General features: G+C 57.3%; 91 protein-coding genes and 2 tRNA genes (2 of these 93 running past the window's edge). 54 read left to right on the top strand and 39 right to left on the bottom strand.

Translation table 11 applies throughout. The features are described 5' to 3' along the window. The 4 genes from IEX74_RS04325 to IEX74_RS04310 all read left to right on the top strand — a co-directional run. Positions 1-403, top strand: partial view of an iron chelate uptake ABC transporter family permease subunit gene (locus IEX74_RS04325; protein ID WP_188811268.1) — the 3' portion only. The gene continues 686 nt to the left of window position 1, outside the view; the window shows 403 of its 1,089 coding nt (coding positions 687-1,089); the start codon falls outside the window, past its left edge; its stop codon occupies positions 401-403. Continuing rightward, positions 400-1,440 (top strand): ABC transporter ATP-binding protein, encoded by a 1,041-nt coding sequence (locus IEX74_RS04320; protein ID WP_229755109.1) that lies wholly within the window; start codon positions 400-402, stop codon positions 1,438-1,440. The genes IEX74_RS04325 and IEX74_RS04320 overlap by 4 nt, the downstream gene beginning before the upstream one ends. 38 nt (positions 1,441-1,478) lie before the next feature. After that, positions 1,479-3,689: a TonB-dependent receptor plug domain-containing protein gene (locus IEX74_RS04315; RefSeq protein ID WP_188811266.1), complete on the top strand. Its 2,211-nt coding sequence runs from the start codon at positions 1,479-1,481 to the stop codon at positions 3,687-3,689. 220 nt (positions 3,690-3,909) lie between these two features. Next, the gene (locus tag IEX74_RS04310) at positions 3,910-5,436 is read left to right on the top strand and encodes a pectate lyase family protein (protein ID WP_188811264.1); all 1,527 of its coding nucleotides are present in this window, start codon (positions 3,910-3,912) and stop codon (positions 5,434-5,436) included. Between the two features lie 84 nt (positions 5,437-5,520). Here the strand turns inward: IEX74_RS04310 and yiaA are convergent, their stop codons facing one another. Further along, positions 5,521-5,928, bottom strand: a complete 408-nt coding sequence (yiaA, locus tag IEX74_RS04305; protein WP_188811262.1) for an inner membrane protein YiaA — start codon at positions 5,926-5,928, stop codon at positions 5,521-5,523. A 216-nt stretch (positions 5,929-6,144) separates the two neighbouring features. Between yiaA and IEX74_RS04300 the strand changes: the two genes are divergently transcribed. Next, entirely contained in the window at positions 6,145-6,795 is a 651-nt protein-coding gene (locus tag IEX74_RS04300; protein ID WP_188811260.1) for a hypothetical protein, read from the top strand. A gap of 147 nt (positions 6,796-6,942) precedes the next feature. On the opposite strand, the gene IEX74_RS04295 is transcribed toward IEX74_RS04300, so the two are convergent. Together IEX74_RS04295 and IEX74_RS04290 are read right to left on the bottom strand one after the other, a co-directional pair. Then, the gene (locus IEX74_RS04295) at positions 6,943-8,268 is read right to left on the bottom strand and encodes a polysaccharide deacetylase family protein (RefSeq protein WP_188811258.1); all 1,326 of its coding nucleotides are present in this window, start codon (positions 8,266-8,268) and stop codon (positions 6,943-6,945) included. 226 nt (positions 8,269-8,494) lie between these two features. Then, positions 8,495-9,652 carry an MFS transporter gene (locus tag IEX74_RS04290; RefSeq protein ID WP_188811248.1) on the bottom strand — a complete coding sequence of 386 codons (1,158 nt, stop codon included), beginning with the start codon at positions 9,650-9,652 and terminating at the stop codon, positions 8,495-8,497. A 286-nt stretch (positions 9,653-9,938) separates the two neighbouring features. Here IEX74_RS04290 and IEX74_RS04285 point away from each other — a divergent pair, with 286 nt between their 5' ends. The 11 genes from IEX74_RS04285 to IEX74_RS04235 all read left to right on the top strand — a co-directional run bounded on the left by IEX74_RS04285 (position 9,939) and on the right by IEX74_RS04235 (position 22,281). Beyond that, positions 9,939-11,714, top strand: a complete 1,776-nt coding sequence (locus IEX74_RS04285; RefSeq protein WP_188811246.1) for a T9SS type A sorting domain-containing protein — start codon at positions 9,939-9,941, stop codon at positions 11,712-11,714. Between the two features lie 309 nt (positions 11,715-12,023). Further along, on the top strand, positions 12,024-14,231 hold the full coding sequence (locus IEX74_RS04280; RefSeq protein WP_188811244.1) for a rhamnogalacturonan lyase family protein: 2,208 nt from the start codon (positions 12,024-12,026) through the stop codon (positions 14,229-14,231). Positions 14,232-14,431: 200 nt separating this feature from the next. Continuing rightward, on the top strand, positions 14,432-15,295 hold the full coding sequence (locus IEX74_RS04275) for an SDR family oxidoreductase (protein ID WP_188811242.1): 864 nt from the start codon (positions 14,432-14,434) through the stop codon (positions 15,293-15,295). Between the two features lie 148 nt (positions 15,296-15,443). After that, positions 15,444-15,872 carry a hypothetical protein gene (locus IEX74_RS04270; RefSeq protein ID WP_188811240.1) on the top strand — a complete coding sequence of 143 codons (429 nt, stop codon included), beginning with the start codon at positions 15,444-15,446 and terminating at the stop codon, positions 15,870-15,872. 188 nt (positions 15,873-16,060) lie between these two features. After that, a complete protein-coding gene (locus IEX74_RS04265) occupies positions 16,061-16,729 on the top strand; it encodes an ABC transporter ATP-binding protein (protein ID WP_188811238.1) in 669 nt (222 codons plus the stop codon). An 81-nt stretch (positions 16,730-16,810) separates the two neighbouring features. Then, complete coding sequence (locus tag IEX74_RS04260; protein WP_188811236.1) at positions 16,811-18,049, top strand: ABC transporter permease; 1,239 nt, start codon at positions 16,811-16,813, stop codon at positions 18,047-18,049. A gap of 46 nt (positions 18,050-18,095) precedes the next feature. Then, positions 18,096-18,473, top strand: coding sequence for a four helix bundle protein (locus tag IEX74_RS04255; RefSeq protein ID WP_188811234.1), 378 nt, complete (start codon positions 18,096-18,098; stop codon positions 18,471-18,473). 35 nt (positions 18,474-18,508) lie between these two features. Further along, the gene (locus IEX74_RS04250) at positions 18,509-19,750 is read left to right on the top strand and encodes an ABC transporter permease (protein ID WP_188811232.1); all 1,242 of its coding nucleotides are present in this window, start codon (positions 18,509-18,511) and stop codon (positions 19,748-19,750) included. Between the two features lie 126 nt (positions 19,751-19,876). Beyond that, positions 19,877-20,989: an efflux RND transporter periplasmic adaptor subunit gene (locus IEX74_RS04245; RefSeq protein ID WP_188811230.1), complete on the top strand. Its 1,113-nt coding sequence runs from the start codon at positions 19,877-19,879 to the stop codon at positions 20,987-20,989. 80 nt (positions 20,990-21,069) lie between these two features. After that, positions 21,070-21,579 carry an acyl-CoA thioesterase gene (locus IEX74_RS04240; protein ID WP_188811228.1) on the top strand — a complete coding sequence of 170 codons (510 nt, stop codon included), beginning with the start codon at positions 21,070-21,072 and terminating at the stop codon, positions 21,577-21,579. Positions 21,580-21,708: 129 nt separating this feature from the next. Further along, a complete protein-coding gene (locus tag IEX74_RS04235; RefSeq protein ID WP_188811226.1) occupies positions 21,709-22,281 on the top strand; it encodes a type 1 glutamine amidotransferase domain-containing protein in 573 nt (190 codons plus the stop codon). A 186-nt stretch (positions 22,282-22,467) separates the two neighbouring features. Here the strand turns inward: IEX74_RS04235 and IEX74_RS04230 are convergent, their stop codons facing one another. Further along, the gene (locus IEX74_RS04230) at positions 22,468-23,001 is read right to left on the bottom strand and encodes a DUF6992 family protein (RefSeq protein ID WP_188811224.1); all 534 of its coding nucleotides are present in this window, start codon (positions 22,999-23,001) and stop codon (positions 22,468-22,470) included. A 92-nt stretch (positions 23,002-23,093) separates the two neighbouring features. Then, positions 23,094-23,741 (bottom strand): porin family protein, encoded by a 648-nt coding sequence (locus IEX74_RS04225; RefSeq protein WP_188811222.1) that lies wholly within the window; start codon positions 23,739-23,741, stop codon positions 23,094-23,096. A gap of 189 nt (positions 23,742-23,930) precedes the next feature. On the opposite strand from IEX74_RS04225, the gene IEX74_RS04220 reads away from it, so the two are divergent. Continuing rightward, positions 23,931-24,005: transfer RNA gene (locus IEX74_RS04220), tRNA-Val, on the top strand. A gap of 128 nt (positions 24,006-24,133) precedes the next feature. Next, complete coding sequence (locus IEX74_RS04215; RefSeq protein WP_188811220.1) at positions 24,134-25,036, top strand: histone deacetylase family protein; 903 nt, start codon at positions 24,134-24,136, stop codon at positions 25,034-25,036. 203 nt (positions 25,037-25,239) lie between these two features. On the opposite strand, the gene IEX74_RS04210 is transcribed toward IEX74_RS04215, so the two are convergent. The 3 genes from IEX74_RS04210 to IEX74_RS04200 all read right to left on the bottom strand — a co-directional run bounded on the left by IEX74_RS04210 (position 25,240) and on the right by IEX74_RS04200 (position 28,374). After that, positions 25,240-25,995 (bottom strand): methyltransferase domain-containing protein, encoded by a 756-nt coding sequence (locus tag IEX74_RS04210; RefSeq protein WP_229755108.1) that lies wholly within the window; start codon positions 25,993-25,995, stop codon positions 25,240-25,242. Positions 25,996-26,067: 72 nt separating this feature from the next. Continuing rightward, a complete protein-coding gene (locus IEX74_RS04205; protein WP_188811218.1) occupies positions 26,068-27,195 on the bottom strand; it encodes a type III polyketide synthase in 1,128 nt (375 codons plus the stop codon). 63 nt (positions 27,196-27,258) lie between these two features. Further along, positions 27,259-28,374 (bottom strand): NAD(P)/FAD-dependent oxidoreductase, encoded by a 1,116-nt coding sequence (locus IEX74_RS04200; protein ID WP_188811216.1) that lies wholly within the window; start codon positions 28,372-28,374, stop codon positions 27,259-27,261. A 228-nt stretch (positions 28,375-28,602) separates the two neighbouring features. Between IEX74_RS04200 and IEX74_RS04195 the strand changes: the two genes are divergently transcribed. After that, positions 28,603-28,935, top strand: a complete 333-nt coding sequence (locus IEX74_RS04195) for a T9SS type A sorting domain-containing protein (protein WP_229755107.1) — start codon at positions 28,603-28,605, stop codon at positions 28,933-28,935. 419 nt (positions 28,936-29,354) lie between these two features. Here the strand turns inward: IEX74_RS04195 and IEX74_RS04190 are convergent, their stop codons facing one another. Next, complete coding sequence (locus IEX74_RS04190) at positions 29,355-32,930, bottom strand: PAS domain S-box protein (protein ID WP_188811213.1); 3,576 nt, start codon at positions 32,928-32,930, stop codon at positions 29,355-29,357. 24 nt (positions 32,931-32,954) lie between these two features. Further along, a complete protein-coding gene (locus IEX74_RS04185) occupies positions 32,955-34,331 on the bottom strand; it encodes a sigma-54-dependent transcriptional regulator (RefSeq protein ID WP_188811211.1) in 1,377 nt (458 codons plus the stop codon). A 347-nt stretch (positions 34,332-34,678) separates the two neighbouring features. Here IEX74_RS04185 and IEX74_RS04180 point away from each other — a divergent pair, with 347 nt between their 5' ends. Then, positions 34,679-35,065, top strand: a complete 387-nt coding sequence (locus IEX74_RS04180; RefSeq protein ID WP_188811209.1) for a hypothetical protein — start codon at positions 34,679-34,681, stop codon at positions 35,063-35,065. Positions 35,066-35,193: 128 nt separating this feature from the next. On the opposite strand, the gene IEX74_RS04175 is transcribed toward IEX74_RS04180, so the two are convergent. Beyond that, entirely contained in the window at positions 35,194-35,760 is a 567-nt protein-coding gene (locus IEX74_RS04175; RefSeq protein ID WP_188811207.1) for a DUF4468 domain-containing protein, read from the bottom strand. 12 nt (positions 35,761-35,772) lie between these two features. Here IEX74_RS04175 and IEX74_RS04170 point away from each other — a divergent pair, with 12 nt between their 5' ends. From IEX74_RS04170 to IEX74_RS04105, 14 genes are all read left to right on the top strand, one after another. Continuing rightward, positions 35,773-35,970, top strand: a complete 198-nt coding sequence (locus IEX74_RS04170) for a hypothetical protein (protein WP_188811205.1) — start codon at positions 35,773-35,775, stop codon at positions 35,968-35,970. Between the two features lie 395 nt (positions 35,971-36,365). Then, positions 36,366-36,728: a hypothetical protein gene (locus IEX74_RS04165; RefSeq protein ID WP_188811204.1), complete on the top strand. Its 363-nt coding sequence runs from the start codon at positions 36,366-36,368 to the stop codon at positions 36,726-36,728. A gap of 134 nt (positions 36,729-36,862) precedes the next feature. Continuing rightward, positions 36,863-37,714, top strand: coding sequence for a dihydroorotate dehydrogenase (locus IEX74_RS04160; protein ID WP_188811202.1), 852 nt, complete (start codon positions 36,863-36,865; stop codon positions 37,712-37,714). Between the two features lie 94 nt (positions 37,715-37,808). Continuing rightward, positions 37,809-38,576 (top strand): orotidine-5'-phosphate decarboxylase, encoded by a 768-nt coding sequence (gene pyrF, locus IEX74_RS04155; RefSeq protein WP_188811200.1) that lies wholly within the window; start codon positions 37,809-37,811, stop codon positions 38,574-38,576. Next, positions 38,569-39,177: an orotate phosphoribosyltransferase gene (gene pyrE, locus IEX74_RS04150; protein WP_086592094.1), complete on the top strand. Its 609-nt coding sequence runs from the start codon at positions 38,569-38,571 to the stop codon at positions 39,175-39,177. The genes pyrF and pyrE overlap by 8 nt, the downstream gene beginning before the upstream one ends. A gap of 109 nt (positions 39,178-39,286) precedes the next feature. Continuing rightward, positions 39,287-42,349, top strand: a complete 3,063-nt coding sequence (locus IEX74_RS04145; protein ID WP_188811199.1) for a phosphoribosylformylglycinamidine synthase subunit PurL — start codon at positions 39,287-39,289, stop codon at positions 42,347-42,349. Positions 42,350-42,393: 44 nt separating this feature from the next. Next, positions 42,394-43,251 (top strand): phosphoribosylformylglycinamidine synthase subunit PurQ, encoded by an 858-nt coding sequence (locus IEX74_RS04140; RefSeq protein WP_188811197.1) that lies wholly within the window; start codon positions 42,394-42,396, stop codon positions 43,249-43,251. Positions 43,252-43,296: 45 nt separating this feature from the next. Beyond that, the gene (gene purC / locus IEX74_RS04135) at positions 43,297-44,229 is read left to right on the top strand and encodes a phosphoribosylaminoimidazolesuccinocarboxamide synthase (protein WP_188811195.1); all 933 of its coding nucleotides are present in this window, start codon (positions 43,297-43,299) and stop codon (positions 44,227-44,229) included. A 2-nt stretch (positions 44,230-44,231) separates the two neighbouring features. Then, positions 44,232-44,420 carry a hypothetical protein gene (locus IEX74_RS04130; protein WP_188811193.1) on the top strand — a complete coding sequence of 63 codons (189 nt, stop codon included), beginning with the start codon at positions 44,232-44,234 and terminating at the stop codon, positions 44,418-44,420. A 17-nt stretch (positions 44,421-44,437) separates the two neighbouring features. Further along, on the top strand, positions 44,438-44,821 hold the full coding sequence (locus IEX74_RS04125) for a nuclear transport factor 2 family protein (RefSeq protein WP_188811191.1): 384 nt from the start codon (positions 44,438-44,440) through the stop codon (positions 44,819-44,821). Positions 44,822-44,893: 72 nt separating this feature from the next. Beyond that, positions 44,894-46,174 carry a phosphoribosylamine--glycine ligase gene (gene purD, locus IEX74_RS04120; RefSeq protein ID WP_229755106.1) on the top strand — a complete coding sequence of 427 codons (1,281 nt, stop codon included), beginning with the start codon at positions 44,894-44,896 and terminating at the stop codon, positions 46,172-46,174. After that, positions 46,164-46,778, top strand: a complete 615-nt coding sequence (gene purN / locus IEX74_RS04115) for a phosphoribosylglycinamide formyltransferase (protein ID WP_188811189.1) — start codon at positions 46,164-46,166, stop codon at positions 46,776-46,778. Before purD ends, purN begins: the two co-directional genes overlap by 11 nt. Before the next feature lie 87 nt (positions 46,779-46,865). Further along, the gene (gene purF / locus IEX74_RS04110) at positions 46,866-48,371 is read left to right on the top strand and encodes an amidophosphoribosyltransferase (RefSeq protein ID WP_188811187.1); all 1,506 of its coding nucleotides are present in this window, start codon (positions 46,866-46,868) and stop codon (positions 48,369-48,371) included. 118 nt (positions 48,372-48,489) lie between these two features. Beyond that, a complete protein-coding gene (locus tag IEX74_RS04105; RefSeq protein ID WP_188811185.1) occupies positions 48,490-49,584 on the top strand; it encodes an AIR synthase-related protein in 1,095 nt (364 codons plus the stop codon). A 69-nt stretch (positions 49,585-49,653) separates the two neighbouring features. Here IEX74_RS04105 and IEX74_RS04100 read toward each other — a convergent pair whose 3' ends face one another. Beyond that, the gene (locus IEX74_RS04100; protein WP_188811183.1) at positions 49,654-49,869 is read right to left on the bottom strand and encodes a heavy-metal-associated domain-containing protein; all 216 of its coding nucleotides are present in this window, start codon (positions 49,867-49,869) and stop codon (positions 49,654-49,656) included. Positions 49,870-50,461: 592 nt separating this feature from the next. Here IEX74_RS04100 and IEX74_RS04095 point away from each other — a divergent pair. Further along, positions 50,462-51,217, top strand: a complete 756-nt coding sequence (locus tag IEX74_RS04095) for a DUF4262 domain-containing protein (protein ID WP_188811181.1) — start codon at positions 50,462-50,464, stop codon at positions 51,215-51,217. A gap of 3 nt (positions 51,218-51,220) precedes the next feature. Here the strand turns inward: IEX74_RS04095 and IEX74_RS04090 are convergent, their stop codons facing one another. Next, a complete protein-coding gene (locus IEX74_RS04090; RefSeq protein WP_188811179.1) occupies positions 51,221-52,705 on the bottom strand; it encodes a nicotinate phosphoribosyltransferase in 1,485 nt (494 codons plus the stop codon). Between the two features lie 112 nt (positions 52,706-52,817). Between IEX74_RS04090 and IEX74_RS04085 the strand changes: the two genes are divergently transcribed. Continuing rightward, positions 52,818-53,501, top strand: coding sequence for a DUF1345 domain-containing protein (locus IEX74_RS04085; RefSeq protein WP_188811177.1), 684 nt, complete (start codon positions 52,818-52,820; stop codon positions 53,499-53,501). Positions 53,502-53,513: 12 nt separating this feature from the next. Here IEX74_RS04085 and IEX74_RS04080 read toward each other — a convergent pair whose 3' ends face one another. The 4 genes from IEX74_RS04080 to IEX74_RS04065 form a co-directional block, all read right to left on the bottom strand. Beyond that, the gene (locus tag IEX74_RS04080; RefSeq protein WP_188811175.1) at positions 53,514-53,945 is read right to left on the bottom strand and encodes an STAS domain-containing protein; all 432 of its coding nucleotides are present in this window, start codon (positions 53,943-53,945) and stop codon (positions 53,514-53,516) included. 48 nt (positions 53,946-53,993) lie between these two features. Next, on the bottom strand, positions 53,994-54,338 hold the full coding sequence (locus IEX74_RS04075) for an STAS domain-containing protein (protein ID WP_188811173.1): 345 nt from the start codon (positions 54,336-54,338) through the stop codon (positions 53,994-53,996). A 394-nt stretch (positions 54,339-54,732) separates the two neighbouring features. Next, entirely contained in the window at positions 54,733-56,277 is a 1,545-nt protein-coding gene (locus tag IEX74_RS04070; RefSeq protein WP_188811171.1) for an FAD-dependent oxidoreductase, read from the bottom strand. A gap of 116 nt (positions 56,278-56,393) precedes the next feature. Then, on the bottom strand, positions 56,394-57,287 hold the full coding sequence (locus tag IEX74_RS04065; RefSeq protein WP_188811169.1) for a cyanophycinase: 894 nt from the start codon (positions 57,285-57,287) through the stop codon (positions 56,394-56,396). A 555-nt stretch (positions 57,288-57,842) separates the two neighbouring features. Between IEX74_RS04065 and IEX74_RS04060 the strand changes: the two genes are divergently transcribed. Next, complete coding sequence (locus IEX74_RS04060; protein ID WP_188811167.1) at positions 57,843-58,304, top strand: hypothetical protein; 462 nt, start codon at positions 57,843-57,845, stop codon at positions 58,302-58,304. Here IEX74_RS04060 and IEX74_RS04055 read toward each other — a convergent pair whose 3' ends face one another. Next, positions 58,305-58,955 (bottom strand): response regulator transcription factor, encoded by a 651-nt coding sequence (locus tag IEX74_RS04055; protein ID WP_188811165.1) that lies wholly within the window; start codon positions 58,953-58,955, stop codon positions 58,305-58,307. A 268-nt stretch (positions 58,956-59,223) separates the two neighbouring features. Between IEX74_RS04055 and IEX74_RS04050 the strand changes: the two genes are divergently transcribed. Both IEX74_RS04050 and IEX74_RS04045 read left to right on the top strand, forming a co-directional pair. Continuing rightward, positions 59,224-59,394, top strand: coding sequence for a hypothetical protein (locus tag IEX74_RS04050; protein WP_188811163.1), 171 nt, complete (start codon positions 59,224-59,226; stop codon positions 59,392-59,394). A gap of 512 nt (positions 59,395-59,906) precedes the next feature. After that, positions 59,907-60,557, top strand: a complete 651-nt coding sequence (locus IEX74_RS04045) for a response regulator (RefSeq protein ID WP_188811161.1) — start codon at positions 59,907-59,909, stop codon at positions 60,555-60,557. A gap of 74 nt (positions 60,558-60,631) precedes the next feature. On the opposite strand, the gene IEX74_RS04040 is transcribed toward IEX74_RS04045, so the two are convergent. From IEX74_RS04040 to rhaT, 3 genes are all read right to left on the bottom strand, one after another. After that, positions 60,632-62,719, bottom strand: coding sequence for a rhamnogalacturonan lyase (locus IEX74_RS04040; RefSeq protein WP_188811159.1), 2,088 nt, complete (start codon positions 62,717-62,719; stop codon positions 60,632-60,634). Between the two features lie 92 nt (positions 62,720-62,811). Further along, complete coding sequence (locus IEX74_RS04035) at positions 62,812-65,076, bottom strand: rhamnogalacturonan lyase family protein (protein WP_188811150.1); 2,265 nt, start codon at positions 65,074-65,076, stop codon at positions 62,812-62,814. Positions 65,077-65,454: 378 nt separating this feature from the next. Beyond that, positions 65,455-66,492 (bottom strand): L-rhamnose/proton symporter RhaT, encoded by a 1,038-nt coding sequence (rhaT, locus tag IEX74_RS04030; RefSeq protein WP_188811148.1) that lies wholly within the window; start codon positions 66,490-66,492, stop codon positions 65,455-65,457. Positions 66,493-66,737: 245 nt separating this feature from the next. Between rhaT and IEX74_RS04025 the strand changes: the two genes are divergently transcribed. The 7 genes from IEX74_RS04025 to IEX74_RS03995 all read left to right on the top strand — a co-directional run bounded on the left by IEX74_RS04025 (position 66,738) and on the right by IEX74_RS03995 (position 76,456). Beyond that, a complete protein-coding gene (locus tag IEX74_RS04025; protein ID WP_188811147.1) occupies positions 66,738-68,846 on the top strand; it encodes a bifunctional aldolase/short-chain dehydrogenase in 2,109 nt (702 codons plus the stop codon). Between the two features lie 415 nt (positions 68,847-69,261). Further along, positions 69,262-70,272, top strand: coding sequence for a GntR family transcriptional regulator (locus IEX74_RS04020; RefSeq protein ID WP_188811145.1), 1,011 nt, complete (start codon positions 69,262-69,264; stop codon positions 70,270-70,272). A 525-nt stretch (positions 70,273-70,797) separates the two neighbouring features. Continuing rightward, positions 70,798-72,078 (top strand): sugar isomerase, encoded by a 1,281-nt coding sequence (locus IEX74_RS04015; RefSeq protein ID WP_188811143.1) that lies wholly within the window; start codon positions 70,798-70,800, stop codon positions 72,076-72,078. Next, positions 72,078-73,409, top strand: coding sequence for an FGGY-family carbohydrate kinase (locus tag IEX74_RS04010; RefSeq protein ID WP_188811142.1), 1,332 nt, complete (start codon positions 72,078-72,080; stop codon positions 73,407-73,409). The genes IEX74_RS04015 and IEX74_RS04010 overlap by 1 nt, the downstream gene beginning before the upstream one ends. A 144-nt stretch (positions 73,410-73,553) precedes the next feature. Continuing rightward, the gene (locus tag IEX74_RS04005; RefSeq protein ID WP_188811393.1) at positions 73,554-74,294 is read left to right on the top strand and encodes a (Fe-S)-binding protein; all 741 of its coding nucleotides are present in this window, start codon (positions 73,554-73,556) and stop codon (positions 74,292-74,294) included. A 132-nt stretch (positions 74,295-74,426) separates the two neighbouring features. Then, positions 74,427-75,797 (top strand): lactate utilization protein B, encoded by a 1,371-nt coding sequence (locus IEX74_RS04000; protein WP_188811140.1) that lies wholly within the window; start codon positions 74,427-74,429, stop codon positions 75,795-75,797. Between the two features lie 92 nt (positions 75,798-75,889). Then, positions 75,890-76,456, top strand: a complete 567-nt coding sequence (locus tag IEX74_RS03995) for a LutC/YkgG family protein (protein ID WP_188811138.1) — start codon at positions 75,890-75,892, stop codon at positions 76,454-76,456. 265 nt (positions 76,457-76,721) lie between these two features. Here the strand turns inward: IEX74_RS03995 and IEX74_RS03990 are convergent, their stop codons facing one another. Beyond that, complete coding sequence (locus IEX74_RS03990; protein ID WP_188811136.1) at positions 76,722-77,339, bottom strand: TetR/AcrR family transcriptional regulator; 618 nt, start codon at positions 77,337-77,339, stop codon at positions 76,722-76,724. Positions 77,340-77,541: 202 nt separating this feature from the next. On the opposite strand from IEX74_RS03990, the gene IEX74_RS03985 reads away from it, so the two are divergent. After that, positions 77,542-78,420: an NmrA family NAD(P)-binding protein gene (locus tag IEX74_RS03985; RefSeq protein WP_188811134.1), complete on the top strand. Its 879-nt coding sequence runs from the start codon at positions 77,542-77,544 to the stop codon at positions 78,418-78,420. A 128-nt stretch (positions 78,421-78,548) separates the two neighbouring features. On the opposite strand, the gene IEX74_RS03980 is transcribed toward IEX74_RS03985, so the two are convergent. From IEX74_RS03980 to IEX74_RS03925, 12 genes are all read right to left on the bottom strand, one after another. Further along, complete coding sequence (locus IEX74_RS03980; RefSeq protein ID WP_188811132.1) at positions 78,549-79,958, bottom strand: glycoside hydrolase family 28 protein; 1,410 nt, start codon at positions 79,956-79,958, stop codon at positions 78,549-78,551. Positions 79,959-80,070: 112 nt separating this feature from the next. Next, positions 80,071-81,585, bottom strand: coding sequence for a RagB/SusD family nutrient uptake outer membrane protein (locus IEX74_RS03975; protein ID WP_188811130.1), 1,515 nt, complete (start codon positions 81,583-81,585; stop codon positions 80,071-80,073). 36 nt (positions 81,586-81,621) lie between these two features. Further along, positions 81,622-84,747 carry a SusC/RagA family TonB-linked outer membrane protein gene (locus IEX74_RS03970; protein ID WP_188811128.1) on the bottom strand — a complete coding sequence of 1,042 codons (3,126 nt, stop codon included), beginning with the start codon at positions 84,745-84,747 and terminating at the stop codon, positions 81,622-81,624. A gap of 372 nt (positions 84,748-85,119) precedes the next feature. Then, a complete protein-coding gene (locus IEX74_RS03965) occupies positions 85,120-87,036 on the bottom strand; it encodes a RagB/SusD family nutrient uptake outer membrane protein (protein WP_188811126.1) in 1,917 nt (638 codons plus the stop codon). A 24-nt stretch (positions 87,037-87,060) separates the two neighbouring features. Then, on the bottom strand, positions 87,061-90,231 hold the full coding sequence (locus tag IEX74_RS03960) for a SusC/RagA family TonB-linked outer membrane protein (RefSeq protein ID WP_229755105.1): 3,171 nt from the start codon (positions 90,229-90,231) through the stop codon (positions 87,061-87,063). A 311-nt stretch (positions 90,232-90,542) separates the two neighbouring features. Next, positions 90,543-90,857 (bottom strand): L-rhamnose mutarotase, encoded by a 315-nt coding sequence (gene rhaM / locus IEX74_RS03955; RefSeq protein ID WP_188811122.1) that lies wholly within the window; start codon positions 90,855-90,857, stop codon positions 90,543-90,545. Between the two features lie 184 nt (positions 90,858-91,041). Continuing rightward, complete coding sequence (locus tag IEX74_RS03950) at positions 91,042-91,536, bottom strand: hypothetical protein (RefSeq protein WP_188811120.1); 495 nt, start codon at positions 91,534-91,536, stop codon at positions 91,042-91,044. Between the two features lie 168 nt (positions 91,537-91,704). Further along, on the bottom strand, positions 91,705-94,554 hold the full coding sequence (locus tag IEX74_RS03945) for a glycosyl hydrolase (RefSeq protein WP_188811119.1): 2,850 nt from the start codon (positions 94,552-94,554) through the stop codon (positions 91,705-91,707). A gap of 114 nt (positions 94,555-94,668) precedes the next feature. Further along, the gene (locus IEX74_RS03940) at positions 94,669-95,823 is read right to left on the bottom strand and encodes a glycoside hydrolase family 88/105 protein (protein ID WP_188811117.1); all 1,155 of its coding nucleotides are present in this window, start codon (positions 95,821-95,823) and stop codon (positions 94,669-94,671) included. 36 nt (positions 95,824-95,859) lie between these two features. Continuing rightward, positions 95,860-98,883, bottom strand: coding sequence for a DUF4982 domain-containing protein (locus IEX74_RS03935; protein ID WP_229755104.1), 3,024 nt, complete (start codon positions 98,881-98,883; stop codon positions 95,860-95,862). Positions 98,884-98,918: 35 nt separating this feature from the next. Continuing rightward, the gene (locus IEX74_RS03930; RefSeq protein ID WP_188811115.1) at positions 98,919-100,166 is read right to left on the bottom strand and encodes an oligogalacturonate lyase family protein; all 1,248 of its coding nucleotides are present in this window, start codon (positions 100,164-100,166) and stop codon (positions 98,919-98,921) included. Positions 100,167-100,198: 32 nt separating this feature from the next. Further along, entirely contained in the window at positions 100,199-100,969 is a 771-nt protein-coding gene (locus IEX74_RS03925; RefSeq protein ID WP_188811113.1) for a polysaccharide deacetylase family protein, read from the bottom strand. A 277-nt stretch (positions 100,970-101,246) separates the two neighbouring features. Here IEX74_RS03925 and IEX74_RS03920 point away from each other — a divergent pair, with 277 nt between their 5' ends. Further along, the gene (locus IEX74_RS03920) at positions 101,247-102,179 is read left to right on the top strand and encodes a D-2-hydroxyacid dehydrogenase (protein ID WP_188811111.1); all 933 of its coding nucleotides are present in this window, start codon (positions 101,247-101,249) and stop codon (positions 102,177-102,179) included. 100 nt (positions 102,180-102,279) lie between these two features. On the opposite strand, the gene IEX74_RS03915 is transcribed toward IEX74_RS03920, so the two are convergent. Beyond that, positions 102,280-102,843, bottom strand: a complete 564-nt coding sequence (locus tag IEX74_RS03915) for a GNAT family N-acetyltransferase (protein ID WP_188811110.1) — start codon at positions 102,841-102,843, stop codon at positions 102,280-102,282. A 166-nt stretch (positions 102,844-103,009) separates the two neighbouring features. Here IEX74_RS03915 and IEX74_RS03910 point away from each other — a divergent pair, with 166 nt between their 5' ends. The 3 genes from IEX74_RS03910 (at position 103,010) to IEX74_RS03900 (ending at position 105,259) form a co-directional block, all read left to right on the top strand. After that, the gene (locus IEX74_RS03910; RefSeq protein WP_188811108.1) at positions 103,010-103,996 is read left to right on the top strand and encodes an aldo/keto reductase; all 987 of its coding nucleotides are present in this window, start codon (positions 103,010-103,012) and stop codon (positions 103,994-103,996) included. Positions 103,997-104,095: 99 nt separating this feature from the next. Then, positions 104,096-104,512, top strand: coding sequence for a hypothetical protein (locus tag IEX74_RS03905; protein ID WP_188811106.1), 417 nt, complete (start codon positions 104,096-104,098; stop codon positions 104,510-104,512). A 453-nt stretch (positions 104,513-104,965) separates the two neighbouring features. Then, a complete protein-coding gene (locus IEX74_RS03900; RefSeq protein WP_188811103.1) occupies positions 104,966-105,259 on the top strand; it encodes a hypothetical protein in 294 nt (97 codons plus the stop codon). Between the two features lie 114 nt (positions 105,260-105,373). Here the strand turns inward: IEX74_RS03900 and IEX74_RS03895 are convergent, their stop codons facing one another. Together IEX74_RS03895 and IEX74_RS03890 are read right to left on the bottom strand one after the other, a co-directional pair. Beyond that, positions 105,374-106,372, bottom strand: a complete 999-nt coding sequence (locus IEX74_RS03895; RefSeq protein ID WP_188811101.1) for an MBL fold metallo-hydrolase — start codon at positions 106,370-106,372, stop codon at positions 105,374-105,376. 280 nt (positions 106,373-106,652) lie between these two features. Next, positions 106,653-106,727, bottom strand: a tRNA-Arg gene (locus IEX74_RS03890). A gap of 131 nt (positions 106,728-106,858) precedes the next feature. Between IEX74_RS03890 and IEX74_RS03885 the strand changes: the two genes are divergently transcribed. Beyond that, on the top strand, positions 106,859-108,010 hold the full coding sequence (locus tag IEX74_RS03885) for a DUF2652 domain-containing protein (protein WP_188811099.1): 1,152 nt from the start codon (positions 106,859-106,861) through the stop codon (positions 108,008-108,010). A 92-nt stretch (positions 108,011-108,102) separates the two neighbouring features. On the opposite strand, the gene IEX74_RS03880 is transcribed toward IEX74_RS03885, so the two are convergent. Further along, the gene (locus IEX74_RS03880; protein WP_188811097.1) at positions 108,103-109,341 is read right to left on the bottom strand and encodes a Pycsar system effector family protein; all 1,239 of its coding nucleotides are present in this window, start codon (positions 109,339-109,341) and stop codon (positions 108,103-108,105) included. A 251-nt stretch (positions 109,342-109,592) separates the two neighbouring features. Between IEX74_RS03880 and IEX74_RS03875 the strand changes: the two genes are divergently transcribed. Together IEX74_RS03875 and IEX74_RS03870 are read left to right on the top strand one after the other, a co-directional pair. After that, on the top strand, positions 109,593-113,498 hold the full coding sequence (locus IEX74_RS03875; RefSeq protein WP_188811095.1) for a metallophosphoesterase: 3,906 nt from the start codon (positions 109,593-109,595) through the stop codon (positions 113,496-113,498). Between the two features lie 308 nt (positions 113,499-113,806). Beyond that, positions 113,807-114,946: a DUF6268 family outer membrane beta-barrel protein gene (locus tag IEX74_RS03870; protein WP_188811093.1), complete on the top strand. Its 1,140-nt coding sequence runs from the start codon at positions 113,807-113,809 to the stop codon at positions 114,944-114,946. Between the two features lie 47 nt (positions 114,947-114,993). Here the strand turns inward: IEX74_RS03870 and ppk1 are convergent, their stop codons facing one another. Next, a protein-coding gene (gene ppk1, locus IEX74_RS03865) for a polyphosphate kinase 1 (protein ID WP_188811091.1) crosses the window boundary here: on the bottom strand, positions 114,994-115,343 show its 3' end. It continues 1,747 nt past the right edge of the window; the window shows 350 of its 2,097 coding nt (coding positions 1,748-2,097); its start codon lies beyond the right edge, outside the window — the gene reads right to left on this strand; it ends in the stop codon at positions 114,994-114,996.

Genomic DNA, 115,343 nt, shown 5'->3' with positions numbered 1-115,343 from the left:
GCTAGGGCTAGCTTTTGCGTCTTCTAAGCCATTGAATGCCCTACTTCTAGGCGAGAACTACGCGCGCAGCATGGGCCTGACAGTCGGGCGCGCACGGCTTATCATCATTGCCAGCACCAGCCTGCTGGCGGGGAGCATTACGGCTTTTTGCGGACCGATTGGCTTCATCGGTATTGCCGTGCCGCACCTTACCCGCGCCCTGCTCAACACCGCCGACCACCGCCTGCTCATTCCGGGCGCGTGCCTGGTGGGCGCGGCTTTAACGCTGCTCTGCGACTGCCTGGCCCAACTGCCGGGCAGCTCTACGGCTTTGCCCATCAACATTATAACGGCCTTGGTGGGGGCGCCGGTGGTAATCTGGGTTACGCTGCGCCGAACCTTTGTTCGCTCCTCCTTTTCATGATGACGGCTCCGACTCCTTTGCTGGAAATGCAGGCGCTGGTCATCGGCTACAAGCTAGGTCGGGCGGAGCGGAAGCGCGTAGCGGGGCCGCTGAACCTAGCTTTGCAGGCGGGCGAGCTAGTATGTCTGCTCGGGCCGAATGGGGCCGGCAAATCGACGCTGATGCGCACGTTGGCGGGTTTGCAACCGCCGCTAAGTGGGCAGGTGCAAATAGAGCAAATTGATACGCAGCACATTAGCGCGGCCGAGCTGGCCCGCAAGCTCAGCATCGTGCTGACGGACCGCGTAGAAGCCGGCAACCTCACGGTGCAGGAGTTGGTGACCCTAGGTCGCTACCCGCACACGGGCTGGCTCGGCAACCTCACGGCCCACGACCAAGCCATTGTGCGTGAGGCCCTGGCTGCTACCAACACGGCGCAGTTTGCCACGCGCCGCGTAGCAACGCTCAGCGACGGCGAGCGGCAAAAGGTAATGCTCGCCCGCGCCTTGGCCCAGGATACGCCCGTCGTTCTGCTCGACGAGCCCACGGCCCACCTCGACTTGCCCAACCGCGTGCAGCTCATGCGCTTGCTGCACCAGCTCGCCCGCCAAACCCAGAAAGCCATTCTGCTCTCGACTCACGAGCTGGACTTAGCCTTGCAAGCCGCCGACCGCGTGTGGCTTCTGCACGACGAAGGCCAACTGCACGCCGGTGTGCCGGAAGACCTTGTACTGAGCGGCACCTTCGAGGTTGCTTTTGCCCGCGAAGGCCTTGTCTTCGACCAGGCCACCGGCACCTTCACCATTCACAAGCCCGGCACGCGCCTGGTGCGGCTGGACGGCAGCGGCCCGCTGGCTTTCTGGACGCGCCGCGCGCTTCAGCGCGAAGGCTTTATGCTGACGGACGATGAAGCACCGTTGCGCGTGGAATTGCGCGAGCAAAACAGCGCTAGCCAGTGGGTTAGCCATGTGGCCGGACAAATACAGTCACACCATTCCATTGCCGATTTGCTGACTTATCTGCGCACTGTTCCAGACCTAGGTCAAGCCCAACTCTGATTAATCTTCTTTCCTCTTTTTGCTCTTACAATTTGTAGATGAAGCGTTTACCTAAATCTCAAAAACAAGCGGCTGCTTTGGCTACGGTGCTTTCTGTAGTCGGTAGTGCCGCTCACGCGCAGCAGGCCGCCGACACGCTCAACGCGCGGCAGCTGCACGAAGTAGTCGTGACGGCGACGCGCTCGGAGACGGAGCGCAGTAAGGTGCCGCAGCAGCTGGAGGTCATTACGAGCAAGGAGATTCGGCAGACGCAGGCGCTGGAATTCACCGATATTCTGAAGAAAAACGCTTCCGTGGATGTGGTGCAATATCCTGGCTTGCTGTCGGGCGTGGGCATCCGGGGTTTTCGGCCGCAGAACGGCACGCTGAACCCGCGCACGTTGCTGTTGGTAGATGGCCGCCCGGCCGGCACCACCAACCTCGCCACCCTCGACCCAAGCAGCATCGAGCGGGTAGAGGTGCTGAAGGGGCCTGCCTCGGCGCTCTATGGCTCGCAGGCAATGGGCGGGGTGGTAAACGTGATTACGCGCCAGTCGCGCGGGCCGGTGCGCACATCGCTGTTTGCGGAGTATGCTAGTTTTCAGACGTTTAAAGCGGGTGGATCGACAGGCGGCAACATCACCGATAAACTCGACTTCGACCTGGGTTTTTCCTTTTTCGACCGCGCCGAAGATTATAAGCTGGGCAAAAAAGGCGTGTTCCGGGGCTGGCTCGACGGCGACAAGGCTACCCGCATCTACCCGGATAGCACTGCCCAAATCAACGACAGATACGGCGACGGTATCCGCCGGCAGCATACCAAACTTAACTACTACTCCAGCGCGTTGCGCCTGGGCTATCAGGTGTCGGAGCACTGGCACGTGGATGTGCGTGGGGAGCGGTTTGTGGCCCGCCGGGCAGAGTCGCCCAACGACTACATTTCCTACGGCGACTCCAGCCCCTCCGACGCCGACATTACGCGGCAAAACCTCGACCTGAGCACCACCGGCAACTACGAGCATCATCAGCTGTTCGTGCGCGGCTATAGCTCGGGCGAGTTCAACGCCTACATCGAACTGCCCAGCACGGGGCGGGCGTACCGCTCGTCGCAGACCAACAACTACTGGAAGGGGTTGCAGGTGAAAGACGTTATAAAGCTAGGTAGTCAGCAAATTACGGTTGGCATCGACCACAACAAAGCCAGCAGCCGCCCGAGTCGATACGCGCCGACCGGCACCAAGCTAGCGGCCTACTCGCCTAGCTACAGCCTGACCACGACCGGTATTTACGCTCAAGGTCAACTGAGCTTGCTCAACGAAAAGCTGATCCTGACGCCCGGCGTGCGCTACGACTTTATTACGTATAACGGCACTCAGGCCGACTCGCTGTATGCCTACGAAGCGGGAACCAGCATCGACTTTGAGGCGGGAAAGCAAACCAATCCGTTCTTCACTCCTAGCTTGGGGGGCCAATATAAAGTGCTGGAATCGTTGCGCGTACATGGTACCCTCGGGCGGGCCTATGTGATGCCGGATGCCTACAACGTAGCCGGCTATTCGCGAACGGTAAATTACGCTAAAAGGGAGGCGAGTATCGTACAAGGTAATCCCGATCTGAAGAATGAAAACAGTGTGACCTGGGACGCCGGCGTTGGTTTCGACAAACCTGAAACTGGCATCACAGCCGACGTAACCTACTTCGCCACGCGGGTGAAAGACCGCATTGTGCTACGCCCAACTATCGTTGCTGGTGTTATTACGCCGGAAGGCTACACTGTCCTCACAAGCAGCACCTACGCGAATGCTAATAACAGTCAAATTCGCGGCCTAGAAGCGGGGCTAGGCTACGATTTTGGGGCGCTGAACTCCTACCGGCACTCGCTGCGGGTGTTTGCCAATGGCACGCGCATCTTCAAAGCTCAGGATATCGTGAACAACACCGACGGCTCTGAAACGCGTACACCCATCTATAATGTGGCGCGTTTCAACGCCAACTTTGGCGTATCGTATGACAACTTCAAGTGGCTGAGGGCCCAGCTGAGCAGCCGCTACGTTGGCCACCGCAAAGACCTGGACTTTACCACTTATCCTTCCCCGCTGATCGAATATCCCGAGTACATGACGCTAGATTTCTCTGTTACGGGTACCTATGCGCGGCGTCATTCTTTTACGTTATATGTGAACAACTTGACTAACGAAAACTACTACGAAAAGCGCGGCTATAACCTGCCGGGCCGGAACGTGGCAGTGCGCTATACAGTGAGCTTTTAAAGGACAAGATTATTCTTGAAGCAGAAGCTAGCTTTCTTCTTGGCTTATAAGGAGGAAAGCTAGCTTCTTGCTATCAGCTGTAGCTAGATTCCGGCAACGTTTGCGTAGATAAATAGCCTAGGTAGGTGGACATATAGTTGAGTTTTTCGGTAGTATCAGGCTGCAATTGGAGGAGCTTCCTTTTGTTCCGGTTACTTCTCCCTCAATAACTACCCGCTTTATGCATGCATTTCCTGTTTCAAGTGCGCTTACCAGCTTCGGCCAACGGCGGCACCTGGCTATTTGGTTGACGACGGCACTCATTACTTTAGGCCAGCCGGTAGTGGCGCAACAGCTAGCTTTTCCGGGAGCGGAAGGCGCGGGCCGCTTCACCACGGGCGGGCGCGGCACCAGCGCCACGCCTACTACAGTGTTTGAAGTCACGAATCTGAACGACGATACCAATCCGGGAAGCTTCCGCTACGCGGTTTCTCAAAAATCGGATGCTGCGCACCGCACGGTGGTCTTTCGTGTGTCGGGCACGATTCATTTGAACTCGCCGCTGACAATTTCCAAATCGAACACCACTATTGCTGGCCAAACGGCGCCCGGCGACGGAATTTGTCTGGCCGATTATCCGGTGAGCGTGCACGCTAACAACGTGGTAGTGCGCTTTATCCGCTTCCGAATGGGCGACAAAAACCAGAACAAAGGCATGATAGATGGCGCGGGTGGCGATGATGCGTTCGGCGGCACGCGCAACAACCGCCTGATCATCGACCATTGTACGATGAGCTGGAGCACCGACGAGACGTTCTCGGTGTATGAAGGTGACAGCACCACCTTGCAATGGAACCTGATGAGTGAGCCGCTAAACTACTCCTATCACTTCGAGGAAGGGGATAAAGATTTTGAGCATCACGGCTTTGGCGGTATCTGGGGTGGGCAACACTCCTCGATGCACCACAACCTATTTGCGCACTGCAACAACCGCACGCCGCGCTGGAACGGCAGCCGCTACACGCACCCGGCTGGCTTTGAGAACTGTGATTTCCGCAACAACGTCATTTACGACTGGGGTCAGAATAACGTGTATGCAGGGGAAGGCGGCAACTACAACATGGTCAACAACTACTACAAATACGGCCCTTCGACCAACGAGAAAGTAAAGGCGCAGATTCTCAACCCATATAAGCTCACAACAGGCAAGAATCCGCTGCCCTATGGTAAGTTTTACCTCACCGGCAACTACGTGGATGGCAGCCCCGCCGTGAGTCGCCGCAACTGGTCGGGGGTGGTGATGAACGCCGGCACTCCAGCCGACACGGCGCTGTCGAAGGTAGACAAGCCCTTTGACCTAGGTCCAGTGACGACGCAGAGTGCACCTGAAGCCTACGAAGCTGTGCTGCAAAGTGTGGGAGCTAGCCTGCCGAAGCGCGACGCGGTAGATCAGCGCATCATCAGTGACGTGCGCAACCGCACTGGCGGCCTCATCGATGTGCAGGGTGGCTTCCCGCACGGCACACCCTACAGCGAGTCGCAGAAAGCGTGGCCCGTGTTGAGCTCTAAGCCCGCACCCACCGACACCGACCACGACGGCATGCCCGATGCTTGGGAAACCGCTCATAAGCTGAACCCCAAAGATGCTGCCGACCGCAGCAAGCTAGGTTCCGATGGCTACACGATGCTGGAAGCTTACCTGAATAGCCTGGCCACGCCGAGCGGCGTAGCGACGAAGTCGCAGCCCGCTACCAAGCGGCGAGGCTAGGGTGGCAGTTGTCAGTTACCAGTTACCAATGCACCACTAACCTAGGTATTGAGCAACCAAGTACTGATAACTGATAACTGAAAATCAGCTTTCTGGGGTTCGGCTGGTGGAGCTTTGCGCGTCGCGGGTGTTCTTCTGCACGGCAATGGCGGCGAATAGGCTGAGCAGGAAGGACATACCATAAAAGCCTTTCTCGCTGAGCGTGAGCGTCGCATTCCAGAGGCCGACTACCAGCAGCAGCACGGCGAGCAGCGTAGAAACCCAGCTGATACCGTAGTAGAGGTTCGTGACTGGAATGCCTTCCATCCGGTCGCGCACACTTTTCTGCACCGAAACGGCCGAGAACAAGCCGTACATCAGCACGGTGAAGTAGTAGCCTTTTTCGTTCAGCGGCATCTGAGCGTTCCACAGGCCGACGTTGTAGCTGACGGCGCCCGCAAGCAAAGCGACCCAGGAAGCGGCAATGAAGGCGCCGGACGGTTGCTGATTCATAAGGATTTAGGCTGATAAACGGCTTTGTATTAGTTCGTGGTAATATTAATGAATCAGCAGAACTCAAGCGGCTTTTTCTTTCAGCGCGTTGAGGCTGACGTTCGGTAAAACCTAGGTCTGGCAAGTCGCCGGCACAAAAACCATCCGCCAGGCTCGTCCGTAGAGCGGCCATCGGCAACCCATAGTCGTGCTGCTTTATAGCTGACCTGATTCAAGATGAGAAAGACCTTGTTGCTCTCCTGCGCGGCTGGCTTGCTACTGGCGGCCTGCTCCCAGGACAAGCCCGCTGCCGTCGTGACCGACGCGCAGCCCACCACGGCCACGGCCACCACCGACTCGACGGCGACGGAAGTGAAAGACGTGATGGATTCTACGTACCGCGTTGAGGCCGACCGCATTGCCCAGCAAATTGCCACCGACGCCAACCTGACCGACACGGCCACAGTAGCCCGCGTGCGACAAGCGCACTACGAGCGCGCCAGCCAGATGGCCACCGCCCGCAAGCAGTACGCCACCGATACGACGGGCCAATATGCCGCCTTACGCGCCATCAACGACAACACGGCCGCGCAGGTGAAAACGGCGTTGGGCAACTCGACCCAGTACAGCACCTACGAATCGAACCTAGGTACGTACTACGATGGGCCGTACACCGCTACCCACCGCGCATTGCCCACGCACCGCGTGCGGCGCGGCCCTGCTATCGACAAGGTTTCGGATGATGGCCGCAAGGTGAAGTTTGTGAATGGAGCGAAGATAAAGCGCGACGAAGATCACCCGAACGAGGTGAAGATCAAACGCGCCAACGGCACCAAAATCAAGATTGATGAAGACGGCAACCGCAAGGTGAAAAAGCCGCTTTTCTAGCACCAGCATTGTTTGCTAGCCGCATCACGTAGAAACAACAAGACCTAGGTTCTGACCGATGCTAACATCGGCCAGAACCTAGGTCTTGTTACTTGAAAAAGCCAGCGAGAGCTGACAATCAGCCTCTTGAGTTGAGTAGCGTCGGCTTTACTTCTTGATGACCTTGGAGCTGACCACTTTGCCGTTCTGGCTGATCTTGACCACGTAGGTGCCGGAAGCCAGGTTGTTGCCGAACTTTACAGAGTTGGTGCCCTGGCCGGTTTCTACCAGTTTGCCTTCGAGCGAGTACACCGAGTAACTGAAGTTGCCTTTGGCTTCTACCGTCGTTCTGTCGGTGAAGGGGTTCGGCCAGGTTTCCGTGGCAATTGCCTGGCTGGCACCTAGGTTGCTGGTGACAGTGGCTTTCGCCAGCCGGATTTCGCCCTGATCGGGTACTACATCGAACACGATGTACTTCACTCCGTTCACGGTAGAAATGGTAGAAGGAACCGTCACGCCGGCGCGCGCTACGGCGGCATTTGCCCATGTGGCGGGCAGCAACCTTCTGACCGTCACCGGCACGTCATAAACGTTGTTGGCCAGGTTGTCGGTAGCCGTCAGGCTGAGCAGGTCGGCCGAAATGGTGGTTTCCGTCAGCGAAAGCGCGTTGCGCTCCTTGATGTATTTTGCAACATCCGAAAACGTGCCCACCCAATAATCGGCGATGTTGGTGTTCATGTACGCCAGGTGCGCGCTTAGCTCCGTCGATTGGGTCGGGGAGTAGCCGCCATCGTCGTCGATGCCATGGGTGAGGAACACGCACCAGCCCCTGGATGCCTTGGCGGATTCTACCCGTGCATTGAACGTGGCGGCCGTCTGTACCGTGCCCGTGGTGCCGGTGATGATGGAGCTGAGATTGTAGAAATCAGGCGGCGTGCTGGTCATTATCTGGCCACTGCACGTGCGGCCTGCTATGTAGTACGACTGGATGCTGGGAATGTCGCCGATGTTGCAGTTTGGGTACGCAATGGTTTCGCACCTGGCCGTCGGAACGTTGGTCTTGATAATTGCCTGCGACTGTTGCAGCTCCGTAACTTGCTGAGCTACTGTGAGCGTAGGTAAGCTCGGGTGGCTGAGCGTGTGGCTGGTTACCTCGTGTCCGTTGGTGGAAGCAGTGCGCAAACCAGCCCAGTTCGGATTCCAGTTGGTGACGGTAAATAGAGTGATTTTAAAGTTATACCGGTCGAATAGTGGCAAGGCTACCGGCAGCTGCTTAGCAGTATTATCGTCGAAGGTGTAGGTAATAGCTGCCGTCTTGAACTTCGACCAGGTTGCTACCTCGTACGCCGGGTTTACCTGCGCATTGGCCGTGGTGCTGAAGCCAAGAGCCAGCGCGCAAAGACCCAGGCGCGGCAGCAACGTTCTGCCGGCGAAATAAGCCTTCCTGATGCTGGGTGAGCCGATCTTTTTTTGTTGCGGGTAAGTGTTGATCATACTGTTTGACAATAAATTATGGTGGGAACAATGGTAGAAATACCGGGAAGTCGGCATCCCGTAGTATAAATGTATTCACTTCTGCGGGAGGCAGCATGCGCCAAGCATACCTAGGTAACAGATAAACTACACAAACGATTTCGGTAGCGTGCCGGTATCGTTTGCGGTAGGTAGTTTAGCAGAATAGAGCCAAATTATGTTCCTAGGGTGCAATTGGCAGATGCGGTTAGCTAGGTTCTTTCAAGTTCCAGACTAAGCCAATCATCACCGCGCCTAACACTGACATTAGGGCCAGCGACCAGCGCAGATTAGCGGCTTCCGCCACGAAACCCACCACCGGCGGCACAATCAGAAACCCGAAATAGCCAACTGTGGACACGGCCGCAATAGCCGAGCCGCTTCCTAGGTTCGACGACTTGCCGGCCATGCCAAACACCAGCGGGATAACGCAGGAAACGCCAAGCCCCACCATCACAAAACCTAGCCCGGCCGTAATGGGCGTTGGGAACAGCGCCGCCAGCAGCAGACCTAGGCTCATGAGAAACCCACTGTAGCGCAGCATCATACTAATACCCAGACGGCTCACCAGCCAGTCGCCGGAGAAGCGCCCAACCGTCATGGCGACCATGTAGGCCGTGAAGCCCGCCGTGACGATGGCTTTGGGAGCGTGCACAGCCTTTTCGAAATAGATGCTGCTCCAGTCGTACATCGTGCCTTCGCAAGCCATCGAGGTGAAGGCGATAAGGCCAAAGCCGAGCAGCGAGCGGTCGGGGAGGGAAAAACCGGTTTTCTGCGCTTGTTTTGTTGGTTTGAGAACCAAGCTGTTAGGGAAGAAGCTTAGCGCCACGCCCGTCAGCAGCACGCTGACTACCACCATGTGGTAGGGAAGCGAAACGTTGGCAGGAATAAGCAAGGCGCTGAGGCCAGCTGCGGCAAAACCCGCCACGCTCCATACGCCATGAAACGTAGCCAGAATGGGCCGGTCGTATAGCCCCTGCACCCCCACCGATTGCGCATTGACAGAGATATTCAGCAGGTTACGCGAGCAGCCGAAGCAAAATAGCACCAGCACGAGCTGCCAGGTATGCGTCACAAAACCTAGCAGGGCCAGCATCAGATTGTACAGCACGGCGCCAATAAGCATAATCCGGCGGCTGCTGTGGCGCTGAAGCAAGGCGCCCGTTACGGGCAGCGTTAGCATGAGGCCGGCCGGTAGCGCCAGCAGCACGCCCCCGAGCTGGGCCTCGTTGAGACCTAGGTGCTGCTGAATGGTGGGAATACGCGACGCCCAGGTAGAAAACCCAAAGCCGGATACAAAGAAGAAAACTGCGGTAGCAAGGCGCGCCCGCGCAGGTGAAAGAGAGCGTACGGAAGTTGCTGGCATGGAAGCGTTCAAACCTGAAATCGGGAGCAAGATGCACTGCTCCAATAGCAAAGGAAAAGCCGCTATACGCTTCCTGCCTTTAAAAGGGCTTGCATAACATGCCCTCCAGTACTCCGAGGAGCCTATGCTTCGTCAACTTTCTGGTTCTGGTAACGTTCCCGATAACGATTGCAGTAATAAACCTAGCTTTGTTGTACAGCACTTCCCTAAGATTTTGCTAGGATTATAAGGCAATACTCCAAGATTCCGCCCATTCCATCCATCCGCTCACCCAACGCTATTCTTTATGCTAATAAACTCTACGCTTCATCGGCAGCACACCGGTGCAGGGCTTAAGTGGCTGACACTTGGTTGCTTTGCAGCCATAGTAGGCCTGAGCGCACCTGCGCACGCGCAACGCACGCCGGCTTTTCCGGGCGCAGAAGGCGCTGGTAAGTACACTTCCGGCGGCCGCGGCACTGCGACGGTACCAACGACGGTGTATGAAGTGACCAACCTCAACGACGACAACAACCCCGGCAGTCTGCGCTACGCCGTGACGCAAAACTCGTCGGCGACTTACCGCACAGTGGTGTTTCGCGTGTCGGGCACCATTCACTTGTTGTCGCCGCTGCGCATCTCGCGGGCCAACACCACCATTGCCGGCCAAACCGCACCCGGCGACGGCATTTGCCTGGCCGATCATCCGGTCAGCATCACGGCCAGCAACGTGATTGTGCGCTTTATCCGGTTTCGCATGGGCGACAAAAACCAGAACAAAGGCATGGTGAATGGCAGCGGCAGCGATGATACGTTCGGCGCGCTGAGTCAGAGCAAGTTGATGGTAGACCATTGCACCATGAGCTGGTCGAGCGACGAAGCCTGCACTGTATACCGCGGCGACAGCACCACCCTGCAATGGAACATCATCAGCGAGCCGCTGAACTACTCCTACCACTTCGAAACGGGCGACACCGACTTTGAGCGGCACGGCTACGGCGGCATCTGGGGCGGCCGGCACGCTTCGTTTCACCACAACCTGCTGGCGCACTGCCTGGGTCGGATGCCACGCTTCGATGGCAGCCGCAACCTGGCTCCCAACACGGCCGGACAGGAAAATGCAGACTTCCGCAACAACGTGCTTTATAACTGGGGCTCCTACAACACCAACGGCGGCGAGGGTGGTAACTACAACATCGTCAACAACTACTACAAATACGGACCCTCTACCGCCACCGGTAGCTCGGGCGGCGTGAGCATCCGCACCGAAATCCTGAACCCCTACAAACAGACGTCGTCGCCGGTGCTGCCCTACGGCAAGTATTACCTGACCGGCAACTACGTGGAGAGCTCGGAGGCCGTGACAAAGCGGAACTGGCTGGGCGTGGTAATGAATGGCGGCACGCGCAACGACACCACCTTAGCTAAAGTCACGACGCCGTTCGATATTCTGGCCATGCCCACGCAGAGCGCCACCGACGCCTACGAAGCTGTGCTGCGCAACGCCGGAGCTAGCCTGCCGAAGCGCGACGCGCTGGATCAGCGCATTGTGAACGACGTGCGCAACCGCACCGGCGCCATCATCGACGTGCAGGGCGGCTTCCCACACGGCACGCCTTACGAGCAGACCGTAGGTGCTTGGCCCGTGCTGAACTCGCTGCCTGCGCCCACGGATACCGACCACGACGGCATGCCCGATTCTTGGGAAATAAACCAGGGCCTCAACCCCAACGACCCCAACGACCGCAACGTGCGCGATGCGAGTGGCTACACTGCGCTGGAGAATTACCTCAACGGCATTGCGTCGGTCGTGACCGGCGTGAAGGCCGGCACGACCCGAATCGGCGCTTTGGTGGCGTACCCGAACCCGGCCAGCGAGCAGCTCACGGTGGCGCATCCAACCGCCGTGCGCGGCGCCAGGGTAGTCGTGTATAGCTTCGAGGGCAAGAAGGTGGCGGAGTTTGCCAGCGAGCCAGGCAGCCAACAGACGTTTGTTTCATTACAGAGTCTGACGCGCGGAAACTACTTGCTGGTGTACACCGGCGGCACGGAGCGCCTCACTACCAAAATAATAAAGCACTAAGCAGGCATCAGGAGCACGGTCTACGCCGTGCGTCACGCAGCACCCGAAGGCCTACCTGCACAAGCGGGTAGGCCTTTTTGCTGGCATAGAAGCAGCAGGGTAGTGGTGATGGGGTGAGTAGGCGTAGGAAAGCTGTAGGCAAAAGCTAGGTTTAGCTAACGCATTGCACCCCAGCTTGATGATGATGGCGCCGGGCCGGGGTGAACAAGATTTTAGTAAAAGCAACAAAGCCAGCACAGTACAGTACAGCCGCCGCGGTTTCATTTGCTTGTTTGGGTACGAATTCTACACTCCAATTCCTACCCAAAGATGACCGAAACCTTACACCCATTCCCGAATCTGCGACGACAGAAACCCACTGCGGCCAGGCAGACCATTTTTCCGCGTACTACTGCCAGCTGGTGGGCAGGGCTAGCCCTAGGAGCTAGCCTGCTGGCGGCACCCGCGGCGCAGGCTCAGAAGTACATGGAGCGGCTGAACCGTGGGGTGGTGGCCGTGCGCACCAGCGCGAGTCAGGTGTACGTGGGCTGGCGCTTGTCCGGCACCGATCCGGCGGGCATCGCCTTCAACGTATACCGAGGCACGACCAAGCTGAACGCCACGCCCATTACCGGCTCCACCAACTACCTCGATGATGCCGGCACCGATGCTACGTACAGCGTGCGGGCCGTCGTCAACGGTGCCGAGCAACCTAGCTCTGAGACGGCCAGCGTGTGGGGCAAACAGTACCTGAGCATCCCGATTCAGGCGCCCGCTGGCGGTACCACGCCCGACAACGTAGCCTACACCTACAGCGCCAACGACGCCAGCGTAGGCGACCTGGACGGCGACGGAACCTACGAAATCATCCTGAAGTGGGACCCCAGCAACGCGAAAGACAACTCGCAGAGCGGCTACACCGGCAACGTGTATCTGGATGCCTATAAGCTGGACGGCACGCGGTTGTGGCGCATCGACCTAGGTAAGAATATCCGGGCCGGGGCGCACTACACGCAGTTTATGGTGTATGACCTAGATAGTGACGGCAAAGCGGAAGTAGCCTGCCGCACCGCCGACGGCACCGTCGACGGCAAAGGTACCCTCATTGGCAGCGCCACTGCCGACTACCGCAATACCTCCGGTTACATCCTGACCGGACCGGAGTTTCTGACCATCTTCAACGGGCAGACCGGCGCGGCCATGGCCACTACCGATTTTGTGCCGGAGCGTGGCGCCGTGACCAGCTGGGGCGACAATTACGGCAACCGCGTCGACCGTTTCGTGTCGACCGTGGCGTATCTGGATGGCCGCCGACCTAGCCTTATTATGGGCCGCGGCTACTACACGCGCATGGTGCGCGTGGCTTGGGACTGGCGCAATGGCCAACTCACTCGTCGCTGGGTTTTCGACAGCAATAACCCCAATTACAGCGCCTACGCCGGGCAAGGCAACCACCAGCTGACGGTGGGCGACGTGGATGGCGACGGCAGGGATGAAGTGATAAACGGCCCCAGCGCTATCAAATCTGACGGTACAGGGTTGTATGTGAATGGCCTGGGCCACGGCGACGCGCTGCACATGAGCGACATGGATCCCGACACGCCCGAGCAGGAAGTGTGGCAGCCCCACGAAACACCTTCGCAGTATGGCAGCTACGGCCTGGAGTTCCGCAATGCCAAAACCGGCCAACCCATTTGGGGCGTCCCAGGTACTGGTGATATTGGCCGCGGCCTAGCTGCGGACATCGACCCGCGCTACAAAGGTTACGAGTGCTGGGGGTCTACGGGTGGGCTTTACACCTGTAAAGGCGTGCAGATCGGCACGGCCAAGCCCACCATCAACTTCGCCGTGTGGTGGGATGGTGACTTGTCGCGCGAGTTGCTCGACGCGGGCTACAACTCGACCACTAACGTCGCAACCGTGCGCCTGGAGAAGTGGAACCACCTCACCAACTCGCTGACGCGCCTGCTAACTCCTAGCTTGCCCGAAAACGGTGATGCGCAAACTAATAACACCACGAAAGCGAATCCGTGCGTGACAGCCGACATCCTAGGTGACTGGCGCGAGGAGATTCTGCTGCGCAGCCGCGACAATACGCAACTGCTGCTGTACACAACCACCAACCTGACGGACAAGCGCCTTTATACGCTGATGCACGATGCACAGTACCGCGTGGCCGTGGCGCACGAAAACTCGGCTTACAACCAGCCGCCGCATCCTAGCTTCTACCTTGGTACCGACATGGCTCCCGCGCCCACGCCCAACATCGTGTTGGCCGGCGACGTGGTAACAGGCACGCGCTCCGCCACGAAAGCCGAATCGGCTATCAGCGTGTACCCGAACCCCACCTCGGGCACCATGCGCATCAAAACGCCGGGCGCATTCACGTACCACATCTACGACCAGGTAGGTAAGGAAGTGGAACAAGGCAGCGGCCAGGATGAGTACGCTGCCGGCAGCAAGCTCAAAGCCGGTATGTACTTGGTAAAAGTGCAGGCTGCCGGTACTACCCAAACCATCAAAGTGATGAAGCACTAACCTAAAACCTAGGTTTTCTAACCCAAAAGCCTGCTTGAGCGCAATGCTCGGGCAGGCTTTTGCTATGCTGGACAGTAGAAGCCAGAAATATAAAATGGAAGTCAGAATTCCGCAAGCTGGCTCTGAATTGTGGGCGGCTGAACAATAACCCTAGGCTAGGTAGCGCGTTTTAAACGGGCAACCCAACTAACCTACCTACTATGGAAAACAAACCAACCTCCTTGCCCCCGCAGGCCCAGGATCAGCAGCCTGGCCTGGAGCAGGAGATGACCCCGCAGCCGGAGTACATCCGCGCCAACTACAAAGGCAGCGACAAGCTAAAAGAGAAAGTGGCGCTCATCACCGGCGGCGACTCCGGCATTGGCCGCGCCGTGGCTGTGCACTTTGCCCGCGAAGGCGCCGATGTGGCCATCACCTACAAGCCCGAAGAGGAGCAGGATGCCTACGATACGCGCCAGCTAGTGGAAGCCGAAGGCCGTCGTTGCCTGACGTTGTCGGGCGACCTGCGCGATAAAGCTTTCTGCGAGAATATCGTGCAACGCACAATAGATGAGCTAGGTAAGCTGAACATCGTGGTGAGCAACGCGGCCGAGCAGTTCGTAAGCACCGATGTGTCGGAGCTGCCCGATGAGCAGTTTGAGGATACGTTCAAGGTGAATTTCTTCCCGATGGTGTACGTGGTAAAAGCGGCCCTCAAGCATATGAGCGAGGGCGACTCAATCATTGCCACTTCCTCCGTAAACGCCTATAAAGGCAACGAGCAGCTCGTCGACTACACCGCCACAAAAGGCGCTATCACGGCCTACATCCGCTCTATTTCGCAGCAGCTGGCCGAGAAGAAAATCCGGGCTAACTCCGTAGCGCCCGGCCCCATCTGGACGCCGCTTATTCCGGCCAGCTTCCCACCCGATAAAGTTGCCAAGTTCGGTCAGGATACCACCATGAAGCGCCCCGGCCAGCCGTCGGAAGTAGCGCCGGCTTATGTGTTTCTGGCCTCGGAAGATGCCTCCTACATCACGGGCCAGGCCATTCACCCCAACGGCGGCTCGGTGCTGAATACCTAGGTTTGCAGCGCAAACCGCAAGCTTGGCTAAGGCCTTCCGAGGGTTCACGCTGCATCCAAGCAAAAGGTGCTCAGGGCAAGCAACTGCCAGACATAGCCACGCACGAATTTTTCGCGTATGCAGGCATACACTCACCTTTTGCTCATCTATGTCCTGTAGCCGCTCTCTCCTGACCCTTGTTCTGCTCTGTTCGCTCGCCTTTGGCTGCGCCCGTCGGCGCCGCGCCGACATTCCGGAGGCTCGAACGTCTGTGCCGGTCGCGCCCGCGCCGGCTCCTGCTGTAGCGCCCACCGCCGCCCGCGACCTGACCGATGTGATGACCGACGAGCTGCATCTGACGGCGCTTCAGCAAACCAAAGTGCGTGGCATTCTGACTGGTACCGTGCAGCAGGTAAATGCGGCCCAGCAGCAGTACGGCAGCAACAAAACCGCCCTGATGACAGAACTCCGCCGCATCAATGCCTCCTCCGAGTCGCAACTCAAAGCGGCCCTTACGCCCACGCAGTACAAGCAGTATCAGACCAAGAAGCGGCAGATGCAAGCCCAGATGCAAGCCCGCAAATCGGGCGGGCAGTAACCTAGCCTCAGCCAAACAGGAGGGCCCGGCCGTGTTAGCACAGCCGGGCCTTTGTGTTTGGGTAAACAGGCCAGAATCAATTGCCGATAAATTGCTGTTTGGTTTGCATTGTTGAGAAAAATTATCGTCTAGTTTTGAAGAATCAATAGAATTGATAAAAGCTAGCTCCTTGATTTTTCTCGTCTTTTATGATTAAGCTGGAAGGTATTCGCAAAAGCTATGCGGTAGGGGCCAACCAGTTACCCGTGCTGAAAGGCATTGATATGCACGTGCGCGAAGGCGAGCTAGTAAGCATCATGGGCTCCTCGGGCTCGGGAAAGAGCACGCTGCTCAACATCCTAGGTATTCTGGACGATTTCGACGCCGGCAACTACTACCTGGGCGGCACTCGCATCGATCGTAATCTGTCGCAGAGCAAGGCTGCGCACTATCGCAATCAGTTCCTGGGCTTTGTCTTTCAGTCGTTTAACCTACTGAGTTTCAAGAATGCGATGGAAAACGTGGCTTTGCCGCTTTACTACCAAAAGGTAAGCCGCCGCGAGCGAAACCGCCTCGCTCTGGAATATCTCGACCGGGTGGGCCTGCGGGAGCGCGCCGACCACCTGCCCAGCGAGCTGTCGGGCGGGCAGAAGCAGCGCGTGGCCATTGCTCGCGCCCTCATCAGCCAGCCCAAGCTCATCCTCGCCGACGAGCCCACCGGTGCCCTCGATACTCAAACCACGCAGGAGGTGATGGACATCTTCAAGCAGGTGAACCGTGAGGGTATGACGGTCGTCATCGTGACCCATGAAACCGACATCGCCGACCAAACCCAGCGCCTCATCCGCATGCGCGACGGGATTATTGTTAATGAGTAGTGAGCTGGTGAAATGGTGAGTTGTTATCGTTTTGACTCATTGCTACTTTGCTAACTCACCAGCTCACCAGCTCACCGAAGTATGTTCGACCTCGATAAATGGCAGGAGATCCTAGGTACGATGGAGCGCAACAAGCTGCGCACCTTCCTGACCGCGTTCGGGGTATTCTGGGGGATTTTTATGCTGGTGCTGCTGCTTGGGGCAGGAAAAGGGCTGGAAAATGGCGTCTTGAAGAACTTCGGCAGCGCACCCAATAGCTTATTTGTGAGCGGCGGCAAAGTGTCTTTGCCGTGGCAAGGTCTGCAACCCGGCCGCGAAATCAAGCTCACGAATGAGGATGTAAAAGCCATCCGCCAGCAGATCAAGGATGTGGAGCTGATTGCGTCGCGCAACCGCTTGTCGGGCGAGTACACCATCGTGCGCGGGGACAAGAACGGCTCGTATCAGGTGTTTGGCGCCGACCCGGATTTCTTCTTTCTCAACGGGGAAAAGCTAGCTTCCGGCCGCATGCTTAGTCCGTTGGATGTGCTGGAGCGGCGCAAAGTAATTATTCTGGGCGAGCGGGTGCGCAAGGTGCTGTTTGGCGACGAAGATGCCCTAGGTCAGTACGTGAAGGTGCGCAACGTGTCCTTCCGGGTGGTGGGCATCTACACCACCACCCAGAACAATGGCCGCAACGAGGAGCGCGCCTACACGCCGTTCAGTACGTTTCAAACAACCTTCAACCAGTACAACCAGGTGCAGCTGCTGGTGCTCAGTACCCGCGATGGCGTGCCGGTGAAGGAGTTATCCGATAAAGTCCGGCTGCTGCTGGCCCACCAGCACCACTTCGACCCCGACGACGCGCAGGCTTTGCAGCTCGACAACACCGAGGAGAACCGGAAACGCTTCACTGGGCTGTTCAACGGTATCCGGCTGTTCGTCTCCGTTATCGGCGTGCTGACGCTGGTGGCAGGCGTAGTAGGCGTCAGCAACATCATGCTCATTATCGTGCAGGAGCGGACCCGCGAAATCGGGGTGCGCAAGGCTCTGGGTGCCACGCCCTGGAGCATTGTGAGCTTGATTTTGCAGGAAGCCATTGTCATCACCGGCTTCTCCGGAGGGCTAGGTCTGCTGGCCAGCGTGGCCCTGATTGCCGCCGCCCGCTACGGTATCGAGAAAACCGGCGCCGAGCTTCCCTACTTCGATCGGCCGGAAGTAAACCCCAGCGTAGCCGTCACGGCGGTAGTGCTGCTCGTAATAGCTGGCGCCGTAGCCGGCCTGGTGCCCGCCATGAAAGCAGCGAATATCAAACCTATAGAAGCCTTACGCGCCGATTAGTCATTTAACAATTAACATTTACCATTTAACAGTTTGTGTTAGCGTTATGATAGGAGGGAAGGAGAATGTGTTATATGAGAAGGCATATGCGTTTGCGTTGCGCATTATCAAGGCATATCAGTTCTTAACTTCGGAGAAGAAGGAATTTGTGCTTGCAAAACAGCTGCTACGATGCGGCACGAGCATCGGCGCTAATGTAGCTGAAGCAAACGGGGCGATTTCCGACGCAGATTTTTCGTCAAAGATTTCCATTGCCTACAAAGAGTGCCTCGAAACCAAGTACTGGCTAAGCTTAATAATGGACTCCGGCTTTATCGGGCAAAAGACCTACACCAGCATCTTCGCCGACGCTGATGAGCTAGCTAAGATGCTCTTTACCACCCTACGCTCTACCCGCCAGTTAAAGAACCAGCCAGTCAACTAGATAGTAGCTGGTAGATGTTAAATGTTAAATGTTAAATGGTCGATGTAGATAAGTGGCGGGAAATCTGGGGGACGGTGCGGCGGCACAAGCTGCGCACGGGTCTGACGGCTTTCGGCGTCTTCTGGGGTATTTTTATGCTGGTGGTGCTCTTGGGCGCGGGCAAGGGCCTGCGCAACGGGGTCGAGCGGCAGTTTGACGTGGCGAAGAATGCCGTGTTTGTCTGGTCGCAGCGCACGAGCGTACCGTATGCGGGGCTGAAAGTAGGGCGCTTTATCAAGTTCACGAACGACGACGTGACAGCATTGCAGCGCAGTGTACCGGAGGCAGCCCTGGTGCTGCCGCGCAATTCCCTGGATGGCACCTTCTCAGTACAATACGGCACCAAAAGCTCGACTTTCTCCGTCAATGGCGAGTACCCGGCTTTCCCGGCCGTGCGGCCGGTAGCCCTCACGCAAGGCCGCTTCATCAACGAGCCCGACATACGGGAGCGGCGCAAAATTGCGGTTGTCGGCGAGCGGGTAGTGGAAGTGTTGTTTGGCTCCGAAAACCCAATCGGTCAGGACATTCGCATCAAAGGCATCTACTTCCGGGTGGTGGGCGTGTTCAAGGGCAGCGGTGAGGCCGAAGAAGCCCAGCAGGACGCCCAGACCATCTATATCCCGCTCACGGCGCTTCAGAATACCTTCAACAAACCCAACGAAGTAGGTTATTTTGCTTTCATTCCCAAACCCGGTATTCCTGCCAAAGAGGTGGAAGTGAAGGTGAAGCAGGTTCTGGCCCAGCAGCACAAAGTCGCCCCGACGGATGAGCGGGCGTTCGGCTCAGCCAACGTGGAAGAAGAATACGCACGCGTACAAGGCTTATTCCTAGGTATTTCCAGTTTTAGCTGGCTGGTGAGTATTGGTACTATCCTGGCCGGCATCATTGGCGTGAGCAACATCATGCTTATCGTGGTGAAGGAGCGGACCAAGGAAATAGGGATTCGCAAAGCCCTGGGTGCTACGCCGTGGAGCATCGTGAGCCTGATCGTGCAGGAAAGCATTGTGATTACGGCCGCGGCCGGCATGTTCGGGCTGCTGCTCGGCACTGCCCTCATGGCCGGCATCAATTCGATGATTGCCGGGCAGGAAATCGGTTTCTTCGCCAATCCGCAGGTCGATGTCAGCGTGGCTCTCACGGCGGTGGGGCTGCTGGTGGTGGCCGGCGCTATTGCCGGCCTGATTCCGGCGGCTAAAGCGGCGCAGGTGCAACCCGTTGTAGCCTTGAAAGATGAATAAACTCGGTTTTCGCAGTAAGTTGCTGATCTGTAAGCAAAAAATCTTAAGCTGATTTCAGGCTTTTCGGAAGGGGAATCGGGCAAAAGAGCTGCCCATTATTCCTGGCCAAAACACTATATTACGTCAATGAAACGAGTCTTTTTGGGGATATTGCTCCTTCTGGTGCTGGCGGGTTTCGGGTGGTTGGGTTATTACTTTTATCGACAGGCGCACACCGATCCGGTGACCTATGAAACGGAGACGCCATTCGTGACGGATATCGTGAAGAAAACCGTGGCAACCGGCAGCATCGTGCCGCGCCGCGAGGTCGAGATTAAGCCACAGGTTTCGGGTATCGTGGAAGAGCTGTACGTGGAAGCCGGGCAGCCGGTGAAGCAGGGGCAGCTCATTGCGCGCATTCGGACTGTGGCCAGCGCTGCCAACGTAAATACAGCCCAAACCGGCATTCAGGCGGCGCGTATCGCGCTTGAAACCAGTAAAATGGAGCTAGACCGCCAGCAGGCGCTTTTCGACCAGAAGGTAATTGCGCAGCAGGAATACAACCGCTACGTAGCCGACTATAAAGCCAAAAAGCAACAGCTCGAAGCCGCCGAAAGCAACCTTCAGATTGCCCAGCGCGGCGCCTCGCGCAACACCGGCGGCTCGCTAAATCTGGTGCGCTCCACCATCACGGGGCTGCTGCTGGATGTGCCCGTGAAAGTGGGTTCATCGGTCATTGAGCGCAACAACTTCAACGAAGGCACTACCATCGCCTCGGTGGCCGACATGCAGAGCCTGATTTTTGAAGGCAAAATTGACGAAAGTGAAGTGGGGAAAGTGCGTGAAGGTATGGATATCGCGCTGAGCGTGGGGGCTTTGGAAAACCAGACGTTTCCCGCCACGCTCGAATACATCGCGCCCAAAGGTGTGCTGGAAGACGGCGCCATCAAGTTCTTGGTGCGGGCCAAGGTGAGGCTGAAGCCAGGCGAGTTTCTGCGCGCCAACTACTCGGCCAATGGCGACATTGTGCTAGGTCGGCGCACGCAGGTGCTGGCGGTGCGCGAAAGCCTGCTGCAATTTGGTAAGCTGCACAAAGACAGCGTGTTCGTGGAAGTAGAAACCGGGCCGCAGCAGTTTCAGAAGCGCCTGGTAAAAACTGGTCTCTCCGACGGTATCAACGTGGAAGTGGTGTCGGGCGTCGGTAAAGGAGACAAACTCAAGGTGCTGGGGCCGCCGGCTGGCGGGGAGAAGAAAAGCTAGGTAGCGCACAATTCTGTTCGGACACCCGGATATACTTTCGCGTATCTTTTCCTAGCTTCTCACCCTCAGCTTCTGCCCTCATGCCTGCTTTGCCTCAAACGCCGGAAACCATGCACCGCATTCACTTTCAGGATTGCGACCCATTCGGCCATCTTAACAACGCTCGCTACCTCGACTATTTTCTCAACGCGCGGGAAGATCATGTGCTGGAGCACTACGCGCTCAACATGACTGAGCTCGCTACTAAGTCGGGGGCTGGCTGGGTGGTTGCCAAGCACCATCTGGCGTACCTGCGGCCCGCCAACCACGGCGAGAACGTGCTGATTCGCAGCCAGATTATTCACTTCGATAACTCGAACTTGGTAGTAGAAATGCAGATGCGAGATGAAACGGGCAGCCGTCTGAAGGCGCTGCTCTGGGCCGAAATGGCGTTCGTGAAAATTGCCAGCGCCACCCGCACCGACCACTCCGACAAGCTGATGGAACTGCTGGACGAGCTCGACGTGGAAGAAATCGACTATGACCCCGATGGCTTCGATGAGCGGGTGCGCCGCCTGCGCAAAGAGCTGAAGCGGGAGCGGGCCGAATGAGGCCCGGAAGATGTACTAACCACTGTAGCGCTACCGCGTTAAAGAAAAGCCGAAGCACCTAGGTGCTTCGGCTTTTTTCGGCTTCAAACGGCCGTTCGCACCTACTAAACACCTACTAGACCTAAGATTATGAGTCTTTTTGGAAGTGATAAACTGAAAGGTAAAAGGATTGCCATCGTCGCTACAGATGGCTTTGAGCAAGTAGAGCTTACCAAACCCAAGAAATTCCTCGAAGATGAGGGCGCCGACGTCGACGTGATTTCGCTGAAAAGCGGCTCTATCAAAGGCTGGGACCAGACCGACTGGGGCGACAAAGTGGACGTCGATAAAACGATTGACGAAGTAAGCGTGGCCGACTACGACGCGCTAGTGCTGCCCGGCGGCCAGATTAACCCTGATAAGCTGCGCATCGAACCCGCGGTGGTCAGCTTCGCCAGCGAGTTTATGCGCTCCGGCAAAGTGGTGGCCGCCATCTGCCACGGCCCCTGGACGTTGATCGAAACCGGCTTGGTGCACGGCAAAACCATGACCAGCTGGCCTAGCCTCAAAACCGACCTCAAGAACGCCGGCGCGCACTGGGTCGACGAGGAAGTGGTAGTAGATAAAGGTCTCATCACCAGCCGCAAACCTGATGACATTCCGGCCTTCAACAAGAAGATTGTGGAAGAAATGCTGGAAGGCCAACACGCGCCACGCTCGTAAGAACGGATGCCGTAGGAACGCGCCACGGCGCGTTCGTCGTTGAACGATGCCGCTTCATACCTACTTGCGGGCACGTCGCCCAGACCAGAACGCGCCGTGGCGCGTTCCTACGGTACCCACACAAAACAGGAAAAACCCCGCCGGTGCCACCAGCGGGGTTTTCTGTTTTATGCGAAAAACTGAAAGCTAGCTTTTTACGGCGGCCAGCAGGTTCAGCAGCTCCGCGGCAAAAGAATGATAGCGCAGGTAAAAACCTAGGTCGAAGAGGAACAGAAAGCCGCCTTGCAGCCACAACGACCGGCCAAAGCCCAACAGGCGCTCTGGCAACTGCTGAGATGACGCGGCGCGGGCGCGCAGCCAGCTTCCGCAAGCTAGGTACGCTACATCGAGGCCCGCATTGAACAGCAGAATTTTCTCGGTCGTGAACTGATCGGTGAGGCTGGTGGCGAGGTCCATTCCTTCCACATGATTAGGGTGGGCGCGCAAAACGCCCGCCACCGCCAGTAGCGCATTCACGAAATTCCAGCCGACGTTCATCTGGTGGAAGTAGTGCAGCTCGGTGCGCTTATCGGTGTGGGCCACGAAGTAGCCACTCACCAGCAGGTTGAGCAGCGCCCACGCTCCCAGCGCACCCATGCCATGCTCCAGCAGCAGCTCCCGGCTCTGGTTGATGGCGGCTAACAGGTGCTGGTTGAAGGCAACGGCTTGGTAGTCAGGCATACGGAAGGGAAGCTAGCTTTGCCAGTAAAGTGAAGAACAAAAAAAGGAAGCCCAAACAGGCTTCCTTGTAAAAGAGAATAGCACTCAATAAGTTACTGCGAGAAGCCAAGACCTAGGTACACCTGCAAGGTCTGGTTGTAGACTTTGTTGCCCGCGGGCAAAATAGAGGTCTTGTAAATCTTCGCTAAACCTAGATCATAGCGCGCACCTAAGCGAGCCGGACCAATGCGGGCTTCCAAGCCGCCAACGACACCATAATCTAAGCTATGTAATCCCGCAGCACTGATGCTCAGGTCTCTGTTGATGTTGGCAAGCAATGATACTTGAGGACCAACGTGCACACTTACGTTGTCTAAGAAGTTGTAAACCAGCAGAACAGGTATTTGCAGGTAGTCAAGGCGAACCGTGGAGTCAGCAGAAAGTGTCGCTTTGTTAAGGCGATATCCTTTGCGCGAGTACAAAAACTCCGGCTGGACGGAAAACTTGTTATTCAGGGCAAACTGCGCGTAAATGCCTGCCATGAAGTTGTTCAGGTTGTCGCGGTTAGAAAGGGTATTTTTGTTGTCGCCGTGCACGTTAGAGATGTTCCAGCCGCCTTTCACGCCAAAGCCGTTGTTGCGCGATTCGGTGGTGCCGGGGGCGTAATCGGTGGAGGAACGAACGCCGGGAGGTCCTTCCTGGGCCCGCACCGAAGCAAGCGTGAGCAGAACAAACGTGAGGGAGAGAAGAAGCTTTTTCATAGAGGGAAAGAGGCTAAAGAGCGGGATTTGGAAAAGCGCACTAAATGTTTGTATAATGCTATACTTGCACCTAATGAGAAGGTTGCAACGGCTTACGTGCGCACTTTGAAAATAATTTTCAGGTCGGCTATTCCAAATGCCGGCACAAAGTGTATATTTACTTCCTTCCGGCCGCCGCCAGATGGCTTTGGGGTGTTAGCTCAGCTGGTTCAGAGCGCTACCTTGACAGGGTAGAGGTCACTGGTTCGAGCCCAGTACGCCTCACTAGAAAGCCAGGAGTCCGAAAGTAACCGCCCCTGCCTGGCGGTTATTTTTGTTTTTAGACCTTGGAAGATGATGTGCTGATGAGTTGGTGTCACATCAGCATATTACTTCATCAACACATCAAAAGCATGTTTTCTATTGCCTGGGCGCCTTGCTACGCGCATCCGCTGCCGGCCGGGCACCGTTTTCCCATGCTCAAATACGAGCTGTTGCCTGAGCAATTACTGCGGGAAGGCACCGTAACGGAAGCTAGCTTCTTCACGTCCGTGCCACCGCCGGCAGCCGAAATTTTGCGCACGCACACGGCTGATTACTATTATCGTCTGCAACATGGGCAGCTGACCAGGCAGGAAGAGCGCGTAACCGGGTTTCCGTGGTCGGAGGCGCTGTTTATCAGAGAGATAACTATTCTGGGCGGCACTATCGAATGCGCGCGTCGGGCTTTGCAGCAGGGCATTGCCTTCAACGTAGCCGGGGGCACGCACCACGCCTTCGCCGACCACGGCGAAGGGTTTTGTCTGCTCAACGATCAGGCCGCGGCTGCCAACTACCTGCTGACGCATGAGCCTAGCATTCAGAAGGTTCTGATAATAGATCTGGATGTGCACCAGGGCAATGGCACGGCGGCCATCTTTCAGCACGAACCTAGGGTGTTCACCTTTTCCGTGCACGGCACCCGCAACTACCCGCACCGCAAAGAGCACTCCGACCTGGACTTGGCTTTGCCCGACGGCACGGGCGACGACGCGTACCTGGCATTGCTGGGCGCCACGCTGCCCCGCCTGCTCGACGAAGTAGCCCCCGACTTCATTTTCTACCTGGCCGGCGTCGATGTGCTGGCGACCGACAAGCTAGGCTACCTGGCGCTCAGCCGCGACGGCTGCCGCCAGCGCGACCAATTTGTGCTGGAACTATGTCAGCGCCAGCAAGTTCCGGTAGTCGTGTGCATGGGCGGCGGCTACTCCGAGCGCTTGGTCGACATCATCGAAGCGCACGCGAATACCTTCCGCGTCGCCGCGCACCTCTGGTGAGTGGGTGACTGAGTAAATCATCTGTCATCCTGACGAAGATTCCGCGCATCAAGCGGCGTGACCTTCCTCTTTTTAGCGACAAGCTTTCTTCTCAACGAGAAGCTTCTAATTAACCCCAGAGCTAACTTGGGGCTTTTCGCGTTTAGCTAGGTTTGTCGAAAAGGAGAGGAAGGTCCTTCGCAAGCTCAGGATGACAACGATTTTTACTCAGTCGCTCCGCCGAAGTCATTCTCAATAACAACCTGCCAGCGGAAGGCCCAGCGCCAGCGCAGCTGGTATTTGGTAATGCCGGCACGCTGGAGAAGCTGCTGCCAATCCTGGCGGGTGAAGGCGCGGGCGACGGAAAGCGGCGCGTCGTTTTGCACCAGATAAGAGCCCCGAAACAGCCGCGTAAGCCACTTGATGCTGTAATAAGCCAGCCAATGCCGGTGCAAATCGTTGATAATAACGCAGACACGAGCCTGCCGCTGCCACTGCCGCAGAAGGGTTACGAGCTGCTCGTCGGGGAAGTGGTGGCAAAAGAGACTAGCCGTGATAATATCATATTGCTGCGCCTGAAATGCCGGCGCAAATACATCCGCCTGCTGATACTCAATCTCCGGGTATTGCTGACTGCGCGCCGCGGCGTAGTTCAGCATAAAGGTGTTAGCGTCAATGCCGATGAAAGCTAGCTGCTCTCCGCGCTTTCGCGCCCAGGCAGCCATGCGGCGAAGCGTGTCGCCGCCGCCACAACCTAGGTCTGCCACCTGTAAGCAGGTTTCTTGCCGCGGAAAACGGCGGCGCAACGCGTCCAGCGCCTGCAAAACCGGCGCATAGCCGCCCAGCCAGGTGTTCACGGTTTCCAGCTCGTCCAGATTCCGGCGTAGGTCGTCGGAAGCTAAGGTGAGATTATCCATCAACTCTTCTTCCGTAGCGCGGCGGCTGAAATCCATTGGGAGGCTAGGTTCTGTAAGGCGCATACAGCATAAATGCCCGTAAGGCATCAGTTAAGCCTAGGTTTTATGCTGCGTAGAGATCAGAAAAAGATTAGCTTACAAAGCGGCGCACTCGCAATACGCTACAGTCAGCAGCATCGCTTCCAGGGTCAGACCGGGGCCAAAGGCGAAACTCAGCACCGGCTCTTGGTTGTTGGCGGGCGTTAGGCTTTGCAGCAGCTCGCGCAGCACAAACAGCACCGTCGCCGACGACATGTTGCCGTAGTCGCGCAGCACGCTGTAGGCAAAGCGGTTGTCGTTGGTCGTAAGACCTAGCTCTTTTTCGATAGTCTCCAGAATCTTGCGCCCACCGGGGTGAATAGCAAACGCCTGAATGTCAGCTAGCTCGACGGGTAAGTTACGCAGCAAGCCATCGGTCAGCTGCCGGATGCCCCGCTGAATCATGCGCGGCACGTAAGAAGAAAGCGTCATTTCAAAGCCGAAGTCGTTGATGTGCCACGCCATATCGGCGTGGCCATCCGGCTCTATCTCGCAGTGAAAAGCCGTAAGCGCCAGGCTAGGTCCGTGCTTAGCCGGGCGGCTCCGCACCAGCGCCGCCGCCGAACCATCCCCAAACAAAGCATTTGACACCAGATGATCTTCCTCGTGATTCTTCTGGAAGTGAATGGTACACAGCTCCGTACACACAACCAGAACGCATGCGTCGGCATCGGCCTGGCAAAAAGCTTCGGCCAGCTTCAGGGCGTTGAATGCTGCGTAGCAGCCCATAAAATTGACGCACGTACGCCGAACGGCCGTCGACAAACCTAGGTTCGCGACCAGCTCAATATCCAGCCCCGGCGCATACATGCCCGTGCAACTCACCGTGATAAGGTGCGTAATGGCGCTGGGAGCCACATCCGGCACCTGCCGCAAACAGTCGTGCACGGCGGCCACCGACAGCGGCAAGGCGTGCTCCCGATACACGCCCATGCGCTGGCCGACCGTCGGAAAAGGCTCTAAATCAGGGCTATTAGGGAAGAAGGTAAACTCGCCATTCACCCGCCCGTAGTCTGGCAGCACCGAGTAGCGCTGACCAATACCCGATACCCGGTACAAGGCCTGAAGCTTGCGCGTATCAGGCGCATCAAGTTGCAGCGCCGACGCCATAAAGTCGGCAATCTGAGGCTGAGGAATAAGGTGCGGAGGGGTGGCCGTGCCGATGGCACACAGGTACGTGGTCATTGAGTGCAGTATACGCAATTTACCTGGGCAGTGGTCGGTAAGCCGAACAGGTAAAATTTGGTGCTAAAACGGTTGCCCGTGCGTGCGTTGCATAATGGCGCGCACGGCAGCCGGCCAGTGGCGCAGGCCGCCCACGGCCGCCTCGCTCAGAATCGGGTGCCCAAATAGCCGCTGTACCAGCCGCCCCACGCGCAGGCGTGCCCCAAAATGCACCTGCCAGTCGTGGCGGTAATTGGCTTCCAGCGCCGCCCGATCTAGCTTTCCGGCCAGAAATTTATCGACACCCGCCGCCGCGAGCTGAGCGCCGTGAATGGCCATGGCCATGCCGTTGCCGCAGAGCGGTGTAATGAGCCCCGCCGCATCGCCGCACAGCAGAATATGGTTTTCCACGCAGCTTTTTGGCGCAAATGATATTTCGTTGATCACCTCCGGCTGCGGGTACAGAAACTCCGCTTCCTTGAAAATGCGACTTAGCAGTGGGTTGCGGGCCAGCACCTCCCGTTCCATTTCCGGAATAGTGCCGTGTGCTTTTAAATTCTGCCGCGTGGTGAGGTAGCAAAAGCAGAGCTTATCATCTTCAATGGACGAAATGCCCGCGTAGCCATCGGCAAAGTTGTGCAGCGCAATCACATCACGCGGGTGGTCCAGGCGCAGGTGGTACTTCACCCCTAGGTAAGGCGAGCGTTGCTGAAAGAAGGCTCGCTGAAGTTGCCGGTCCAGGTTGGCGCGCTTGCCGTAGGCACCCAGCACCACGCGCGCCGTTAGCTGCCGGCCATCCGCGAGCTGCACCTGGTGCTGATCGGCGGCAGAGTCGAAAGTAACATCCGTCACCGTGCCGGCCTGGTAAAAAGCCACGCCGCGTGCCGTTGCCAGCTGGTAGAGATAGTGGTCGAGGGTGTAGCGGCTCACGCCAAAGCCACCTAGGTCGAGCGGTGTGGTAAGGGTTCGACCAGCGGGCGAGCTAAGCAAAAAACGGGTAAGCTTGGCCGGCTGTAAAGCGGCCGGCTCCGCACCTAGCCGCCGCAAATAAGGCAGCACTTCGTTCGATACATACTCCCCGCATACTTTGTGGAAAGGGTAAGTTTTGCGCTCAACGACGGCCACCTGGTAGCCACGACCTGCTAAATCCAAGGCTGCCGTCAGGCCGCCCAGGCCACCACCAATAATGAGAACATCCAACTTGCTCAGGAGATAGAAGTAGCTAAAGAGATGATTACAAGGAAAAAAGTAAAATTTGCCGCAAAGTAGAGTTATATTCAAGTCGTTTAATGAATCATTCTCTCTACCTTTGTCAACTTAATTAAGTGGAAGCCGTTAATTACGGTATTCTGCGAGCACTATTCACGCTGGCGTGTTTTTATGATGAAACGGTTACACTTTCTTTGTCTGTTCACCGTGCTGACTCTCGTGGCAACACGTAGCAGCCTTTCCGCTGTGATGGCGCAGCCGGCAACCGAGCGGGTTGCCCCGGCTCCGCGCGGCAGCGACGATAAATCGATGCTTGTTTATCCTAATCCGAGCACCGGCATTGTTCACGTTGCCATCAACGGCTTCGAAGGTCGCCGCTTGGAGCTTCAGATTCTGAACGTTATCGGCTCCGTTATTTACCGCGAAAACCTGAGCGAACTGAATGACCGCTACACCAAAACGCTGGACCTGACCAAGTTCGCCGGCGGTTTGTATTACATCAAAATAGCCTCCGACAATAGCAGCGAAATGCGTAAGCTGGTTATCCGCTAGCTGTTTTCGCCCTATGTTTTCTTGAAAAGCAGCCTAACGGCTGCTTTTTTTATGCGCTACCTAGGTTTCCTTCCGCTCGAAAGCGCCTATAAAAGAACAGCGCCTTCCAACCGAAAGGCGCTGTTTATCAAAAGGCGAATGGCCGTAGGTTAGCGGTTGTTGGCGCGAACTGGCTCGGGCTTCAGCATGGCTTTGATGTTGTCAACCGTATTGAGGGCGAGAATGGCGGTGGCGATAATCAGCCCAAAGAAAATCAGAAGGGACATTGCGGTAGAGATTAAGTAAGAAAAAGCCAGCTTGGTAAGAAACCGTGGAAGCGATTACAAGATACTGACTACTTTATTACTTAACTCCGTAATCAGTAAATGAGTTTAGGTATAATTATGTTCTTTTCGGAGAGAGGAAGCTAGGTGGCAATACTAAGCGGGAAACTCCACCTGTAGCTGCGCAATTACCTGCTCCGTTACGCGTCGAATATTACTTACCCGCTTTTCCAGTTCTTCCCGCTTCATAGGAGTTGACGCGCAAGCCTCAACTTCCCGAATAGTACTGTGCAATGGGCGAACATTCAGGCCGTCGAGTGAGCTTTTGAGATGGTGAGCGGCGGCGCTCAAGGCTTCCCAGCGGCTGTGCTCCAGGTGGTCTTCCAAGTCCCGCACACAAGGCGGCGTCGTCTGGATAAAGAGATGCACCAGACGGCGGACGAAGGCCTCATTGTCGTGGGCTAGGCGGCGGATGCTGCTCAGATCATATAATGGCCCATCATCGGGCTTCGGCGCAGGTGCTTCCTGTACAGGCGCTGCTACAGGTTCTGGCGCTTGCGGCCGCTCGTGTAGCGCAGCCGAAATAACACGGAATAGCTCATCTTCGCGGAAGGGCTTGGACAAATAACCGTCAAGTCCGGCCGCACGATACCGGTCGTTCTCGCCGCTCATGGCGTGGGCCGTCAGGGCAATGACGGGGGTTGCCGCACGTTCGGCGTTGGGGTGCTGGCGCAGCAGCTGCGTAGTGGCAACGCCATCTAAGCCAGGCATTTGGATGTCCATCAGTACCACATCGTAGCGGTGCTGCTGAAACAAGGTAACGGCCTCAGCGCCGGTGCCAGCCGTATCGACGTGCAGGCCCCAGTTGCGCAGTATCGTTTCAACCAGCACCTGGTTGATGCGGTTGTCTTCCGCAAGGAGCACTCGGCGGGCACCTAGGCTATTATAGGAAGGAGCAGGGGTTTCGGCCAACGTAGGAGCTTCCGCTGCATCAGCAAGCGCAAAGGGCAGGCTGAACCGGAACGTGCTTCCTTCGTGGAGCACACTTTCCACTGAGATTTCGCCGCCTAGCAGCTCTACCAGTCCGCGCGAAATACTCAGACCTAGCCCCGAGCCTCCGTATTCGCGGGCCGTGCTATCGGAAGCCTGGGTGAAGGCCTCAAACACGTTTTGAAGCTGATGCGGGGGAATTCCGATGCCCGTATCACGCACTGCGAATTCAAAGCGCAGCGCCTCTTCCGACGTATGCAGCAGCTGGCAGGAAAGCCACACCGAGCCCTGATGGGTGAACTTGATGGCATTGCTGAGCAAGTTGAGCAGCACCTGTCGGAGCCGGTAGGGGTCCCCGATTACATTGGTAGGCACCTCCACTGGTGGCAGCGCCAGTTGGAGCTTAATGCCTTTTTCGGAAGCGCGGGGCAGTAGTGAATGAAGGCTGGACTGTAGCACTTCGCGCAAATCGAATGGCGTGGCTTCGGGTTGTATTTTGCCCGCGCCAATCTGCGCCATAGCTAGGATATCATTGATGACAACCAGCAGGTTTTCCGCCGAGTGACGGATATGGTCGAGGTACTGCCGTTGCTGCTCATCGAGCGGCGTTTTGGCCAGGAGCGAAGCTAGGCCTAGCACGCCATTCATCGGCGTGCGGATCTCATGGCTCATGTTGGCCAGGAAGGCCTGCTTAGCATTAGCGTTTTCCTCGGCGGCCTCCTTCGCGGCGCGCAGCTCGGTCTGGGTTTGCTTAAGCTCAGTGATGTTGCTGGAGACACCTAGCACCTGCACGGTTCCATCCGCTAGCTCAAACGGGCGGCGAATGCTGTAAAACCACATGACCTCCCCATCGGGCCGCGTGAAGGTATCTTCCCCCACAATCTCGCGCCCGGTCGTAATTACCTGCCGGTCATATTGTAGGTGCAGGGCCGCTTCTTCGGGGGCGATAGGCAGCTGATCAGGGTTGGTGCGAATAATCTCCGCCGTGCTCAGACCATACAAATCTGCCGTAGCCCGATTAGCCAGCAGGTAGTTGCCCTGCTCATCCTTCAGATAAACCAAGTGCGGAGTCGTGTCAATTACTTGCCTGAACAAGTGGTTCTGCTCCGCTAGGCGTCTGTTGGCTGCCCGCCGCTGCTCATCCGCCGTTTTCCACTTGGTAATATCTTCCGCAATGCCAACGATCTGTTGCACAACACCATTCTCATCGCGCTCGAAGGGCGAATGGCTCAGGCGTAGCCATCGTACGAAGCCGTTGCGGTGAATCATATACACTTCCAGATTCAGAATCTGTCCATCGTCTAGCTTTTGCGACTCGCGCATGTGCCGTTCGATGCGGCGCACTTCGGAAGCTGGGAACAAGTTCGGCAACACGCTCGCGCCCATTTGCAGAAGCTCCTCACTGGTATACCCGAGTAAGCTGCTCGCTTGGCGGTTGGTGTAAGCGTTGCTCTGCGTCTTCAGATCGAAGATGTAGATCAGGTTAGGAGCCGTATTGGCAACCCGCTCGACAAACAGCTGACTCTGCCGCAAGGCTAGCTCAGTGGTGCGCTTCTTGGTAATATCCTGAGCACTAATTACTACTTGCAGCGCCTGACCGTCAGAATCCTGGGTGAATACGGTACTCACGAAGCGAAACCATCTAGGGGTGCCGTCGCGGCGCAGCAGCCGGTATTCAGTCGTAACTGTCTGCCCATCAGTTAGGCGTTGATGAGCGGTTAATTGCTGTTTCAGTAAGTGTCGGTCTTCCGGCACTACGAGCTGAATCAAGCCAGTGCTATCTAGGGCCAGCAGCTCCGCCTCTGAGTAACCTAGTAAATGATAGCACTGCCGGTTAGAATAAGTAACCCGTTGTGCTTCTATATCATACAGTAAGACAAGGATTGGTACCGTATCGTTGATACGCGCCACAAACAGCTGACTACGCAGCAGGTCGGCTTCGGCACTACGCCGGGCAGTGATGTCCGTCAGATAAACGTTGGTACTTTCTTCCTGGGGCAGTGGCACTACCGTCCAGAGATAAAAGCGGTCGGCAAGCTGCCGCTCTGATGTGCGGGGCTGCCCCTCTGCCAGCGCATCAGCTATTTCCCGCAGCAAATGCGCCTGGCAGGCTTGTTCGGTAGGAGCAGCGAGGGCCGTCAGCACGCTTTCGGCGGCCGAGTTGGCGTACAGCGCCTGACCAGCCCGGTTGAAGTGAATGATCGGGTAGGGGCTTTGCTCCGCCAACCGGGAAAGCTCCTGCACGCGCTGCTGAATCTGCTGCTGCTGGGTTACGTTCTCGAAGCTCCACAAGTGAAGCATAGTTTGTCCGTTCTGCACAACGGGCAAGTAGTCGCACTGCAGGATCTTGCCATCCGTCAGCGTGGTGAGCATGCCCGTGACCCTTTCCTGGCCGGCTACAACTGCTCGCAGTTGGATCCGTACCGCTTCGAAATCCTGGAACCCAATGGTGATCTTACTGAAAAGATCATCATAATGCTGACCAGCGTACAGTTCAGGCGGATCAGGTAGCCCAAACAAGTTGCACAGACGTTCATTAACTAACGCCACGACCCAGTTCTGAGTAAGCACCATCACGGCCGTGCTCATCGTTTGGAACAACGCCGAGGCTTGGCGGGCAGCCGCTATATCCTGTTGCTGAATTCGCTCGCGTAAGGTGCGGAGCTCGTCGGTAGTAGTTGCTTGCGTCCGGCGTGCCCATTGCAGCTGCCGATGCAGATGTCGTAATCCAATTGAGCTCATTTTATAGTACAGAAAGATGGCTGGTCAGCGGATACGGACCTCATTATTTTGTACCATGCGATAAATGGTAGACTTGCCGATTTGCAGTTTGGCCGCTACCTGCAAAATGTTGCCTTTGTACGCATCGAGGTAGCGCTGCACGATGTTGGCAGTTTGCGCCCGCAGCGACTCGTCTTGTGGCGCTTCGTCTGTTTCGCTAACGGTCATACCCGCTGATTGCCGGCGTAAGGACAACGCTTGGGCCTGAATAATCTCTCCATCTGTTAGAACAGCAGCTAGCTCTATCACCGCTTTCAGCTCACGGATGTTGCCGGGGAAGGGATACTGAAGTAGCAGTTGCTGAGCGTCAGGAGAGAGCCTGCTGTTAGGCAGATTGTTCTGGGTACAGAATTCCTGTAAGAAAGCCTCTGCCAGCAACAACACATCCTGCCCACGCTCGCGCAGCGGCGGCAGCACGATGGGTAAACCTAGCAACCGATAGTATAAGTCCTCACGGAAGCGGCCCTGCTGCACTTCCTGGGCTAGGTCGCGGTGCGTGGCCACCATCAGACGCGCATCAAACGGAATCGTGGAAGTGCCACCCAGCCGATTCACTTCGCGCTCCTGTAGCACGCGCAGTAGCTTGGCTTGCAGGCTTAAGTCAAGCTCCGCAATTTCATCCAGGAAGAGCGTGCCCTTGTGTGCTTCCTCAAAACGACCAATTCGCCGATTCACGGCACCTGTGAAAGCGCCTTTCTCATGGCCAAACAGCTCGCTTTCCAACAACTCGCGCGGAATAGCCGCGACGTTGATGGCCACAAATGCATGATTGCTCCGCTCCGACTGGAAGTGGATGGCTTTGGCTACCAGCTCCTTGCCTGTTCCGGTTTCGCCGCTTATCGAAACCGTGATGTTCGTGCGAGCAGCTTTTTCAATTAACGAAAAGACGTGGCGCATCTGTTGGCTGCTGCCTAAAATCGCACGTTTAGGATCGTACTTACGGCCAATCTGCTCGCGCAGGCGGGCGTTTTCTTGGCGCAAAGCTAGCTGCTTACCTACGTTCCCGACGGCGTTCCAAAGGCGGTCGGCCGTTTCCTCATCTTTTACCAGATAGTCGTAGGCGCCTTGCCGCAGCAGACCAATGGCCGTGCGAATATCTTCCTGCCCTGAAATAATAATAACGGCTACATCCGGCAGGCGCTCTTTGATCTGGCGGAACACCTGGTCGCCCTTGCCATCCGGCAAAGAATAATCCAGCGTAATCAGGTCCGGCTGCTCACCTAGGTTTGCCAAGCAATCCTTGGCTGTGGTGAAGCGGCGCACTGTATAATCCGGATTCTGGGCGAGTTTATACTCCAGTAGTTCACCATACCAGAGATTATCCTCTACGATGAAAATTGTAATAGGTAAAGAACTAGTCATGCGATAATAATCATCCAGCGGAAAGGCAGGCTACTCATTGTCTTGTTCCGGATTATACCGGGGCAAGCCAAGCGTTGCACCCTTAGGTGCTGCCTTCCAACGGGCGTATGCAATAAAGTGTGAGTGAAAGTAGGAAGAGCGTTTTTATGCGAGTATAAGCCCCAGAACCTGGCTTGCCAAACTTTCCCAAAATAGCACGCGCAATCTAATAATGGGAGCTTATTAAGGTTTCATTATATGTATACCATGTTGATTATCAGATATATAGCATAGTTGTAGTAAGGTGGAAGCATAATTGCATTTATTAAGGAAATACGTTTGAATATGTAAAACTCAGCTCTACCCTTATGGCCTACCCTATTTGCTTGTACCCGGCGACGTTACGTCACCTTGTCTGCCTGTTGGTTCTGGTCTTCTATACGTATAAAGCTTCTGCACAAAACCCGGACGTTATCTACTCCGCAAAGATAGTAAGTGCGGATGAAAGAAAATGTTTAGCTTTTGTATGTAGCTCTGGTTGCGAAAACGCTGCTGCCCTGACCACAGAGAATGAAACAGACTACATGGTTCTGGATCCGGCGTTGCTAGGTGCTTCGAGCAAGGTGCGGGTGCAACTGGCCCGCAGTGTGCCTGCTGACTCTCGGGCCGGTTCTATCTTCGGCATCCTGGCGGGCGTGGCCTGTTCAGCCACGCTGAATACGCGGCTCGCCAGCTCGGTCGGCGCCAACTACTAGGCGGGTTTTGTGGTGTGCAACCCTATTCTATCGAATATCCTACGTTTTTATCCTTCGTGAAAGTAAAAGCCCCGCTGTGCAGGTCAGTGGGGCTTTTCGCATTTAAGGCAGTTCTGATAAGCTTCTTCCTAGTGTTCGGCAGCGGGTAAGCCAACGGTTCCTTCTTCCGTGATGGGGGCGTTGTTCATGTACGACCGGAAGCTGAGCGCCACTTCGCTGGAGATAGAGCTAGCCTGCGCCGTGACGCGGCGGCTGTTGTGCGTTTTAGCATCGCTACGATCTGCGGCGAACTCCGCAATGAATTCGTCCAGTGGCTTGGTGCCGACCACTTTACCTGTGGTCGTAACGACCCGGAAGTTGTTGACGAAGTAAGTGTAGCCTTGGCTGGTAGTACGGAACACAAAGTCAAAATAAAGCACGGTCGGTAGATCCTTGCCGGCGCTGTTCACCGGCGAAACTTTGCTCGTGCCGGTCACGCGCACCTCGTGGGCACTCGCGTTGGCTTTAAAGTCGGTGGTGGGCTGCTTGGGGAAATGATTCTGTACCCAATCCGTAGCGCGCAAATACAGCTCCGCGGTGGTGTTGTCGCTACTTACCTGTTCCGTCGATTCGATAGGGGCGGTGCTTTGGGCGTGAGCCGTGGAGGCCACCGTTAGCAAGCCGCCAAACAACAATCCTAGTACTACTTTTTTCATATTCATGCCAGTATGCAGCTCAAGCCAGAGCCAATGAGACAAAGCCACGTGTCGGTTAGAGGGTTGAACATTATTGATGCCATTGTCGGAGGAAATGAGCAAATGAATGCTGCTGGCAACAATGGTTCAGGAGAAAAAGGAGGTGGTTTGCCTCGATTTGACGGTGCAATAGTTAAGATTTATAAATTGTACTTTATTAATAAAAGCTAATTTGCTGAAGCTTAGTGTAGACCTAGGTAAAGCCATGAGCTAATCAAGAATACCTAGGTTGTTCTACCGAAGTAGTGAGTTTATTTCTTGTAAACTAAGCTGATATTCAACGAGATGCAACGGATAGATATAGTGGATGTAGCTTTGCTATTACAAATAGGCTGCCAAGGCGACTTAGTGATTTCTTAATATTAATTTAATGACCCATGTTATCAAATTGTAAATTAGTTAGTACCTTTGTTACGTGCTTCAGCTAAACACCAACCATGTGATGAAGCGCGGGACGCTGCAAGACGCCGTCCTGCGAGAAGACCAGAAGGTCTTTTCCTCCGTTGGCTCTTCTGTTTTTCGGCTTTTATTCCGTTCACCGCTCCGGTTTCCGTAGCGGTTTTTTTATGTCCGACCGAATTGGTCGGGGCGAGTTTCTAGTGCTTTCAAGCTTCATTCAGAACCAGTTTAGCCCAACCGGTATCATGCAAGACACCACCACCCTCGCCCAACAAATCTCGGCTGCGGCCTCCGTTGCTACTTGCAGCATAAACTTGAGCACGGACCCCAAACGAATAGCCATCATCAAAGTGTGGAATGCTATGCTCCGCGGTGCTCGCAAGTATGTTGAGTCCGAAGGCTTTGTTTGTAACGTGAAGCTGCACTCGGGTGCTGGCGTTAGCATGGCGCGCGTGGCGCAGTTCATCCTCAGCCAAACAGACACCCACGACTGTGTACCGTTCCTGATCAACCGCGAGAACGTTATCTAAGCTGCTGACTACTAAGGCGCCCGGTGAAAGCCGGGCGCTTTTGCTTTTTAGGAGAGTGTCATTTCACCCCTGCTTACCTAGCCTTTATAAGAGAGAGGATAAAGGCTAGAATCATAACTCAAAACATTCATGCTATGCAACTGGGAACACATATTTTAAAGAACCCCATCTGCCTAGCCGCCGCGCCGTGGCAGCTTAATGGAACGGGATATGAGCAACTTGGCGCTATTTTCACGCGCACCGTCACGATGGAGCCCAAGCCGGGGCTCTACGAAGAAGGAATTTGGCAGGTAGCCGACCAAACGCTGCTGAACGCCACCAACATGCGCACCGAAAGCGCAGAAATATTAGTGAATGAGCACTTGCCGAACCTGTGCCGCTATGGTGTGCCGGTGTTGGTGAGTATCACGGCGCCTGGTATTCCAGGGTTTCGCAAAATCGCGCGCTTCCTAAAGCGCGAAGCCGGCGACCAAATTGCGGGCGTGGAAGTCTACATCACCACTCATGACACAAGCAAAGGCTACGAATTGAACGCCAAGTTCGTGCGGGAAGCGACGCAGGCTGTGCGCAACGAGCTAGGTCGCGATGCCGCGGTAGTCGTGAAGCTGCCCCCGTGGCCGGAGCATATCCGCAGCCTAGCTATCGGCGCCCAAGAAGGAGGTGCTTCGGCGCTGGCTGCCACCAACACGCTGAAAGCCTTACACCTACCTGACGATGCTACGGGCGATGTACTAGCAGGGGGGTTGTCGGGGGAGGCACTACGTCCCGTGGCGCTGCGCTGCGTGTACGAGCTAGCCCACGATGAACGGGTGACGTTGCCTATTTTTGGGACGGGCGGTATCTTCACGGCGGGTCATGTTACCGATTACCTGCGGGTAGGTGCCAGCGCGGTGCAGATTGCCAGCGGCGAATGGCTGGAGCCCGGCTTGTCGGCTCGCCTCGCCTCGGAGTGCGCCCACTTGAAGCCCAACGCAGTAAAGTTGTAAGTCAAGAAGTACGGCCTCCGCGCCGCTTGAGTAACTCTGTTAACTGTCGCCCAGCGACATGCAAAACCTAGGTTTTGCTTACCACCCAAGTTCTATGGAAAAACTCATTCAACGTGTTCAGCAAGCCGACTCCCTGGTATGTGTGGGCTTGGACCCCATCGGAGCGGACGACCAAGTGCTAGCGCGCCTGCACGAAGTAATCGACCAAACGGCCCCGTACGTAGCGGCTTTCAAGCCCAACCTAGCTTTTTTTCTGTCGCGGCCCGATGGCGTGAACTTGCTGCGCATTGTGATTGATCGGGTGCCGAAGGATATACCCGTGATTCTGGATGGTAAGTTCGGCGACATCGCCAATACGGCCGAGCACTACGCCCGCTTCGCCTACGAAGTGGTGGGAGCGGATGCCGTAACGGTGAACCCGTACATGGGCGACGATGCCATCGTGCCGTTTGCTCAGCCGGGCAAGATGGTGTTCGTTTTGGCGAAGACCTCCAACAAACCAACCCATTCCTTGCAAGACGTGGCCCTGACCCGCGGCGGCTACCTCAGCGACCTAGCCGCCGGTGTGGCCAAGGAGCTAGACAATCAGCATCACAACATTGGGCTGGTAGTAGGCGCTACGAACCCCGAGGCCCTTGCCCGCGTGCGCCAAGCCTGCCCCGACCAGTGGTTCCTGATACCCGGCATTGGGGCCCAAGGCGGTGACCTAGCTTCTACGCTCCAAGCAGGGCTGCGGCCCGATGGGCAAGGGGTTCTCATTAACTCTTCGCGGGCTATTTGGCAGGCGGCTGATGCCGGTGCTGCTGCCCGCGAACTACAGCAACAAATCAATTCGTATCGTCCTGCCGTCATCAATGCCTAACTCTCAAGTCGAAGCAAATTCTTTGGAAAGCCAACTGGTGCAGGAAGACGCCCTGCTACGCGGGCATTTCCGCCTTTCTTCCGGTCTGCACTCCGATACTTACGTGCAGTGTGCCCGCTTCCTGCGTCGCCCCGACCTAGCTGCTCCGGCAGCCGCTACGCTGGCCGCGCAGATCCGCGAAGCTGGCTTGCAGCCCGATACGGTGGTGGGCCCAGCCATGGGTGGCGTCGTGATTGGGTATGAGCTAGCCCGGCAGCTCGGCGTGCCCGGCATCTTCACCGAACGCGACGATACGGGGCAGATGACCCTGCGCCGTGGCTTCACGGTGCAGCCCGGCGAGCGAATTATTATTGCCGAAGACGTGGTAACTACGGGCAAGAGTACCAACGAAGTAGCTCGGCTGCTGACGAGCCTTGGAGCGGAAATTTTGGCCGTTGCAAGTTTAATTGACCGCACGGGTGGGAAAGCTGAGCTAAGTTTTCCGAACTTTGCACTGCTGCCGGTCACGGCGGCCACCTACGCACCCGATGATTGCCCGCTGTGTCGGGCAGGTATTCCGGTGGTGAAACCCGGCAGTCGGCCGGAGAAAGCGTTTTCTTAAACCTACCTAGCTTGTCGGTTAGGCAAGGCATTCCTGGTCCTGTTCCCGCACCATATATATAATGAGTGGGAAACGAGCTGGGAAATAGCAAACCTTACATCTTTTCCTTTTGGAAAACATACTTCGTTCTATTCAGCTACTGCTCAAACCCGGCGTTCACGACGGGGAAGGCCAACGAGTAGCTGAGGCGGCTCGCCGCCATTTGGGTCTGCGCACCGGCCGGGTGCAAAGCACGGCCGTGTACTCAGTGCGCTACCCCGTCACGGACCAACAGCTGCATGATTTTGCCACGCGCTGCCTCCAAGACCCTGTGCTACACGACGTAGCCTTGGATGAGCTACGACACGAACCCGCGTTCAAGAGTTACATTCTGGTGGCTAAGCTGCCCGGCGTAACCGACGACGAGGGCATATCGGCGCAGAACGCCCTCGGCGACTTCCTCAACCAGCCGCTCGACACGCACACCCAGCATATCTTTAGTAAGCGCCTGTACTTTCTGGAGCAAGAACTGCCGGAAAGTAGTCTGCGCCGCCTCGCCGAGGAGCTGCTAGGCAACAAGCTGATCAACCGATTCGAAGTCGGCCCCATTTCCCAGATCCGCGACTACACGCCGCGCCCGGGTGGTGGGGCCGAGTCTATTACGAATCTGGTGTCGCTGACGGGCCTTTCCGACGAGGCGCTGGTGCAATTGTCGAAAGACAACCTGTACGCGCTGAACCTAGAGGAAATGCAGGCAGTGCGCGCCTATTATGCTAGCCCCGAAACGCAGCAAGAGCGCCAAGCCGCTGGCCTGCCCACTGACCCTACCGATTGCGAGTTGGAGATTGTGGCGCAGACGTGGTCGGAGCACTGCAAGCACAAGGAGTTCAGCGCCGTTATCAAGTACAAGGACCTAGGTACGGGCGAGGAGAAGGAAATTGACTCCTTGTTTAAGACCTACATCAAGAACGCCACCGCCGAAGTTGACCGCCAACTGCGCGCCAATGGCAACGATTGGCTGATCAAGGTGTTCAGCGACAACGCAGGCGCCGTGCGCATCAACCCGGAGTCGTTGTTTGTGTGGAAGGTCGAAACGCACAATTCACCTTCCGCTATCGACCCATACGGCGGGGCCATTACCGGTATCCTAGGAAACAACCGCGACCCGCTGGCTACCGGCATTGGCGGCGCGCAACTCCTGTTTAATACGAACGTGCTGTGCTTCGGCAATCCGGAATTCAACGGCACGCTGCTGACGAACCAGCTGCACCCGCGCCGCATCTTTGAAGGGGTGCGCAAGGGCATTGAGGACGGCGGTAACAAGTCGGGTATCCCGACGGTAAACGGCGCCATCGTTTTTGACGACCGCTACGCCGGCAAGCCGCTGGTATACTGCGGTACCGGCGCCGTGATGCCGATGCAATTGGCCGGACTAGATTCTTGGGAAAAGAAGATTGACGCTGAGGACCGCATCATCATGGCTGGTGGCCGAGTGGGTAAAGACGGCATCCACGGCGCCACTTTCTCTTCCATTGAGCTAGACGAAACCTCACCGGCTACGGCTGTGCAAATCGGTTCGCCGATTACGCAGAAGCTAGCCATGGACTTCTTGATGATTGCTACGCGGCGCGGCCTCATCAAGTGTAGCACCGACAATGGCGCGGGCGGCCTGTCGTCTTCTATTGGCGAGCTAGCTACCATCAGCAGTGGCGCCGTGGTGGAACTGGAGAAAGTACCGCTCAAGTATCCAGGGTTGCGGCCGTGGGAGATCTTCGTTTCCGAATCACAAGAGCGTTTTTCGCTAGCCGTAGAGCCGAGCAAGCTGGAGGAGCTGCTAGCCTTAGGTCGCGAGATGGAAGTGGAGCTGACCGACATCGGTTACTTCACCGCCGATGGCTTCCTCGATGTACGCTTCGACGGCGCGCCGGTGGCTCACCTGAATATGGAGTTCCTCCACGACGGCGTGCCGCGCAAAACGCTCGAAGCCGAGTGGCAAGCGCCACAAGCGCAAGAGCCGCAACTGGCTACTGACCTAGATTATACCGACGTGCTAACGCGCCTGCTCGGCAGCCTGAATATCTGCTCTCGCGAGTCGGTTATTCGCCAGTACGACCACGAGGTGAAAGGCCGCACGATCATCAAGCCGCTGATGGGCGCGACCGGCCAGGCGCCACAAGATGCCGCCGTCGTGCGCTTCAACTTCGAGAGCTGGGAAGGCGTGGCCGTGAGCAACGGCATTTTGCCCCGCTTCGGCGACCTAGATGCCTACCACATGTCAGCCGGCGCTTTCGATGAGGCGGTGCGGCAGATCATTTCGGTGGGAGGGAAGCTGCCGAACCTAGCTCCTGGCGACAACATCTTCTGGTCGGTGAACGACAATTTCTGCGTTCCTGATTCGGTGTATGACCCCACCGGCAACCCCGATGGCAAGCAGAAGCTAGCCAAACTAGTGCGCATGTGCGAAGCCCTGCGCGACGCTACAGCTGCCTACTGCATCCCGCTAACCAGCGGCAAGGACAGCATGAAGAACGACTTTAAGGCCGACGGCGTGAAAATATCGGTGCCCCCCACGGTGCTGTACTCCATGACCGCCAAGATTGAGGACGTGCGCCACACCATCACCTCCGACTTCAAGCAAGCCGACGATGTGGTGTATCTGCTGGGCGAAACCTACGACGAGCTAGGTGGCTCGGAGTTCTACCAGCTATTCGGCGAGCTAGGTGCCAACGTACCGCAAGTTCGTTTCGAGCAAGCCAAAGAACTCTACACCCTCATCGGGCAAGCCAACGACCAAGCCCTCATTCAATCGTGTCACGACCTGAGCGACGGCGGCCTAGCCGTGGCGCTGGCGGAGGCTACGTTTGGCTACGGTTTCGGGGCTGAGGTAGAGTTGAAAGGCGAATTGAGCCTAGCGGCGCAACTGTTCTCGGAGTCGCATTCGCGCTTCGTAGTGACGGTGGCACCGGAAGATGTAGTGGCCTTCGAACAGCACTTCGGCACTCGCGCTACTCGCCTCGGTGTGGTAACGACTGATGGTCAGCTAACGGTGAAGCACGCCGGGCAGACGGTTATTTCGGCTGCCACTGCTGATCTGCGGTACACGTGGAGCAATGGTCCAGTGAACCAAGTGATTGGCTTAGGGCATGATGCTTTGCGCAACACGAACGAAAGCTCAACGGGAGGCCTAGGCTAAAACTTACAAACAGCGCACAAGCCTAGCTTGGCGCTTCGGAAACTATGGTTCAAGCACTCATTCTAACAGGTTTCGGCATCAACTGCGAAGAGGAATTCGCGGCGGCCTACCGCTTGGCGGGCGCTGAGGCGACGATCGTGCACCTGAACCAGGTACTGCTCGGTCACGTCAGCATCCACGATTACGATATTCTAAACTTCCCCGGCGGCTTCAGCTTCGGCGACGACCTAGGTTCGGGCGTGGTGCTGGCCAATAAGCTGCGCTACCGCCAAACGCCCAGCGGCCGCACGCTCCTCGACGACATCAAGGAGTTTATCGCCAACGGCAAGTTCGTCATGGGCATTTGCAACGGCTTTCAAGTCCTTGTGAAGCTAGGTTTGCTGCCGAACCTGAGCGGCAACGTGACGCCCGAAGTGACGCTGACGCACAACGCCTCGGGCCGTTACGAAGACCGTTGGGTGCGCCTGAAGGTGAACCCGAACGCACACACCCCCTTCCTAAAAGGCATCGACACGATGGAAGTGCCGGTGCGGCATGGTGAAGGCCGATTGGTTATCTCGGGCGCCGACACCCTAGCCCATATTCAGGACAAAGCCCTGAACTGCCTCACTTACATCGGCTACGACGATTCGCCCACCGACGTGTACCCGCACAACCCCAACGGCGCCGACCTGAACTGCGCCGGCCTGACCGACCCAACCGGCCAGGTATTCGGGCTGATGCCGCACCCGGAGGCGTTCCTCTCCTTATACAATCACCCCGATTGGGCTCGGCGCAAGCGCCTAAACCGTGGCATCAGCGAGGAAGGCGACGGCCTAAAGCTGTTCCGCAACATCGTGGAACACGTGCAAGGTCAGCGCGCCGAAGCTGTACCCCAAGAAGCAAGTCAGTTTTCATCGTAACACCCCTGTAACCCGCCGGCACAACCCCGACTGATTACCGCCCCTATGAATACCCTCAACCAGTTCGACACCCCTCAGCTCCAGCTTCTGCACCGCGGCAAAGTGCGCGATTCGCTTCGCGCCCCTAACGGCGAGCGTCTCATCGTCGTGACCGACCGTCTGTCGGCTTTCGACTCGGTGCTGGAAACGCCGATAGCTTACAAAGGTGCCGTGCTCAATGGCTTAGCTAATTTCTGGTTTGAGAAAACCAAGCACATTATTCCCAACCACGTAATTGAGTTGGTAGATGCCAACGCCATGCTGGTGAAAGAAGCCGAGCCGATTCGAGTGGAAATGGTGGTGCGGGCTTACCTCACCGGCTCGATGTGGCGCGGCTACCAAGCCGGTCAGCGCACCTTCTCCGGCGTGACGGTGCCCGATGGTATGACCAAGCACCAGCCCTTCCCTGAGTTCATCCTAACGCCTACCACCAAAGAGGAATCGGACCGCGAAATCACGCCCGAAAACCTGGTGAGCGAAGGTTGGGTAAGCCAAGAGCTGTACGATCAAATGGCTGAGAAAGCCCTAGCCCTCTTCAAAGTAGGTTCAGACCTGCTGAAGGAGAAAGGCATCATCCTGGTAGACACCAAGTACGAGTTTGGGTTGCTGAACGGCGAGTTGATTCTGATCGACGAGATTCACACGCCGGATTCGTCGCGCTTTTGGTCGGCCGAAGACTATGCCAAGAACCCCGAAACGGCCGAGCAGATGGACAAGGAGTACGTGCGGCAGTGGCTGATTGCTAACAAGCAAGACGGCAAATACCCCCGCGCCCTCACGCCGGAAGTTTCGGCCGAAGCCAGCCGCCGCTACCTCGACATCTACGAGCGCATCGTGGGCAGCCCGCTCCCGACCAGTTCTGAGCTGACGACTGACGGTGACGTAACCACTCGCCTCGTGGGCAATCTGGTGCGTGCTGGCTTGATGACGCCGAGCTAGCTATGAACCTGAACTCGTCGGTAATTATGCTGAGCGGCAAGCTCAACCTGACCATCGTTCGTCACGATAGCGCTACTCTAGCCGCTGTACGGGCCCTGAACTTGCCTCGTTTGCGTGAGCAGCTGTCGAAGGCAATTGCTGGCATCAAAGCGAAGCTGAAAGCTGCCGACGCGGAGTTCAAGACGCTGTAAACAACCTAGGTATTCTAATGAAAACGTCTAGTTCACCACAAATCGTTGAAGCCTATATTGAAGCGTACAACCGCTTTGATATTGACGGGATGGTGCGCCATCTGCACGACGATGTGGTGTTCAAGAACATTTCCAATGGAGAAGTGAATTTGACCACAACCGGCAAAGATGATTTCCGACAGCAGGCTGAACAGGCGAAGCAGTACTTCTCGCAACGAGCGCAACGCGTTACCAACTGGCAAACGACTGACGACCGAATAGAGGTACTGATTGACTACTCGGCTGTGGCTGCTATTGAATTCCCCAATGGTTTGAAGCCAGGTGACACGTTGCACTTGCAGGGCAAGTCCGTTTTCCAGTTTGCCGACGGCAAAATCATTTCCATCGAAGACATTAGTTAGAACAACTCTGCGAACCTCTGCGAAGAACTCTGCGCCCTCTGCGGGAACCAACGATAGAACAATTTGAGACCCTTGACCACAACTAAAAATATTGTCCTCCTCGGCTCCGGTGCCCGCGAACACGCCCTAGCTTGCAAGCTGACGCGCGACGGCGGTACTGTGCACGTGCTACCCGGCAACGCGGGCATTCCAGGCAGCAATCCTAGCATCAGCGCCACCGACTTCCCGGCCATTCAGCAGTTCTGCGAAGCCAACGACGTGAAGCTGATTGTGGTAGGGCCAGAAGCGCCATTGGCAGCTGGCGTCGTGGATTTCTTCGCCGAAACCGACATCAAAGTGTTCGGGCCCGATAAGCGCGGTGCGGTGCTAGAAAGCTCCAAAATCTGGTCGAAGGACTTTATGCGGCGGCACGGCGTAGCGACAGCGCAAGCCTGGCAGTACCGCAGTGACAAGATGGAGGAAGCACGCGCCAAAGCCAAGGAGCTAGGCGGGCATGTGGTAGTGAAATACGATGGCCTAGCGGCTGGTAAAGGCGTGTACGTGTGCTCGTCGGTGGAGGAAGCGGAAGAGGCACTGCGCGACTTGCAGGCCCAGCACACCGGCTGGTTTTCGTTTCTGCTCGAAGAGAAGCTTACTGGTCCAGAAATTAGCATTATCGGTATTACCGATAGTGTGGCGATTCGTTTGCTGGCAACTTCGCAGGATCATAAGCAACTGTTGGCCGGCGACCTAGGTCCGAACACGGGCGGTATGGGCGCTTATTGTCCCGTCCCTTTCGCCGACGATAACGCGCTGGCTGCCATCCGCACCAACATTGTAGATCCTACGCTGCGTGGCCTTCAGAATGAGCCTTTTGACTTTAAAGGGTTTATTTACTTCGGTATTATGCTCACGCCCAACGGCCCGAAGCTGCTGGAATACAACGTGCGCCTCGGCGACCCCGAAGCGGAAGTGCTATTGCCAGCCATGGCCAGCAGCATGTTGGAGTTGATTGAGGCGGCCCTGAACGGGACCCTGAACCAGACTGTAGTGCGGCAGAAGCCCGGCTACTTCGTGGGCGTGGTATTAGCGTCCGGCGGTTATCCGGCGGCTGGTTTCCCAACGGGTTTCCCTATCAAAGGGCTCAACGAGCTGCACCCTAATACGCTAGCTTACCACGGCGCCACGCGGCAGCAGGACGGGCAACTGGTGACCAATGGTGGTCGGGTGTTGGTGCTGGTAGCGCACGGCAATGACCTGGAGGCAGCCATCCAGCGGGTATATGATGAGTGTGCCTTGGTATCCTTCCAAGATATGTACTACCGAACCGATATCGGCCGCCGGCCCGCACCTAGCCTTGCCAATGCCTACTAGCACCGCCTCAAATCGCAAGCAGCGCCTAGCTATTTTGCTCTCAGGCCGGGGCTCCAATATGGTAGCTTTGGTAAATGCTGTGCAAAATGGTGTGCTGCGCGAACTTGCGGAGGTGGCTGTGGTGTTCAGCAACCATCCGGAGGCGCCGGGCCTGGCTACGGCCGCCAACCTAGGTTGTCCGACGGCTAGCTTATCGTCGCAGGGTAGAAAGCGGGCGGAGTTTGACGCGGAAGTGGTCGAATTGTTGCGAGGCTATCAACCTGATTATCTGGTACTAGCGGGTTATATGCGTATCTTGTCACCCGTATTCATTCGCGCGTTTGCCGGGCGTATCCTCAATATCCACCCGGCCGATACGCATCAGCACCAAGGTCTGCACGCCTACGAATGGGCTTTTGAAAATCAACTGCCTGAAACCAAAATAACCGTTCATCTCGTGGACGAAGGCCTCGACACCGGTCCGGTGCTGGCCCAGCGGCCCGTCGATTTGCGCGGCGCGAATACCTTGGCGGAAGTCGAGCAGCGCGGCCTGGCCGTGGAGCACGAACTATACGCCGAAACCTTGGTCCAACTACTGGTTGGGCAATTGAAAATTGAGAATTAAAAATTGAAAGGCCGCTTTAACCTAGGTGAGGCGCTTTTCCTATTTCTCAGTTTTTGATTCTTCTTCTCAATTTTTAATTCTCTTCCCATGTGCGGAATTGTTGGTTTTTACGGTCCTGATGATGTCGTCCACGATATCGTGTTCGGCCTCACTGCCTTGCAGCACCGCGGGCAGGATGCCGCCGGCATTGCCACCTTCAACGGAAATTTTCACTTGCACAAAGGCAACGGGCTCATCAACGATGTGTTCAAGCCGAAGCATGTAAAAAAGTTGAAAGGAAACATCGGAATTGGCCACGCGCGCTACACCACGCAGGGCTCCAACGACGCCGACTTAGCCCAGCCGTTCACCACCAGTTACCCGTTCGGGCTGGCCATGGTGCACAACGGCAACGTTATCAACTTCCGGGATGCCGCCAAGCGCCTGCATGAGAAGTACCACGTGCTGCCCAAAACCAGCAACGACCTGGAACTCATCATGTACACCTTCGCCTCGGAGCTGCGCATCAAAGATCTCGACCACCTTTCGGTAGTCGATATTTTTGATGCCGTTGAGACGACGCAGGAGCTGGTGAAAGGCGCCTACGCCACCATCACCATGATTGCCGGCCACGGCTTGCTGGCTTTCAACGATCCGCTGGGAATTCGTCCGCTGGTGCTGGGTCGCCGCGACACGCCCGCCGGACCGGTCTACGCGTTTGCTTCCGAGTCCACTTGCTTCGACTACCTAGGTTTTGAGTTCATCAAGAACGTAGGGCCGGGGCAGGCGGTGTTCATCGACAAGAACTTCCAGGTTCACTACAAGAACCCCTACAATCTGCCGAAGGCGTTCTGCGTGTTCGAACACATTTACTTTGCCCGCGAAGACTCAACCATTCACGGTCGTTTGGTGGCGCGTGAGCGGGTGCGACTGGGTAAGATGCTAGGTCGTAAGGTGTTGGAAGCGGGTCTGGAGCCGGATATGGTCATCGACGTACCTTCTTCGGGCTACTTCGCCGCCTCTGGGCTGGCCGAAGCTATTGGCGTTCCGTACCGCCGCGCGATGGTGAAGAACAACCATATGGGCCGCTCGTTCATTGTGAGCAGCCAGGCCGGGCGCGAGGACATCGTGAAGAAAAAGCTCAACCCTATCCGGGCGTTTGTGGAAGGCAAAAAGATTGCCGTAGTCGACGACAGCATTGTGCGCGGCACCACTTCGCGGCGCATCGTGCGGATTCTGCGCGAGGCTGGCGCCAAGGAAGTGTACTTCATTTCCTCGGCCCCGCCCATCGTGAGCCCCTGCATCTACGGCATCGATATGGCGATGAGCACGGATCTGATTGCCGCCAACCACACGGATGAGGAAATCTGCCAGTTCATTGGTGCTGATCGAGTTATATACCAGACCTTGGAAGATTTGCAGGAGCTGTTCAGCGAGGAGCGCGGCCACGGCGGCAGCTGCTTCGCTTGCTTCTCTGGTAAGTACCCGACCGGTGATGTGAGCCGTTACTTGCGCCATATTCAGGAGGAGCGCGAAAGCCACCGCAGCAAGAAAGACCGCGAAGAGGCGAAGACTTCCGTCAGTGCCAAAGCTCCGGCTGCGACGGAACATTAAGGGTGTAGCGCGAAGCTCCAGCTTCGCGCATCGTTGAACGACTTAGGTTTAGGGCGCTCAACGAGTTTCGTTCAACGATGCGCGAAGCTGGAGCTTCGCGCTACATAGAAAGTAGATTGTGTCTTCTGAAAAACCCGCCGGCTACGACATCGACCTCGGCAACGAATGCTCCCGCAACGCTTATGCTTGGTCGAAGAAAACCTTCGCCAATCGTGCCGGCAAACCCGGTGAGCCTGCTCAGGACCTTGACGGCGGCTTCTCGAATGAAATCCGCTTCGGCAACGCCCGCCTAGGCATCAGCTCCGACGGCATCGGCACCAAGATCGAAGTAGCCGAGCGTGTGGGCAAGTACGACACCCTAGGGTACGACCTGGTAGCCATGACCGCTGACGACCTCATCGTAGGTGGCTTTGTGCCCACCAACCTCTCGAACATCATCGACGTGAACACGCTCGATTACAGCGTGATTGATGAGTTGATGCACGGCCTGCACGACGCCTGTAACTTCTCCGGTATTGCCATCACGGGCGGCGAAATTGCGGAGCTAGGCAACCGCATTGGCGGCTGGGCTGGTGCGCGCATGAACTTTAACTGGTGCTCGACGGCTATTGGCAGCCTGCACCCTAGCTTGGAAAAGCCGCTTAGCGGCGCGGCCGTTCAAGCGGGCCAAGCAGTAGTAGCACTTCGTTCGCCGTCGTTCCGTTCCAATGGCTTCTCGCTAGCGCGCCGGACCTTGCAAAATCTATTCGGCGATGCCTGGCATCAAGCTAGCTACGACGGCTCCGACGCCGCCGAAATGGGCCACACCTGGGGCGAAGCGCTGCTGGCGCCGTCGCTCATTTACTCGCCCGGCGTGGCGAGCGTGCTTGATGCGGGCTTGCCGCTGCACGCAGCCGCGCACATTACCGGCGGCGGCATTGCCGATAACTTCAAGCGCGTGCTGAAAAATGGCGTGGGGGCCGAACTGGATAATCTTTTTGAGCCACTGCCGGCCATGCAGCGCCTCACGGAGCTAGCTGGCATTGAGCCCGCTGATGCGTATCTCTACTGGAACATGGGCAATGGCATGCTGCTCGTGACTGACGAAGCCGCTGCTAATGCCGTTGTGGCTAAGCTGCAAGAAGGTGGCTATCAGGCGCAGGTGGCGGGTCGTATTACAGCTGAGCCCGGCATTCGCCTGAAGGTGGGAGCAGGAGAGTTGAGCTACAAATAGCCCCGAAACCGTTGAAAGAAAGGGCCTGTTCTTCTAGAGAAGAACAGGCCCTTTCTTTATAAACCTAGGTTAAGCCTGTACCGGCTCGATATCAAAGCCAGCCTGCGACACGGCTTTCATCACTAGCTCGGGAATGGGGTTTTCGCCTTCCACCGTCAGGATTTTGCTGGGGTTGTTGGTGTCGACGCTCCACTTTTCGACGCTGGCTTCGGCGTCGAGGAAAGGTGTTACGGCGCGCAGGCAGTTAGCGCAGTTGATGCTGGTTTTGAACTTTAGGGTAGACATGAGGAGTAAGTAGTTAAGGTGCTCCTATAACAATGAACAGGTATCAAAAGTAGTAATCAGGGTTTGGTGCAGTGGTATAGACTTTAGCTAATAGAGTACAACTTTTACGCTAGATTTATCTGTCTTTTCGTTGCTGAATGATGAGGAAGTATTATTGTAACGACAACTTTGAGGAATATCCGCCAAGTAAACCAATGAAGTCGCTTTGCCAAAGGATATCCAGCGTGTATACGCCGCTACCAATCGCTTTCGACTAACACCAGAGGTGATTGACTTCGTGAAAAGCAAAGCCTACCCAGAATGGCTAAACTATGGAAAATCCAGCGTTCTTTCGAGAGGATAGCTTACTTCTAGGCACTATAAGTCATGAAGACTATGTAGTAATGCTGTTAGATGAAACAGAGAGGCAGCAGCTAAATGCACAAGGGTTTGACTTTTGGTGTAAATGGAATCTTCTAGACTGAAATAAAGCATTGTCGCTATAACAATTGCTGCCTTACAAGAGTAGCGGCCGCACCTAGAAGATGCTGTACAGGCTTTGGCTGACGGAGTGCAGAGTTTTGGGTTACTTCGTGCAGAACTCATAAAAGCTATGGCACACGAGGAACATAACCTAAGCCCAGAAGACCAAATCAGGTATAATATAGATACGTTTGGCTGGCACATCGCGCTGTTTGAAGCCGACAGCGCCACGCCCGCTTTCGCCTATACCATTGGTTTGTGGAAGAACTTTCAGCAGCCGGAAATAATCACGTTTGGGCTGCCGCTGCCGGCGATGCACGCGCTGCTGCACGGGGCAGCCGAGGCGGTGAAGGTCAATCAGCCGCTCGCCCTGGCTACCGATAACTTCGATTTTCTGGAGGATTCGCCGGTGCAGTTCCGGCGAGTGGAAGAGGAGAATATTGCCGACTATTTCGGGTATGCGCGCTGGTACTACAACTTCGAGCCGTTCCCCGCGATTCAGCTGCTGTGGCCCGACGACCAGAACCACTATCCCTGGTCCGAGCAGTACGATAAGCGCTACAGATTCTTGCAGCCGCAGCTAGACCATAAGCTTGACTTCAAGTTCTTCGAGGAGCGCAATACGCCCGTCTTTGTGGCGCAGCAGGTTTTCAAGGAGAACAAACCTATTCTCCGGGTGCGCCATGATGAGGAAGACGGCGCTTGGCAGTTCTTAACCGACGCGCCGGCTACCACCGATACCGTGATGCTGGTAGCCCTGGAGCAAGTCGTGAAGCACGACCTGACCATCAATGCCCTGTTCGATTTGCCCGCGGGTCAGGTGGCCTTCCGCGAGGCTATCGGCGACGACTGGACAAGGGTAGAGGTTACGAAGAGAGGAGAATAGCCGCTACGCCGGGCGCTGCGGCCGTTTCTCCAGAATCAGGTTTGTGCGGAATGTGTTCAGGCTTTCCTCCAGGCCCACCGGATACACGTGCGGGTTCAGGAAGCGGCGGATGCTGGGGTCAAGCGAATTTACCTCGCGCTGCACCCGCTCGCGGCTTTCCTGCAAGCTAGGTAGCGTCATGATGAGTTTGCCTTCGCGGAACACCGGCTCCAGCAGCTCCCGGAATGTGGTGGAGCGCACGGGGCGCCGCCGCGTCGGGTCGAGTGGGTCGATGATAGTAAGTTCGGTGGGCAGCGGCTCGGCGATGTTGTAGAGCATGTCGGCGCGGGCCTGACCTTTCTCGGTTTCGAAGCGGCGCACTTGCAGGATGCCGGGGATGCTGGTTTTGGCGAGCTGCTCCGAGATTTTGACCGTGAAATCCCAGCCACTGTCGTCGGCGTGGCGCAGGGCAGCTAGCTTGTACACACCGCCAAGCGCCGGCTGGTCGTAGGCCGTTACGAGTTTGGTGCCCACGCCCCACGTATCGATGCGGGCGCCCTGGAGCTTGAGGCTGGTGATGAGGTTTTCATCTAAATCGTTGCTGGCGACGATGCGGGTGTTGGGGAAGCCGGCTTCATCCAGCAGAGCGCGGGCTTCGCGGCTGAGGTAGGCTAGGTCGCCCGAATCGAGGCGAATACCGGCCAGCTCGTGGCCTTGCTCGCGCATCTGGCGCGCCACGGCAATGGCGTGCCGCACGCCTTCCAGCGTGTCGTAGGTGTCAACCAGGAAAACCGAATCGTCTGGAAAAGCCTCAGCATATGCCGCAAAAGCAGCTTCCTCATCTTCAAACGACATCACCCAGCTGTGGGCGTGCGTGCCGCGCACCGGAATGCCGAAGCGCTGGCCGGCCAGCACATTGGAGGTAGCATCAGCGCCACCCAGGTAGGCGGCGCGGCTGGCCGAGAGGCCACCATCGAAGCCCTGGGCGCGGCGCAGGCCAAACTCCAGCACGAGGTCGGAGCCGGCGGCTTCGCGGATGCGGGCGGTTTTGGTGGCAATCAGCGTCTGGAAGTTGATGAGCGTGAGCAGGGCGGTTTCCAGCAGTTGGGCTTGCAACAAAGGGCCTTTCACGCGCACCAGCGGCTCGTTGGCAAAAACGACCGTGCCTTCTGCAATGGCGTCTACATCGCAGGTGAACTTTAGCTCGCGCAAATAGTCGAGGAAGCCTTGCTCAAACAGTGGCGTGCCTTTCGAGCCTTGCAGGCTAGCTAGATAGGCCAAGTCGTCTTCCGAAAAACCTAGGTTTTCAAGCCAATCGACGGCGTAGGCGAGGCCGGCGCACACGGCGTAGCCACCCGAAAAGGGCGGCTTGCGGAAGTAGAGGTGAAAAACGGCTTCCCGATCCTGAAGGCCTTTCTTCCAGTAGCCATAGGCCATGGTGAGCTGGTACAGATCGGTAACGAGGCTGAGCGAGGGCGCGTACAGGCCAGAGAGCGGAGCTGGATTCATGCGAAAACGAATGGGGCAGATTGGCAACATACGCAATTAGCCGCGCTTGGGTGCCGTGCCACAAAAGTCCTCGTTTATTCCTCAACTTGAATACTTGCTCACCGCTTATTTTATGCCGGCCTCCCGCGTTCCGTTTCGCCTGCTGCACCACCTGGGTTCCGTATCCACGCGGTTTCGGCTGGCGGTGGGGCTCGGTCTGGGCTTGCTTGCTTACTTCTTGGCGCCAAGAGACTTGCACCCAATCACGCGGTTCGTAGCGGGGTGGGATGGATTTGCGTGCGCCAACCTAGGTCTGTTCTGGAGCAGCATTATCGTCAGCGATGTGCACCGGATTCGGGGCGTGGCCACGGCCGAAGACCCCGGCCGGATTCTCTCCTTTGTGCTGGTACTGATCGGCGCTATCGCCAGCGTGCTGGCTGTGGCTGTGCTGCTCAGCATTATGCACGCCTCGCCGGGGCATGTGGTGCGGGCGCAGGTGGTGCTGTCGGTGGGGGCGGTGGCTAGCTCCTGGCTGCTGCTGCACACTCTTTTTACGCTGCGCTACGCCCACCTCTACTACGACCCGGAAGTGGACGGCCGCGAAGGCGGACTGGAGTTTCCCGGCTCCGAGAAAGAGCCTGACTACCTGGATTTTGCCTATTTCGCCTTCGTCATTGGCATGACGGCCCAGACCGCCGACATCAGCATCAGCGGCCGAACGCTGCGGCGCCTGGCACTGCTGCACGGCATTCTGGCCTACGGCTTCAATACGGCCGTTATTGCCTTGAGCATCAGTAGTCTGGCTAGCTTGCTGTAGCTGACCTAGGTGCTAGTCGAGCACGGCCTCAGTCCAATTTATCACGTGGGTCTGGAGGCTAGATTTTGGTGAAATTCGGGCCGCGGATAGCTTCTGCATCTGCTGATCGTGGCAGTACTGATCGGCATCCAGCAAGGTCGGCACGATGGGCGGCGGCCCTGTGGGGCACGCTTGCACCAGCGCTTGCTCTACCTCCGGCTCTAAATGGCAAAGCACCAGATTAATACCCCGCTGCCTGTACTGCTGATAGTAGTGCAGCAGCACCTGACAGGTTCGGGAGCTGAGCTGCTGAAGGTTGCTGCAATCAACCCAGACGCTGGGCTTGCCGCTGTGAGCGGCCCCGTATAAGGCTTGCGCCAAAGGTACGCTGCCGAGCGTGTGGTGCTCGGGGGCTAGGATGAGCAGGTAGCTCTCGGGGAGGATTTCGCGGTACACTTCCCTCATGGTCGAAAAGAGAATAAGGGGTGAAGGATGAATTATAATGATTGGCTACTAAAACCCTTGCTGATCAGGTCCGTTGTAGGCTTCGGCCGGCAGCAGCGTGAGCAGGGAAGCCAGCCCCGACGAATCGAGGCGTTCCTGTACGGCGGGTTGCAGGCCGCAGAGCAAGAGCGTGGTGCCCATCGCCTCAAACTGCGGCAAAAGCTGGAGCAGTACGCGCAGGCCCCGGTAGTCCATTTGCGTCAGGTAGCGGCAGTCGAGCCACACGCGCCGGGCACCGCATTGCGCCGCTTCCAGCAGCAGGTTTGTTAACTGCCTTACGTTTTCATCGCCTAAGCAAGCCCCGCGCAGGCGGAGCAGGAACTGATCGGACTTCACTACTTTGTCGAAATCCATAGCGCTACGTTTTGACAGTCTAACCCTGTTTTTGAGCAGAGAGATTTCTCGGACCCTACTCTACAAAGATAGAAAGCCAATGTAGGCTACGACAAGCGTAAAGTACTGGTTTTAAATGGTATTTGCGTGAAAGAGATACGTATAAGTTACCATCTCCCAGGTTTTCGTCCAGTAGCAGGATGCAAAAAAGAGTGGCGACCTGGTCGCGCCTGCCCGGCGAAACGGCCACCACTCTCCTCTGCTTGCGGCTTATTACCTGGGCGGGCTAAGTTGAATCCTAAATGAGCCCAGCCCCGGCCAGGCGCCATAATGGTAGAAGACGACGGCGTAGCAAAACCTAGGTTTGGGGCGCCCCGCTGGCTAGGCGCGGCTACTTCGCAGCTTCTTGTTTAGGTTATTCTGCCGAGGCCAGATCCTCGTTGCTGGGGCCCGCAAGCAAATGCCCGTAGGCATCGAAGCGGGAGCCGTGGCAGGGGCAGTCCCAGCTGCTTTCCAGGCCGTTCCAGTGTACCACGCAACCTAGGTGCGGGCAGATGGCCGAACACGTATGCGTCTGGCCCTGCGGGTCGCGGTACACGGCTACTTTCGTGAGGCCGCGGCGCAGCACCGCGCCGGCACCCGGCTTTATTTCCTCTTCCGTCGACACGTCGCCGCCGGTGAGCAGGTCGGTGTACTCGGCCGCGACGTTCGCATTTTCGACCGCAAACTCCTTGATGGACGTTGGACGCAGGGTCACGCGGCCGGGGTCGTAGAGCTTTTCCCAGGGCGTTTTCCGTCCCTGAATAAGATCGGCGACGATCATGGCGCCGAGCGTGCCGTGGGTCATGCCGTGGCCCGAGTCGCCGGTGATGATGTACACATTATCCTTGTCGAGCGGATTGCGGCCGGCGTAACCTAGGCTGTCACTCGGCTCCAGCACCTGCCCCGACCAGCGGTATTCGATGCTTTCAATCATCGGGAAATGCTCCCGCGTCCATTCTTCCAGGCAGCGCAGACTTTCCTCGGGCACACCTTGTCCCGTTTTATGGTCTTCGCCGCCTACAATGAGCAGGTCGTAATTAATGCCGTCGGGCTCGCCGGGCACTTCCTCCAGGCGAATGTAGTGGTAGGGGTCGGGCGTATCCCAGTACAGCGCCCGCGTCACGGAGCCGTGCGGAATGCGGGCCGCTATGGCGTAGGTACGGTAGGGGTGCTGCTTGGTGTGCATCACTACCCGGTCGTTCACGGGCGTGTTGGTGGCCATCAGCACGGCTTTGGCCGTTACGGTAAAGCCATCAGCAGTCGTCACCTGGGCTTTTTTGCCACCCTGCACCTCCGATACGTGCGTATGGGTGAAGATACGGCCCCCACGCCGCGTAATGGCCTCAATCAGCCCACGCAGGTACTTGATAATGTGAAACTGGCCCTGGTTCGGGAACTCCAGACATTCGCCCGTCTGGAAGCCTTTGGTGGGCGAATCGGCGAGGCGGCGCACGCCCGTGAGGCCGACGCGGTGGGCAGCGGCCAGCTCGTCGGCCAGCTCCTTGGGGTTGCCATCTTTGGGCAAAAACAGGTACCCGTTTACGCGGGCAAAATCGCAGGCAATGTGCTCGGCCCGCACAATGTCGTTGATCAGATCAATGGCGCCGCCGTGACTTTGGGCCGCAATTCGGGCGCCTTCTTCGCCAAACAGCTCCTCCAAGGTGGTGTAGCGGTCGTCGAGGGCGTTGGAAAGGTGGGCGGTGGTGCGGCCGGTTTCGCCGCTACCTAGCTTGCCGCTTTCCAGCACCACCACGTCGCGGCCCTCGCGGGTGAGCAGGTAGGCCGTGGTGAGGCCGGCAATGCCACCCCCGACCACGACCACATCGGCCTTGCTGTTCTGGGTGAGTTTCGGGAAATCAGGGAGCGGCGGGGCCGTGCCAAACCACGAGGGCTGCGTAGAGGCGGAAGTTTCTTTCATAGCAACGAGTAGTGAACAATGAGCAGTGAGCAATGAATAATGAGCAATTATCAGTAAACGAGACTTCTGCTAAGTCGTTCTAAGTTGCTCAGGCTTCATTGCTCACCGATAATTGCTCACAAGTGCAGTTCGGGGGTGGTGGGCAGCATGTACCGCTCGCCGGCGGAAAGGAAATGCACGCGCAGGTCCCGGATAAAGAATGGCGTTTGGGGCGCGATGTCGTAGATATTGGTGCAAGTGTCCTCCTGGGTTTCCAGAATGGTAACCAGCCCACTGCCAATCACTTCCAGCTCGCGGCCATCGTGCACGACCACGGCCGTGTCTTCCTCCAAACCTAGGCCAACGCAGGAAAGATTAGTTGCCAGAATCTGGGCCATGCGCACGATGCGGCCCCGCGCAATGAAGTGCGTATCAATGGCGACGTCGCGCAGAAACTGCAAGCCCGTAGTAATGGCAATTTCGCCTTTGCGGAAGCCGGCGTTGTTGGTGCCCTCATAAATCATGGGCGTCGACATGGCCGTGGCGCCCGCGCTGGTGCCGCCCACGATAATGCGCTCATAGGCATAGCGTTCCTTTAGGCGGTGCAGAATGTGGGAGCCGCCCAGAATGCCCGTGAGCCGCAGCTGGTCGCCGCCCGTGAACCAGAAGCCGGCCGCCCGCTCCACCAGCTCCAGGTATTCGGGGCGCAGCGTGTCGGCGCGGTTGCGGATGTCCATCGTTTCCACCCGGCCCTGGCACAGTCGACCGAACGCCTCGTGGTAGTCGGCTGCCGATTCATCGGGCACGCCCGACGCGGTAGGAATTACCACAATCAGCGGCTGCTCACCCACCAGCTCATCGCAGAAGCGGCGTAGAATGCTTTCCGGCGCAAAGCTGTTGTTCTTGTCCTGGTTGGAGCCGCGCTCCGGGGTCTCGCCTTTGTTTTCGTGGCCGCCCACGGCGATAAGTAATCCTTTTGGTGGCGGACAGGCAGATTCGGAAGCGGAAGGTTTTTGTTTGCGGGTAGACATAGAGCAGCGTAAAAGAAAGGTATACGCCTTAAACGGGGGAAGGCGGAATCGTAACCTAGCTTTTGGCCGCTGGCCTCAGTATCTATTACCAACTGGCTTTGCTGGTTGGTCGGGAGCTAGTATATTGTGGAGTAATTAGTTAAAGCCTAAGCTGCGCTATCGTAAGCAGCTAGTAAACTCAACCGTATCCGCATTTACATCAAGTAAAAATACGTACTGTACCCGGCCTAAATAAGTATCTATCCCTAGGTCCCCTGGCGGGATTAGTTAGTAAAATTGAATCTTGTAATACAGCTCTTACCCGCCTGGGTAGGACGGTTATTCTACTCTCTATCCTGTGCCTTTTCAGGCTATGAAAACGACCTGAACCTCGCGTACCGGGCTCCTCGTAGCACCAATGAGCCCGCAACTACCTCTCGGGTCTTTTACCTCAGCAGCCTTTCCGTTACTGTTTTCCGAAGTACCTCCAAGGTAATGACTACCCCGTAGCCAGCGGCCTGCACTACTGGTTTACTATCCGCTCTGCCTGCTCTTCCTCCGTCAACCAAATGTACCATGCGGACTGTTTCCCCTCGCAACCATTATCTTGGCTGTGCAGCCAAGGTAACTACCCCCGACCACCACGTGGCCACGCCCACGTGCAGCTTTGTACTGAGTCGTTGTCTGGGCTCTTCTTCTTATTATAGCCTGTGGCTGCTAGAAGGCACCAACCTACTGGAGCACTGGATTGTGTTGGCCGATGGCTCCCAAGGGTTGCGCCAGCCCACGATCTTTCTATTGCAGTCGGTGGGGGGCATAATGCCGGCAGCGCACCACGATGAAGGCCCGTGCCGGTTGGTGGTGCCGCATGTGAACGGGCTGCCAGAAACAACAAACCACACAGTGCGCCAGGCCCTGACAAAAGGCTGCCTGACACTGCAACTAGAGGGTAAGTACCTGCAAGGCAGCTACCTGTTGCAGCGAGTCGGGGCCGGGCGGGGCCACACCTGGCAGCTGATGCTACTCAGTAAGGAGTAGCTAAACTTCAAGGCTAGCCCGACCATCGGCATGCGGCACGCTAATGCTGCTTGCCTGCGTTTTCTGGATAATATTCTGGCGGTGAACCTCGATGGTGTGCTTGCTAGTGAAGAGCTGATCGGCAATTTCGGCATTGGTCAGCCCTGCGGCGAGCAGCGGGAGCACCTGCTGCTCGCGTGCGGAAAGCCCACCTGCTACCTGAGCCACCGATTTGTCGGCCGTAGTGGCTTCCGGGGGCGTGAGCTTTTGCAGCAGGCTCAGTCCAACATCCGTACAGAGGTAAGGTCGGTTGCGAGCTACGGTCCGGATGGCGTAGGTAATTTCTTGTATATCAGATGACTTAAGTAAATAACCCAGCGCGCCCGCCTTCAGCATCCGTTGGATATACTGCTCGTGGTCGAGCATGGAGAGTACCAGCACCCGTACCGTTGGGAACCGCTCGCGGATGGCTTTTGTGGTAGCCAAGCCATCCATAACTGGCATATTCACGTCCAGCACTACCACATCCACGGCTGTTTGGGCCAGTAGTTCGAGCAGAACCAGGCCATTGCTGGCTTGCTCCACTACTTCCAGATCGGGTTCCTGCGCGAGCAGCACCCGTAACTCATCGCGCAGAATGATGTGATCATCAGCTAAAATCAACCGAATCATAGGTGTGTAGTGAAGAGTGGCAGTTAGTAAGATAACAAGCAACGAATAATCAAAAAGTTTATTCAATAACGGCGCCAATGTTCTACTGTTCAGCTAGTTGTGTCTTTCTTCATGATGCTGATTTTCAGCGGTAACTACGTAGCCCGGCAGAGAGTACGGAGCTTCGAAAATCAGTGTTTAATCGGTAGTCGAGGCAAGTCAGGAAAGCTAGCTTTGTCGATGCTTTCGAACCGGCCGGCAGGCTCTGTCACTTTCAATGCTCCGCTGTATGTCGTATGCAACCACCATCCTAGGTCAGCCGCTGGCGAGCCTCATCTTAGAAATAGACTTTAACGGCGCCGACCCACTGGAAACAGCCCGTTCGTTGAGCCAGATCACGGGTGTGCCAACTGAGTGTCTGCTAATCAACTGTGATAACCTTGCTTGCCTGCGCCGCTAGGGGGTGTTTCTTTGTTTCGCAGCTATTGCTCATGCGAGCCTAATGACATCACGGTTGTGCTGCGGCGCATCTGGCTCGAGCTAGGTCGTGCCTTGCGTATCCTGCATCTTGCTACTGTTTTCAAAATGCTGACCGGATAAAACAGACGAGTAAACAGAAGCTGCATACGCCTAGAGCCTCAGAAAGCGACATCCTAGGTTTCGGGCAAAAATAACGACCGAAGGCGCAACCTAGACCGTGGGGCAACAAGCTGCGATTTAACCTCGATTGAAAAATGACGTTCATCAATTTATTGCCCTTTGCCAGAATAATTCAGGTCACAAAATGCTGTTTGCTCCGTATAAATACTAGGTTTGCACCAGCTTCATCTATTGGAGCCATGGTGGTTATTTATCTGGAAAGCGTAGCAAAAAATACGGCTACGCAATGGGTTGCCCGAGTGATACCTCCCGCACCTAATGGATTCGGCTTGCCGGGTGCTACTTATTTCATTGTTCCTCTTTCTACTTCCTATGATTCGTGTAGTTCTGACCGATGATCATGCTATCATCCGCGACGGCATTAGCTCCTTGCTGCGCGACGAGTCGGGCCTGGAGGTGGTCGGCGAAGCTGCCAACGGGCAGCAGTTGCTGGAGTTTCTGGAAACTGCTTCCGCCGACGTGGTTTTGCTCGACCTGAACATGCCCATTATGGATGGCTTTACGACCATCGGCCATCTGCGCCGCCTGCACCCGGAGGTGAAAGTGCTGGTGCTCTCCATGCTCGACCACGAGCGGTATGTGGCGCAGGCGTTGGAGGCGGGCGCCCTTGGCTACGCCCTCAAAAACACGGGCCGCTCGGAGCTGATTTATGCTATTTCGTCGGTGGCAAACGGGCATCAGTTTCTGTGCACGGCCATCGGGATGGCACTGCTGCGCCGCTTACAGACCTCGGAGCCAGTAACAAATAATGAAGCGCCCAAAGCCGGCATTCTTTCCAAGCGGGAGCTGGAGGTACTGCGCCTCATAGCCGAAGGCATGACCAACGCCGAAATTGCTGACAAGCTTTTCACCAGCAAGCGCACCATCGAAACGCACCGCCAGAATATCATCGAGAAAACCCAGGCCAAGAACACGGCCGCGCTCATCAAATACGCCGTCAGCAACGGGATGCTCAACGAGTAGCAACCTAGGTTGACACGCAAAGAAGCCGCGCGACATTGTGTCGCGCGGCTTTTTTGCGTTTGAAGAATGCCGGTCTATTTACGAGCCGGAGCGGCTTGCACGGTAGTAGGGGAGGTTGCTCCGGAAGCCGGCTGCACGCGGCCGGTCGGGGCCGCCGTCGGCTTGCCCTCGCCCAAATAAAAGCTAGGGTGCGGCGGCTGGTTGTAGCCCACGTTTTCGCGCGCCACGCCGAGGCGGTAGGCGGGGTCCTGCATCAGGGTCACGAAACGGTGCTCGGTGGGGATGGTGGTGGTGAAGATGAGCAGCTCCTGGTTGTTGGCGTTGCGCCAGATAACTTCCTCGCGCCAGTCGCCCAGCAGGTCGGCGCTGAGGCAGGGGTTGGCTTTGGTGCCGTTGTTGGAAGTCGCGCCCAGCGGGCCGCCATCCAGCAGCCGATCCAGCTTGCCGTTCTGGTAGTTCCACTTATCGATGTAGGTGCGGTCGAGCAGCTCGCGCAACAGGTCGCCATCCCACCAGATGCCGAAGTTGACGGAGCGCGGCGCCTCCCCGATGCGCTGGCCCTGGATGGTGCGCAAGCCGGTTTCGGGCGAGTTGGCCCACACTTCGGCACCTAGGTAGCGCGGGTCGATATCGGCGGCCATGCCGCGCCCGGCGTCCTGGCCTTTGTCGGCCGACCACAGAATCTTGCCGTTCGTAGCATCGTAGAGCGCGGCGCCCGGACCTAGCTCGTGGCCCGGAATCGGCTCTTCATTCTCGTGCACGCCCCAGGCTTCCAGGTCAGGCGTGGTGGGGTCGAAGTTGCTGACGTGCAGCGCATCACCGTGGCGCAAGCCGGTCGAAAACAAGCCTTTGCCGTTGTCGTCAACCACCATCGATCCGTACACGATTTCATCTTTACCGTCGAAGTCCACATCGTTCACGCTCAGGCCGTGGTTACCCATACCGGAGAATGGATTCTCGGCATTCTGCGAATCGAACACCCAGCGCGAAGTGAGCTTACCCTGACGCCAGTCCCAGGCGGCCAGCACCGTGCGACCGTAGTAGCCGCGGCACATCACTACGCTCGGGTGCACGCCATCGAGGTAGGCCACGCAGGCGAGCATTCGGTCGCTGCGGTTGCCGGTGTTGTCGTTGCCACCATTGCCCCCGATGCCACCCCAACCGTTGAGCGGGTCGCGGCCGGGCAGGTACGGCGTGGTAGCTAGCTCAGCGCCCGTCAGGCCGTTGAAGACGGTGAAGTACTCCGGCCCGGCCATGATCTTGCCATAGCGCCCGTCGCGCGGACCCGGTACCTGCACGCCATCGGTGGGCACCGTGAGCGAGCGATAATCTTTTTTAGCGTCGCCAATGACTTTGCCCCTGCCATCGAGGCTGCCATCGGCGGTTTTGCAGGCCACTTCCGCCTTGCCGTCGCCATCAAGGTCGTACACCATAAACTGCGTGTAGTGCGCCCCCGAGCGGATGTTCTTACCTAGGTTGATGCGCCACAGAAAGGTGCCGTCCAGCTTGTACGCATCCAGCAGCACCGGCCCGCTGAGGCCCGGCGAGCCGTTGTCTTTGGAGTTGGTGGGGTCCCATTTGAGGATGATTTCGTAGGTGCCGTCGCCGTCGAGGTCGGCTACGCTGGCGTCGTTGGCGTTGTACGTGTAGGTACTCACGTCGGGGCCGCTGCTCACAGTGCCGCCTTCGGGTTGGCGTAGCGGCACGCGCAAGAAGTTTTGATCCCATACAGGCGCTGCTTCGGGCTTGGCATCTTGTCCAGCCTTGGCCCCAACTAGCTGTACGGAATAGGAAACTGGTTCCGCGGCACTTGTTATCTTATCAAAACCATCAAGCCAGTTGGTAGAGGTGGTAATTGGTTGATTATTAACCTTAATGGTTTCACCGCCAGCCGTTTTGCGAAAGACGTTGAAGCTAGCTCCAGCCGGGTCCGAAGCCAGCAGCCGCCAGCTGACGAACACGCCAGCGCCCGGCCGTGCTACGGCCACCACGCCCCGACCTAGCTTTTCCATTTGCCGCGCGTTCGGTGCTTTGCTATTGCCAGGGCGGGCGTTCTGGCCGTGCGCGCTAAGTCCGGCAAATAAGCTGCTGATTACCAGGCTCGCACTCACGAGCTGACCAGATGACCGAAGCCGGCCAAAGAAGGAGAGGGGAAAATTCATGCGGTACTACGTCGTACTTAGTTTTAAAAACGAGCTAGACCTAGGTACGCCAGCCGGCTACCTAGGTCTGCTGCAATCGGCGTTGAGGAAGACTACTGTTTCACTACTTTTTGAACGTGGCTGCCCTCGCTGGTGCGGATGCTGATCAGGTACAAGCCGGGCCGCAGGGTTTCGCCCAGCACGGCTTCATCCTGCCCTTTGCCGCTGGCTAGCTTGCGGCCCAGCTGGTCGTGAATCTCGTAGGTAAAAGTGCCCTTTGCCTGCACCCGGAACGAGCCGGCCGAGGGGTTGGGGAAGATGGCAATACTGTTTGCCGCTTTCTGCTGCGCCGAGCCGGTAACCACGGGCATTCCTTCACCTAAGTAAAAGCTAGGATGCGGCGGCTGGTTGTAGCCCACGTTCTGCCAGGCAATGCTCAGGCGGTACTCGGGGTCCTGCATCAGGCTGGTAATGCGGTAGTTGGTGGGAGCAGTGGTGGTGAAGATGAGCAGCTCCTGGTTGTTGGTGTTGCGCCAGATAACTTCCTCGCGCCAGTCGCCCAGCAGGTCGCCGCTGAGGCTAGGTGTAGCTTTGGTGCCGTTGTTGGAAGCTCCTCCTAAAGAGGCCGAATTCAGCAGGGTGCCGAGGGTGCTGGTCTGGTAGTTCCACTTGCTGATGGTGGTGCCGTCCAGCAATTCCCGCTGCAAGTCGCCGTCCCACCACAGGCCGAAGTTGGCCGAGGAAGGCGCATTGCCGATCCGCACGCCCTTGGCCGAGCGCAGGCCGATGGTGCTGGAGCCGCCCCACACCTCGGCGCCCCAATAGCGCGGGTCGATGTCGGCGGCCATGCCGCGGCCTACGTCCTGCCCTGGGTCGCCCGACCACAGCACGGCGCCCGTGCGGGCGTTGTACATGGCCACGCCAGGGCTGTTTTCGTAGCCCGGCAGCGACACTTCGTTTTCGTGAATACCCCACACTTCCAGGTCGGGCGTGCTAGGGTCTAGGTCGCTGACGTGCAGCGCGTCGCCGTGGCGCAGGCCCGTGGTGAACAAGCCCTGGCCGTTGTCGTCGACCACCATCGAGCCGTACACGATTTCATCTTTGCCGTCAAAATCTACGTCGGCCACGCTCAGGTTGTGGTTGCCCATACCGGAAAACGGGTTCGTCCGGTTCTGCGAATCGAACACCCAACGCGAGGTGAGCTGCCCGTTGCGCCAATCCCAGGCGGCCAGCACCGAGCGGCCGTAGTAGCCGCGGCACATCACTACGCTAGGGCGTACGCCGTCGAGGTAGGCTACGCAGGCCAGCATCCGGTCGCTGCGGTTGCCGGTGTTGTCGCTATTACCGTTGCCACCTACGCCGCCCCAGCCATCCACCGGGTCGCGGCCGGGGATGTAGGTGGTGGTAGCTAGCTCGGCGCCGGTCAGGCCGTTGAAGACGGTGAAGTACTCGGGCCCGGCCATGATTTTGCCGTAGCGGGCATCGCTGGTGGTGGGCACCAACACGCCATCGGTGGGCACCGTGAGCGAGCGCCAGTCTTTGGTGCCATCCCCGATTATTTTGCCGGTGCCATCCCGGCTGCCGTCGGCGGTCTTGCAGGCTACTTCGGCCTTGCCGTCGCCATCGAGGTCGTACACCATAAACTGCGTGTAGTGCGCCCCCGAGCGGATGTTGTTACCTAGGTCGATGCGCCACAGCCGCGTGCCATCCAGCTTGTAAGCGTCCAGGATCGTTGGGCCGGAAAGGCCCGCCGAGGCGTTGTCGCGGGAGTTGCTGGGGTCCCACTTCAGCACGATTTCATAGGTGCCGTCGCCGTCGAGGTCGGCTACAGAGGCATCATTCGGGCTGTAGGTGTAGGCGCTGGTGTTGGTGCCGCTGCTCACGGTACCGCCGGCGGGGCGTTGCAGGGGTACGCGCAGGAAGCCTTCGTTCCACACCGCAACCGGCGCCGAAGCGGCCTGGCTGCCGCCGCCATTTTGCAGCGGACGCACAAAGTACTTGGGCGCCTGCGTCAGGTCGGCCGCTTCATCGACCCAGTTGGTGGCGGCGGTAAGGGGGGCGCTGTTCAGCTTCACGGGTGCGCTGGTACCTACCTGCCGAAACACATCGAAGCTCACCCACTGCGCATCGTTCTTTAGGAGGCGCCAGCTGATAAACACTTTGTTATCAGCTTGCTTAACGGCTACTACACCGCGGTCCAAAGCTTCCATCTGCCGGTTAGTTGTAGCAGCGGCGTTAGGCTTGGTTTGGGCAAAGGTCACGCCCGAGCCGCCGAGCAAGCTGGCCGTCAGTAGCGCATAGCTTATGGCACGGCGGTAGCAGCGCCGCCGCTCTAGTGCCGATAGTGGGTTGGTTGGGAAAAGAAAAGCTGTTTTCATAAGGATGGGTTTGGAGGTGGAGGAAAAGGGAAGGCAGCGTGGAAAGCGTATCCGACAGCGGAAGCTAGGTTGCGCGTAAGCTAGCTGGCAGCTACTGCCTGATATTCAATTCAATGTATCCTCCTTCTCTCCGCCTACCCTCCTGTAGACTGCCGCTCTGCTAGGCAAATCGTCATCTTGGTATAGAGCAACTACCTCGCTAAGGCTAGGTCGTTTTGTGCCAGCTAGGCTCTACCGATGTGCCGCCCCGGTAGGGCTGAGTTGTCTATTCTGCAACATTGAGTTGAAAGCCTGAAAAACACAGCTGCGGCATCGTTGGCGTATGGTGCCAACGATGCCGCAGCTCTAATAGAAATCTAGGTTCTAGCTAAACCTAGGTCAGGAAGCCAGGTAGTTGCCGTAGCCTACAATCATCGTGGATAGCACCACCGTCAGAATGCCGAGCGATACGGTGCGCATGGTAGCACGGTTGGCGCCCCGCCACTCGTGCAGGTAGATGCCCCACATCGAGCTGAACGCAATAATGAAGGCCATGTGCAGCGTCCAGCCCGAGAAGCGGTAAACGCCCAGCTTGGTGTCGCCCATGCCGTAGAAGAAGAATTGGAAGTACCACAGGGTGCCTGCCATGGCGCAAAACAGGATGTTGCGCAGGGCCGGATACGACGGATTGAGATAGTCGCTGTAGGTGCGGTTTTTCAGGTTCAGGTAGAGGCACCACACGGCGTTGGTCGTAAGGCCGCCAAGTAGAATCACCACCAGAATAGCGTTGTTTTTATAGAGTGGGTCGGCGCCCTGCTGCACGGCCAGGTCGGCAATCTTTTGCCCGGCCTCTAGCCCGAAGGCGAAGCAGGCGCTCATGATGCCCGAAAACACCGCCACCATCAAGCCTTTCCGCAGGTCGTATTCAGCAATCGACTCGCTTTTCTGTTCGGCCGACATTGATTTCTCCTTCATGATACCGGCCCGGCTGCAAATCAGAATGCCAACCAGACACACGAGCAGCCCCAGCAGCGTCACTTGCCCGGAGGTGGTACTCAAGAGTTGAACGATCGTGCCGCCCCAGATGGGTGGTACCAGCGTACCGACCAACGCGCACAGCCCCATGATGACGGCCATCCCCAACGACAAACCTAGGTAGCGCATACCGAGCCCGAACGTCAGCCCACCAAAGCCCCAGAGCACGCCCCAGAAATACACCCAGAACAGCGTTGTGCTGTCCGTCTGGTGCAGCACCTCCGTCAGGTTAGGAATGGTCAGGAAGCCCAGGAGCCACGGAACTATCAGCCACGATACAATGCCGCCCACCAGCCAGTAGCTTTCCCACGACCAGCCCTTCACCTTCTTATAAGGTAGGTAGAAACTGCCGGAGGCAAAGCCGCCCAAAGCGTGAAAAAGAACTCCCAGAAATACAGCCATAGTGGTAAGGATTTTAGACAAACTTGCTTTACTCGTTGCGTTGCACTGTCCTGTTCTCTCCTGACTTCGAAAAGTGCCGTAAATAAGCCCGCTCCTGCTGGCCGTAGCTCCGGGCAAATCTATATTTTCCTCGGGGAAGCAGGAGAGTGCAGGAGGTTAGCGGTTGTAGCATAAGCGTAATTTGTTTCAAAGCACATCCAAGCCATCCGTTATTGTTTCCGGTACATCAACTGAAGCACACGCATATGAATCAAACGTCAACCTTTCAGCACGTCAGCTACTTGTGGGACGAGGCCAAAGCGGCTGAACTGGCCGGCGATGAGGTCGCCCTTTTTATTTATCGCTCCAACCTGCTCGGTGCCGACCTGCGCCTGACCAACTACGCCGGTGGCAATACATCCTGCAAAATCACGGAAGCCGACCCGCTGACCGGTGAGCCGACGGAGGTGATGTGGGTGAAAGGCTCGGGTGGCGACATCGGCACGCTGACCAAGGCGGGCTGCGCCACGCTCTACGTAGAGAAGCTGCACGCGCTGAAAAACCGCTACCGCGGTCTGGAAAACGAAGACGAGATGGTGGGCTTGTTCAACCACTGCCTGTTCGATCCGAAATCAGCCGCGCCGAGCATCGATACGCCCCTACACGGCCTGCTGCCCTTCAAGCACATCGACCACCTGCACCCCGACGCGCTGATTGCCATTGCGGCCAGCAAAGACGGCGAGCAGATTATGAAAGAAATCTGGGGGGACACGATGGGCTGGCTGCCCTGGCAGCGCCCCGGCTTCGACCTAGGTCTGCAACTAGAGAAAATTGTTCAGGAGAACCCGCAGCTGCGCGGCGTGATTCTGGGCGGCCACGGCCTGTTTACCTGGGGCAACACCAGCTACGAGTCGTACATGAACACGCTGGAAGTCATTGAGATGGCTGCCACGTACCTGGAGGCCAACTACGGCAAAAAGGCTCCCGTGTTCGGTGGCGTGAAGCTGGCGAATGGCCCCGACGAGGCCACCCGCAAGCGCCTGGCAGCCGATGTGATGCCCGTGCTGCGCGGTTTGGCTTCGAGCCAGCGTCGCATGCTAGGTCACTACACCGACGATGCGCGCGTGCTGGAGTTTGTAAACTCCAACGATCTGCCGCGCCTCGCCCAGAAAGGTACCAGCTGCCCCGACCACTTCCTGCGCACCAAGATTCGTCCGCTCGTACTCGATGCCGAGACGATGAAAGGCGACGCGGCCAGCGTAAAAACCTACCTGGAAGGTCAGTTTGAAGCCTACCGTCAGGATTATGCTGCTTACTACGAGCGCAGCAAGCACGCCAACTCACCGGGTATGCGCGACGCAAATCCGGTTATCATTCTGTGGCCTGGCGTGGGCATGTTCAGCTTCGCCAAAGACAAGCAGACCGCCCGCGTAGCCGCTGAGTTCTACACCAACGCCATCAACGTAATGAAGGGCGCGGAGGCCGTATCCGAATACCTAGGTCTGCCCGAGCAGGAAGCCTTTGATATCGAGTACTGGCTGCTGGAAGAAGCCAAGCTTCAGCGCATGCCCAAGCCCAAGAGCCTGTCGGGCCAGATTGCCTATGTAACGGGCGGCACCGGCGGCATCGGCAAAGCTATCTGCGAAGTGCTGCTGCAAAACGGCGCCTGCGTGGTAGCCGTCGACCGCGACCGGTTGGAGGAAACTCAAACCGAACTGCGTCAGAAATACGGCAAAGACTCGGCCCTATCAGCCCGCATCGACGTGACGGATGCCGAGAGCATTGCGGAGTCGCTGCGCCAGGGCGTGTTGCAGTTCGGCGGCGTCGACATCGTCGTGAACTGTGCTGGTCTGTCCATCTCGAAACCGCTGGCCGACACCACGCAAGCCGACTGGGATATTCTGAATGATGTGCTCGTGAAAGGCCAGTTCCTGGTAAGCCAGGAAGCCGTAATCATCCAGCGCAAGCAAAAGCTAGGTGGCGACATCGTGAACATTGCCAGCAAAAACGGCCTGGTAGCCGGCCCGAACAACGTAGCTTACGGCACGGCAAAAGCAGCCCAGCTGCACATGTCGCGTCTGCTGGCCGCCGAGCTAGGTCCGGATAAAATCCGGGTGAACACCGTGAACCCCGACGCCGTGCTGCGCGGCAGCAAGATCTGGGAAGGCGACTGGGCCGCTGGTCGGGCCAAAGCCTACGGTATTGCAGTGGAAGATCTGCCCCAGCACTACGCCAAGCGCACGTTGCTCGGCGAAGAGGTGCTGGCCGAAGACATTGCCAAAGCTGTGCTCGTGTTCGTCGATGGCTCACTGGCCAAATCGACCGGCAACGTGCTCAACGTGGATGGCGGTGTAGCTATGGCGTTCGTTCGCTAGCAACCTAGGTTATCCAAATTCAGAAAGGCCGACTATGCTACATAGTCGGCCTTTTTTGTTGCCTTTTCTTGGATAAAGCTAAGTTCTGCGGCTACCGCCAAGTAGGATTGCTTAACCGTTTGAGCAGCCTAGGTTAAGCAAAATCGAGCTTATAAGGCTATAATAAGCGGCTTGCAAAAGCCTTTTTGGCAACGTTCCCGACAACGATTGCACGATTATTTCCCTTGTTCCCTTTTAAATATGCACCTGTTTAGGTAAGTTTTGTGACGATTAACCAGCTCGTCAGTTCTTCTAAACTAGGTTCTGACTTAGAAAAACCCTAAAAGCACAATGATTCCGTAAGTTGATTTCTTCTTCTCCCGGACGAAGGCATCATTTCCTAGTTTCCTCAACTTATGCAATCGTTTTCACTAGTATGTACAAGCTGCAGTTTAAGCCTTTCGATAAGACACCGAAGTACAAACAGATTGTGCAATCCGTTATTACGGACATCGAGCGAGGCATTCTGAAGAAGGGCGACCAGCTGCCTTCCATCAGTGAGTTAAGCTCGGAGTACTACCTGGCGCGCGATACCGTGGAGAAGGCATATCGGGAGCTGCGGGAGCGGGGCTTCTCGACTTCCGTGCAGGGCAAAGGCTACTACGTGCAGGCAGATGATGCAGTGAAAATCAAGGTGTTATTGATTTTCAACAAGCTCAGCTCCTACAAGAAGATCATCTACTACGCCTTCATTAAGGCGCTTGGCGACCGGGCCACAGTTGATTTGCAGATTCATCACTACAGCGCCCGGCTGTTCCAGGAGATAATGGAGAAGAACCTGGGTAAGTACAATTACTATGTGGTGATGCCGCACTTCACGCAGGACCTGGACAAGGTTGATTTTCGCAAAGTGCTGAACATGATTCCGGCTGATGAGCTAGTGTTGCTGGATAAAGATATTCCTGAAGTCAAGAACGACCACCTGACTGTATATCAGGATTTTGACAAAGATATCTTCGGAGCTCTGGAGGGTTTGCAGGACTTGCTAGCGAAGTACCATCGCTTGGTACTTGTGCTGCCCAGCGACGGTAACTACCCGGTCGAAATTGCCTGGGGTTTCCGTACGTTCTGTATTAACTATAAAAAGGAGTTTACGGTGAAGGAAAACGCCATGAACGAGGTGCTGCAAGCTGGTACTGCGTACGTCGTAGTAGAAATCAGTGACTTAGCGGAGTTGATTAAGAAGGTGCGCCAAACAAGCTACCTGCTAGGTCGCGAAATCGGCGTCATCTCCTTCAATGAAACGACCTTGAAGGAAGTGATGGGCATCACCGTCATCACCACCGACTTCGAGGCCATGGGCCGCACCGCCGCCGAGAAGCTGCTGGCCAAGGAGCACTGCAAGGTGAAAAACCCCTTCTACACTATCCGTCGCGGCTCACTTTAGGAAGTGTTGAGTTTTGAATGTTGAGTGTTGAATTGAGAGCGGGTTTTAAGCTTTTTGGTTGGGCCATGCTGAACCGCTAACAAGCCTCATTCTGGAGTAGGCGAACCTAGCCCTGGCGGGGCCGCATATTGGTAGAAACCAATGCTCTAGCAGAACCAAGCCCCAGCGGGGCGGCACCTAGGTTTGAACAACCGGTGTCGCCCCGCTGGGCTTAGTTGTTTTTATGGGATTTCTGCTACCGATGTTCCGCCCCGCTGGGGCTAGCGCAACCTAGGTTCCGAAAGTTCTTGAGCAGCAAATTCCAACACGTTATAAGGTGTGTAGATGAGCAGCAATTAATTCAACCTTCAGCACTCAACCTTAAACCGTCAAACCCAACCTTCAAAACTCAACACTTCCAACCGGGCAGGAGAGTTCAGAACAGTTTGGGCGGGTTGGGGCGCTATTTTGCTTAACGAAATTCCGATTTTGTGTAAGCCCCGGCGGCTAGCTCATTGCTCTTACCTCACCCCAACCCGGACCCCCATGATACCTGATCAGCGAATCCACGATCTTAATCAGTCGTTGCTGGCTAACCACCAGTTTCAGCTCAATTACGTTACCGATTTATTAGGCCGCCGTCAGCTGGATGCTCAGGATATCATCCGGCAGATTGTTGATTTTCAAGTAGCTATTCCGAGCTGGGCGCTTGGTACGGGTGGCACGCGCTTCGGGCGCTACCCGTCGGGCGGTGAGCCCCGCAGCCTGGAAGAAAAGATTGAGGATGTAGGCTTGCTACACCGCCTCAACGGCTCGTCGAACTCGATTTCGCTGCATATTCCGTGGGACATTCCGCAGGACATTCCGGCTCTGGAGCAGCAGCTGCGCGAGCAGAAGCTGGTGATTGACTCGGTGAACTCCAACACCTTCCAGGACCAGAAAGAGCAGCCGTATTCCTATAAATTTGGCTCTTTGCTGCACACGGAAGAAGCCACGCGCCAACAGGCCATTCAGCACAACATCGACTGCATTGGCTACGGCAAGCAGCTAGGTGCCAAGGTGCTGACTGTATGGCTCGCCGACGGCTCCAACTTCCCCGGCCAGCAGCACTTCCGCCAGGCATATCAGCGCACCGCCGACTCGCTGGCTTCTATCTACGAAGCCATGCCGTCCGACTGGACCATGCTGATCGAGTACAAGCCCTACGAGCCGCACTTCTATTCGATGGTAATCCCCGATTGGGGTACGTCGTATGCGCTCAGCCAGGCGACCGGCAAAAACGCGCAGGTGCTCGTTGACCTAGGTCACCACTTGCCGAACACCAACATCGAGCAGATTGTGGCGCGTCTGCTGCACTTTGGCCGCCTCGGTGGCTTCCACTTCAACGGCTCCAGCTACGGCGACGACGACCTGACGACTGGCAGCAGCAAGCCCTTCCAACTCTTCCTGATTTTCAACGAATTGGTAGATGGCAAGCTAGATCAGGCGGTGAACAACCCAGCCGTGGCGTACATGATTGACGCCAGCCACAACACCAAAGATCCGCTAGAGGACTTGTTGCAGTCGGTGAATAGCATCCTGACCAGCTACGCGAAAGCCCTGATTGTAGACCGTGCTACGTTGCGCGACGCCCAGTTGAACAACGACGTGGTGAAAGCCGAAGAAATCCTGCGCGACGCCTTCCTGACAGATGTGCGGCCCCTGGTGATGGAAGCTTACCGGCAGAGCGGCGGCGCTTTGGACCCCATTGCTGCCTACCGCGCCGAACGCATCCGCGAGCAGCTGATTCAGCGCCGGGGCAAACTCAGCGTTTCGACTGGTCTGTGATGAAGAAAAAATCTATCTACGCCGTCTTCGATGTTGGCAAGACCAACAAGAAGGTTATTCTCTTCGACGAAGATCGGCAGATCATCGAGGAAAAGCAGCACATCTGCCAGGAGGCCGCGGATGAGGATGGTTTTGCCTGTGAAAGCCTGCCCCGCCTGACGCAGTGGGTACAAACGCACTGGTACGACCTGCGCCACAATCCGCACTACGCCCTGAAAGGCGTCAACTTTACGGCGTACGGGGCTAGCTTCGTGCACCTGGGGGCCGACGGGAAGCCGGTGCTGCCGCTGTATAACTACCTCAAGCCCATGCCCGAGCAGTACGCGGAGCAGTTCTACGCGTCGCTGGGGCAAACGCCCGAGGAGTTTGCGGCTGATACCTGCTCGCCCAGGCTAGGTATGCTCAACTCGGGCTTGCAGCTGTATTGGCTCAAATATGCCAAGCCGGAGCAATTCGCTCAGATTCAGACCTCACTGCACTTGCCGCAGTACTTATCGTACCTGATTTCGGGCGAAAAGTACAGCGACTACACGTCCGTGGGATGCCATACGGCGCTCTGGGATTTCCGCAACAAGCGCTACCACGATTGGGTGCAGCGCGAAGGCATCGAGGAAAAGCTAGCTCCGCTGATCAAGGATTCGGTGGCGTCGGTGGTCGATGGTATTCTGGTGGGGGTGGGGCTGCACGACAGCTCGGCGGCGGTGCTGCCGTACTTGCAGCAGCAAACCGAACCGTTCCTGCTCGTCTCGACCGGAACGTGGTCGGTGACGCTGAATCCTTTCAACCGGGAGCCGCTCACGCCGGAGCTGCTGGAGCGCGACTGCCTGAGCTACCTGTCGCCGCAGGGGCAGATGACGAAAGCATCGCGGGTGTTCTTCGGGCGCGAGCACGACTACCAGGTGGCACGCATCGCGGAGCACTTCCACGTGCAGCCCGATTTCTTCCACTCGTGGGTGCTGGCCCGGCCGTACGACGCGGCTTCGCACAGCTTCAAGCCCGCTTGCATGACGGGCACGGGGCCGTTCCCGCACCAACCAGCGGAGGAGTGGGACATCACCGGCTTCCACACCGCCGGCGACGCCTATCAGCACCTCATTCACGGCCTGCTTGATATCCTGACGACATCGATCAACTTAATTCGGCAGGATGAGAAAACGATTTACGTCGATGGTGGTTTTGCTCGTAACCCGCTGTTTATGCAGGTGCTAGGTTGGAACTTCCCCGATGTGAAAATCCAGACGTTGGAGGTGCCTCAAGCTACCGCCATGGGCGCGCTGATTCATCTGGAGCAAGGCGAGGCGTGGAAGAAAACGCAGTTGTTGTTTTCGTAAAATCGATAGTATACAGAACGTCATGCTGAGCTTGTCGAAGCATCTCTATCGCAGTAGTAATTAAGCTACTTGGGCGGTAGAGATGCTTCGACAAGTTCAGCATGACTAATGCTTTTGACGGCTTCAGAAGCCAAGAACGAACGAATGAAAGTAGGGCTGTTTATTCCTTGTTACGTCGATCAGTTTTACCCGCAGGTGGGCATTGCAACCCTCCAGCTGCTGGAAAAGCTAGGCGTGAAGGCTCATTTCCCGAAGCAGCAAACCTGCTGTGGTCAGCCGATGGCCAACAGCGGCTGCGAGCAGGATGCTATTCCGGTGTACCACAACTTCGTGGACACTTTTCAGGACTACGACTATGTGGTGGGGCCGGCGGGGAGCTGCGTGTACCACGTCCGGAAGCACTTCAATATCATCGACCAGACCCCGAAAGTGGAGCACGTTCGCGAGAATACGCGCGAGCTGTTCGACTTCCTTATCAACGTGCTAGGTGTAACGGATATTCCGGGCTCGTTTCCGTATAAGGTCGGCTTGCACCTGAGCTGCCACGGTCAGCGCGGCCTGCACCAGGCCAATGAATCGGAGATGACGCCCGTGCGCGACGGGCAGCTGAAGCGCTTGCTGACCTCAATGAAGGGGCTGGAGTTTACCGAGTTGGACCGCAACGACGAGTGCTGCGGTTTCGGCGGCACGTTCTGCGTATCGGAAGCGGGTATTTCGGCCCGCATGGGGCAAGACCGGGTGAAAGACCACGTACGCAACGGCACCCAGGTGCTCACCGGCGGCGACATGTCGTGCCTGATGCACCTGGAAGGCATAATTCGCCGCGGAAAGCTGCCGATCAAAGTGATGCACGCAGCCGAAATCCTAAACGGAGCAATCCTATAATGTTGAATTTTGAGTGTTGAGTGTTGAAGTATAACGCTGAATAGTAAAGCCTTATCTAGCTGCTGTTCGACGTCTCATATCATTTAATACCTAGCATTCAACACTTGACATTCAACACTCAACATTTCCAAAATGAGCCATTCGCAACGTTCCGATATTTTTCTGCTCGATGCCGAGCGCACGACCTGGCACGACGAAACGCTGTGGTTTGTGCGCCAGAAGCGCGACAAAGCGGTGTATGCGCTGCCTGAGTTTCAGGACTTGCGCGAGCTAGCTTCGCAGATCAAGAACCACACGCTCAGCAAGCTCGATCATTATCTGGTTCAGTTTGAGGAAGCTGCCACGCGCAACGGCGTGCAGGTGCACTGGGCCGCCGATGCGGCTGAGCACAACGCTATTGTCTTGGGCCTCATCCGGAAGCACAACGCCACCCGCGTGGTGAAAAGCAAGTCAATGCTGACGGAAGAGTGCCACCTGAATCCGCACCTGATCAAGAACGGGATTGAGGTAATCGACACGGACCTGGGGGAGCGGATCATTCAGATGCGCGAGGAGGCCCCTAGCCACGTCGTGCTGCCGGCCATTCACCTGAAAAAGGAAGACGTGGGCGACACGTTCCACATCCACCTAGGTACCACCAAGGGCAACAACGACCCCCAGCAGCTCACCGAGGCCGCGCGCCAACACTTGCGCGAGAAGTTTCTGGCGGGTGAAGTCGCCATTTCGGGCGTCAACTTCGCCATTGCCGAAACGGGTAGCGTGGTGGTGTGCACCAATGAAGGCAATGCCGACCTAGGCGTAAATCTGGCCAAGGTGCACATTGCCTGCATGGGCATGGAAAAGCTGATTCCGCGCCTCTCCGATCTGAGCGTGTTCACGCGCGTACTCACGCGTAGCGCTACAGGTCAGCCGGTTACGACGTACACCTCGCACTTCACGAAGCCTGCGCCCGGCAAGGAAATGCACATCGTGATTGTGGATAACGGCCGGACCAAGCAGCTAGGTCGCCCCGACTTCAGGGCGTCGCTGAAGTGCATCCGGTGCGGAGCCTGCATGAACACCTGCCCCGTGTACCGACGCAGCGGCGGCCACAGCTACGATTTCACCATTCCGGGCCCGATTGGCGCGATTCTCTCGCCCAACATCGACATGCGCAAGCACGCATCGTTGCCGTTTGCCTCCACGCTGTGCGGCTCCTGCACCGATGTGTGCCCAGTGAAGATTGACATTCACACGCAGCTGTATAAGTGGCGGCAGGTGTTGGCTGCTGAGGGCGAGATTCCCGCCAGCAAAAAGTGGAGTATGCGCCTGCTGAGCAGCGTATTATCTCGGCCGGGCATGTACGGGCTAGGTGGCAAAATGGCCCGCCAAGGCTTGCGTTTCCTGCCCCACGGCCTCACGCACGCCAAAGGCTACAACCCCTGGGCCATTGCCCGCGAGCTGCCAGAGCCGCCCAAGCAGAGCTTCCGCGAGTGGTACGAACAGCAGCAAAAGGTGAAATAGTGAGGTGGTGGACTGGTGAGTTGTCGTTTGGGCGACGAACTACGAATCCACTATTTCACCATTTCACTATCTCACCACCTCACCATTTCACCATGAGTAACTCACGCGAGAAAATTCTGGCCGCCGTCAAGGCGAATCAGCCCGAGGAGCTGCCGCTGCCCGACGTGCCCGCTTTCACCGGTGATGGTTCGCTGGAAAAGTTTACAACGATTCTGGAAGGTATCGGTGGCAAAGTGGTGCCCATTCGAGGCATTACGCACTTGGATGTGGTTGTCCAGGAGCTGTTCCCGACCGATGAGCGGGTGGCTTCTACGCTCATGGCCTCCAGCGTGTTAGTAGATGCGCAAACGCCGATTGAAGTGCTAGCGGCCGTGGATATAGCGGTGCTACAGGGCGAGTTTGGCGTAGCCGAAAACGGCACGATCTGGCTGCCCGAAGCCAATATGCTGAACCGCGCGCTGCCCATGATTACCCAGCACCTGGTGCTGGTGCTTGACCACAAGCAGATTGTGCCGACTATGCACCAGGCCTATGCCAAGCTAGGTTCCGTCGGCGACTATGGCATTTTCCTGGCGGGCCCTTCCAAAACGGCTGATATTGAGCAGTCATTGGTAATTGGGGCTCACGGCGCGCGTAGCCTGACGGTGCTGCTGGTGTAGAATGTCGGCCTAAGCTACCTTAAAAGGCCATCATGCTGAGCCAATTGAAGCATCGTGCGTGCAGTGGTTGCACGATGTAGAGACGCAACAGTTGAAGTCTCCTCGTTGAACGACCGGAACCATGCTAACTTAGGTCAACAACGTCAGCAACGAGGAGACTTCAACTGTTGCGTCTCTACATTGTGCTGGGTCTACAACGGAGCGGTAAAGATGCTTCGACAAGCTCAGCATGACGGTTTAAATGAGAAGGAGCCGTGACCTAGCCCTATGCCTTCAATCGTAATAGCTCTGCCACAACCTTTTGAATAGAGGCTAGGTCGATGGCCGGGCAAGCGCCCAGGTCGTCGGACCACGTAGCCTGGGGCTCGACGAAGCCGAATAGGGCACGCGTAAAGCGCGGATAAAGCAGTTGCCCGATCAAGGCTTGGGCCAGGTGCTGGCCTTCTTCGGTGCCCACGGCGAGTCGTTCGCTCAGAAACAATGCTACTCGCGCTTGCACGTTCTCAAATACTGCCTCGTGCAGGCGCACCGTTCCCTGCGGAAACCGTTCGGCCTCGGCGATACCTAGCCGGCACAGGCGCAGAGGCCGGCTCGACAGCACATTTTCGAGAAAGCGGCCGCAAAACAGCACCAGCGCTTCTACCGTGTCCCGAGCATAGTCGGCCGGCGATTTCAAGTAGTCGAGCTGCAACTCCAGTACTAAGTCGAATACGGCCAGAAACAGGTTTTCCTTGTTGACAAAGTGCGCATAAAGCGTGCGTTTGGTTGTGCCCGCGTGCTCGGCAATCTGGTCCATTGACGCACGCTCGAAGCCGGCTTCCAGGAACACGCTCTTGGCGGCAAATAGCATCTGTTGCCGAAGCTCGGCACCACGTTTAGCCATACTGGTTTTGTGCTGAATAAGAAGCTAGCCCTTCCCGCAAGTAAAAGTAGGCAGCTTTGGGTTCAGCTAGGCAGCTAACCCACGTTGCAGAGTCGGTAAGTAGCCTCGTCAGGAGCTAGGTCACTTAATTATTTGTGCTGATGGTATTAAGTATACTATACTGTATAGTATACTTGCGTCTGTAAACCAAACTACCGCACGTATGAAAGTTGTAGTAACAGGCTCGCTGGGAAACATCAGCAAGCCATTGACCCAGGAGTTGATTCAAAAAGGCCAGGCCGTCACGGTCATCAGCAGCAAGCCGGAGAAGCAGCACGACATTGAAAACCTAGGTGCCACGGCGGCAATTGGCTCCGTGGAAGACGCTGATATTTTGACGTCTGCCTTTGTCGGGGCTGATGCAGTGTATGTGATGGTGCCGCCTAATTTTGGTGCCACCGATATGCGCGCCTATTACCAGCGCGTTGGCCAGAGCTACGCGCAAGCCATTCGGCAGGCTGGAGTTCGGCGGGTGGTGCACCTCAGCAGCTGGGGCGCGCACCTGGCGGAAGGCACCGGCGTCATCCTAGGCTCGCACGATGTGGAAGGCATCTTGAATGAATTACCCGGCGTTGCTCTTACGCATCTGCGCCCTACTTCCTTCTATACCAACTTGTTCGGCTTTGTTGGGAAGATAAAAGGAGCAGGGTTTATAGGGGCCAACTACGGCGGTGAGGACAAGGTAGCCATGGTGCACTACCGCGACATTGCTGCCGCTGCGGCCGAAGAGCTAACGACGCCCGCTGCCCCCGGCCAGCAGGTGCGCTACGTGTCCAGCGACGAGTGCACCTGCAACGAAGCCGCGCAGATCCTGGGTGCCGCTATCGGCAAGCCTGATTTGCAATGGATAACCCTGACGGATGCGCAGATGCAGGAGAACCTGGAAAAGAACGGCGTGCCGGCTCCCGTCGCCGCGGCGGTTGTGGAGCTGTACGCCAGCATTCACAGCGGCAAGCTGGGCGAGGAGTATGAGCGACATAAGCCCACGATGGGCAAGGTCAAGCTAGCCGATTTCGCCAAGGAGTTTGCGGCTGCTTTTTAAGAAGGAGGGAAGCGGTTTGGCACCACAGTAGCACGGAACGGATTTCCGCGCTACACAACCTAGGTTAAAAAAAGAGGCTGCCCCAAGATGAGGCAGCTTCTTCGTTTTTGCATGAAAAAATGGGTGCGCTACTGCTTTAGCTCCGCGCTGTTCTGGATGGCGACGGGCGCGCCGTCGGCCGATTTGATGTCGATGTTTTTAAGCGTCCAGCCTTTGGTGTAGTTGATGGTGCCCGCTTTGTTGGCCGTAATAGCTAGGTCGTCGAAGGAGAAGTTTTCGAGGATGGAGTTGGGCAGACCGACAGCCCGGATGCCGATCTTGGCATTCTGCACCTTGAGCCGCGCCACGCGCACATTGCGGTAGTGCGGCAGGCCACGCTCGGGCTCCACCTTCATCAGCATGGTTTTCCAGTAGGGCGGGGCCGTGTCGAGGGAGTAGCCGGCGGGCAGCTCGGAGTAGCTGTAGCTCGGGTTCCAGTTCATTTCGACTTCTACCGCCGAGCCCACGCCATCCATTGCTACGTCCTCAAACACAATATCTTCCACGGTGCCGCCGCGCGTGAGGGCCGACTTAATGCGCAGCCCGGCCGAGGTGCCTTTGGCCTTGAGATTGTGCGCGAAAATGTGGCGAATGCCGCCGGAAGTCTCGCTGCCGCAGGTAACCAGGCCCGCACCGGCGCCCGCCACACAGTCGCGGATGACGACGTACTCGGTGGGGCGATTCACGCGCAGGCCGTCCCAGTCGCGGCCCGATTTAAGGCAGAAGTTGTCGTCGTTGCAGTCGATGTCGCAGTTCTGCACCAGCACGTAGGAGCTGGAGTCGATGTCGATGCCGTCGGTGCTAGGTCCGTGCCCGCCGATGTTGTTGCGGATGGTGAGCCCGTCGGCCGTCACGTTTTTGGAGTACAGAATGTGTACCGTCCAGAAGCCGGCGCGTTGCAGCGTAATGCCCTTGAGCGTGACGTTGCTGGCATTGGAAACGAGCAAAGTGCGCGGGCGCTTGGCATCATAGTCGACAATCCAGCGCAGGCCCTTCGGCTCATATTCTTTGCGCAATGCCCAATACGCATCCCAGAACACCTTGCCTTGCCCATCCACGGTGCCCTGTCCGGTGATGGCGACGTTATCCTGATCCAGAATATTGAGCAGGGCCGCGGGCCACTTCATCTCGATACCGGCCACGCGGGTCTGGATTTCGGGGTAGTCTTTGAGGTTCTCGCTACCTAGGATGGTCACGCCTTTATCGATTTGCAGCGTGACGCCTTTCTTCAGGAACAGCGACCCGGTAACATATTGCCCCGGTTCGAAGGTGACGATGCCGCCCTTCTTCGCGGCCGCATCAATGGCCGCCTGAATGGCTTGCGTGTTCAGCGTTTTGCCGTCGCCGACGGCTTTGTATTTGCCAACCGGGAAAATGGCTTTGCTGGTCGGCGTTGTTTTGGCGCCCACTTGCTTGACCCAGGCCGGCGAGTCGGCGGGCTGAACGAAGGTGCTTAGCCAGGTAAGAAGTAGTAAGAGAAACGAAAAGAGCAGCGGCATGCGGTAAATGATCAGGTAAGAGAAAAGCTAGGGTAGGAGCGAGGCGACAAAGACTAGAAGCAATTGAAAAACAACGGGCAGTTCGTCAGAACTGCCCGTTGCACTGTTAGCCTTAGTAGCCAGCGTTCTGTTGCCAGAAGCCAGGGTTAATCTGAAGTTCCTGCAACGGAATCGGATAGAGCAGGTCATGCTCATCGAGCTGGCGAGTGAGCTTGATGCCGTTGTCTTTGATGAACTGGTTCATGACGGGAATCGCGCGGCCCGTGCGCACCAGATCGTGCCAGCGGATGCCTTCAGCGGCAAACTCCCAGCGCCGCTCACGCTCCAGCGCCAGGCGGAAATCCTCTTTCGACATGGATGCCAAGGCGGGCACCTTGGCGCGGGTCCGGATGCGGTTGAGGATGGACAGGGCCTGAGCGGGCACCTGCCCACCGGCTTCTTCGTTCAGCACTTCGGCGTACATCAGCAGCACGTCTTCCACCCGAATGATGGGGAAGTTGTTCGGGTAGTCGCGCTGACCGGTAGGAGCGGTGGTGCCTTTTTCCAGGAACTTGGTAAACTGGCTGCGGCCTGATCTGGCGTTAGTCTTGGTGTCGACGTAGCTAGAATCAAGGGTTGCTGCCTTACGCGTGTCAGCCTTTGGCCATAGAGGACCTGTATATAAGTTCGGGTTGATCGTCGCATCGGGGCCGAAAGGTTGGTAGGCCGACCACTGCGACGGGAACTGAAACGCTTGGTCGGAAGGAACCTGGCTGCCCAGGCCACCCGTACCGGAGATATACTGAACCTCGAAGATGTTGTAGGAGTTGTCGTTGGCCGTCTTGAAGATATCCGGGTAGTTGGCGGCAATCCTTGGTACGCTGACAGATCCCTCTGCCGCTACCACGTCGCCGAGCTGCTGCTTGGCCAAAGCTAGCTTATCAGCCTGCTTCAGCGGGTAGCCATACATAGTCAGATACACTTTGCCAAGCAGGGCTTTGGCGGCCCACTTGGTAGCGCGGCCTTTGTCGCCAGCGGCCGTTCCGGTATAGGCATCGGGTAGGTTATCGACCGCGAATTTCAGGTCCTCAACGATGAAGGCATACACATCAGCAACCGACGAGCGGGGCGTGTTTTTAGCCTCCGTGATGGTCACGGGCTTGTTCACAATCGGCACGTCGCCCCAGTAGCGCACCAGGTCGAAGTAGGCCAGGGCACGCAGGAACCTAGCTTCACCCTGGAACTGCGGCACGCGGGCAAAGGTGAAAGGCGTGATGCGGTCGAGCACCGTGTTGGCGCGGTACACAATCTGGTACAGGTTCGACCACGTCGATTGGAACTGTCCGGTTTGAGAAGTCGCCAGGAACCCGTTGATGTCGGCGTAATCGCGCTGCACGTTCAGGGCGGTGTTTACCACCACGTTGTCGGCGCGCATCTCCGACATGTTCCAGTGGGAGTTGGTGGGCAGCGTCAGCAGGTTGCTGTAGATGGCAATAACACCCTGGTTGACGTCGGTTTCCGTCTTGTAGAAGTCCTCGATGCTGTTGTGCGCTTCGGGACTGATATTGAGCGAGTCCTCGCAGGAGAACATCGTCAGGCTACCTAGGCTCAGCAGGGTGGCGTATGTAAAAGCTTTAAACGATTTCATCGTAGCAAGTCTTTGTCTGATAGTTGAATAAGATGATTACAGCGTCAGGTTGAAACCGAACGTATAGGTGCGGGCCTGCGGATATCCGCCGTAATCATAAGCGCCCTGTCCGCTGCTGTTCACGGCTTCCGGCGTGAAGCCGCCGTAGTATTTGTGCCAGATATAAGCGTTTTCAATGGCCAGGTAGACGCGGGCACGGTTGTAGAACCGGGTGCTGGGGATGTTGTAACCTAGGGTAATGTTCTTGATGCGGATGTAGTCGGAGCTGTACAGCCAGCGGGTGTCATAGTAGGCGCCCGTGGTAGCGTTGATGCTCGGGGTCATACCGTCGCCGGTGTCATCCACCGACTTCCAGCGGTTTGCCCACCGGTCCAGCTTGTTGTAGAGGTATCCCATGCCGGGGCGGTCGATGGAACGGCCGATCATGGAATAGATCTGCCCGCCCTGCTGCGCGTTGATCAGCATAGACAAGTCGAAGTTCTTGTAGGTGAAGCTGTTCGTGATACCGAAGATGAACTTGGGCTGGGGGTTGCCGACAATCGTGCGGTCGTAGTTGTCAATCACCCCGTCGCCGTTCACATCGCGGTACTTCGAGTCGCCGGGGGCGGTTTTGGTCATGTGCGGGTTGGCATCCACATCCGCCTGATCCTTGTACACGCCAATCACATCATACAGCAGGAACGCGTTAATCGGCTGCCCAACCTGGATGATCGAAGTCAGGTTGTCGTAGCCGGTCGGAATCGGGGTGTTGTTGCCGGCAAGGGCCAGCACCTTGTTGCGGTTATACGATACGTTGAATGACGTATTCCAGGCAAAGGCGCCGATCAGGTTGCGCGAGTTCAAACCTAGCTCAAGGCCCTTATTATTCACGTTGCCAATGTTCTGCCAGCTGCTGTTGAAGCCGGTTAGGGCCGATTGCGGCGCCTGAAGCAGCAGGCGAGTGGTTTTGCGGGTGTACGCGTCGGCGGTTACTTGCAGGCGGTTATTCAGCACGGCAAAGTCGAAGCCCACGTTGTAGCTGTTGCTTTGCTCCCAGCTCAGGTCGGGGTTGGCGTAGTTGGCCGGGCCGTAGCCGGTTACGGCAGTGCCGTTGGTCGAGTAGTTGGCCGGGTTCAGAAGGCCGTACTGCACGTTGTCGGGAATGCGGTTGTTGCCCGTCACGCCGTAGCTGGCCCGGAACTTCAGGTCGCTCATAAAGGTGATGCCCTTCATGAACTCCTCGTCCGATACGCGCCAGCCCACGGAAGCCGCCGGGAAGTAGCCCCAGTGCGAGTTGACGCCAAACTTGGAAGAACCGTCGCGGCGCAAGCTAGCTGCTAGCAGGTACTTCTCTTTGTAGTTGTACTGCACGCGGCCGAAGTAGGAAATCAGCTTGGTGGTGTACGGAACCGTGGTGTTGGTTGTCGTGGTGGAGTTGGAGCTGTTAAACAGATACGTCCAGTCGTTGGGCAGCTTCGTGGCTACCTGCTGGCTCCGATCCTGCCGCGTCCATTCGTTGGAGTAGCCTACCAAGGCGCTGATGTTGTGCTTGCCAATCTGGCGGGTGTAGTTCAGCACACCTTGGGCCAGGTAACGGGTGCCATAATCCTGGTTGCGCACCGAGCGGCTCGCGGCGCCAGCAGCGCCGGCCGTTGCCCAGTCGCGGGTGGCGTTGGTGGGCGTAAACTGGTTGTCGAGGTTGTAGTTGTTGTCCATCGCGCCCAGCAATTGCAGCTGCAGGCCTTTCGTCACATCGACGTTCAGGCCCATATTGGCGTTCAGGCGCGTGCGGGTGGTCTTGAAGGTGGAGCGCTCCATCACGGCAATGGGGCTGATGTAGCGGCCCGACCAGCCATACGCCGAGTAAGGGTCAGCGCCTACCAGCTCGCCGGCCTTCTTGGGGCCAACCGGCGGCATCTGAACAGCGTTCATAGCCTGCGCGTCTTTGCCATCCACCCGACCTAGGCTCGACCACTCGGTGCTGGGGGCCAGCGTCATGGTCAGCTTCACGCCTTTGCGAATACGGGCGTCGAAGTTAGCGCGCAGCGTAGCGCGGCTCAGGGTCGTGCCCACGGCAATACCGTCCTGGTTCAGGTAAGAGCCGTTCACGTTGTAGTTGAAATCATCGGTACCACCCGAAACGCCGAGCTGGTACTGCTGCATGATAGCTTTGCGGAAGAAAGCGTCCTGCCAGTCGGTGTAGGCCAGGCTGTCGGAGCCGTACTGCCACAAGGGGTCGTACATGTAGGTGGCATTCGGGGTGCTCAGCGTCGTACCTAGCTCGGCGGCCCGGTAGCTCATGGGGTCGGAGGCTTGGTAGGGCTTGTTGACGGCGGTGGTTTTGCCGCGGTTCACCCAGGCTTCGTCGATACCTTCTTTGCGCTGCTGAATCCACTCTTCCGGCGACATCATGTTGAGGCGGCGCTCCAGGGTTTGGATACCCGTGAAGCCCGAGAACTGAAGCTGCGGCTTGCCTTTCTTGCCACGCTTGGTGGTCACGAGCACCACGCCGTTGGAACCACGCGAACCGTAGATAGCGGCCGATGAGGCATCTTTCAGTACTTCAATATTGGCTACGTCGGTCGGGTTGATGCCGCGCAGGTTGTCTACCGGCACACCGTCGACTACGTACAGCGGCTCGTTGGAGGCGTTGATGGAGCCCGTGCCCCGCACCCGAATGGTGAGGTCGGCGCCCGGCTCGCCGGTGGTCGTCTGCACCGTCACACCGGGCATCTGGCCGGCCAAAGCATTTTCAATGCGGTTGATGGGGCGCTCCTCAATCTCCTTGGCCGTCACGCCGGCTACTGCGCCGGTCACGTTGCCGGCTTTCTGGGTGCCGTAGCCGACTACCACTACCTCATCAAGGGCTTTGGTATCGGAAGAGAGGAGAACGTCAATTTGGGACTTGCCATTGATGGGCACCTCTTTGGTGAGGTAGCCCACGAAAGAAAACACCAGCGTACCGGTACGGTTCGGAACGTCGAGCTTAAACGTGCCGTCGGGACCGGTGCCCGCCCCGATGGTGGTGCCTTTCAGCACAACCGTCACGCCAGGCAAGCCTTCTTTATTGTCGGTGGCGGTTACTTTGCCCGTAACGGCCTGCGCCAGTGCGGCCTGCACCGAGAGCAGAAAAACGGCCGTCAGCACCACCAATTGGGATAGTCTTGGTAGGGGTTGTTGCATGAGTTTGAGAGCTAGGTAGATAATAAGGTGAGGAGAGTAGCCTGCAATCGATTGTTGAGCTGTAGCTGCAATCGATTGTGTGGGATGGCCAAGTGAAGGAAGACGAATAGGTAAGCAGGAAAGAGAAGCGAATGGACAACCTGATCAAGTGGAACACGCCCGAAATTGAACTCTGCCCACCTGATTTAGTACTATAAAATTCGGATAGCTTAGTGCTGAAACCCTCCCGCACCCTCCTGTCTGCTCTAAATTATTTCTGATCGTTGTTAAGTGCAGAAAGCCGCTAACCTCGCTGTGTATCAAAAGCCAAAGCCGGCTCAACCTAGGTTGAGCCGGCTTTGGGATAACGAATGCCGCTGGCGGAACCCTAGCTTAGTAGCCAGGGTTCTGCTCGGCCTGGCGCTCCTCGTTCGTCAGCGGCTTGCCGTTGCGGAAGATGCGCTCCAGGTGCGTCTGCGGAATTGGGCGCAAGCGATGGAAATCCTGAATACCCGCTGCATCGGGGTTGAAGGCACGAGCACGCAAAACCAGCGTTTCAGTGCGAGCTAGGTCTTCCCAGCGGTGCAGCTCTCCTAGCAGTTCCCGGGTTCTTTCGTTCAGGATGAAGTGAATGAAACGCTGGGCCGTTGAGTTAACTCCTGCCGGATACATTTCGCGGGCAGAGTTATTCTCGAAGTCCGACTGTTTGGCTTCGATGGCAGCAAACGAGCTGGTCACGTCGCCTCGCGTACCGCCCTCAACGCGCCAGTTGACCGATGGCCGAACCTCCCCGACTTTGTAAGCGGCCCGGCGCCGTACTACATTGATGTATTCTAAGGCCTTGGCATAGTTTTGCTTCCGGCCGTAGGCTTCCGCCGCAATCAGATACGTTTCGGCATAGCGGGCCAGAATGCCATCCTTCGTGCCCGATTCCTCGTTGAGGTTTTGTCGGAAGGGGTCGATGTACTTAACTAGCTGTGGGTACTTGCTCCGTAGGCCGGCATCGCTGCTGGCGGGGTTGTACGCCTGCCGTACTACGTTATTGGCATCCCGGTAATAACGGGCATACACCCGGTAGCGCGTGCGGTCTAGCTGCGCCTGCGGAATGGCCGTTTGGGGGGTGTTGACGATGACGTAGAAGGCGGTATCGCCCACGGTAAAGCGGGGCTGGTTCACGAGCGCCGGAGTAGGAGCGTTGGCGGCCGTCCACCGAGTAATGGTAGCTGCGTTGTTAGAAATCCACGCCGTTTTCATCATCTTATAAAACCGCGAATCGTTGCGGCGGTCGAAGATGTCCATAGCGTAGTTGGTGGGCATCAACCGGCGGAAGGGACGGTCGTTAAGCAAGTCGCGAGTCATACCAGGCTCGTTGTCGTACAGCAGCGTGAAGTAGGAGTGAACCCTGTTGCCGAAGCGACCCGCCAGCGCAATAACGTTGTTGAACTGCGCGGAGAAAATAATCTCCCGGCTGCTTTGGGCCGCCGAGCTGTTGGCATAGCTGGAAATGTCGAACAGCCGGGCGTAATCCGATTCTAACGCATAGCGCCCACCGGTAATCACCTGGTCGGCGAAGTAGGCAGCGCTGTCGATGTCAGTGGGTTTCTGGCCGCGCTGCTCCGTCACGGCGCTGCCCCGCGTCAGATAGGCTTTGGCTAGGTAGTGTTGGGCGGCTCCTTGCGTAGCCCGGCCAAAGTCGGTGTTGGTAGGCGCTAGGTTGGTAGCAGCGAACCGCAAATCGGCTAGAATAACGTTGTACACGTCGGGCACGGCAGCGCGGGTATATTCCAACTGCACGCCTTCCGTGGGCTGTAGCACCAACGGAATGGCCCCGTACTGCTGCACGAGCTGGAAGTAGTAGTAGCCCCGCAGGAAGCGCAGCTCGGCAATCCGCTGCCGCTTTTGCTCTTCGGTGCGCAGGGTAGAGGTACCCTGAATAGCCGGGATGCGGGCCAGGCCGATATTGCAGCGGTTGATGCCGTCGTAATCGGCCGTCCAGATGCCGTCCACGAAGCCGTCGGTGGCATTAAGGCGCGGGTCGTATGTGTTCCACCAGAGTGCATTGAACTGGTCGCCGTTGGTATACTCATCCACGCCAAAATTGAACATGCCGTAGGAGTGTTCCAGGGCGAATTTGTAGCGAGTTTGCTCGTAGCTAGACCGTACTAGGTCTTCCAGGCCCTGTTCCGTGCTGAAGTAGTCGTTGGTAAGCGTTCCTACCAGTTCTTCCTGCAAGTAGTCTTTGCACGAGCTGACACCTAGGCCTAAGGTAGTAGCCACCGTAGCCAGCAGTAGTTTATAATTGATTTTCATGTCGTTAAATCAGAGAAAGGAAGACTAAAATCCTACGCGTACCCCAAACACCAAGCTGCGGGTGGCTAGGTTGCGGGCCTGGGCCAGCTCACCGCTCGTGCTGCCGATGTCGGAAGCTTCGGGATCCAGCCCCTGGTAGTTCGTGAACAGGAAGGGGTTTACTGCGTTGACGTACACGCTAAGCAGGTTGCCGCTGAACTTCGAGGTGATGGTCTTGGGGAAGGTGTAAGTCAGCGAGATATTGCGTACGCGGGCGAAGCTGCCGCTCTGGAAAGATGTACCCTCGCTGTTTTTGGCCGTGTCTTGGGTGCGGTCGGGGCGCGGGTTAGCATTGGTCGGGTTGGAGGGCGTCCAGTAATCGACGGCCCAGCCGGGATAGCGGCCACCTAGGCCCGGGCGGTAGCCGGTACCTAGGTACTGCCCCACGCGGGCATACAACAGGAAGCTCAGCTCTAAGCCTTTGTAGGATAATGTGTTGTTAATGCTGCCTGACCACTTAGGGCGGTTAGAGCCCAGAATTACGTAGTCGTTCGCATTGATCAGCCCGTCGCCGTTGGTGTCTACCACCTTCAGCTCGCCGGGCTTGGAGCTAACCTTCGCAGCGGCGTCGGCCTCATCCAACTGCCACACACCGGCGTAGCGGTAGCTGTAGTACACGCCCAGCGGCTGCCCGATAAACCAACGGTTACCGATGTCATCCTGCGCACCGGAGGCTAGCTTCACGAACTCCTCCTTGTTTTTGGTGAAAATGAAGTCGGTACCCCAGCGGAAGTTTTTCGTCTCAATGTTTGTAGTCGACAAGGAAACTTCGATGCCGGTGTTGCGGGTGGCCCCGATGTTTTGCAGAATGTTAGCATAGCCGCCGGCCGTGGGTAGAGCGCGGGGCAAAAGCAGGTCGGTGGTATTGGCGCGGTAGAGCTCTACCGAGCCCGTGATACGGTTGCGCAGGAAACCGAAGTCGATACCGATGTTGGTGGTGGCGGTACGCTCCCACTTTAGGTCGGGGTTCGGGATGCCACCTAGGGTGTTCGGCAGCGTACCGGGCGTGGGCGAATAGCCGTAGGCAGGTGTTTCGCCCCAAACGTAGTTGGCTTGTTGCAGGGAGCCGCCAGAGGTGTAAGGGTCTACCGAAGCCTGCCCCACCTGGCCATAGCCACCGCGGATTTTAAGCTCGGTAATAGCGCTTACGTCTTTCAGAAACGGTTCTTCCTGGATTTTCCAAGCCACAGCTGCGGCCGGGAAGAAAGCGTACTTGTTGCTAGCTGCCAGCACCGACGAGCCGTCGCTCCGGCCTGTTAGGGTAACCACGTACCGGTCGCGGAAATTGTAGTTGATCCGGCCCATGAACGACATCAGGCGACGTTGGGAGAAGCCGGTGCCAAACCCTTGCACGGCCGCGTTGCGGGTAGTACCTAGGTTGTACCATTTCTGGCTGTCGTAGGGGAGGTTGTTGGCGCTGAGCGAGGAGCTTTCGTTGCGGTCTTGCTGCGAGCTTTGCAGTACCGTAACGCCCAAGCTGTGGTCGTTGCCAAACTGCTTGTCGTAGAACAGTAGGTTTTCGACCACATACGTAAAGTTCTGGCTCTGGTCGTATTGGGCAAAGGAAGTAGCTCCCTGGCCACCACCCCGAGCCACCGCTCGCGGCGACTGGAAGATACCCGTCCGGCTCTGGCGAAAGTCGGGCCCCACGTTGATGCGGTAGCGCAGGCCTTTCACGATGTTAACTTCCGCGTACAAGCTGGTGAAGATACGGTTGAAGCGCCGCTCGTTGAAGGCGTTTTCGGGCTCGCGCAAGGGGTTGAAAATCAACGGATCCGCGCCGGGGTTTTCGATGAAGGTACCATCTGGTGCGTACGGCGTCGCATACGGAAGCTGGCCAATGGCCCGGCCGTAAACATCGGGGCCGTAGTTTTGAATACCTAGGCTGGCGTTAGTGGAGGCCCCCAACGAAATAACCTTGTTGAACTTGTAGTCGACGGTGAAGCGGGCGTTATAGCGCGAGAAGTCCTGGCCCCGCTGAATGCCTTGCTGCTTGAGGTAGCCTACCGACATGGATGCCCGCAGTTTCTCGGTGCCGCCGCTGGCGCTCAACTGGTGGCTCTGGGTAACGGCCGTACGCAGGGCTAGGTCCTGCCAATCGGTCGTGCGCACTTTCGACGGATCATAGATTGGAATTTGGGCAACATTGGCGCCGTACCGCTCGCGCTCTTCCGGCGTGGTGGGGCGGGTAGCTACTACCCGGTTGGCCCGATCTGTCCACTCGTAGCCGTCAGCAATGCCTTCCCAGGCGTTCGGATCGGCACCAAACAAAGTGTAGTCGCGGGCCGGGTCGGGGTAGAGAGTGGCGTAGTTGCCCCCGGTGCGGTATGACTCGCGCTGCACTTCCAAAAATTCGCCGCCATTAAACAGCTTCAGCTTACGGTTGGCCTGGTCCAGGCTCACGTAGGAGTTGTAGTTGATGCTGAACTTGCCTTCCTGGCCGCGCTTGGTAGTTACCAGGATTACACCGTTGGCTCCCCGCGACCCGTAGATGGCCGTGGCTGAAGCATCCTTCAGCACTTCCACCGACTGAATATCCTGCGGGTTGAAGTCGTTAAGACCGGTGCCTGGCGCCAGCGGAATGCCATCAACTACATAGAGCGGCTCATTGGAAGCGCGCACCGAGCGGTTACCCCGAATACGAATGGCTGGCACTTCGCCCGGGCGAAAGTTCCCGCCCGCCACATCAACCCCGGCGGCCCGGCCTTGTAGGGCCTGCGTCAGGTTTTGGGTAGTGACCTGCTGAATCTGCCCTTCCGACACCGACGACAAGGCGCCGGTCACGTCGCTTTTCTTCTGGGTGCCGTAGCCGACTACCACAACTTCGTCCAGAGCCTTAGCGCCCTGACCTAGGGTAACGGTGAGGTTACTTTGGCCAGCGAGTTGAACTTCCTTCGTTGCATAGCCAATAAAAGAAAAGACCAGCGTGCCAACGTTGCCAGGCAAATCCAGGGAGAAGTTGCCGTTGTTGTCGGTAGCCGTGCCTACGGTGGTATTCTTTAACACCACGGTGACGCCCGGTAGCGGCTCACTGCTTTCCAGAGTTACCACTTTGCCCGTAACGGTACGTTGGGCTTGAGCCGACTGCTGAGCGAGCAGCCAGATCGTCAGCAGCACCAGGTACGGACACAATTTGCGTACAGTTTTGTGCATCATCATGAATAGGTTTGGGTGAAGGAATTAGCTGAGTACCGAGAGTATGCAATCGTTTGCACAAGGGCTAAAAAGAATGCGCGCTACGTGTAGAGTACAAAAAAAGAGGGGCACAGGGAGAGGTGATTGAAAATACAAAAACTTCATCTATTCTTCACAAATAATAGTTTTATAAAGAGTGCTTCTCTCCCGTACTCTCCTGCAATTGTCGAGAATAGCTAAAGCATGAAGCCTCTTACCCGCCAAACCTAGGTTTTAGCATAGGCTCGGCGGGTAAGAGGCTGCGAGAACGTAACTCCTGGTGCTACTTGCTGCTAATCAGCGTGAAACACGGGCTCCAACGTCGTCGACACGGGCGAGTTGTCGGGGTTGGTTTCCATGATATCCGCCATGTAGGCCCACCATTTTTTCATAATCGGGAGGCTAGGTAGCTGGTCGATAATATGGCCTTCCGTTCGTTTCTGCACGGCGAAGAGCGTACCACTGGCCCGGTCGAGGTAGATGGAGTAGTCTCGGATGCCGGCTTCGGTCAAGGTCTGCGAGAGCTCGGACCAGATTTCATCGTGGCGGCGTTTGTACTCGGCTTCGAAGCCGGGCTTGAGCTTCATCGTGAAGGCTACTTCTTCCATAAGAACTGGATTTGGGTGTGAAAATGCGCTAGTAATGAAACAGGCTAAGTTCTGTTAGGAAATGATGCTAGGTCGTAGCTGGTGTAAGGCACGGCACTAAAGCAGTAAGCAACAGGGTTAGCTAGGTTATTTATTGAATAATTCTAAGGTTGGTACACTTTTAGAAAAGCAGCAGGCTTAACGGTTAATTACCCCTAATGAAACTCCTGCTACTCCGCCTTGCCTTGCTGATGTACCTGTTCACCTTGTCCTTCGTGGTGGGCCGAATCAGTGCGCTGCTGCGGCTGCCCTCGCCGCTAGCGAAACTAGCAGCAGTACACACCACTATCAGTAAGACAAATTTTGTGGCTCCACCTTCCCTCGCAAAAGCTAGGTAACGCCATAATTTGCCTTGCGTAGCCATACGCCACTTGTCGGTGCGGAACGGCGCCGCCGGCAAGCCAGCGGCATTGAAGAAGTTGGGCTTGGGCACCTCGCGCCACGCGAAACGCGCCGCCACCGGCTGCCTCACCTGGTCGCTCCACACCACCACCGACTTACCTTCAATCTTGGCTTGCGCGGGCACAAACACGCTGTCGGCACCGGCGATGGTGAACTGCCGCAAGGGGCCATCTTTGGCAACTAAGCCGCCCGCCACGTAGTCGAAGTTAAGGCGCGCTTTGCCGTTTTTCACCTTCATGTCGTGGTAGAGAAGGAGAGGGGGGACTAGCTTTAATACTAAGTTTTGGTTTAGAAAAGCTAGCTCTAGCAAACTAGAAGTTAGTTCCCCTTCTCCTTTTCATTCCGCGCATCAAGCGGCGTAGGGTCCTAGAGGGTGAGGCGCACGTTTGAGCAAACCGTGAAGACCTTACTGCACCTGCGTGCCGCTTGTAGCCGGGGTCAGCGTCACGGGGCCGAGCAGACCCGACTCGCGCGGCGCCCACTTTTCGGCGGTGAAGACGCCATCGGCGCCGCGGTTCTGCGGCAGGCGGGCGGAGACGTTGATGTTGTAGAATTTCTTCCACTCCACGTGGTTCTTGTCCATATCGGCAATGCGGTTAGCCATGGCGTTGGACACGCTTACACTCAGCGTATTCGTGGCTTTTAGCTGGTTCTTCGGGATGAACACCTGATACACGGGTCCGATCAGCGTACCGACATCTTGGCCGTTGATCTGCACGCGGGCGCTTTCGGCTACTTTACCTAGGTCCAGGATAAAGCCTTCGTCGGAGCCGGTAGGCATGGGGAAAGAGGTGGTGTAAGTGGCCGTGCCGGAGAACTTCTTCACGGCATCACCGCTCAGGTTGGTCCATGAACCTAGGTCCTTGGTCTGCACTTTGGCGGGCAGATCGGGGCCGCCTTTCACGAAGTTGATGTCCCAGGTGCCGCTGATGGGCTGGGCCGCGCCGGCCGTTTTCAGGTAAGCGTACACGGGGCCGGTTACGGCGGCGGTGTTGGTTTCCAGGATGCACGACTCGCCGGGCGCCAGCTGCACGTACACTTCCGGCGTGTTGCCGGCATTGCGCACCGCGGCCATACCTAGCTTCTCGGTCATGGGGTTGTAGAGCGCCACCGATTTAGCGGGCGTTTGGAGCTTCACCCAACCTTCCACGGCCTTCTCGCCGCGGTTCACCATGAAGTAATAATGGCCCTTTTCGTGGCTGCGGCGCACGTATTGGATGCCCTGATCCACCATCATTTCGCGCTTCACGCCGGCCGCGGCTAGTAGCTGGTCCACGTCTTTGCCGACGAGGATTTTGCCTTTGCCGAGGCTAGCTTGCTGCACGCCCTTGCCGCCGTCGGTAAACTTCAGTTGCGCTAACAGCTTCTTGAAGGTGGCGCGGCGCGTGTCGAGGTTGGTGAGGCCGGGAATGTCCGTGGGCAGTTGATTCTGCACCACGATGGTCGCGCCGTTCTGAGCTAGGTCCAGCACCCGCTGCAACGTTGCGAGCGGCACCAGGCGCGCATCCGGCAGCAGGATGGTTTGGTACGTCACGCCGCCGGTGTGCAGGTCGCGGCCGGCACCGGTCACGCGTTGGAGCTGCTTGTCGGAAATGAAGTCGAAGCCGTAGCCTTTCTTCAGCATGTCTTCGGTGGTGTTTTCCACCGGCATCCCTTTGAAGCCGTGGTCGATACCATCATAGTGCTGAAGCAGGACCTTGCCGCTCGGGTTCGAGAACGAGTCGTACATGGGCAGGTACACCAGCACGTCGTTGTTGGGCTTGCCTTGCTGCAAGAACGACTGGCAGTGGGCCACGTAGGTGTTCAGCTTGCCGAAATCCGTCCAGAACGTGTTGTTCGGGTTGAAGTGCACGGCCGCGTAAAACAGCCAACCCGGCCACGGCGCCGACGCCGGCGAGTAGTTGGTGCCGTGATAGAACGTGTGGTTCACGCCGCCAAGCAGGTAGCGGTCCATCGACAGCTTTACGTCGCTGAGCTTGGAGAGGAAGTGCTCGTTCTCCCACGTCGCCGACTCCGAGGAAGCTAGCTTTTTGCCCGTCACGTTGGCCGCCGATGAGGCAAACTTGATACGCAGCAAGTCGGTGCCTTCGGTCTCGGGAATGTCGGTAACGGCGTACAGATCAAGAATATTCGCCGGCGAGCCGTGGGCCTGGTTGCGGATGAGCGCACCCTGCGTTTTGGCCCAGTCGCTCCACACCTTCGTATAGTTTTCGAGCAGCAGCTCCGAAATCGTCTCGCGGTAGTCGCAGAGTACGCGGCGGTTTTTATCCTCGGTGTCTTTGCCGAACAAGGCCGGCAGGTATTTGCGCAAATCGTAGGCGCGGCGCTTCTGAAACTCGGCGAACATGGCCGGGGTCCAGTTGGCCTCGCCCTGGGCATCATCGACTTCATAGGAGTCATTGAAGAAAGCCCGCAACGGCTTGATGTCGTAGTCTTTGAAGGCTTCGTCGAAGCGCTGCAAGTAGTGCTGCGTGGCGTCTTTGGAGAGGTGGTCGACTACGTCGCCCTCGCCGCCGGGGCCGGCGCGCTCCACCTGCTTGCCGTGCCAGCCCTGAAACACCCCGTACAAAGTCCAGTTGCCCGCCGGAGCGGTCCAGTTGAGCTTCCCGTTGGCGTCTACCTTGACGGTCAGGTCCAGCGTTTCGCCCTTGTCGGAATAGGCCATCAGGGTTTGCAAAGGTAGCGGCTTTTCAAACCGCACTTGGTCCAAAGCTAGGGTCTGCAAGTCCTTGTTCTTCGCCACCGGATCAACCAGCGTTTTAATGTCAACCTGGTGGTTGACAGCGCGAATAATCGGCTTTTGCATGAACGTCACGGCGTCTTTAAGCTGCTCGCCGCCCTTCACCGTGTAGGTCTGGTAGGCCACGTACTTGCAGGCATCCGTCGGCGTCACCCAGGGGCCGCCAAACGGCCAGCCGGAAGCCTGCGCCATATCCACCCCCATGTCCAAGCGGCCAGCTTCCTTCAGTGTGTGGGTGAGCATGCCCATCCACTTCGGCGACAGAAAGTCAATGAACTGGCTTTCAGCACCGTGTACGCCGTATATGGCCGTGATTTCCACGCCACCCAGGCCGGCTTTGTTGTATTGCTCCAGCAGACTGGTGAGGTCTTTTTGGTTCACGGCGCTACCTTCCCACCACCAGCGCGTCCAGGGTTTGTTTTGCTGGGTGATGGCCGGCCACTTCGGCGCCTGCGCCAGACCTAGGAGGGGAGAGGCCGTAAGGCCGAGAAGAAGAAGTAAAGTTGATTTTTGCATGAAGAAAGGAACTGTAGCGCGAAGCTCCGGCTTCGCGCATCGTCCGCACCGTTAGTAGATGATTGTAGCGAATTTCGTTCAACGATGCGCGAAGCTGGAGCTTCGCGCTACAGTTTACTTCAACTTATATAGCTCACTGCCAGCCAGCAGAAAGCAACCTAGGCCATAGTCCTGGAAATCAGGCATGTGGTCGTAGCTCACAGGTTGGCCGTCTTTGGGCTCTTTCCCGGTGCCTTGCACGTAGCCGAGGGCGCCGTCGGGGTGCACACACTCTTTCGCCATAGCATTCCAGGCTTTCACCACAATCGGCTTGTAAACACTCTTATCCAAGAGGCCATTGTTCATGCCCCAGGCCATGCCGTAGATGAACAACGACGTGCCGCTCAGCTCTTTGCCGCCAAAGTGCGTTGGGTCGACCAGGCTCACGTTCCAGTAGCCGTCTTCGCGCTGCAAGGGCGGCAGGGCCTTCATCATGGCCATGTACATCTGCTCGTACTCTTCGCGGTGCGGGGCGCCTTTCGGCAGGATTTCCAGCGTGCGCACCATGGCGGCTACCACCCAGCCGTTGCCGCGGCTCCAGTAGCAATCGTCGCCGTTGGGCTCTTTGTAGGGTGGCACAAAGTCTTTGTCGCGCCACCAGAGCTGGTCTTGCGGGTTGTAGAGGCCGTTGCCGCCGTGCACCGTTTTCGAGTAGTTGTAGATCTGGTACATCTTCTCGAAGTACTTGTCATCCTTGTACATCACACCTAGCTTGGCGTACACGGGCATCGCCATTTGCAAGGCATCAATCCACCACCAATCGTCGATTTTTTCGCTCGCCACCATCAGGTCGATGCTAGCCTTGATGTCGTGGATGCGCTCGGGCTTCGGGTCGATCTGGTAAAGGTCGATGTAGGTCTGGCCGGCGCACTGGTCGTCGGCGTTGCGCGTTTCAATGCCTTTGCGCAGGCCCCACTTGTGCTTCTCGCCCCACTCCACGGCGTAGTCGTAGTAGCGCTTCTGCTTATCCAGCTTGTAGAGCTCCATCAGGCCTTCGTAGTACACGCCGCGGGTCCAGATGTTGCTGGGGCGGGCGATGTTCGTCACGATTTCCTTGCCCGGATCGGGCCACAGCTTCATGAAGTAGTCGTTGGTCTTGGTCATCGTTTTCAGGATGACCTTGGGCTTGGGTAGTTTCTGCGCCTGCGTGGTGACGGCACCGATGGCCAGGGCGAGGGCCAGGGCGCCGGTGCGGGCAGCTTGGCGAATAAGGAAAGAGCGACTCTTCATTCTATAGCTTGGTGATTGGTGTTTGTTGGGAAGAACTTAAGGATTATTGCGTTGCGAGGTACCTAGGTTAGCGCGCGGCTTCTCATACACCTCAGCCTCCACAATACCTAGGGTGCCCGCCGGACCGGGTTGGTCGGTAGCAGCCGTGGGAGTTTTCGGCGGGGCTTTCTGGTCGGCTAGCTCGGTGATGTTGTAAGCATCCTGGTTGCTGCCGGAGCCGGTCAGCTCGATACGGAGGCGCTGGCCGGTTTGCGGGGCAAAAATGGCGGTGTAGTAGCCTAGGTTGCGCTCCGTAGTGCCGCGGAACACTTCTTTGTCATCGACCAAAATGCGAATGGGGTAGGTGCGGGAGCGCCAGCCGCTGAGCTTCAGCGCTACTTCGCTCACAGCCGCGGGGCGGGCTAGGTCGTACTGAATCCAGGTGTTCGGCTGCTTATCGCTTATCCACTCCGACAACTCATTGTCATCGTAGCTGAAGGCGGCATTAGCTTGATTGGAGCTGGCCGTTACCTGCGCAATAGGAATGGCAGTGCGCGACACTTTGAACGAGGCGCTGGCTGGCGTAGGGCCGCGCTTGAGGCTAGGAGCTAGGTCGGTGCCGGGCAGTTGGAGGGCGAGGCCATCAGTGACGGCTACGGGCTTCGAGGTCAAACTCACCGCAGCCGGTTTCAACCCTTCCGACGTGGCTTGCAGGTCAATCTTTCCGGCTTGCGTGGTCGAACGGATGAGCACGCGGTTCACGCCGCCTTCTACCGGTAGGCTTTGCGCTAGGATGTAGTTGTCAGGGCCTTGCGCGATGCCGCCGCGCCAGGTAGCATTGCCTTTCAGTGAGAAATTCACCATGTTCAAAGCCGTAGGGCAGCGCAAGCCTTTGGCGTCCACTACTTCCACCTGCACCAAAGCTAGGTCCGAGCCATTGGCTTGCAAGCCGTTGGGGTTGTTTATGGTTGTCAGGCGCAGCGCGGCGGGCGCACCGGCCGTTTGATGCGAGGCTTCGCTTACTTTTTTGCCGCTGGCATCGTAGCTCACGGCCTTGATGGTGCCCGGCTGCCACGCTACATTCTTGAAGGTGAACAAGAAACGGTGGCTTTGCTCACCCTTGCCCAGTGACTTGCCATTCACAAACAGCTCCACCTTCTCGCCATTCGACACCACAAGCACGTCCTTCTTCACGCCGGCTTTGTAGTTCCAGTGCCCAATAATGTGGGTGCGCGGCTTCTCCGTATCCACCCAGCCATCCCACATGACTTGGTGGGCAAAAAAGCCGTCCTTCGGAATTCGCATGGCGTCGGCTTCGCCGCTGCGGCGGTAGTTTTCGCCCCCACGGTAGTGCGTGTTCGAGTCGGTGAAAACAATGTTCACGCCGCCCGAGCTCACGCGCTTGCCGGTGCCGGGGCGTTCGTGCCAGTAGTCGTACCAGCGGAAGACATCTTCGCGGGCGTGGGTGTCCTGGTTGCGGTTATAATCAGCGGCGCTGGCGCCTTTGTATAGCGGGCCGTCGCCGTCTTTGTGGTAAGGAGGCGAAAGTTCATCCCAATATTTGCGCAGGCCTTCGTCGCGGGAATACTCCATTGCCCAGAGCGGCTTGGTGGCGCTCTTGTTGATGTAAAGCATTTCGCCGCCGTACTCCGCATCGGCAATGTCGAGCATCTCCCTGGAGCCGATGGCGCGGCCACCGTGCGGGTCGTACTGGTCGCGGATGGCCTTCATCTCGCGCATGTGCTCGGCGCTAATGCTCTCGTTGCCGCACTCGTAGAACACGATGCTCGGGTTATTGCGGTTGTAGATGATGGCGTCACGCATGAGCTCAGTGCGCTGGCCCCAACGGCGGTCGTTCACGTCTTTCTCGGCGTCGCCGGCCGGCATGGCTTGTAGTAAGCCCACCCGGTCGCACGACTCAATATCTTGTTTCCAGGGCGTGATGTGCATCCAGCGCACGAGGTTGCCGTTGCTTTCCACCATCAGGCCATTGCTGTAGTCTGAGAGCCAAGCAGGTACTGATAGGCCCAGGGCGGGCCACTCGTTGCTGGTACGCTGGGCGTAGCCGTGCATTTGCAGCGCCCGGTCATTGAGCTTCACCATGCCGTTGCTGAACTCCGTTTTACGGAAGCCGGTGCGCGTTTTTACCACGTCCACAGGCTTGCCATCCACTTTCAAGGTGGTGTACACGTTGTACAGATAGCCGTAGCCCCAACTCCAAAAATGCAGCCCATCAACCGAGCCACTGGCGCTGATGGTTGCTGTGGCGCTTGGTTGCAAGGTGGTTTTGCTGCTGCTGAACCGCTTCACTTCCTTTCCACCTAGGTCTTCGAGCGTTACTTCGTACTCAAACGTGCGGGCCGCCGGGTACTCGTTCTTCACCTGCGACTCAGCCATGATGGTGGCTTTCTGGCCGGCAATGTCGAAGTTCTTGGCGTAGACATACACGCCCGTCGTACCTAGGGTAGAGTAGAGCGGCAGGGTTTGGTAGAGCGGCTCCGCAACGTGCAGAAACACGTTCTTGGAAAGCCCGCCGTAGTTGGCGTTGAAGTTCTTATCGCTCCACTGGTACTTCTGACCAGTGGCTTGCTCCTTATAATCCCAGTCGTTGTTGGTACGTACGGCTAGCACATTTTCCTCAGGAGCAGGCTTCAGCAGCTTGGTTACATCAAAGCCGAAGGCCATAACTCCGTTCTCGTGTAGCCCAATGCGTTGGCCGTTCAGGTAAAACTCGCCGGCCTGCCGCACGCCTTCAAATTCCAGGAACACCTTCTTGCCCGCATCCGCTTTCGGCAAACGGAAGTGCTTGCGGTACCAGGCAATGCCGGTGGAAAGGTCCTTGATGTCCTTCTTAAACGCCTCGTCTTCGTTCCACGCCCAGGGCAGCGTCACGGGTTTCCACTTGGCATCATCAAAGCTAGGTGCCTCGGCGCCAGCGGCATCGCCCACGTACACCCGCCAGCCCGGATTGAAGTTGTACTTCACCCGCGGGCTAGTCGGCGCAGCACCCAAAGCCGTTAGCGCCGCGACCCACAGAAGCAGCGTGCCAAGCAACGTAGGAAGGTTAGTACGACGCATCATGAAGCTAGCTTTACTGAAAAGGTGTTTGTAAGCAACTACTGGCCGGCTTTACCCACGCTGCCTTTCATGCTAGCCGGGGCTATTTCCACGGCATACACCTCTTTCTCGCCTTCGAAGTTGGCCCCGAAGATGATCCATTTGCCATCGGGCGAGAAGTGGATGTTTGGCTCCAGCTTATAGCCGTGGGCTTTCATGTTCACCAGCTTCTCGGAGCGAAACTTGTCGCCCTCGGGGTGGAAGAGGTAGATCCACTGGCCGTTCGGGGCTTTGGCTACCTGGCCTGGGTCGCCGCCGTCGCCGGCGAAAAGCTTCTGGTCGGGGGAGGCGGTGAAGTGGATCGACCACTCGTCGCGGGTCATCTGGTACTTCTTCTCCTGGCCGGTTTGCAGGTTGGTGCCGGTCAGGAAGAACGTAGCGCCGCGGGGCAGCTGGTTGTCAAACCAAATCATTTTGCCATCGGGGCTGAAGAACTCGTGGCCGGCAATTTCCATGTCCATTGTGCGCTTGTGCACGAGCTTCACGGCCTTGGTTTTGGTGTTGATGGTCCAGATACGGTCGACCTTGTGCCACGGGCCTTCGTGGCAGAACATCAGCAAGCTAGGGTCGGTGGGCGAATACTGCACGTGGTTGAGCCAGGCGCTATCCGTGAAGATTCTGTTCAGCTGGGCCGTCTTCACATTCACGCTAAAGAGCGTGCGCGGCAGCTTGGCCTCATAAATGCGCGTGAAGTAGTCGTGCTTCTCGGGGTACTGGCGATAAATCTCCTTTTCCGCATCCGTCGACCAGGCGCCACCTAGCTCGGTTTCGTCGGCGTTGAGCGTGGTGATGCTGGCTTTAAAATCCTTCGGAAACACAAAGACGGTCCGGGTTTTCTTCGTGTCAATGTTGGTGGCGTAGACGGTATCCTGCGTCTGGTAGAACACCTGCCGGCTCTTCAGCGCTACAATTTCGCCGCCCACCTGCGCGAAAGCTCGCGTCAGGGGTTGCGCCTGGTAGGTCTTGAGGTTCAGGGTGTAAAGCTGCTTGCCGGCCGGGCCCGTGTGGTAAAATACCATGAGGTCGCCCTCGCTGCCGCGCTGCTTGATGAAGGGGTTGTTGTGGAAGTAGAAGCTGGAATTGCTGCCAGCCAGCCGCGTCAGGCGCACCACTTTGTGGCCGGTGTCCTGGTCAATCCACTCGGTCGGCATGGGCTTTTTGGAGCCGGTTTCGAGCCTGGTCTGCGCCTGCGCGCCGGCCGCGACGAGCAATAAACCTAGGGTGACTTGATAAGAAAGCTTGTTCATGGCAGGTGGGTTTTGGGAGCGAGGAGAAAGGGCTAGTTAGCAGGTAAGCTGAGCTGCTGGGCGGCCTTCACGTCGATGTACCTGGTGAGGTCGCGCAGGGCAATGACTTTGTAGTGGTTGTCGTGCAGGTACTTCAGGTATTCTTCGAACAAGGCCGGTGGTGTCGTGACCCAGTCGTGGGCGTAGTCGGGCACACCGTGGATGGTGAGCACCAGGATGTTGCCATTCCTAGCCTGCTGAAAGGCGTCCATGATTTGCTGCCTGTTGTCGGCCTTGGTCGTGAAGCTAGGTATGAGGTAGGGGTGGTCGACTTTCGGATTATACAGGCGGTTGCCGCCGGTGCGCGCGAAGTCGTAGCCTTTCTCCTTTAGCACCTCAAACGCCGTCGGGCTGGTGTCGTAGGCGGGGTAAGCAAAGTTGACGGGCCGCGGAATGCCGTGGGTTTTGCAGCGCTGCTCCAGCGAATCTAGCTCGGCCGTGAGCTGGTCTTTGTTGATTCGGTTCACGTGCTTGTGCGTGAGCGTGTGGCTGGCCACTTCGAAGCCCATTTTGTCGAGCTGCTGCATTTGCGCCCAGCTCATGTACCTGGTTTTGTCGGCGAAGTCGGGCGGAAACTCGCACACGAAGAAGGTGCCGCCAAAGCCGTACTTCTTGAGCAGCGGGGCCACGAAGGTGGCGTGCGTCACGGGGCCGTCGTCGAAGGTGAGTACGACGAGCTTATCCGGTATCGGGCGGCGCACGATTTGGGCCGCAGCACCGACGACACTCAGCCACGAAAAGACCAGAAGCAGTACTCGTTTCATGCGGTGGGAAAGCCGAAAAGGCATCGGCATGGGGTGAGAAGCAATCCAAGAACGCGGTTAATCAGGCCCTAACCCTCCTGTACTGTTCGGGTCAGATTTGGCCACTGCTGGCGTAGCTGCGTATGTAGCGCGAAGCTCCCGCTTCGCGTATCGTTGAACGAAATCGTTAGCTAAACCTAGGTCTTGCAGGTGTAATCGTTCAACGATACGCGAGGCGCAGGCTTCGCGCTACGCCCTCCTGCGGTTCGCGCTACAGCTTTCAAAACGAGAATAGATCATGCAACTTTTCGTGTACTCTGCCTTCAGCGAAGCTGGCCAATATCGTCTGCAACAGGAGCTTCCGGCCGATGTGTCGGTGATATTTCGCACCAATCTGCGGGAAGATCAGCAGCGCCCCGCCTTTCAGAAAACCGACTTGCTGTTCGGGAATCCGCCCACGGCTTGGCTCAGCGAAGCCGCGCCCCCCTTGCAGTTCTGGCAGATCGACTCGGCGGGCTTTGAGCGCTATGCCCAGCTCAACCTAGGTATTCCGGTGGCTAACATGGGCGACTTCTTCGCGTGGCCGTGCGCCGAAACGATGGTGGCGGGCATCCTGGCGTGGTACCGGCACATTCCGGAACTGGCTGTGCTGCAGGCCGAAAAGGAATGGGTGGGGCTGCCGGTGCGCAAAAAGCTAGGTTTGCTGCGCGGCAAGCGGGTTATCATTCTGGGGGCCGGAGCCATTGGTCGCGCCGTGCGTCAGCAGCTCACCGGCTTCAACTGCCAGGTGCAATGCCTGGCGCGCACCAACCCCAAAGCGAAGCTGCATACCGTGGAAGACCTGAAAGCCGCTTTGCCGCAGACTGATCTGGTCGTCAACTGCTTGCCCGGCAGCGCCGATAAGTTTTTCTCCGCTGAGCTGATAACGGCAATGGCCCCCGGCAGCCTCTACGCCAGCGTGGGGCGCGGCAACACCACCGACGAGCCGGCCCTGCTCGAAGCGCTGCAAACCGGCAAGCTAGCCGGCGCCGTACTCGACGTGACGGCCAAAGAGCCCCTGCCCCCTGACAGTCCGCTGTGGAGCCTGCCCAACGTGCTGCTGACCCAGCACACCGCTGGCGGCCAGCCCGGCGAGGAAGACGGCCGCATCGAGCTGCTGCTGAAGAACCTAGGTCACTTCCGGCAAGGCGAGCCGCTGCAAAATCCGGTTGATCTGTCGAAAGGCTATTAGCCTCTTTGGCGAAATCGGCTGTCATTCCGAGCAGCGCGAGGAATCTGAGTACCTCGTTCAAACGATGAACCCAGAGTCCTTGCGCCGCTCGGAATGACAGTTAACTATCCGAAAATAGACTCAGAATCAAAATCGGGTGGTCTTTATACGTGGTGCGGGCTAGCTCCTGATAGCCGAATTTCTGCGCAACTCGCAGAGAAGCAGTGTTATCCGGGTCGATGATGCAGACGGTTTGCTTTTGCGGGAAATGCTGCTCGCCCCAGTTCAGCGCCGCCCGCACGGCTTCGGTAGCGTAGCCCAGGCCGTGCACCCGTGGCGCCAGCACCCAACCTATTTCGGGCAGGCCGATGATGGAAGGCGTTATATCACGCAGCAGATCAGCGAAGCCAACCGCACCGATAAACCGCCCCGTGCTTTTCTCTTCCACCGACCAGTAGCCGTAACCCATTAAGCCCCAATGACCTTGATGCGTCAGGAGGCGGCGCCACGCCTCTTCCCTCGTCAGCGGCTGACCACCTAGGTAGCGGAAGAAATCGGGCTCGGTCCACATGGCGGCAAACTCATCCAGGTCGTTGGGCTGGTAGCCACGCAACACAAGCCGCTCGGTTTCGAGTACCGGAATTTGGGCGGGGAACGGAACAAGGGGGAGGGGAGCAGCCGACATGAGCCCAAGATACGCAAAGTGGCCGTTTGCCTGCCCACGAAAACCTAGGTAGCCTGCCCGAACCGCATGAAGCCGAGTTTTCAGAATCAGCGTATACATTCGCTCCACCAAAAGCGTCCGGGTAGTGTGGCGCGGCTGGCTTCCTTTTCTACTATTCTCAACTTCTATGCAGTTCCGCAAACTCGGTAAAACCGGCTTTTCTATCTCCGAAATCAGCCTGGGTACCTGGCAGGTAGGTGGCAAATGGGGCGACCCGTTCAGCCACGAAAACGCCGATAAGATCCTGAACGCCGCCGTCGATTCCGGCATCAACTTCATCGACACCGCTGACGTGTACGGCGACGGCGAAAGCGAAAAAGCCGTGGGCCGGCTCGTGCGCAACCGCTCCGAGCGCATTTACGTGGCGACTAAGTGCGGCCGGCAGTTGCAGCCGCACGTGAATGAAGCTTACACGCCGGAGGCCATGCGCCGGTTTGTGGAAGCGAGCCTGCGCAACATGCAGCTCGAAACGCTCGACCTGATTCAGCTGCACTGCCCGCCCACAGAGGTGTATTACCGTCCCGAAATCTTCGAGGTGTTCGACCGGCTCAAGGAGGAAGGTAAAATCCTGAACCTAGGGGTGAGCGTGGAGAAAGTGGAAGAAGGCCTGAAAGCGCTGGAATTCCCGAACGTGACGACCATCCAGCTCATCTTCAATATGTTCCGGCAGCGCCCCACGGAGCTGCTGTTCAAAGAAGCCCAGCGCCGCGACGTGGGCCTGATCGTGCGCGTGCCGCTGGCTAGTGGTCTGCTGACGGGTAAGTTCTCGCCCGAGACCAAATTTTCTGCCGACGACCACCGCAACTTCAACCGCAACGGCGAGGCCTTCGACAAGGGCGAAACCTTCTCTGGCGTCGACTACAACACGGGCCTGGAAGCCGTGGAAGAACTCAAGCTTGTGTTCCCCGACCAGCCGAACCTAGCTCCCGTGGCGTTGCGCTGGGTGCTGATGTTCAACGAAGTAAGTTGCGTGATTCCGGGCGCTTCCAAGCCCGAGCAGCTCACCTCCAACCTGCACGCGGCCGAGCTGCCACAGCTCTCGACCGAGCAGATGCAGCAGGTACAGGAAATCTACGACCGCCGCATCCGGCCGCTGGTTCACCAGATTTGGTAAAATCTAGCTGGTCTCAACAAAAAAGCTCCGGCATACGCCGGGGCTTTTTGTTGAGGTGCAGAGGTATCTCGAACGCCCAGGATGACGTATTTTGCGCTTATGCTTATTTTATCTGGCCTCCCAATTTATTACGAAAACTTAACTGGTCGCCTGTACGAGCACCCTGATGGCTACGTGGTGGTCGACTACAAAGCCGGCCGGCGAAACTTCACCGACTACCGGGCCTTCCTGAATCACCTGGAGAATTTGATGAAGCGCCGCGGCTGGAACAAAATGCTTGCTAATCAGCGGGCTATGTCGCCTTTCACCGAGGAAGAGCGCACCTGGATCCGGGAGCAGTGGCTAACCGTCAGCCACGCTCTGCAACGCGAAATGATTGCGGCCGTGCTGCTGCCGCAGGATGTTTTCGCGCGGCTGGGCGTGAGTACGCTGATGAATGATGCCCGCGAAGGCGCCTTAATCTACCGGGTATTCAATGACGCGCAGGTGGCCGCCGCCTGGCTGCGGGAAGCCTAGGTTGAAAGCCGGCCGCTGCGCAACCCACTTGAACCTAGCTTTGCTAAGCTCCTGCGTTTTTAGTTAGCGCACAATGCTGGCCTGGCGTGCCACCAGCAGTCAAGTGCCCGTCGTGTTCATCCAAACGTGAGTGAAGCACCGGTTGAGCTTGATGAGGACGAGGTTAAGTAAGATTCCTGCCGCAATGGTTTTCATCGTTGTTTGCGCATTAGGAAAAGCAAGATTGCGTTTTGCTATTGCCTAGTCAATTACACAAACATGTGACTAGCAGAATACCAGCGCTACTACCTGCGCTTGGCTGCCCATCCATGAAAAGGCCCCTTGGAATATTCCACGGGACCTTTTTCGTTCTGGCTGGGCCTGTTATCCGGCTTGTACTAGAGTGCCTATAACCTAGGCATTCACACTTTTCAGACTATACGGCAACGGATTACCACCATTACCTTTGCAATCATGAATCCGCCGCTCTTTCACCCTGGCCAGGAAGTTATCTGCACCAACGATGACTTCACGCTGCTCCTCGTACAGAACCCCAACATCCAGACGCCCAAGCGCGGCCCGATCTACACCGTGCGCGGCATCTACGACACGCACCGCGGCTACGGTATCACGTTAGTCGAAATCAACAATGCGGACGTGGCGCCCGGCTTCCCGGAAGCCAACTTCCACGAATCCCGGTTTGCGCCCGTGCCGCCGCTGGAAGAAATTGACTTAGCGGAAGTAGTAGAGGAAAGCATGACGGTGTGAGGCGCCGCAACCTAGCTCAGCTTACCTGGCCGGATTATACATCAGCCGAGTTGGGCTGGAGTAATCACATCCGCTTGCATAAGCATTGCTGGCACCAATAAAAAACCGTGTCGGTTAAGTTAGGCTACGCCACCAACCCGATTCTATGGCTCCGTCTGCTATGTCAATTCGGTGGCCCGGCCGTGGCAGCAGCAGCTTCAGTTGCCGGGCAGCGGCTATTTCTTGCAAACGCTCCACCGGCTCGGTCCAGCTGTGAAAAGCTAGGTTGAAGGTTCCCCAGTGCAGCGGCAGCAGCAAACGGCCCCGCAAAGCCTGGTGGGCCGCTGCGGCATGTTCGGGCCCCATGTGAATATCGGCCCACTCCGCATCGTAGGCACCAATTTCGAGCATCGTCAGGTCAAAAGGCCCGTAAGCAGCGCCAATTTCGTGGAAGCCAGCTTCGAACGGGCCGGAGTCGCCGCCGAAGAAGGCGCGGTGCTGCGGACCCAACACCACCCACGATGCCCACAACGTGCTGTCCCGGTCACGCAAGCCGCGCCCCGAGAAGTGCCGGGCAGGCGTTGCTACCAGCGTGTGTGTCTCTCCTATCACCACGCGTTGCCACCAGTCCAGTTCCGTGATGCGGTTGGCCGCCACACCCCACCGCCGCAAGTGCGCACCGACGCCAAGTGGACAGAAGAAAGATACGCCCGTTGGCGCGAAGGCCCGCACTGCGGCTTCGTCGAGGTGGTCGTAGTGGTCGTGTGAGATAATAATGCCATCGAGTGCAGGTAAGTGCGCGATAGGCAAGGGCATCGGGAAGAAGCGCTTGGGACCCGCAAACCCAAACGGCGAGGCACGCCCCCATACTGGGTCAGTCAGGAACCGTTTTCCATCTATTTCTAATAGCACCGACGAATGCCCGAGCCACGTTATCCGGAGTACAGCGGCGGGCACCGGCTCTGCCAGCGCGGTCAGGTCGACGGAAAACGGACCTGGAGTTTGGTGTGGCTCGCGCACTTCCTTACCTAACAGCCAGCGCCGCAGCATGCGGCCATAGCCACTAGGCGGCGCTACACTGGTCGCAAGGGTATTGAGGTATTTCTTGCCGTTGTATTGAGAAGACGTTTGCATGAGTTGGCGTAGAAAAGCGTGCGATATACCAGTTGACGGTTAAGCTCGCCTCTTACTTTACCAAACATGCACTTACCACATAGAAACTGTTAGAAAGGATCAGCTCAGCCAAATTATAAATTCGGCCGAGTAGGTACGCCTTTGCAAACCAGAAGCTACCCACACCTAGGTGCTGAATTGCCCGCTCAGCCAGATTTGCAATTCGGCTGTTTGAACGACTTCGTAGCTATTCCAAAAACCAAACACGGCCTCCCCAACCTAGGTTGGGGAGGCCGTTTTCTGGTGGCCCCGGCGAGAATCGAACTCACATCTAAAGTTTAGGAAACCCTTATTCTATCCGTTGAACTACGGGGCCCGGTGGTTTCTGGGCGTAAAGGTAACGGGAAAGCAGCGCCACTGCCAAACTGCGATGCGAACCTCTGCGTAAACGCCGTTACCTGTCAAGCAGCGATTCTCTTATCTGTTCAGTTACCGTTTTCCGCACGCATGGGCTTACTGGACGATTTGCACGCTGCCCGCCGCGCCGCTGGAGGGCGCACCACTACCGGCACGGACGGCACGCAACCCGCGCTCTTATTTATTCCGGATATCAGCGGTTTCACGCGCTTTATTCAGGAATCGGGCAATAGTCTGGCGCCGTGGCTGGTAGCCGACCTACTCGAAATCCTGATTGAGGCGAACACCCTAGGTATGGAAGTAAGTGAGATTCAGGGCGATGCCATTCTGTTTTATCGGCTTGGGCCACCGCCTTCCATTCAGGAGCTAGTGACGCAGTGCCGCCGTATCTTCCTCGATTTTCAGAACTACATCCGGCTGGTGGAGCGCGACACCGACTCGGCGCTGGCCGCGGCCTTGCGCAGCAACGATCTGACCCTTAAGATTATCGTACACTACGGGCGCGTGAGCGTGGCTCAGATTCGTGACTTTACCAAGCTGATGGGCCGCGACCTGATTGTGGTGCATCGGCTGCTCAAAAACAACGTGACCGGCAGCGAATACCTGCTGCTGTCCGACGACTACCTGGCCACGCAAAAGCCAGCCGACATCGTGCGCAGCTTTTCCTGGACGCGGCTGCTGCGCGGCACCTGCACCTACGACTACCTAGGTCAGATCTGTTACCACTACGCCCACCTCACACCCCTGCGCCTGCTGCTGGATGAGCAGCTGGCGCCCGGCCGCCCCGGCGCCACGCAGAATAACGCCCTGAAAGTGCGCCGGGTAATTAGGCTGCCTTCCCGCGACGTGCTGCGCGTTGTGAGCAACTTCCGGCTGCGGCCGCGCTGGATGGCGGGCGCCACCAAGGTGCACTACGATGTGACCAAAGCCGGTCGCCTGGGCACCACCTACAAAGTCGACATCAACAACGGCCAGATTGACTTTCAGGCCGTGCAGCACTTCGAGGACGAAGACCACCGGATTGAATATGTCGAGAAAATCTCGCACTTCCGGCTTTTTCCTAATTCGCTGCTGTTCTTTTTCATCGAGCCCATCACCGACCGCACGTCTCTGCTGACGGTGGAATTCCGGTACGGCCACGTAGCCAGCCCCAGCCGCCTGATCCGCTTCGGCCAGCTGCGCCGCATGCACCGCTTTCTGGGCGAGTCCATCAAGCACCTGGCGGCGCTGAAGAGTGAGTAGGAACGCGCCACGGCGCGTTCGGCGTTGAACGACCTACTACCAATTATCGAACGGCGCGGGTGAGAACGCGCCGTGGCGCGTTCCTGCAGCACTTACACCTTATACAGCAGCACGATACCGAACGACAGCGCCGTCAGGATCAGGCCGACCATGAAGATGGTGTAGCTGATGCGGAGCAGGCGGTATTTCTTGGCCAGCACGTCACCTAGGTAGTAGATGTCGGTGACCATGTTGGTGTAGAGCGAATCTTTCTGGCGCATCAGCTCGGTCATGCCGCCCTGAAAATCGTCGAGGCTGAGCTTGTTGAAGTTGCCGAAGAAGAGCAGGTTCACGCGGCGGTTGTTGGCTACCTGCGGACTTTTCTTGAGCCATTTGAAGCTCGTCACGTCGGGCTGGGCCGAGAGGATAGCCGACACCACCGAACCTAGGGCCGTGATGAGCAGCAGGCCCATTGGCACCATGAGGAGCGGGTTGCGGGTGAAGGCCGGACTCAGCGCCGCCGACTTGCCCCCGATCTTGGTACCTAGGTATGTGACAATGACCGAGATAAGCACCGCGTTCAGCTGAATCATCATGCTGGCCTTTTTATCGGCCATGTCCGAGAGCTTCATGTGGTTGCCGTACATCGTCCGGAACATCGTCTCGATGCCGCGCTTGGGCTCGGCAAACGTCTCGGTTTTTTCCTTTTCCTTCTTCTTTTTCTTCTTCTCGATTTTCTTCAGCAGGTCGCGTTGCTCCTTTATATTGGCTTTGAACTGGTCCTGGTATCGTTCTTTGGCAACGTCCGTATAGTATTTGGCGGTCAGCAGGAAGTCGAGCTGGTTTTCGGCCCACTCCACGTTCGAGTAGGTTTTGCCAACGGTCGTTTCCCACTCGGCCCGTAGCAGCTCGGCCCCGGCAATAAAGTCCTCACTACCTAGGTTGCTCATATCGGCATCGACCAGCAGCCGTTGCAGCTCGGTTTCGCGGCGCTCGTTGCGGTGAGTGGCCCGAATGGTATCTTTCACCTGCGCAATGCGTTCGGGCGGGTAGCCTTGCTGGGTCAGCCATTGTTCGGCCAGCTCCATGCTGCGATACTCGTGGCCATCGTATACCTCCGTGTAGCCCGCGTCGTGAAACCAGGCCGCCAGCACCAGCACCTCCAGGTCGCTCTTGCTCAGGCCGGCCGTTTCTCCGAGGGCTTGCGCCTCCTTCACCGTGGTAAGCGTGTGTTTAAGGCTATGATAAACGAGCTGGCCCGGCAGCTTTTTCTCGAAAAGCGCCGTGATGTAGGCGCTGGCTTGGTCAATAATCTCGGATTTTGCTTCCTTCAGTATCTCGGTGGTTTCCATGCGGGGGAGTGAAAAGGGACGTTGCCAAGGGAGAGCAGCGCTAAACCAAGGTAGAACGCGAATATCAGGTCCAGGTTTTTCGTTACTAGCCTGAACTGTATCCGGTCGGTTTGCGTAGGGCAGCCGACACGGTTTTACGATAAGCCAACGGGGCTTATCCCTAAGTTTACCAGTTTTTTTCTAACCCCATTCCTTCGTTCCGGGTTTACGTTGATGGGTTATTGCCTACTTGTTACGCTTATTGCTTCTGTATGAGAAGATTTTTTCTTGCTTGTTGCTTTCTGTTTGCCGGTGGCGGCTTGGGATTCCCCGAGGCTGCCGCGCAGAAGAAAAGCCAAACCCCCCATCCGGTCCGGCCGAACTATCACCATGGCGGCGAAAACTGGCAGGCCAAAACGCCACCCGACAGCACCCACATTCGCTACACCGTTTTCCTGATCGGCGACGTGGGCAAGCCAATTCCGAAAGAGCAGGGCGGCGAACCGTCCCTGAACTATCTGCACAAGGAGATTGTGGCGGCGGGAGCTAAAAGCACCACCGTTTTCCTCGGCGACAACGTGTACGAGTACGGCCTGCCACCCGAAGATGCCGCCGACCGCAAGGAGTCGGAGCGCCGCCTCGTTGATCAGCTGAATGTGCTGCGCGACTACGCCGGCGAAAAATACATGGTACCCGGTAACCACGACTGGCGCCAGGGCCTAGCCGGCGGTTTAGAACAAGTAAGACGCCAGCAGCAGTTCATTGAAGACTACATGATGAAGGATTCGGCGGCGTTTGCCTACACCGGCGACTTCCTCATTCCGCGCGACGGCTGCCCGGGTCCCTTTGAAGTGCGCGTGCAGGATGATCTGGTCATGATCATGATCAACTCGCAGTGGTTTCTGCAAACGCAAGCTACCGAAAAGCCTTACGGCGCTAACAACGGCTGCGGCGTAGCCAACGAAACCGACTTTTTCACGCAGCTCGAAGACGTTATTGCCCGCAACAAGGACAAGAACATCATGGTCGTTGCCCATCACCCGATTCAGTCGGACGGTATTCACGGCGGCTACTTCACCGTCGGCGACCATATTTTTCCGCTGTCCATCGTGTTCAAGTATGCATTTCTGCCGCTGCCGGTTATCGGGTCGATTTACCCGTTTGCCCGCAAATACGGCGGCGTGACGCAGGACATTGCCCACCCGTTCTACCAGAATTACAAGAAAGGGCTGGAAGACATTTTTGCGCGCTACCCGAACATCGTTTACGTATCGGGGCACGAGCACAACTTGCAGTACTTCAAGACGCCTACCTACCACCAGATCATCAGCGGCTCGGGCTGCAAAACCCAGCACGTGAAGCCTGGTAGTGGCGCCGATGCCATGTTTTCGGACAAGGAAAAAGGCATTGCCCGCGTGAACTACTATGATGATGGGCAGGTCTGGACCGAGTTTCTGATTCCGGTGGATAGCGGCCAGACGGCCCGGCGGGTGTTCCGCACCCCGCTTTACGCCAAGCCAACTGCCGTTGTGCAGGAAGTAGCCGTGAAGCAGCAGGCGCCCGCGCCCTCGTTCAAGGATAGCACCATCACGGTGGCCGCGCACCCTCGCTACGATGAGCGCGGCAAGTTCCACAAGTTTCTGTTCGGCGAGCACTACCGCAAGGAGTGGGCAACGCCCGTGCGGATGCGGGTACTCGACCTAGGTACCGAGAAAGGGGGCCTTTCGCCCTACCGCGTGGGCGGCGGCAAACAGACGGCTTCGCTGAAGGTGCGCAACGAAGAAGGCCGCAACTACACGCTGCGTGGCCTGAACAAAGACCCCTCGGCGGTGCTGCCGGAGGCGTTGCGGGAAGGAGCGGCCAAGGACATCTTGCAGGATCAGATTTCGGCGCAACACCCATATGGGGCGTTGGCAATTCCGCCGCTGGCATCGGCGGCGGGCATTCTGCACACCAACCCTGTGCTGCGCTACATTCCGCAGGACCCCTTGCTGGAGCAGTACTACGACCGCTTTGCCAACACGCCGGTTTTCCTGGAAGAAGATGCCAAGGACGACCAGAGCGACGTGGCCTCGCTGGGCAATGCCAAAAACCTGGTGGGTACCGACAAGGTGCTGGAGCGCCTACAGGAAGACAACGACAACCGCGTAGACGAGAAGGCCTTTGCTCGCTCGCGCCTCTTCGATATGTGGATCGGCGACTGGGACCGGCACGAGGACCAGTGGCGCTGGGCGGAGCGCAAAGACAAGGAAGGCGACCGGAAGTTCACAGCCGTACCCGAAGACCGTGACATTGCCTTCTTCAAGGGCGACGGGGTGTTCCCGTACCTAGCTTCGCGCAAATGGGCCATCCGCAACTTCCAGAACTTTGGCCCCGACTACGCCGACTGGAAAGGCTTGAATCTGACGGCTTTGGCTAATGATCGGGTGTTCCTGGCTTCAGTCAGCAAAGAAGATTGGGTGAAAACCGCCGAGGATCTGAAGCAGCGCCTCACCGACGCCGAGATTGACAAAGCCCTGCGCCAGCGCTGGCCCAAGAAAATCTACGACGAGCACGGGCCCGAAATTGCCGCCAAGCTCAAGAGCCGCCGCGACTTGCTGCCGCAGCTCGCCGCCGACTACTACACCATGGTGTCGAAGATTACGGAGGTGAAGGGCAGCTCGAAAAACGAGAAGTTCGTGGTCGAGCGCCTTGAGGGCGACAAAACCCGCGTGACGGTGCAGAAAATCAACAAAGATGGCAAGCTGACCAAAATTCTCTTCGACCGCACGTTTGATAACAAAGTCACCAAGGACATCCGCCTTTACGGCTTCGCCGGCAACGACGTGTACGACGTGCGCGGCGACGTGAAGAGCGGCACCAACGTGCGCATTATCGCCGGCACCGACCGCGACTCCATCGTGGACCGCTCGCGGGTGCGGGGCTTAGGCAATTACACGCAAGTGTACGATGCCGATACCGGCAACGTGATTGTGCCCGGCCGCACCACGCGTCTGCGCCTGGAGCCCGGCACCGACGTGAGCCGCTACGACTACCCCAACCGCACCGACCGCAAAGACTACCAGCTCAATTACCTAGGTCCGGCCGCTTATTTTGGGTATAACATCGACGACCGGGTTTTCGTCGGCGGCGGTATCACGTACCGGCGCTATGGTTTCCGCAAGGCGCCTTACGCTTCGCAGCAGTCGTTGATGGCCAACTGGTCGCCTTCGCAGAATGCCTACAACGTGCGCTACACGGGCAATTTCGTGGATGTGTTCGGGAAGCTCGACCTGAACCTGACCAGCCAGCTCTACGGGCCGCAGCTGTTGTATAATTACTTCGGCTTAGGTAATGACACGCGCAACGAAGCTCCCGCAGGCGGCGGCCGCGTGCGCAACCGCGATATCAACGACACCTACCGCATCCGCTTCTCGCGCTTCTACGTGGCCCCAATGCTGGAGAAAAGCATCTTCAGCTTCCTCAAGCTAGGTTTTGGTCCGCAATACGACCAGTTCCGTGTTGACCGCGACCAGATGGGTAAGAAGATTCTGGACGGGTTAGGTACGGGTAACGACGACCGGACCGGCGCCGCTATCGGCATCCGCGAATCCGATTTCCAGCTGAACCGCTACCTAGGTGGTAAGGTGTATCTGAACCTGGATGCCAGCAGCTCGCCCAAAAATCCGCGCATCGGTATCCGCTGGTACAACAGCGCCGAGTATAACTACCAGCTCAATGGCGAGCAGCTCCAGTTTGGTCGCCTGGCTTCGGAAGTACGCTTCTACGTGAGCCCGAACTTTCCCTTCCAACTCACCTGGGCCGGCCGCATCGGAGCCGCCCGCAACCTGGGCGATTACCGTTTCTACCAGGCCAACACGCTGGGCGGCACCACCAACCTGCGCGGCTATCGTCGCACGCGCTTCTCGGGCCGTAGCTCGTTCTACGCCAACGGCGAAGTGCGCTTGCAGCTCTTCACCTTCAACGCGTATCTGCTGCCCGGTAAGTTCGGTATCCTAGGTCTGGCCGACGCTGCCCGCGTGTACAGCCGCTACGACGTAAAAACTGGTTTCGACGCGCTGCACACCGCCGTGGGCGGTGGCGTGTGGGTGGATATCCTGAAGCAGGCCGTCATCAATGTAACCTACTCAGTGGGCGAAGAGAAACTGGTGTTCCTGGGCTTCGACTTCTTGTTTTAGAGAGCAACTGCGTAAAAGCAATGTCGTTCTCATCCTGAAGAACGAAGGACCTTCCTCTCTTAGGCACCAGGCTCTCCTCCATGCGAAAAGCTCTTAATTAGCCGAGAAGGTTAGTTAAGAGCTTTTTGCGTTTACCTAGGTTTGCCGGTGAAAAGAGGAAGGTCCTTCGTTCCTCAGGATGACAGACGCTTTCTACTGAGCAGCTCAGTTACTCTGGCGAAGTCACTTCATCCTTTTTTTAGAAAAAGACGTTAAGGCCAAAGCCTAACGTCTTTTTTGCTTCTACCAGACCTGCCCTTCTGTCTGTTATGTCTGCTTCCTCTACTCCCTGGCATTGCGCGTTACGTGCTGGCCTCGCCGTTGTACTTTCCCTGAGTGCCTTAGCCGCCCGAGCCCAGGACAATCCGCTGCGCACCCCCGTGTTTCCGCCGCCCGCACCCGCTTCTGCTGATACTGCCAGCGCTAATCAGGTGGGTAATTCGCAGGAATTTGCCACGCCTTCGGTGGTAGGACAAGGACCTAGTAAAGGCTTAGTGGCTCACATAGAGCGCCTCACGGATTTCTCCATTAAGTCGGAGACGAAGAACGGGCCGCCGAACACGGCTAACGCTACCGTCACCAAGAACAGCCGGGCGTTCATCAAAGGCTACATTCCGGCCTGGAACCGGCCCCACCTGAAAGTCATCCTAGGTATTAACTATGACCGGGAGGAGTTTCAATTCAACAAACCAGATAACTCCGTTTTCTTCCGCAATCTGGAAGACAAAGGCTTGAAGGTGCTGGGCGCGCAGCTCGCCGTTATTCGCCCCGTCGATGATGTGCACTGGTACATTGCCCGCGTGAAAGGCGAGCTAAACGGCGACTACACGGCCAGCGAGCTGGATGTGGAAGATTATTTGAAGATGTCGGGCGAGTTCATCTACGGGTGGAAGCGCACCAAATATTTTGCCTGGGGGGTGGGTTTGCAGCTGAGCTATACCTTTGGGCGCCAGAGCGTTTATCCGGTTATTCTCTACAACCGCACCTTCAACGAGCGCTGGGGCGTAGAGGCGTTGTTTCCGGCCCGCGTGTCGTTTCGCTATAACGTGTCGGACAAAACGCTGCTCTTCGGCGGCTACACCGTCGATGGCATGAACTACAACATCAAGCTGCGGCAGCCGCTGCCCAACGGCATGCAAACCCTGATTCTGCGCGAAACTGAGTTTAAGCCGCGCCTGCGTCTGGAGCGCGAGATTTATGATTTTCTGTGGTTTGGCCTGGAAGCTGGCTACCGCTACAACGCTTCCTTCAACACCTTCGACGACGAGGGCAACTCCGGCTTCAGCCTGTTCCGGAAAGGCACCCGCCCGCGCATCATCGACAACACGCTGGGCGGCGCGCCTTACGCCAGCATCGAGCTGTTCCTGGTGCCGCCCCGCAAGTTCCTGAACAAGACGCTGAACAAGTAGCGCCTAGAACGACGTAGCGCGAAGCTCCCGCTTCGCGCTACGTCGTTCTAGGATTTCGATTTGGTGGTCTTCTTGCGGCTCAGCTTTTTCAGATACTCGTACGTGGCAAATTGCGCCCGTACTTTGAGCGCATTGGGGTCATCCTGGCCGAGGAAGTGGTTGTGCCAGTCGCGGGATTTTACGTTGTCCTGGCGCTGCAAATCCAGCAGGTGGCGCACTTCGGCTTTGATGCTTGGGTCGAGGATGGGGAAGGCGACTTCCACGCGCCGGTCGAGGTTGCGGGCCATCCAGTCGGAAGAGGCCACATACACTTTCTCGTCGCCGTGGTTGCCGAACACGTACACGCGGCCGTGCTCCAGGTAGCGGTCCACGATGCCGCGCTGCTGAATGTTCTCGC

The sequence above is a fragment of the Hymenobacter cavernae genome (genome assembly GCF_014641455.1).
Taxonomy (GTDB): Bacteria; Bacteroidota; Bacteroidia; order Cytophagales; family Hymenobacteraceae; genus Hymenobacter; species Hymenobacter cavernae.
The sequence above is the reverse complement of the archived record's forward strand: the minus strand, read 5'-3'. Positions and strand labels throughout refer to the sequence as shown.

Bases quoted from the DNA above. Each gene is read 5' to 3' on its own strand.
- IEX74_RS04320 (WP_229755109.1), top strand. From the start codon at position 400: ATGATGACGGCTCCGACTCCTTTGCTGGAAATGCAGGCGCTGGTCATC.
- IEX74_RS04315 (WP_188811266.1), top strand. From the start codon at position 1,479: ATGAAGCGTTTACCTAAATCTCAAAAACAAGCGGCTGCTTTGGCTACG.
- IEX74_RS04310 (WP_188811264.1), top strand. From the start codon at position 3,910: ATGCATGCATTTCCTGTTTCAAGTGCGCTTACCAGCTTCGGCCAACGG.
- yiaA (WP_188811262.1), bottom strand. From the start codon at position 5,928: ATGAATCAGCAACCGTCCGGCGCCTTCATTGCCGCTTCCTGGGTCGCT.
- IEX74_RS04300 (WP_188811260.1), top strand. From the start codon at position 6,145: ATGAGAAAGACCTTGTTGCTCTCCTGCGCGGCTGGCTTGCTACTGGCG.
- IEX74_RS04295 (WP_188811258.1), bottom strand. From the start codon at position 8,268: ATGATCAACACTTACCCGCAACAAAAAAAGATCGGCTCACCCAGCATC.
- IEX74_RS04290 (WP_188811248.1), bottom strand. From the start codon at position 9,652: ATGCCAGCAACTTCCGTACGCTCTCTTTCACCTGCGCGGGCGCGCCTT.
- IEX74_RS04285 (WP_188811246.1), top strand. From the start codon at position 9,939: ATGCTAATAAACTCTACGCTTCATCGGCAGCACACCGGTGCAGGGCTT.
- IEX74_RS04280 (WP_188811244.1), top strand. From the start codon at position 12,024: ATGACCGAAACCTTACACCCATTCCCGAATCTGCGACGACAGAAACCC.
- IEX74_RS04275 (WP_188811242.1), top strand. From the start codon at position 14,432: ATGGAAAACAAACCAACCTCCTTGCCCCCGCAGGCCCAGGATCAGCAG.
- IEX74_RS04270 (WP_188811240.1), top strand. From the start codon at position 15,444: ATGTCCTGTAGCCGCTCTCTCCTGACCCTTGTTCTGCTCTGTTCGCTC.
- IEX74_RS04265 (WP_188811238.1), top strand. From the start codon at position 16,061: ATGATTAAGCTGGAAGGTATTCGCAAAAGCTATGCGGTAGGGGCCAAC.
- IEX74_RS04260 (WP_188811236.1), top strand. From the start codon at position 16,811: ATGTTCGACCTCGATAAATGGCAGGAGATCCTAGGTACGATGGAGCGC.
- IEX74_RS04255 (WP_188811234.1), top strand. From the start codon at position 18,096: ATGATAGGAGGGAAGGAGAATGTGTTATATGAGAAGGCATATGCGTTT.
- IEX74_RS04250 (WP_188811232.1), top strand. From the start codon at position 18,509: ATGGTCGATGTAGATAAGTGGCGGGAAATCTGGGGGACGGTGCGGCGG.
- IEX74_RS04245 (WP_188811230.1), top strand. From the start codon at position 19,877: ATGAAACGAGTCTTTTTGGGGATATTGCTCCTTCTGGTGCTGGCGGGT.
- IEX74_RS04240 (WP_188811228.1), top strand. From the start codon at position 21,070: ATGCCTGCTTTGCCTCAAACGCCGGAAACCATGCACCGCATTCACTTT.
- IEX74_RS04235 (WP_188811226.1), top strand. From the start codon at position 21,709: ATGAGTCTTTTTGGAAGTGATAAACTGAAAGGTAAAAGGATTGCCATC.
- IEX74_RS04230 (WP_188811224.1), bottom strand. From the start codon at position 23,001: ATGCCTGACTACCAAGCCGTTGCCTTCAACCAGCACCTGTTAGCCGCC.
- IEX74_RS04225 (WP_188811222.1), bottom strand. From the start codon at position 23,741: ATGAAAAAGCTTCTTCTCTCCCTCACGTTTGTTCTGCTCACGCTTGCT.
- IEX74_RS04215 (WP_188811220.1), top strand. From the start codon at position 24,134: ATGTTTTCTATTGCCTGGGCGCCTTGCTACGCGCATCCGCTGCCGGCC.
- IEX74_RS04210 (WP_229755108.1), bottom strand. From the start codon at position 25,995: ATGCGCCTTACAGAACCTAGCCTCCCAATGGATTTCAGCCGCCGCGCT.
- IEX74_RS04205 (WP_188811218.1), bottom strand. From the start codon at position 27,195: ATGACCACGTACCTGTGTGCCATCGGCACGGCCACCCCTCCGCACCTT.
- IEX74_RS04190 (WP_188811213.1), bottom strand. From the start codon at position 32,930: ATGAGCTCAATTGGATTACGACATCTGCATCGGCAGCTGCAATGGGCA.
- IEX74_RS04185 (WP_188811211.1), bottom strand. From the start codon at position 34,331: ATGACTAGTTCTTTACCTATTACAATTTTCATCGTAGAGGATAATCTC.
- IEX74_RS04180 (WP_188811209.1), top strand. From the start codon at position 34,679: ATGGCCTACCCTATTTGCTTGTACCCGGCGACGTTACGTCACCTTGTC.
- IEX74_RS04175 (WP_188811207.1), bottom strand. From the start codon at position 35,760: ATGAAAAAAGTAGTACTAGGATTGTTGTTTGGCGGCTTGCTAACGGTG.
- IEX74_RS04170 (WP_188811205.1), top strand. From the start codon at position 35,773: ATGCAGCTCAAGCCAGAGCCAATGAGACAAAGCCACGTGTCGGTTAGA.
- IEX74_RS04165 (WP_188811204.1), top strand. From the start codon at position 36,366: ATGTCCGACCGAATTGGTCGGGGCGAGTTTCTAGTGCTTTCAAGCTTC.
- IEX74_RS04160 (WP_188811202.1), top strand. From the start codon at position 36,863: ATGCAACTGGGAACACATATTTTAAAGAACCCCATCTGCCTAGCCGCC.
- pyrF (WP_188811200.1), top strand. From the start codon at position 37,809: ATGGAAAAACTCATTCAACGTGTTCAGCAAGCCGACTCCCTGGTATGT.
- pyrE (WP_086592094.1), top strand. From the start codon at position 38,569: ATGCCTAACTCTCAAGTCGAAGCAAATTCTTTGGAAAGCCAACTGGTG.
- IEX74_RS04140 (WP_188811197.1), top strand. From the start codon at position 42,394: ATGGTTCAAGCACTCATTCTAACAGGTTTCGGCATCAACTGCGAAGAG.
- purC (WP_188811195.1), top strand. From the start codon at position 43,297: ATGAATACCCTCAACCAGTTCGACACCCCTCAGCTCCAGCTTCTGCAC.
- IEX74_RS04130 (WP_188811193.1), top strand. From the start codon at position 44,232: ATGAACCTGAACTCGTCGGTAATTATGCTGAGCGGCAAGCTCAACCTG.
- IEX74_RS04125 (WP_188811191.1), top strand. From the start codon at position 44,438: ATGAAAACGTCTAGTTCACCACAAATCGTTGAAGCCTATATTGAAGCG.
- purN (WP_188811189.1), top strand. From the start codon at position 46,164: ATGCCTACTAGCACCGCCTCAAATCGCAAGCAGCGCCTAGCTATTTTG.
- purF (WP_188811187.1), top strand. From the start codon at position 46,866: ATGTGCGGAATTGTTGGTTTTTACGGTCCTGATGATGTCGTCCACGAT.
- IEX74_RS04100 (WP_188811183.1), bottom strand. From the start codon at position 49,869: ATGTCTACCCTAAAGTTCAAAACCAGCATCAACTGCGCTAACTGCCTG.
- IEX74_RS04095 (WP_188811181.1), top strand. From the start codon at position 50,462: ATGGCACACGAGGAACATAACCTAAGCCCAGAAGACCAAATCAGGTAT.
- IEX74_RS04090 (WP_188811179.1), bottom strand. From the start codon at position 52,705: ATGAATCCAGCTCCGCTCTCTGGCCTGTACGCGCCCTCGCTCAGCCTC.
- IEX74_RS04085 (WP_188811177.1), top strand. From the start codon at position 52,818: ATGCCGGCCTCCCGCGTTCCGTTTCGCCTGCTGCACCACCTGGGTTCC.
- IEX74_RS04080 (WP_188811175.1), bottom strand. From the start codon at position 53,945: ATGAGGGAAGTGTACCGCGAAATCCTCCCCGAGAGCTACCTGCTCATC.
- IEX74_RS04075 (WP_188811173.1), bottom strand. From the start codon at position 54,338: ATGGATTTCGACAAAGTAGTGAAGTCCGATCAGTTCCTGCTCCGCCTG.
- IEX74_RS04070 (WP_188811171.1), bottom strand. From the start codon at position 56,277: ATGAAAGAAACTTCCGCCTCTACGCAGCCCTCGTGGTTTGGCACGGCC.
- IEX74_RS04065 (WP_188811169.1), bottom strand. From the start codon at position 57,287: ATGTCTACCCGCAAACAAAAACCTTCCGCTTCCGAATCTGCCTGTCCG.
- IEX74_RS04060 (WP_188811167.1), top strand. From the start codon at position 57,843: ATGCGGACTGTTTCCCCTCGCAACCATTATCTTGGCTGTGCAGCCAAG.
- IEX74_RS04055 (WP_188811165.1), bottom strand. From the start codon at position 58,955: ATGATTCGGTTGATTTTAGCTGATGATCACATCATTCTGCGCGATGAG.
- IEX74_RS04050 (WP_188811163.1), top strand. From the start codon at position 59,224: ATGTCGTATGCAACCACCATCCTAGGTCAGCCGCTGGCGAGCCTCATC.
- IEX74_RS04045 (WP_188811161.1), top strand. From the start codon at position 59,907: ATGATTCGTGTAGTTCTGACCGATGATCATGCTATCATCCGCGACGGC.
- IEX74_RS04040 (WP_188811159.1), bottom strand. From the start codon at position 62,719: ATGAATTTTCCCCTCTCCTTCTTTGGCCGGCTTCGGTCATCTGGTCAG.
- IEX74_RS04035 (WP_188811150.1), bottom strand. From the start codon at position 65,076: ATGAAAACAGCTTTTCTTTTCCCAACCAACCCACTATCGGCACTAGAG.
- rhaT (WP_188811148.1), bottom strand. From the start codon at position 66,492: ATGGCTGTATTTCTGGGAGTTCTTTTTCACGCTTTGGGCGGCTTTGCC.
- IEX74_RS04025 (WP_188811147.1), top strand. From the start codon at position 66,738: ATGAATCAAACGTCAACCTTTCAGCACGTCAGCTACTTGTGGGACGAG.
- IEX74_RS04020 (WP_188811145.1), top strand. From the start codon at position 69,262: ATGTACAAGCTGCAGTTTAAGCCTTTCGATAAGACACCGAAGTACAAA.
- IEX74_RS04015 (WP_188811143.1), top strand. From the start codon at position 70,798: ATGATACCTGATCAGCGAATCCACGATCTTAATCAGTCGTTGCTGGCT.
- IEX74_RS04010 (WP_188811142.1), top strand. From the start codon at position 72,078: ATGAAGAAAAAATCTATCTACGCCGTCTTCGATGTTGGCAAGACCAAC.
- IEX74_RS04005 (WP_188811393.1), top strand. From the start codon at position 73,554: ATGAAAGTAGGGCTGTTTATTCCTTGTTACGTCGATCAGTTTTACCCG.
- IEX74_RS04000 (WP_188811140.1), top strand. From the start codon at position 74,427: ATGAGCCATTCGCAACGTTCCGATATTTTTCTGCTCGATGCCGAGCGC.
- IEX74_RS03995 (WP_188811138.1), top strand. From the start codon at position 75,890: ATGAGTAACTCACGCGAGAAAATTCTGGCCGCCGTCAAGGCGAATCAG.
- IEX74_RS03990 (WP_188811136.1), bottom strand. From the start codon at position 77,339: ATGGCTAAACGTGGTGCCGAGCTTCGGCAACAGATGCTATTTGCCGCC.
- IEX74_RS03985 (WP_188811134.1), top strand. From the start codon at position 77,542: ATGAAAGTTGTAGTAACAGGCTCGCTGGGAAACATCAGCAAGCCATTG.
- IEX74_RS03980 (WP_188811132.1), bottom strand. From the start codon at position 79,958: ATGCCGCTGCTCTTTTCGTTTCTCTTACTACTTCTTACCTGGCTAAGC.
- IEX74_RS03975 (WP_188811130.1), bottom strand. From the start codon at position 81,585: ATGAAATCGTTTAAAGCTTTTACATACGCCACCCTGCTGAGCCTAGGT.
- IEX74_RS03970 (WP_188811128.1), bottom strand. From the start codon at position 84,747: ATGCAACAACCCCTACCAAGACTATCCCAATTGGTGGTGCTGACGGCC.
- IEX74_RS03965 (WP_188811126.1), bottom strand. From the start codon at position 87,036: ATGAAAATCAATTATAAACTACTGCTGGCTACGGTGGCTACTACCTTA.
- IEX74_RS03960 (WP_229755105.1), bottom strand. From the start codon at position 90,231: ATGATGCACAAAACTGTACGCAAATTGTGTCCGTACCTGGTGCTGCTG.
- rhaM (WP_188811122.1), bottom strand. From the start codon at position 90,857: ATGGAAGAAGTAGCCTTCACGATGAAGCTCAAGCCCGGCTTCGAAGCC.
- IEX74_RS03950 (WP_188811120.1), bottom strand. From the start codon at position 91,536: ATGAAGGTGAAAAACGGCAAAGCGCGCCTTAACTTCGACTACGTGGCG.
- IEX74_RS03945 (WP_188811119.1), bottom strand. From the start codon at position 94,554: ATGCAAAAATCAACTTTACTTCTTCTTCTCGGCCTTACGGCCTCTCCC.
- IEX74_RS03940 (WP_188811117.1), bottom strand. From the start codon at position 95,823: ATGAAGAGTCGCTCTTTCCTTATTCGCCAAGCTGCCCGCACCGGCGCC.
- IEX74_RS03935 (WP_229755104.1), bottom strand. From the start codon at position 98,883: ATGATGCGTCGTACTAACCTTCCTACGTTGCTTGGCACGCTGCTTCTG.
- IEX74_RS03930 (WP_188811115.1), bottom strand. From the start codon at position 100,166: ATGAACAAGCTTTCTTATCAAGTCACCCTAGGTTTATTGCTCGTCGCG.
- IEX74_RS03925 (WP_188811113.1), bottom strand. From the start codon at position 100,969: ATGAAACGAGTACTGCTTCTGGTCTTTTCGTGGCTGAGTGTCGTCGGT.
- IEX74_RS03920 (WP_188811111.1), top strand. From the start codon at position 101,247: ATGCAACTTTTCGTGTACTCTGCCTTCAGCGAAGCTGGCCAATATCGT.
- IEX74_RS03915 (WP_188811110.1), bottom strand. From the start codon at position 102,843: ATGTCGGCTGCTCCCCTCCCCCTTGTTCCGTTCCCCGCCCAAATTCCG.
- IEX74_RS03910 (WP_188811108.1), top strand. From the start codon at position 103,010: ATGCAGTTCCGCAAACTCGGTAAAACCGGCTTTTCTATCTCCGAAATC.
- IEX74_RS03905 (WP_188811106.1), top strand. From the start codon at position 104,096: ATGCTTATTTTATCTGGCCTCCCAATTTATTACGAAAACTTAACTGGT.
- IEX74_RS03900 (WP_188811103.1), top strand. From the start codon at position 104,966: ATGAATCCGCCGCTCTTTCACCCTGGCCAGGAAGTTATCTGCACCAAC.
- IEX74_RS03895 (WP_188811101.1), bottom strand. From the start codon at position 106,372: ATGCAAACGTCTTCTCAATACAACGGCAAGAAATACCTCAATACCCTT.
- IEX74_RS03885 (WP_188811099.1), top strand. From the start codon at position 106,859: ATGGGCTTACTGGACGATTTGCACGCTGCCCGCCGCGCCGCTGGAGGG.
- IEX74_RS03880 (WP_188811097.1), bottom strand. From the start codon at position 109,341: ATGGAAACCACCGAGATACTGAAGGAAGCAAAATCCGAGATTATTGAC.
- IEX74_RS03875 (WP_188811095.1), top strand. From the start codon at position 109,593: ATGAGAAGATTTTTTCTTGCTTGTTGCTTTCTGTTTGCCGGTGGCGGC.
- IEX74_RS03870 (WP_188811093.1), top strand. From the start codon at position 113,807: ATGTCTGCTTCCTCTACTCCCTGGCATTGCGCGTTACGTGCTGGCCTC.